Here is a 113,920-nt window from a genome sequence, read left to right as displayed (position 1 = left end):
TCCGGCTCCTGCCCGCCGCGCGGACCCTGCGGGCCGGACCGGAAGGGCTGTTCGCCGTGCGGCGGCTGCTGTCCGGATCCGCCCTGGTACGCCTGGTGCTGCTGCTGCCCCTGGTCGAAGCGGGGCATCTGCTGCGTGGAACCCGCGGGCTCGTCGCTGCGGAAGAGGCTGTCGAACTCCGCGGGCGGCTGCCTGTCGCCCGGCGCCCCGGGCCGTATCCCGTACGGCGCGCCGCCGGGGACGGGGGGTATGTACTGGGTCGCGTCCGCGTCGCCCGACTGTCCGGGCCCGCCCGACCGGCCCGCGTACCCGGTGGACTCCGCCCGGTGCTCGGGCGGCAGCCCGCCCGGCCCGTGGCCTCCGGGGACGGGCGCGATGTACTGCGTGGCGTCCGCGTCGCCGCCGTGGCCCGCGCCCTGCGGCAGCCCGTGGGAGGCCTCCGGCGGCAGGGGCTGCGCGTACTGCTGCTGGTACGGGTCCTGCTGCTGGGGCTCGTACTGCTGCTGGTACTGCCCGTACTGCGGCGCGTAACCGCCCTGCTGGGGCTGCTCCGGTGGCAGCAGGCCCGGTGCGCCGTCCTGCGGTGCGGCCGGCCCCCAGGGGCTGCCCCACGGCTGCCCGCCCGCGGGGGCGGCCTGGTCCGGCTGCCCGCCGGCGTGACCCCCCACGGTCCAGGGGGCACCGCCCTCCGCGGGCAGCACGACACCTTCGTGGGCGGGCCGTACAGCAGGGAGCTGCGGCTCGTCGCCCTGTCCGCTCTGCGTCACCGGGACTCCTACGTGTGAACCTATGGAATCGTCGGCTCACGCTACCGGGTGGCTGCCGCCGGGCGCCAAGTGCCCGGCAGCGCTCACCACCCCTTCACAGGCGGGTAACGCCCCACGCCTCCACGGCGCTGTACATGGGTCAACTCCCCCACGGGGCAGGTCAGGCGGCCTGGAGCTCCAGCCTGGCGCCGAACTCCCGGACCGAGGGTTCGCTCCCGAACGGCTCCAGCCGCTGCTGGAGGTCGTCGAGATATTCGGCACCCCGGGAGGAGCGCACCGTCGCCAGCAGCTCCACCGCCCGCAGGCCCGTGTGGCACGCCTGCTCCACCTCGCGCTGCTGCACCTGCGCCGTGGCCAGCAGCACCAGGCCGATGCCCCGGCGCCTGGCACGGGACTCCGGGAGGGCCGCCAGGGCCTCCTTCGCACGTCGGGCGGCGGGCTCGGCCTGTCCCAGGTCGCGATGGCAGTGCGCCAGCTCGTCCGCGAGGTAGCCCCCGTCGAAGTGGGCGATCCAGTCCGGATCGTCGCCCGTGTCCGGGTCGGCCTGGTCCAGGGCGGAGAGCGCCCTGGACGCGGACACCTGGCAGGTGCGGGCGTCGCCCATGAGCGCGTGGCCCCGGGCCTCCGCCGCGTGGAACATCGCCTCGGCACGGGGGGTCACCCGCCCCCGCGCGCCCTCCTGCGCGGCGCGCGCCAGCTGGGCGATCTCCCGTGGATTGCCGAGCTCGGCGGCGAGATGGCTCATCGAGGCGGCGAGCACGTAGCCGCCGTACGCACGGTCGCCCGCGGCCTGGGCCAGGCGCAGGGCCTGGATGTAGTACCGCTGGGCCAGGCCGGGCTGGCCGGTGTCGACCGCCATGTACCCGGCGAGCTCGGTGAGCCGCGCGACCGCGCCGAACAGCTCACGGCCGACCGATTCGCGGTACGCCCCCGAAAGGAGCCCCGACACCACGCTGTTGAGGTAGTGCACCAGGACGGGCCGCACGTGTCCGCTGCCGAAGCGGTGGTCCAGGTCGACCAGCGCCGCCGTCATCGCGCGGACCGCCGCCACGTCCGGCATCCCCACCCTGCTCCCGGAGGTCCGCGCCACCTGCGGGTCCGCACCGGTGATCAGCCAGTCGCGGCTGGGTTCGACCAGCGCGGAGGCCGCGACGGCCGACCCGGACAGCAGGTCGCGGCGGCCCACGTCGCTGCGCCACAGTTCACAGACCTGCTCGACGGCGCCGAGGACCGTGGGGGCGAACTGCAGGCCCACGCCCGAGGCGAGGCTCTTGCCGTTGGCCATCCCGATCTCGTCGATCGTGACCGTGCGGCCGAGCTTGCGGCCGATCGCCTCGGCGATGATCCCCGGGGCCCTGCCGCGCGGCTGCTGGCCGCGCAGCCAGCGGGCCACGGACGTCTTGTCGTAACGCAGGTCGAGCCCTCGCTCGGCCCCGACCATGTTCACGCGGCGGGCGAGACCCGCGTTGGAACAGGACGCCTCCTGGATGAGCGTCTGGAGCCGTTCGTTCGGCTGGCGGGCGACGAGAGGTCTGGCTGCCATTTTTCCCCCTGGGACCGCAGTGACCGATGAAGGGAACACTGCCCGGAACGACACAAGAAATGCGCATATTCATCTGCATTGGGTGCGAGCGGTGGCGAGTTGGCACAGTCCTGCGAGTGGATACCCCCGCATCGGTGCACCGTCTCCCGCGCGCCCCTGCCCATGCATCCGTGCGCCCCATGTGCAGGATCGATCCAGCGCGAAGAGTGCACGCGCGCCCGTAACCCGCGGTGACGACGGAAGTTGAACGGGCGTGGAAGAGGCCATCGGAGTGACGGAATCCGCAGAGGTACCCAAGCAGCGAGGTGAACAGCTGTCGGAGGCCGCTGCCTGGTACGCCCAGGAGCGGCGCTGGGACGTGTTCCCGGGCACCTGGCTCGAGCCCGTCGGGGGGACGGAGCGCTGCTCGTGCGGAGACGCCGGCTGCGGCGCCCCCGGGGCCCATCCCACCCGGGCCGACTGGGCGGGCCAGGCCACGGGCAGCGCGGCGGCGGCCCGCCGGATGTGGTCCAGGCAGCCCGGTTCGTCGGTGCTCCTGCCGGCCGGCCGGACCTTCGACGCCCTCGACGTACCGGAGTCCGCCGGTTTCCTGGCCCTGGCCAGGATGGAGCGCATGGGGCTCACGCTCGGCCCGGTGACACGCACCCCGGACCGCCGGATGCTGTTCCTCGCCCTGCCGGGCGCCGCGGCCAGGATGCCCGAGCTCGTGCGCCAACTGGGCTGGGACGCGAAGGCGATCGGCCTGGTGGGACGCGGCGAGGGCGAGTACATCGCCGGGCCGCCGACCCGGATCGCCGGACGCGGCGCCGTGCAGTGGGCCCGCCGCCCCTCCCGCGCCAACCTCTGGCTGCCGGAGGCCGACGAGCTGATCAGCCCGCTCGCGTACGCGTGCGCACGGGAGGCGGCGGACGCCCGGACCCGCCTTTCGTAGGGTGGTCCCCACACGCGGGGATATCGAAAGGCAGTGCCATGCCGGACCAGGCGGACAGCAAGGGTGGAACGCACACGGCGGGCGGGGCTGCGACGCCACCGCCCGCCGTGCGGGTGGAAGGACTGTGGAAGCGGTTCGGGGAGCAGATCGCGGTCGGCGGAATCGATCTGGAGCTGCCCGCCGGCAGGTTCATCGGCCTGGTGGGCCCCAACGGCGCCGGGAAGACCACCACGCTCTCGATGGTGACCGGTCTCCTGAGGCCCGACATGGGACGCATCGAGGTCGGCGGCCACGACGTGTGGCGCGACCCGGTCGAGGTCAAGTCCCGGATCGGGGTGCTCCCCGAGGGGCTGCGGCTCTTCGAGCGCCTCTCGGGCCGTGAACTCCTCCTCTACACAGGACGGTTGCGCGGGCTGCCGGCCGCCGAGGTCGAGAGGCGGGCCACCCAGCTCCTCGACGTCCTCGACCTGGCGGGGGCACAGCACAAGCTGGTCGTTGACTACTCGACCGGGATGCGGAAGAAGATCGGGCTGGCGTCCGCACTGCTGCACAATCCCGAAGTGCTCTTCCTGGACGAGCCGTTCGAGGGCGTCGACCCCGTGTCGGCACAGACGATCCGCGGAGTGCTGGAGCGGTACACCCGCTCCGGGGCGACCGTGGTCTTCTCCAGCCATGTGATGGAGCTCGTCGAGTCGCTCTGCGACTGGGTGGCCGTCATGGCCGCCGGGCGGATCCGGGCCCACGGCACGCTCGCCGAGGTGCGCGGGGAGGCCTCCTCCCTCCAGGACGCCTTCCTCGAACTGGTCGGCGCGGGCGCCCGGGACACCGGGGAGTCCCTGGAGTGGCTGGGCGGTGCCCGATGACCGTGCTGGACGCCCCCGTCGGTTCCACGGTCCCCGTCGTACGCGGCCAAGGCCTCGTCCCCGTCTTCGTACGGCTGAAGCTGGCCCTGCTGCGCAACGGGCTGCGCCAGTCGTCCGGGCGCCGGGCCGCCTACATCGCGTCGCTCGTCGGCGCGCTGCTCCTCGCGGCGGGCCAGGTGGTCGGGCTGGTCGTGCTGCGCGGCCACGCGCAGGCGGGCACCCTGGTGGTGCTGCTGACCGCGGTGGTGGCGTTGGGGTGGGCCGTGATGCCGCTGTTCTTCCCGAGCGGTGACGAGACCCTGGACCCGAGCCGGCTTGTCATGCTGCCGCTGCGTCCGCGCCCGCTGATCGGGGCTCTGCTGGCGGCCTCGCTGATCGGTATCGGACCGCTCTTCACACTCGCCCTGGCCCTCGGCTCCGTGATCGCGGTGGCGCACGGGGCGGTGGCTGCCGTCCTCGGGGTGATCGCCGTGCCCCTGACGCTGCTGGTGTGCGTGGCGCTGGCGCGGTCCGTCGCCACGGCGAACATCCGGTTGCTGACCTCGCGCAAGGGCCGCGACCTCGCCGTGCTCAGCGGCCTGGTGATCGCGGTGGGGATCCAGTTCGTCAACTTCGGCGCGCAGCGGCTGGGCAGGGCCGGCGGACTGTCCTCGCTCGAACCGCTCGCGGACGTGGTGCGCTGGCTGCCGCCGGCCTCGGCCCTCGGCGCGGTGGACTCCGCGTCGGAGGGGGCGTACGGCACGGCGCTGGCGCAGCTGCTCCTCTCCGTGCTCGCGCTGGGCGTCCTGATGTGGCTGTGGGAGCGGAGCCTGGTGAAGCTGATGACCTCGCCGGACGGCTCGACCCTCGCCGCGGCGGAACCCTCCCGCAGCCGCTCGGGCACCGGCCGTACGGGGCTCCTCGCACTGTTCCCCGAGGGGCGCACGGGCACCGTCGTCGAGCGGAGCCTGCGCTACGTCGTACGGGATCCGAAGACGAAGGCGTCCTGGGTGACGGCTCTGGCGATCGGCTTGATCGTGCCGGTGCTCAACGCGGTGCAGGGGGCCGGCTCGGTCTACTTCGCCTGTTTCGCCGCCGGGATGCTCGGCATGCAGATGTACAACCAGTTCGGCCAGGACACCTCCGCCTTCTGGATGGTGGCGCTGACGATCTCCTCGACCCGGGAAGCGTACGCCGAACTGCGGGCGCGGGCGTTGGCGTTGCTGCTGATCACCTTGCCGTACACGGTTCTGGTGACGGTGGTGACGGCTGCGGTGACCGGGGACTGGGCGGCGCTGCCGGGGGTCATGGGCCTGTCGTTCGCCCTGCTCGGCGCGATGCTCGCGACGGGTGCCCTGGCCTCCGCGCTGTTCCCGTACTCGATCCCGCAGGACGGGGCGTTCAAGAACGTCGTACCCGGGCAGGCCGGGCTCGCGTGGATCTCCGTCCTGGGCGGCATGGTCGCGGCGGCCGTGCTGAGCGCGCCCGTGATCGGGCTGACGGTCTGGTTCCAGCTGAGCGGCCGTCACGACTGGCTGTGGCTGGTGCTGCCGGTGGGCGCGGTGTACGGAGCGTTCATCGGGTGGCTCGGTGTCCGCCTGGCGGCGCCGCGCACCGCGGAGCGGCTCCCTGAGATCCTCACCGCGGTCAGCAAGGGCTGAGGGTCGGCGGGGACCGGGACCGGCCGAGAGCTCTCTGGCATCATGGGCAAACGGAACCGCGTTCCGAAAAGATCCGGGGCGCTGCCCCCGGCAGCTCGGCAGTGGAGGGAGTGTCGCGGTGGACGACAGCGACAAGGACACGGGCCGGCCACCCCAGGCCAGACGGAAGGACGCCCGGCGCAACAAGGAGGCCCTGCTCGACGCGGCCGCCGCGGTGTTCGTCGCCTCGGGCGTGGAAGCGCCGGTACGTGACATCGCGGCCGAGGCGGGCGTCGGACTGGGCACGATCTACCGCCACTTCCCGACGCGGGCGGATCTCGTCATCGCCGTCTACCGGCACCAGGTCGACGCCTGCGCCGAGGCCGGCCCCGCCCTGCTGGCGGCCGGGCCGACGCCTCACGCCGCCCTCGGGCGGTGGATCGACCTGTTCGTCGACTTCCTGGTGACCAAACACGGGCTCGCCGGCGCGCTACAGGCGGACAACGCCGGATTCGAGGCGCTGCACGCCTACTTCCTCGACCGCCTGCTGCCGGTGTGCACCGAACTGCTCGACGCCGCCACCGCGTCGGGCGAGATCCACTCCGACCTCAGCGCCTACCAGCTCATGCGCGGTGTCGGAAACCTCTGCGTGGGCGCGGACAGCGATGTCCGCTACGACGCCCGAAGGCTGGTCGAGGTCCTCGTCGCGGGACTGCAACGGCCGCACTGACGACGACCGCCGCCGCACGGACCGGGAGCACGTCGGCCGGGAGCACGCCCGCCCGGCACGGGGCCGGGCGGGCGTGGGGCGCCGTCACGGGCTGACGTGCTGCCGGTCGTCCCGGTAGTCCTCGGCGAGCTGCTCCAGGAACGGCTCCACCGCCGTGCGCCACCCCTCCGGCTGGTCGTAGTGGACGAGATGGCCGGCGTCCGCCACCTCCGCGTACTGGCCGCGCGGCAGCACGCGGACCATCTCCTGGGCCTCCGCCCTGCCCAGCTCCCCGTCGATCCCCCGCAGGACCAGGGTGGGGCAGCGGACCTGTGCCAGCTCCTCCCAGTGCGCGTCGTGGACCCAGGTGGCGCGCGACGTGAGCATCTGCTCCCGCGAGAACACCGGCCGCCAGCCGTCCGGGCTCTCCGCCATCACCTCGGCGAAGAACTCGCCGCGCGAGGGGTTGGGGCGTTCCACCCAGGGGTCGTCCTCGCCGAACCACTTCCGCACCGCCGCGAGCGTGGCGAAGGGGAGCGGCCACGCGTCGAACCAGTCCTCCCACTCACGCTGCGAGGCGGCCCCCAGGGCGGAGGCCCGCATGTCGCAGATGACGAGCGCCTCGACCAGGTCGGGGCGCTTGGCTGCGAGCTGCCACGCGGTCAGCGCGCCCATCGAGTGCCCGATGAGGGTGACGGGGCCGAGATCGAGCTGTTCGATGGCCGCCTCGGCATCCGCGACGTAGGCGTCACGGGTGTACGGGCCGCCGGCCGGCTTCTCGCTGCGCCCGTGGCCCCGCTGGTCGAGGCCGACCGGGCGGTGGCGTTCGGAGAGCCAGCGGGCGGTGGAGGCCCAGTGCGCGGACCGGCCCATCAGGCCGTGCAGCATCAAGACCCCGGGGGCCCGCACGGCCTCCCCGCGCCCTTTGGGCGGATCCGCGAACTCCCAGGCCGCGAGGCGTACGCCGTCGGCTCCGGTCACATCGATGCGCCGCACCATAGGTTCTGGCACCCCCTTCAGGTCCTCGATCACCGTGTGGTCGCCTACGCCAGGCTATCGAACCTTTATTCGAAAACCCGGTTCCGGCTCGCAACTTCCCACGTTCGGGTGACAGTGGTTCGGGATTGGCGCTCCGCGCCCTGGGGAGGTCTTCACCGGGAAGCGGACCGCTCGGGGACAGGGGTCCGCGGGGACTGGCCTCGAGAGCTCGGGGCTCCGGGTCAGCGCGGGGGAGAACCGGCCCCGGTGCCCGCAGGCGCCGGGGCCGCCCGCCGTTCCGGAACACGCCGGTCCGCGCTCGGGAGGCTGCGCCGGGACGGCCGGCCCGGCCGTCGCGACGAGACCCGGGGGCGTGGGCAGCGCGCCTCGAACACGCCGCGGGACCACGGGGGCGTCGGGGAGTCCGGCAGCCGCCTCACGGCGCACACGCCGATGCGATGGGTGCATTTCCCGCTCCCTCCCCGACCGCTCGGCAGGCTCCGCCGCGGCACCCTCAGGTCATATGCCTGGGAACAGCCTGGCACGCGTTTCGCCCGGGCGCTGCGATTCCGGGCGGAAAACCGAAAGCGGGCTTACCGGCTCAGATCTGCACGTGCATCCGCACCGGCGCCTGCATGTGCCGGCAGGCCGCCGGTGCCCGCGTCACCGCAGTTCAGCGCTTCGCGACGAAGACGTGCGAGGCGACTTCGGCGTCCAGTTCGGCCGCCTCACCGCTCGAACCGACGAGCACGCCGCCGGCCGACTCGGTCACGCTCACGACGGAGCCGGGCTGCACGCCCGCCCTCCGCAGCGCGTACATCAGCTGCGCGTCGGTCTGGATCGGCTCACCGATCCGGCGCACCACCACCGTCTTGCCCTCCGTGCCCGGGTCGAGCTCGGCCAGGCTCACCATGCCCTCGTCCAGGAACGGATCGGCCTCGGCCTTCTCGCCCAGCTCCTCCAGGCCCGGGATCGGGTTTCCGTACGGGGACTCGGTCGGGTGCCGCAGGAGCTCCAGCACGCGGCGCTCCACCGCCTCGCTCATGACGTGTTCCCAGCGGCAGGCCTCGGCGTGGACCTGTTCCCACTCGAGGCCGATCACGTCGACGAGCAGGCACTCGGCGAGCCGGTGCTTGCGCATCACCCGTGTCGCCAGGCGGCGCCCCTCCTCGGTCAGTTCCAGATGGCGGTCGCCCGCGACCTGGACCAGGCCGTCCCGCTCCATGCGCGCAACCGTCTGGCTGACGGTCGGACCGCTCTGGTCCAGCCGTTCGGCGATCCGGGCGCGCATCGGGACCACGCCTTCCTCTTCGAGCTCGAGGATGGTGCGGAGATACATCTCCGTTGTGTCGATCAGTCCGGACATACGTGCCCCTCGATGCTGTGACATGAAGTCGTCGTGCGATGGCCCCTACCAATTCTGACGCATACGGCCGACAACCGTGCCACGCAGTCGTGAGCCCGTGCAGCGCACCGGGCCCGAGCGCTATTGACAGCCCAGTGGTCCAGACCGCAACGTGATCCGCGACACGGGCACCGCACGGGCCCCGACCCCGCAGGAAAGGCCTCCTCGATGAGCGACAGCAAGCTCGCCGGTCAGTTCTTCGACGCAGCGATCGGCCTGCTGGAGCGGGTGCGCGACGAGGAGTCCGCAGCCGTCGCGTCCGCCGGGGCCGCGATCGCCGACACCGTCGCCGCCGGCGGACGGCTCTTCGCCTTCGGCGCCGGGCACTCCTCGCTCGCCGCGCAGGACGTCGTCTACCGGGCGGGCGGACTGGCCCTGATGAACCTGCTCGCCGTACCGGGCACGGTGGGTGTCGACGTCATGCCGGCCACGCTCGGCTCCGCGCTTGAGCGGGTGGACGGGCTCGCGAGCGCCGTCCTCGACTCCAGCCCCGCCCGGTCCGGCGACCTCCTCGTGATCATCTCCCTGTCCGGACGCAACGCACTGCCGGTGGAGATGGCCCAGAACGCGCGGGCACTCGGGCTCACGGTCGTCGGGGTCACCTCGGTCGCGTACACGACCGGCACGAAGTCCCGGCACGCCTCGGGCGGGTTCCTCCGGGACCACTGCGACATCGTGCTCGACAGCAAGATCGCGATCGGCGACGCCGAGCTGACCGCGGACGGGGTCGAGGCACCCTTCGCGCCCGCGTCGACGGTGGTCACCAGCGCGCTGATGCAGGCCATGATGGCCACCGCGGCCGAGGAACTCGTCGCCCGGGGCATCGAGCCGCCGCTGCTGCGCTCGGGCAACGTCGACGGCGGACACGAGTGGAACGGCCGCGTGATGCGGGAGTACGGGGACCGGATCTTCTACCGGCACTGAGCGGCACCGAGCGGCACGGGAGCGGCCCCACGAGCCGGGCCCTCCAGCAGGACGGTGCAGGGCCCGGCGGCACGGGTGCCGGCACAAGGCCGGGTCGGGTCGGGTCGGGGACCCTGAGACCGCGCCCCCCGGACCGCGCTCCGGCACCTTCTACAGGCCGTCCCGCCCCGCCGTGAGCAGCGCCAGGTCGACCGCCGAGGCGACCCGCACCGCCACGCTCTCGGCGTACATCACGTCCGGGCGCTCGAACGCGTTGCGGTTCGCCGTGCGCAGGAACGTCACCACACCCAGCGTCCGGCCCCGGCTCCGCAGCACCGCGCACAGGGCGTGCACCGAGCCGCGCTGCCACTGCCGCTCCGCCGCCCACGTCCCGCCCGTTTCGGCCGGGGCCGCGGCGCGGACCGAGCCCGTGCGCTCCAGCGCCTGGAGGGCCGGGTGCCCCGTCCCGTACCGCACCGGAATCGACCCACCCGAGACGGGGAGGCACGGGCCGGGTGCGTCGGACGGGGTGGCGGCGGCCCGCACGAGCCGCTCCCCCGCCGCGAGATCCGTCAGCAGGTCCACCACCACGTGGTCGGCGAACCCCGCGAGGGCGTAGTCCAGCGACGTGGTCGCCGCCTCCATGGGGTCCTCGCACTCCGCCGCCTGCCGGGCCGCCCGGTGCAGCTGGTTCGACCGGAAGCGCACCCGGTCCGCCTCCTGCGCCGCGAGCTTCGACGCCGTGACGTCCCGGAACAGCCAGCCCACGCCGAGCGGGACCGGCTCCTCCGCCAGCGGCGACGCCAGCCGGAGGAACCCGCTGCGCCAGCAGCGCCGCCTGTCCCCGTCGGCGGTCCGCAGGGTCACCCACAGCTCGGCCGGAGAGGTGGGAGCGCCCTCGGCGAGTACGTGCTCAAGGGCGCCCTCGAGGTCCTCGACGCCCTGGACGACCAGCTCGCCCAGCGGGCGCCCCAGCAACGCGGTGCGCCCGCCGCCCAGGGCACGCGCCGCGTAGGCGTTGACCACGGTGGGGCGCAGGTCCACGTCCACCAGGACCACACCCCAGGACGCGTCCTCGAACAGTGCCTCGCTGAGCGCGATGGACCGCTCCAGGTCGATCTGGGCGTGCACCTCGCTGAACGCGCAGTAGACCCCGGCGGGCCTTCCGTCCTCGCCCCGCACCCGCGACGACTGGGTCCGCACGAGCACCCGCCCGCCGTCCTTGCGCAGCAGGGCGAACTCGTGCACCTGCCGTCCGGGGGCGCCCATGGCCGCCATCAGCCGCTTATGCACATCGCCGGCGTCCGCGCTCCGCACGGCCCATCCGGCGAACCCCTGCCGCCCGACGGCCTCGGCGGCGGACCAGCCGAGAATCCGCTCCGCCTCACGGTTCCAGTGGGTGATGGTCCCCTCTGCGTCGAAGGCGCACAGCGCCGCGTCCATGCCGTCGAGCAGCGCGGCGAGCAGCTGGGAACCCGGGACGGCCGCCACGGCCGGCTCGCGCTCGGGGTCCTCGTCGGGTCCGAGCGCGTCGGTCGTCCCGGTGCTCCTGGAAGCACTCACACCGCACCTCCAGCAGGGCGTTCTCCGCTTCGCGTTCCACGTTGCCGCACGTCAGACAATTGAACTCGACGGTGAGCCACCACACAGCCACTTCCCGGAAATCCGGTGTCCACCGGCGGAGACCGGTGTACGGCGGAGGGCCCCTCGAAAGGCCGCGACAAATCGCTTGTGCGGTCGCGGAGAGGTTCCTAGGCTGTGACTACACGTCGAAAGGAGGTGATCCGAAAAGTGCAGTCTTATCGGATTCGTGAGGTGGCTGCGGGCTGACAGCCCGTCGTCGCACACAGTGCACCTCGGCAGGCTGTCTGCCGAAACCCAAGCAGTCACCGACCCGCAGGCTCGCCGGTAGATCCGGCCGGCTCCTCCGCAAGGGGGGACCAGAGCCTGCGGGTTTCTGCGTTACCCGGCGTTTCCCCGCAGGCCTCGGCGGTCCCACGGGTCACGGGCAGAGGCGCTCCACCCGCCAGCCGGCGCCCTCACGGACGTACCGCAGCCGGTCGTGCAGCCGGTTCGCGTGGCCCTGCCAGAACTCGATCGCGTCCGGTACGACCCGGAAGCCGCCCCACTGCGGCGGCGCCGGGACCTTCTCGCCCTCCGGGTAGCGGGCCGCCAGCTCCTCGTAGCGCGCGACGAGCTCCTCGCGGGAGCCGATGACCGTCGACTGCTCGCTCGCCCAGGCGCCCAGCTGGGAGCCGTGCGGGCGGGTCCGGAAGTACGCGACCGTCTCCTCGCGGCCGACGCGGGCCGCGGTGCCGGTGACGATGACCTGGCGGGCCAGCGGGTGCCAGGGGAAGAGCAGCGAGACGTACGGGTTCGCCGCCAGCTCGCGGCCCTTGCGGGAACCGTAGTTGGTGAAGAAGACGAAGCCGCGGTCGTCGTACTGCTTCAGCAGCACCGTGCGGGAGGAGGGCCGGCCGTCGGGGGCGGCCGTGGAGACCACCATGGCGTTCGGCTCGTGGAGCACTCCGCCCCGGGCGACCTGGCCGAACCAGCGCGCGAACTGGTCCATGGGGCCTGCGGCGAGATCCTGCTCGGTGAAGTCCTCCGAACGGTACTGCTCGCGCATCGCGGCCGGATCGGTGGTGCAATCGGATGCAGAGGCGTGGGAGGAGGCGGAAGCGGAGGACGGAGTGGCATCGGCTGTGGGCACGGGGCCATCCTGCCGCAGCGGGCCGGTGTTCCTGCGGGGAGCGGCACGATCGCCGGGCGGCGAGCCGGGGCTGTGCCGGACGTCACCCTTCCCCGCGTCGTTGGTACCCGCCAGTATCGTGGTCAGGCCTTCGTGGCCGTCATACAGCCGCCGAGCCGAGGGAGCCGCCCGATGTCCGACTTCGTACCCGGACTTGAAGGAGTCGTCGCGTTCGAGACGGAGATCGCCGAACCCGACAAGGAGGGCGGTTCGCTCCGGTACCGGGGCGTCGACATCGAGGACCTCGTGGGCCACGTGTCGTTCGGCAACGTCTGGGGCCTGCTGGTGGACGGGGCGTTCAACCCCGGCCTGCCGCCCGCCGAGCCCTTCCCGATCCCGGTGCACTCCGGTGACATCCGCGTCGACGTGCAGTCCGCGCTCGCCATGCTGGCCCCGGTGTGGGGCCTGAAACCACTGCTCGACATCGACGAGGAGACCGCGCGCAACGACCTGGCGCGGGCGGCCGTCATGGCCCTGTCGTACGTGGCCCAGTCGGCCCGTGGCCAGGGCCTGCCCATGGTCCCGCAGAGCGAGATCGACAAGGCCGGGTCCGTGGTCGAGCGGTTCATGATCCGCTGGCGCGGTGAGCCGGACCCGAAGCACGTGAAGGCCGTCGACGCCTACTGGACGTCGGCCGCCGAACACGGCATGAACGCCTCGACGTTCACCGCCCGCGTCATCGCGTCCACGGGCGCCGACGTGTCGGCGGCGCTCTCCGGCGCGGTGGGCGCCATGTCGGGCCCGCTCCACGGCGGTGCGCCGTCCCGGGTCCTCGGCATGATCGAGGAGATCGAGCGGACCGGCGACGCCTCGGCGTACGTGAAGCAGGCGCTGGACAAGGGCGAGCGCCTGATGGGCTTCGGCCACCGCGTCTACCGCGCCGAGGACCCCCGTGCCCGCGTGCTGCGCCGCACGGCCCGTGAGCTGGCGGCCCCGCGCTTCGAGGTCGCCGAGGCCCTGGAGAAGGCCGCCCTGGAGGAGCTCCACGCCCGGCGCCCGGACCGCGTCCTGGCGACGAACGTCGAGTTCTGGGCGGCGATCGTGCTGGACTTCGCCGAGGTTCCGGCGCACATGTTCACGTCGATGTTCAGCTGCGCCCGTACGGCGGGCTGGTCGGCGCACATCCTGGAGCAGAAGCGCACGGGCCGCCTGGTGCGCCCCTCGGCGACGTACGTCGGCCCGGGCCCGCGCGACCCGCGCTCGATCGGCGGGTTCGACCAGCTCGCGGACCTGGGGAACTGACGGGAGGGCGAGGCGTACGGAACGTACGCCTCGCCCTCCCCGCGGCCCGGTCCCGCACTACGTGCCGCGTCCCCGGCCCTTCCCCGTGAGAAGCGAGCCCGAAGAACGCAGGCGTCGCCTACGGTTGTCCGCCCTTGCCCTTCTGGATGAAGAAGTAGCCCACCACGGCGATGCACGCGACAATCCCCAGAAGCGCCCAACCTCCCGCGTTGCCGGACGCGATGAGGAAGACGGAGAAGGCGACTCCCAATACCGCGAAAACGGCGGCGAACTGGAGATACCGCTTGACGGCCGCCCGTTGCTCCACGGACCATCCCACATGAGGCATGCTGATTCCCTTTCGTCCTGCGGGCGGGAGGGGAAAGCCCCTCCCGCCCGGCCCGTCCGTCAACCGCTGACGGCGTTGGATGCTATTTGCCCCGCGCTCCAGGAAATGGCGTAGCACCCCACCGAGGCTCCGAGGGATCCTCCGAGCGTGGGGGCGGCAGTAGCGGCCACCGCCGCTCCGCACAGCGCTCCGGCGAAACCTCCTGCCAGCGCACCCGCCACATCGCCCCAGAGCGCCTGGGTGTCGCCTTGGGCCAGGTGAGTAATTCCCGTACCGACATCGCCTATCGGACCGAGGGCGTCGGCTACGCCGCTCAGGCTGAGGAGCCCGTCGGGGTCGATGCGGTTGACGGGGTCGCCCTCGGCGTAGAGGTAGGGGTTCTTCTCCTGGCCGGAGGGGTCGGGGCTGGTGAAGCGGCCGATGTTGGGGTCGTAGTAGCGGGCCGCGAAGTGGTAGAGGCCGGTGGGGTCCTGGTAGCCGCCGGTGAACCGGTAGGGCTGGGGCACCGTCTCGGTGGTGGTGCCGCGCGAGACGCCTCGGGGGCTGTAGCCGTAGCTGTTGACCTTCGTGCCGGCCTCGTCGGCCATGGCGACGACGCTGCCGAGTGCGTCGGTCAGGTAGTAGTAGTTCTTCCCCCCACGGGTCATGGAGTTCAGGGTGCCCCCGGGCTCGCGGTTGAATCCCGTGTCCACTCCGGCGGTTGACGTGCCGGCCAGGCCGATCGGGCCGTTGTGGAAGAAGGTGTCACCGAGCTTGATCCGCTCGGACTGGTCGGTCGACCCGTACTGACCCGCGTACGTCTTCCCCGCGACCGTGACGGAGGTCATCTGGGAGTAGTCCGACCACTTCTCGCCCGTCCTGGTGTCCTCGGGGGTGGAGGCACCTGCGGTCTCGTTGCCGATCTTGTCGTAGGACCAGTTCGTCGCGGAACCGTTCTTCGCGGTGACCTGCTGGGCGTCGTTGATCGTGTAGGTGGTGCCTCGTGGGCAGCCGGGTTCGGTGCCCTGGGAGGTGAGGTTGCCGGCCAGGTCGTAGCAGTACTGCCAGGAGCTGTTCAGCGTGGTGCCCTTCTCCTCCTTGGCGTAGGAGAAGCGGCCCGCGCCGTCGTAGGTGTAGGAGGTCTTGTAGCCGCTCACCGCGTCCGTGCTGGTGCGGATCTTGCCGCCGTCCTTGGTCCCGTTGGCGTAGGAGTAGGCGAGATCGACCAGGGTGCCCTTGGGTGAGGTGGCCTTGATCTTCTCCGGGCGGCCCGACCTGTCCGGGGTGACCGTCTGGACAGTGCTGCCCGGATATGTGGTCCTGGTACGGACGTCGTTGTTGTCGTACTCGTACGAGGTGGTCCTGCCCTTGGGGTCCTTGAGTGACTTGAGCTTGTTCACCTCGTTCCAGGTGTAGTCCGTCAGCCCTGCCGGGTCCTGGTAGGTGTCGACGTTTCCGGCCGGGGTGTAGGCGAGGACGGTCTGCGAGCCGTCCTGCAGCGTCCGTACGGTCTCCCTGGACAGCGGGTCGAAGTCGTACTTGATCACACCGGTGCCGTCGGAACGCTGCTTGAGGTTGCCGTCACCGTCGTAGGAGTAGGTGACGGTGGCGTAGTTGGAGCTGTCGACCTTGGTGACGCGGTCGCGGTTGTCGTACTCGTACAGCGTGGTCACGCCGCGTGCGTCCTTGACCGTGGTCGTGCGCCCGAGGCCGTCGTACGTGTAGGTGGTCGTGCCCAGCGGGGCGGGGGCCTTGACCGTCCTGAGGTTGCCCTGGGCGTCGTAGGCGAAGGTCGTGGACACCGACTTCGTGGAGGTCATCTTCGTCGTGGCCTTGCAGCGCTGGCCCTCGAAGCCCTGGCAGGTAGGGGTGGCCGGGTTGTAGTCGAAGCTCTGGTTCCCGCCGCCCGTGCCCTCCACCGCGACCGACTTGGTGTTGCCCGCCGTGTCGTAGGTGTAGTCGGTCTTCTCGTTGTCCGCGGTGGTCATCGAGCCGGGAAGGTCGGCACCGGCGATGGTCTGGTAGCCGGTGGCCGTGGAAGTGGCCCCGGTCGGCAGCTTGGCCGAGGTGGGGTTGTTGCGGCCGTCCCACCCGTACGTCGTGACGTTGGCACCGGTGCCGCCGACTCCCATCGCGTCCGACGCGGTGTCGACGTTGCGGTTCACGTCGAACGTCTTGGTCCGGTTGTGGGTCAGGGCGTCGGTGACGTCGGAGACCTGGCCGTCGGCGTCGTGCTTGTACGTCGTGGAGTGCTGCTCGGGGTCGGTGACCTTCGTCGTGCCCGCCGCCGAGGGCGAGGACGCCGAGTAGGTGTAGGTCCAGGTGGGACCCGTGTGACCGGAACCGTTGAGGGCGGTTGCGCGGAGCATGGAGGTGACGCGGTTGCGGTCGTCGTAGGTGAAGACCGTGACCCGCCCCTCCGGGGTGGTGATCTTCGTCAGCCGGCGGGAGGAGTCGTAGCCGAACTGGGTGGCCTTGCCCTCGGTGTCCGTCGTCTTCGCGACGTCACCCGACGGGTTCAGGTCGTAGACCGCGGTGCGGCCCGTGTGGTCCTTGGCCTGCCACTGCGAGGCGTCCGTCTTCAGCAGATCCACCCACCGGCCGGAACGGGTCTCGGTGACCTTGAACCCCTGGTGCTCGGCTCCCTCGTCGTGCTGGGTGATCGTGATGACGCCGTGGTTCCTGTCGGTGACCTTCGTCAGCGTGCCACCGGCGTCGTACGTGTCCTTGGAACCCGACTTGCGGTCGGTCAGCGTGTACGTGCCGTCCGCGTTCTTCTTCAGGTCCTTCGAGTAGCCCTTGGGCGTGGTGAAGGTGCCGTCGGACTCCTCGGTGAAGCGGACCGCCGCGCCACTCGCGTCGTAGACGACGACCTCGGAATCGAAGACCTGCGCGTAGCGCTCGTACTCCTGCCACCAGCGCTGCGACACCTTCCCCCACGGGGCGTCCAGCGAGTTGTACGTCCGCGCCAGCCGCAGCTTCTGCCCCACCCCGGCGACGTCGAAGTCGGTGGCGGCGAGCATCAGGTTGCCGTTGGAGAAGTTGACCCGCGCGACGAGCGAGTCGGTGATCCGGAAGTCGGAGATCTGGTGCCACGGCACCGCGCCCTGGCCCTCCGGCACGTACATCGACACCGAAGCCGACGAGCGGGCCGCACCGGCGCCGTCGCCGGCCCGCGCCCGGTCCTTCTGAGCGGCCCGCCAGGCCGCGACCTCGGCAGACACCGGCGCCTCGGCCTCCGCCGGGACCGGGCTGTTGGACCCGACCTTCACCTCGGGCATCTGCGCCTTGGTACCGCCCGGCCCCCACGCCGAGACGGCCGACGGATCGTCGGCCGCCGGGGCAGCGAGAGCGGGCAGTGCGGAAGTACCGAGCGCGACCACCACCAACGCGGCGGTCAGAGCGGTTCTGGGATGTATGCGAGCACGCCGAAACGGCGTGCCGGAAGCACGCGAAACCATGCAATCCCCCCACGGGAAACAAGAATCACAGCAGCCACAACGGCCACCGGAGCTCCGCACGCTGACACGGGACCTTCACGTTCGGCGAACGACTTTCCTGTTCCATGAACGCAAACCTGTCGGAACAAGCCGTTACTGCCGACCGTTACGCCCAGAAATATCCCCCAGCGTGACATCATTTGCCTAGCGGCAACTATTTGACGGTCCGGCAGAACGGGGCCGAAAACCGCCCCCGTCCAGTCGACGTCCGCCAGCAGACCACTCCGCGCCGGTCGGGATGACGGGGCATCACCCACCGCCGGACGCAAGGTCGTCAGAGGTGCCGACCAGCCGTCGCCCTCGACTCTCGGCCACCCGCCTCACGTCGCCCAGCGACTCGGCCAGCCGGCACGCGAGGTAGTGCACCTGCGCACTCGTCGACCGCCGGTCGGCCAGCATGTCGGCCGCGTGGCCGAGCAACTCACCGGCCATGGAGAGCTGCGCACCCTCGACCCGGTCCGCCATCCGCGACACCTTGCCCACCCCGTCGCCGAGCAGATAGCAGGGCTCACCACTCGTCGTCGTCCACGGCAGCAGCCGTGCGGACCCCGAACTCGTCCTCATGCCGCCATCCCCCAGCCGTACGGGGCGACCAGGAGCACCCGTCGCCGCCTCAGCTCCGCCCGCCCGCGTTCTTCCAGCTCCCTCTCGTACGCCAGGTAGTACGGGCGCACCAGCGGGCTGTCCTCGCCGCGCGGCGGCCGCTCCCCGGTGCAGCGGGCCGTCACACCGCCCACGTACACCGCTGAGCACGGATGGTCATACGCGCCCCAACGCCGTCCCGCACCGGGCAGCAGCGTTCTCACCACCAGCTCGAAGAAGCGGGCGATACGGTCCGTCATGTCTTCCTGCTTTCCTCGGGTCGACCATGCCCCCGCAGCCGCTTCCACCGGCTGCGGGGGCGTTTTCGCGCGGCACGCCCCGAATGGGATCGGGCAACCACGCTGCGTGTTCAACTCTTCACATGCTGAGGTCATCCCTCGGTACGCTGCCAGGGGGTCGCGCCTGACAGCACCCTTGTCATCCCGAGGAGTTGGTCGCATGGCGTCGCACCACAGGCCGCGCACGGCGCGAGCGAAGTACGGCGAGGAACTGCGGCTCAGGCGCACGACAGCCGGCCTGACCCAGGAGGCGCTGAGTGAGCGGATCGTGTGTTCGCCGACACTCATCAGCCACTTCGAGGCGGGCCGTCGGCTGCCGAACCCTGATGACGCCCAGCGGATCGACCGGGCGCTGAGCACGGACGGGTTCTTCGCCCGGTGGCTGGAGGATCTGGACACGAAGTTCGTCGACCACTTCGCGGCGGTGGCCGAGCTGGAACGGCAGGCGACGGAGATCCGGCAGTTCGCCCCGGCCCTCGTTCCCGGGCTCCTTCAGACCGAGGGTTACGCCCGCGCACTGTTCTCCGCCTACAGGCCGAACCATCAATCCGCGGAGCTTGACAGAGACGTTGTCATCCGAACAGAGCGCGCCCAGGTGCTTGACGGGCCGATCAAACCAGTCGTCTGGACGATCCTCGACGAAGCCGTGCTCCGCCGCCAGGTAGGAGGGCCTCAGGTCATGGCAGAACAACTCGGCAAGATCGCGGACATGGCAGCCGCCGGCCGCCTTCGACTGCACGTACTGCCGTTCGGAGCCGGTGCGTACGCGCTCCAGGAGGGGCTGCTCACCCTCATGAGCTTTCAGGACTCCGCCCCCGTGGCGTACGTCGAAGGCTTCCTGTCGGGAAGCCTTCTCGACGATCCCTCACTGGTGAGGACCAGTCAGACCGCTTACGCTCTTGCGCTGAGTGACGCGATGTCGCGCCGCGAATCATTGACCACCATCCGGGCGGCAGCGGAGGAACACACAAATGGCCGGCACTGAGAACCGCGTATCCGACTCGTCCACGCTTGCTCGGTGGCGCAAGTCCAGTTACAGCGGAGGCAGCCAGGGCGAATGCCTTGAGATAGCCCATGGCTACGACGTCGTCCCCGTACGGGACAGCAAGGTCTCCCACGGACCGGCCGTGATCGCGTCCACGGCAAGCTGGTCGGCCTTCGTGACAGCCGTCAGGAACGGCTCACTCGACCTCGGCGGCTGACCGGGCCCTCCCGACGGACCACCAGGCACGGCCCGAAGCTCGGATCTCGCGTCCCGGGACCCGAGCCCCGGGACCGGCCGGTTCACTCCTCAGGGTGTACGTGAAGACGGCTGCGCCCGAAGCTTGAGCTTCGGGATCCGGGCGTCGGGATGCGAGCTCCGGGATTCGAGCGCCTTCTTGTAACCGGTAGGGAAAAGAAGGGGTTTGGGGAAACCTCCCCAACCTCCCCGACCCGCCACCGACAGCAAGTATGACTAATTGTGATCGAGTTGCGGCGAGGCGTCACGAGTGCTTACCGTGCGACCAAACGAACGACCCCGACGCGGTGTTAGCAGCACCGGCCGGGGTCTCACCACAAGATCGCAAGAAGAAGAGGACGATCCCGTGGCTGTCCAGCACCTTAGTGCCGCTGCCCGCACCCCCGCACTCTCCCGCCCGTACCCGATGGCGAATCCCGGCTACGGCAAGCGGTCGGTGCCGCACCAAACCCCTTCACACGCGGACGACTTCGCGCACCTGCCCACCCGCGAGCGGTACGTCGCCGGGTTCGTCGACCACCTTCCCGACGGTGCGGCCATGGATGTGAAGAGCCTCGCCAAACAACTGCCGCTCTACGGCCAGCAGGCGGTGGGCTCGGCGCTCAAGGCCCTGTCCGTGGCCGGGTACCTGCGCCGCGTGCGGTGCCTGGTCGGTGAGGGCGAGCAGGTCCGGTGGGTCTTCCGGACGTTCTGGTCCCGTACCCCCCGCGACAACCAGTGGTGGGGCTCCCACCTCGCCGCCGGGGAGCGTGATGCGGCCCCGGTCGTCGCCGCATCGCCGCCGCCCCCGGTCCCCGTGGAGGAACCGGCCGCGACGCCGGCCGTGCCGCAGCAGCGGCCCCCCGAGCCCGCACCGACTCCGGCTTCGCCTGATGCACCCTCCCCCGCCTATCTGGCCCTGGCCCTGCTCGGGCGCACCGATCCGCGTCTGTCCCTGTCCGCCGCCGACTGCGCGGTGCTGGAGGCACGGGCCGCCGAGTGGCTGGCCCGGGGCGTGACCGCCGAATACCTGACGCAGGCCCTCACCGCCGGGCTCCCCGGGCAGATCGGCTCACCGGTCGGGTTCGTACGCCGCCGCCTCGCCGACAAGATCCCGCCGAGCGTTTCCCCGACCGTGGCGCCGCCCGCGTCCGGCGGCCCCGTTCACCGCATGATGATGGAATGCACCAGGTGCGGTGTGCCCGGCCGCCCGGAGGCACTCCCCGACGGTCTCTGCCGCTCCTGCCACCGGCCCGGTCGGCCGGAATCCACGGCAGCTCCCGTCGGTGGTCTCGCCGAATCCGACGTACGCGCCCGTGCGGGCCACGTCCGGGAGCTGCTCAGGTCCCGCTGAGCGCGCGTGCCCTGGGCCGTAGCCGCTCAGCCCAGCGCCTCGTCCAGCAGCCGCGCCCACTGGGCCACGACCCGGCGGCGTCTGGCCGTGTCGTCCGTCAGGACGTTGGCGAGGCCCAGGCCGCGGGCCATGTCCAGCAGGCCCTGGACCGTCTCGCGCACGCCGGGGCGGGTCTCGTCGGCGCGGAGGAGTTCGACGGCGATCCGGTGGGTCTCGCGGCCCACCCGGGCCTCCAGCTCGGTGACGCGGGGCCTCAGTTGGGCCTCGTTCGAGGCTGCGACCCAGAGCTGGAGCGCGGCGCGGAAGAGCGGCCCCGTGTAGAGGTCGACCAGGGCGGCGACCACCGCCGTGCGGCCCTGCACGGGCAGGGCACGCAGTGCGGCGGAGCGTTCTTCGGCGACGTACTCGACGGCGCCGGTGAACAGGTCCTCGCGGGTCGGGAAGTGGTGCTGGGCGGCGCCCCGCGAGACCCCGGCGTGCTCGGCGACGACGGTGACCGTGGAGCCCGCCCAGCCGTGTTCGGCCAGGCAGGCCACCGCCGACGCCAGGAGCCGCTGCCGGGTGGCGCGGCTCCTGTCCTGCTTCGGGGTCGTCACAGCACCCATGCGGGATCCCGTCGTTCCAGGAAGGCCGTCATCCCCTCCCGCGCCTCGTCGGAGGCGAAGAGCGCTGCCGAGCGGGCGATGAGGTCTTCGGCGTGACTGTCGAAAGTCCTCAGCACACTAGCCGTGACCAGCTCCTTCGACGCCGCCAGCCCCTGCGGTGACGCCCTGCGGAGCCCGTCCAGCACCGGTACGAGCGCCTTGTCCACATCGTCGGCGGATCCGGCCGCGAGGCTCACCAGGCCGATCCGGACGGCCTCCGCCGCGTCGAAGCGTTCACCGGTGAGGTAGTAGCGGGCGGCGGCGCGCGGGTCCAGGCGGGGCAGCAGGGGCAGCGAGATCACGGCGGGCGCGAGGCCCAGGCGCGACTCGGTGAGGGCGAAGGTCGCGTCGGGTCCCGCCGCCGAGATGTCGCAGGCGGCGAGCAGACCGAGGCCGCCGGCCCTGACGTGTCCGGTGACCCGGGCCACGACGGGCTTGGGCAGGGCGACGACCGCCCGCATCAGTGCGACGAAGGACGCCGGTTCGGGGGGTGCGGTCAGGTCGGCGCCCGCGCAGAAGGTGTTGCCGGTGTGGGTGAGGACGACGGCCCGCACGGAGTCGTCGTCCGCGCAGCCGGCCAGCGCCTCGGACAACTCGCCGACCAGGCGCGCCGAGAGCGCGTTGCGGTTGGCGGGCGAGTCGAGGGTGAGGGTGGTGACGCCCCGGTCGTGGGACTGTGGTGCCAGGGTCATTGCCGCTTCTCCAGGTCGTGGGCCGCAGGGGCGCGGTTCACCGCCGCTTCTCCCGGTCGCGCAGTTCGCGCCGCAGTATCTTGCCGGACACCGCACGGGGCACGGCCTCGATGAACTCCACCTGTCTGACCTTCTTGTACGGCGACACGCGCCCGGCGACGTACGTGATGACGTCGTCCTCGGTGAGGTCCCCGGCCGTGGCCTGCCGCACCAGGTAGGCCTTGGGGACCTCGTTGCCGTCCGCGTCGTGGACCCCGATGACGGCGGCGTCGGCGATGCCGGGGTGGGTCAGCAGGAGCGCCTCCAGGTCGGCGGGTGCCACCTGGTAGCCCTTGTACTTGATGAGTTCCTTGACCCGGTCGACGACGTACAGCCAGCCGTCCGTGTCGACCCGGCCCACGTCCCCGGTGCGCAGCCAGCCGTCCTCGTCGATCATGGCGGCGGTGGCGTCCGGGCGGCCCAGGTAGCCCTTCATCACCTGGGGGCCGCGGATGAGTATCTCGCCGTCGGTGCCGTCGTCGACGTCGATGCCGGGGTCGGTCAGCGAGACGATCCGCATCTCCGTGCAGGGCAGCAGCTTCCCGACCGCGCCGGGCGGCGGGTTCTCGGCGTCGAGGGGGACGACGTGGGTGCCGGGGGAGAGTTCCGTCATGCCGTAGGCCTGCCGCACGGCGGGCAGTCCGAGCCGGGTGGAGCAGGCCGCGGCGAGTTCGGCGTCCAGAGGGGCCGCCGCGCTGACGATGTACTCCAGCGACGAGAGGTCGTACTCGCCGACGAGCGGGTGCTTGGCGAGGGCCAGGACGATGGGCGGGGCGACGTAGAGGCCGGTGATGCGGTGGGTCTGGATCGTCTCCAGGAACTGGGCGAGCTCGAAGCGGGGCAGGACGACGACCGTGGCGCCGTAGCGCAGCGGGCCGTTCATGAGCGCGGTCAGCCCGTAGATGTGGAAGAAGGGCAGCACCGCCAGGATGCGGTCACGCTCCCCCAGGGGCACGAAGGGCCGCAGCTGCTCCAGGTTCGTGGCGATGGAGCGGTGCGTGAGCATGACGCCCTTGGGGGTGCCGGTGGTCCCGGAGGAGTACGGGAGTACGGCGATGTCCTGCGCCGGGTCGAAGTCGATCTCCGGTTCGGGTGCGGTCGAGCCGAGCATGTCGAGTACGGACGTGTGGCCCTCGGCCTGGTCGCAGACGTAGATCCGTTCGATGCCGCCCGCGATGCCGGCGGCGCGGCGTGCGACGTCGAGGAGCGGGGAGACGGTGACGATCCAGCGGGCGGCCGAGTCCTGGAGCTGCTTCCCGAACTCCTCTGCGGTGGCGAGCGGGTGGATCGTGGTGACGGTGGCGCCGGCCCGGGTCGCGCCGTAGAAGACGGGCGGGTAGGCGATCGTGTTGGGGCTGTGCAGGGCGAGCACGTCGCCCTTGCGGAGTCCGGCCGCGGCGAGGTACGCGGCGATACGCCGGTGGAAGGTGTCGAGCTGGCCGTAGGTGACGCTCATGCCGTTGGTGCCGTCGATCAGGGCGGGCGTGTCACCGAAGTCGGCGGCGTTCCCGAGGACGGCTTCGTGGATGGGTCTTTCGAGGGGCTGGACGTCTGCGTACTCGCTGTGGAACACCATGGCGGTCCCCTTCGACGCGGGTGGAGGGCCAGAATCGCCCCTGCGGGGGCGAATGGGGAGACCCTGGACACGGCCGGAAGTCGTCAGTACGACTTCGGCAGGCCCAGGGTCTGGTGGGAGACGTAGTTGAGGATCATTTCCCGGCTGACGGGCGCGATACGGGAGACACGTGCGGCCGTGATCAGGGAGGCGAGTCCGTACTCGCGGGTGAGGCCGTTGCCGCCGAGGGTGTGGACGGCCTGGTCGACGGCCTTCACGCAGGCCTCGGCGGCGGCGTACTTCGCCATGTTGGCGGCCTCGCCGGCGCCGATGTCGTCGCCGTCGTCGACGAGCTTCGCGGCCTTCTGCATCATGAGCCGGGCGAGCTCCAGCTCGATGTGCGCCTGGGCGAGCGGGTGGGCGATGGCCTGGTGGGAGCCGATGGGCGCCCCCTTCCAGACGGTGCGGGTCCTGGCGTACTCCACCGCACGCCCGACGGCGTAACGGCCCATGCCGATGGCGAAGGCCGCGCCCATGATGCGCTCGGGGTTCAGCCCGGCGAAGAGCTGGAGCAGCCCGGTGTCCGCCTCCTCACCGACGAGTGCGCCGGCGGGCAGCCGTACGTCGTCGAGCACCAGCTCGAACTGCTTCTCGGCCGCCTGTAGTTCCATCTCGATCGGGGTGTGCGTGAAGCCGGGGGCGTCACGGGGGACGATGAAGAGGCAGGGCTTGAGCTTGCCGGATTTCGCATCCTCGGTCCGGCCGACGATCAGGGTGGCGTCGGAGATGTCGACGCCGGATATGAAGACCTTGCGGCCGCTGAGGATCCAGCCGCCCTCACCGTCGTGGCGGGCCGTGGTGGTGATGCGGTGCGAGTTGGAGCCGGCGTCGGGCTCGGTGATGCCGAACGACATGGTCAGGCTGCCGTCGGCCAGGCCGGGCAGCCAGGCGCGCTTCTGGGCCTCGGTGCCGAAACGGGCGATGACGGTGCCGCAGATGGCCGGGGAGACGACGAGCATGAGCAGGGGGCTGCCCGCCGCGCCCAGCTCCTCCAGGACGATGGAGAGTTCGGCCATGCCGCAGCCTCCGCCGCCGTACTCCTCGGGAAGGTTGACCCCGAGGTAGCCGAGCTTGCCCGCCTCGTCCCAGAGTTCGCGGGGGTGCTCGCCCTTGCGGGCCAGGGCGGTGGTGTAGTCGCGTCCGAAGCGTTTGCCGAGTGCGGCCACGGCGGCGCGGAGTGCCTTGTGCTCTTCGGTTTCGAGGACGGTACTCATGGGGCGTCTCCTCCTGGTGCGCGGGTGCGGGCGCGGACGGTCAGCCGGACGCGTCTTCGGGCGCGGGCGCGTCCTGTACGACGGCGAGCAGCGCGCCGACCTCGACCTGGAGGCCGGGGGCGGCGTGGAGTGCGGTGAGGGTGCCGGACGCGGGGGCGAGGATGCGGTGCTCCATCTTCATCGCCTCCAGCCAGATCAGCGGCTGCCCGGCCCGGACGGCGGCACCCGGCGCGAGTCCGTCGGCGAGGCGGACGACGGTGCCTGGCATGGGGGCGAGCAGGGAGCCGGGTTCGGTGCGTTCGGCGGGGTCGGTGAAGCGGGGCAGGGTGGTGAAGGTGTACGAGCCTGACGTGGTGTCCACGTAGGTGCGGTCGCCGTGCGGGGTGACGGTGAAGTGCCGTGTCACACCGCCGGTTTCGAGGGTGACCGTGCCGGGGCGGGCGGCGACGACTCGCTCGCCGGATTCCGGGGTCGGCGTGCCGTCGCGGCCGGTGCGGTAGGCGATCTCGTACTCGGTGCCGTCGGGCTCGGCGCGGTAGCGCCGGGTCTGCGGTGCGGAGGCCAGGTTGCGCCAGGCGCCGAAGCGGGCGGGGCCCGATCCGGCGCCCTCGGCTCGGGCGCCGGCCGCCGACGCGAGCGCGGCGGCGGTGGCGGCGAGACGGCGGGCGGATTCCGCAGCGGGGCCGCCGGTCGCCGTCAGGGCGTCCAGGTGCCGGTCGTAGAAGCCCGTGTCGAGGCGTCCCGTGGTGAAGTCCGGGTGGCGCAGGGAGCGTACGAGCAGCTCGCGGTTGGTGACCGGGCCGTGGATGCGGGCGCGTTCGAGGGCGCGGGCGAGGAGGCGGACCGCCTCGGCGCGGGTGGGGGCGTGGGCGACGACCTTGGCGAGCATGGGGTCGTAGTGCACCCCGACGGTGTCGCCGCCGGTGTATCCGGTGTCGAGGCGGATGCCCGGTTCGTCCGGCACGTCGAGCGTGAGCAGTGCTCCGGTCTGCGGCTGCCAGTCACGGGCCGGGTCCTCGGCGTAGAGGCGGGCCTCGACGGCGTGCCCGGACGGCTCGGGGGGCGCGGCGGCGGGCAGCGGCCCGCCCTCCGCGATCCGCAGTTGCAGGGCGACTAGATCGAGGCCGAACACCGCCTCCGTGACGGGGTGTTCGACCTGGAGCCGGGTGTTCATCTCCAGGAAGTAGGGGCGGCCTTCCGCCGACACGAGGAACTCGACGGTTCCCGCGCCCCGGTAGCCCACCGCCTGCGCGGCCGCGACGGCCGCGTCACGCAGCCGCCCGCGCAGTGCGTCGTCCAGGCCGGGTGCCGGGGCCTCCTCGACGACCTTCTGGTGCCGTCGCTGGAGGGAGCAGTCACGGGTTCCCAGCGCCCACACCGTGCCCTGCCCGTCCGCCATGACCTGCACCTCGACGTGCCGGCCTCGTTCGACGTACGGCTCGGCGAAGACCTCGCCGTCCCCGAAGGCCCCGGCCGCCTCTGCGGAAGCGGCGGTCACCTCAGCTCGCAGCGAGGAGAGTTCCCGGACGACCCGCATCCCCCGGCCGCCGCCGCCAGCCGCCGCCTTCAGCAGCAGGGGGAGGTCGGCGGCGGTGGCGGCGTCCGGGTCGACCGGGGCGAGCAGCGGCACATCGGCGGCTGCCATCAGCTCCTTGGCCCTGGTCTTGGAGGCCATCAGCTCGATGGCCTTGACCGGCGGCCCCACCCAGAGAAGCCCCGCGTCCAGCACGGCACGGGCGAAACCGGCGTTCTCCGAGAGGAAGCCGTACCCCGGGTGCACGGCGTCGGCGCCCGCCGCGAGGGCGGCGGCGACGACGAGGTCGCCCCGGAGATACGTGTCGGCGGGCGCGGCGCCCGGCAGGCGTACGGCGGTGTCGGCCTCGCGTACGTGCAGGGCGCCGGCGTCCGCGTCGGAGTACACGGCGACGGTCGATATGCCCAGCTCACGGCAGGTACGGAAGATCCGGCAGGCGATCTCGCCCCGGTTGGCGACAAGCAGTGCGGTGATCATCCGATTCCTCACATCCGGAAGACGCCGAAGCCGCGCGCGCCTTCGACCGGTGCCGTATGGATCGCTGACAGGCACATCCCGAGGACGGTCCTGGTGTCGCGCGGGTCGATGACCCCGTCGTCGTACAGCCGCCCCGAGAGGAACATCGGCAGCGACTCGGACTCGATCTGCTGCTCCACCATGGCGCGCAGCCCCGCGTCCGCCTCGTCGTCGTAGGGCAGTCCCCTCGCGGCGGAGGAGGCGCGGGCGACGATGGAGAGGACGCCGGCCAGCTGTTGCGGGCCCATGACGGCGGACTTGCTGCTGGGCCAGGCGAAGAGGAAGCGGGGGTCGTAGGCGCGACCGCACATGCCGTAGTGCCCGGCGCCGTAGGAGGCGCCCATCAGGACGGAGAGGTGCGGGACCCTGGAGTTGGACACCGCGTTGATCATCATGGCGCCGTGCTTGATGATGCCGCCCTGCTCGTACTCCCTGCCGACCATGTAGCCGGTGGTGTTGTGCAGGAAGAGCAGGGGGATGTCGCGCTGGTTGGCGAGCTGGATGAACTGCGCGGCCTTCTGCGACTCCTCGCTGAACAGCACGCCCTGGGCGTTGGCGAGGATGCCGACGGGATAGCCGTGCAGGCGCGCCCATCCGGTCACCAGGCTGGTGCCGTACAGCGGCTTGAACGCGTCGAAGTCCGAGCCGTCGACGATACGGGCGATGACCTCACGGGGGTCGAAGGGGACCTTGAGGTCGCCGGGGACGATCCCGATCAGCTCGTCCTCGTCGTACTTCGGCGGCTCGGCGGGACCCGGATCGGGGTGCGCCTTGCGCCAGTTGAACCGGGCGACGATCCGCCGGGCCTGGCGGAGCGCGTCGTGCTCGTCGACGGCGAAGTGGTCGGCGAGGCCGGAGGTGCGGGCGTGCATCTCCGCGCCGCCGAGCGACTCGTCGTCGCTCTCCTCACCGGTGGCCATCTTCACCAGGGGCGGGCCGCCGAGGAAGACCTTGGACCGCTCCTTGATCATCACGGTGTGGTCGGACATCCCGGGGACGTACGCCCCACCGGCGGTGGAGTTGCCGAACACGACGGCGACGGTGGGGATTCCGGCGGCGGACAGCCGGGTGAGGTCGCGGAACAGCGCCCCGCCGGGGATGAAGATCTCCTTCTGCGAGGGCAGGTCGGCGCCACCGGACTCGACCAGCGATATACAGGGCAGCCGGTTGGCGAACGCGATCTCGTTGGCGCGCAGGGCCTTCTTCAGGGTCCAGGGGTTCGAGGCGCCCCCGCGTACGGTCGGGTCGTTGGCGGTGATCAGGCACTCCACGCCGGACACGGTCCCGATCCCGGTGACGAGCGAGGCGCCGGTCGCGTAGTCGCTGCCCCAGGCGGCCAGCGGGGACAGCTCCAGGAACGGGGTGTCCGGGTCGACCAGCAGCTCGATCCGCTCGCGGGCGAGGAGCTTGCCCCGCTCGCGGTGACGCGCGACGTACTTCTCGCCGCCGCCCGCGAGCGCCTTGGCGTGTTCGGTGCCGAGCTCGGTGAGCTTCGCGAGCATGGCCTCCCGGTGGGCGGCGTACTCGGGCCCCGCGACGTCGAGCGCGGTGGGCAGGACACTCATGCGTGCACCTCCGGTTCGTCCGGCAGCTGTACGGGAACGGCGACGTGCCGGGAGCGCAGCCACTCCCCCACCGCCTTGGCCTGCGGATCGAAGCGGGCCTGCGAGGCGACGCCTTCGCCGAGGAGGCCGTGCACGACGAAGTTCAACGCCCGCAGGTGCGGCAGCACATGGCGTACGACGGTGAGCCCGGCGGTCTCCGGCAGCAGTTCCCGGAAGCGGGCGACGGTCAGGTCGTGCGCCAGCCACCGCCAGGCGTCGTCGGTGCGGACCCAGACCCCGACGTTGGCGTCCCCGCCCTTGTCGCCGCTGCGGGCGCCGGCGACGTACCCCAGGGGTGCGGTGCGGGTGGGTCCGGCGGGCAGCGGCTCGGGCAGGTCCGGCTCGGGCACCGCGACGAGTTCGCGGTACGGCCCGGCCGTCGGGACGGCCTCGCGCGACCCGTCGGGCAGCACGGCCACGTGGCCGACCTCCCCGGCGGGTACGTACGCGGCCTCGAACACCCCGTACGGCGCGCCCTTGCCCGGCGGCGCGGTGACGTGGAAGCCCGGGTAGCTGCCGAGCGCGAGCTCGACGGCCGCCCCGGACACCGCGCGGCCCACGGCCTCCGCGTCCGGGTCCCGCACGACGAGCCTGAGCAGCGCGCCGGCCGTCTCCTCCGTGTCCGCGTCGGCCCGGTCCGTGCGGGCGAGCTCCCACCGCACCTCGGCGGGCTTCGTGCCGGCGCGGTCGAGTGCGTCGGCGAACTGCTCGCGCACCAGGCGGGCCTTGGCCTCGATGTCGAGGCCGGTCAGCACGAACACGACCTCGTTGCGCCACCCGCCGAGCCGGTTGAGCCCGACCTTGAGCGTGGGGGGCGGGGCCTCGCCGCGCACCCCGCTGATCCGCACCCGGTCGGGCCCGTCCTGCGTCAGCCGTACGGTGTCGAGCCGGGCGGTGACGTCGGGCCCGGCGTAGCGGGCGCCCCCGGTCTCGTAGAGCAGTTGCGCGGTGACCGTGCCGAGGTCGACGACCCCGCCCGTGCCGTCGTGCTTGGTGATGACGCTGCTGCCGTCCTGATGGATCTCGGCGAGGGGGAACCCGGGGCGGCGGACGTCGTGCCGGCCGAAGAAGGCGTAGTTCCCGCCGGTGGCCTGGGTGCCGCACTCCAGGACGTGTCCGGCGACCACGGCCCCGGCGAGGGCGTCGTGGTCGTCGGCCGCCCAGCCGAAGTGGGCGGCGGCGGGCCCGGTGACGAGCGCGGCGTCGGTGACACGGCCGGTGACGACGATGTCCGCCCCGGCACGCAGGCACGCGGCGATGCCGCCGCCGCCGAGGTAGGCGTTGGCGGTGAGGCAGCCCTCCGGCACGGGGCGGCTGTCGCCCTCGACGTGCGCCACGCGCACCGGCACACCGGTCCGATCCGCCAACTCGCGTACGGCGTCGGCGAGTCCGGCCGGATTCAGCCCGCCCGCGTTGGTGACGATCTTCACGCCCCGCTCGTGGGCCAGTCCGAGGCTCTCCTCCAGCTGCCGCAGGAAGGTCGTGGCGTATCCGCGCTTCGGGTCCTTGAGGCGGCCGCGGCCCAGGATCAGCATGGTGAGTTCGGCGAGGTAGTCCCCGGTCAGGACGTCCAGCGGGCCGCCGGTGAGCATCTCGCGCACGGCGTCGAAGCGGTCGCCGTAGAAGCCGGAGGCGTTGCCGATACGCAGCGGCCGGGCCGCCGGTCCGCCCTGCCGGGCGCCCCCGGTCCGCCCGGTCATCGGCCCGCCCGGGGTCGGCCCGGTTGGCCCGGTCATCGGTCCGCCGTGCTGGGACGCCCCGGTCCTGCGGGTCCGGCGAAGGCCTGCGCGACGTCCAGCCACCGGTCGGCGTCGGGGCCCGTCGCCCGGACGGCGAGGTCGTCGCGGTGGGCGCGCTGGGTGACGAGCAGGCAGAAGTCGAGGAGCGGCCCGGTGACCCGCTGGGCGGCGTCCTCGGGGCCGTACACCACCGACTCGCCGTCCTCCGCGCGGAGTTCGACCCGGAATGGTTCGCCTGGGGGCTGGAGCCCGCGCACGAAGTAGGCGTAGTCGCGGGCGCGTACGCCGATCCTGGCGACGTGCCGCAGCCGGGCGGTCGGCTTGCGTGCCACCCCGAGCGCGTCGGCGACGTCCTGACCGTGCGCCCAGGTCTCCATGAGTCGCGCGGTCGCCATCGAGGTGACGCTCATGGGTGGGCCGTACCAGGGCAGCTTCGCCCCGGCGGGCGCCGCCCGCAGCGCTTCCTGAAGCCGCGCCCGGCCTTCACGCCACTCCACCAGCAGCGCCTCCGGAGACAGCGCGGTCACCGCCTCGCCTGCTGCCTCGTCGACGAAGGTGTCCGGAGCGGCCAGCGCCCTTTCGACCTCGGCGGCGAAGGCGTCGGGCTCGGTCGCGGCGGTCAGGGCGACCTCGTCGGTCCAGTTGAGATGGGCGATCTGGTGGGCGACGGTCCACCCCTCGGCGGGGGTCGGCGCGGCCCACTCGTGTGAGCTCAACCCGGCTACCAGCAGATCGAGTTCGTCGCTCTCCTGACGCAGGTCGTCGAGCACGGCGGCGGTCACGGCCGATGCATCGGGCACGGTGCGCTCCCCTCGGGGCGTGGCGGTGTGCCCCGGAGCATGCCAGTGCCCCATAAAACAAGCAAGCGTGCTTGCATGATTTATTCGCCGACGCGCGCAGTGCCCCTGGTGACGCCCGGAATCAGTCGCGCGCCCGGTAGCCGGGGACCGAGGGCCAGCGCACGGTCAGCACGACGGACTCCTCCTCCGCACACCAGGAACGGCCCAAGCGAAGCCGGAAGCTCCCGGTCTTCGACAGCGGGCGTCCGCTCAGCCCCGAGGCGATGGACGACGCGGTGTACGAGCACATCAAGGAACGCGCGGCGCGCCGTTGATCATCGTCGCCGATACATCCGCCCTCTACGCGGCATTCGACAGCTCACAACTCGAGCATTCCGGCGCACCGAAGATCCTGGAGAACGAGACGCTGGCCATCTCCCCGCTGGTCGTCACGGAGCTCGACCTCCTCGTGCACCGCGACCTGGGCTTCCCGGCGACCATGCAGGTGATGGAGGCGCTCAACTCGCGCATGTCGGACGGGCAGTACAGACTCGCCGACCTGAGTGCGGCACACAAGGTACGTCGCACCTACGAGGGGCTCCGCCTGGACCTCGCCGACGCCGTGGGCGTGGTCCTTGCCGACCGGTACAGGACCGACCGCATCTTCACCCTTGACCAGCGGGACTTCCGGGCAGTCAAACCCTTGACACCCGGGTTCAGTGCCTTCCGGATCCTCCCCGTCGACGGCTGAGCCACCGCCCCGGTCACTCCGTACGGTCGCCCTCGGCCTGCGAGGGTTCGGTCCGGGGGACGTCGGGGTGCGTCTCGGGGGTCCGGCCGCGTACGGCCGCTTCCTCGCGTTCGCCCTCGGCCTGCGAGGGGGTGTGCGCGTACAGCCCGTCGTACTCGTCCGTTCCCTTTGCGGATCCCATGCGCGGGCCTCCTTCCTCCGCTCCCCTCCATCGTGCTCCCCGCGCCCGCTCCCGGCGCGGCGACGCGGAGCGGCTCGTCCGGCTGCGTACCGCTCCCATGCTCGCGCCGATGACCAGGGCGATGGCCAGGGCGTCGGTCGTGGAGAGTGCCTGGTCGAGGATGAGGAAGCCCGCCGTGGCCGCGATGGCCGGTTCCAGGCTCATCAGGATCGCGAAGGTGGGTGCGGGGAGCCGGCGCAGGGCCATGAGTTCGAGGGTGTACGGGAGGACCGAGCTCAGCACCGCCACCGCCGCACCGAGCCCGAGGGTGCTGGGGACCAGGAGCTTGGAACCCGCCTCCATGATGCCGAGCGGCAGCGAGAGGACAGCGGCCACGACCATGGCCAGGGCCAGGCCGTCGGCCTGCGGGAAACGCCGGCCGGTGCGGGCGCTGAAGATGATGTACGCCGCCCACATGGCGCCCGCGGCCAGGGCGTACGCAGCCCCGGCCGGGTCGAGGCGGTCGAAGCCTCCGCCACTGAGCAGGAGGACGCCGCCGAGCGCCAGTCCCGCCCAGACGAGGTTGACCAGCCGGCGGGAGGCCACGACGGACAGGGCCAGCGGGCCCAGGACCTCCAGGGTGACGGCGGCGCCCAGCGGGATGCGGTCGGCGGCCTGGTAGAAGAGCGTGTTCATGCCGCCCATCGCGATACCGAAGGCCACGACGGTGCCCCAGTCGGCGCGCGAGTGGCCCCGCAGCTTCGGCCGGCAGACGACGAGCAGGACGAGCGCCGCCGCGGCGAGCCGCAGGGTGACGACGCCGAGCGCGCCCGCCTTCGGCATCAGCAGGACTGCCACCGCCGCACCGAACTGGACGGAGAGCCCGCCCGCCACCACCAGCGCGACCGGGCCGAGTGCGTGCCGGGCGTCGGGTCGGCCCGGCAGGCCCTGTCCGGATTCGCCGAGCGCGGACACCGCCTCGGGCACGGCGACGGCTGCGGCCGAGTCTGCGGCAGCGCGCGGGTCGTTCACCGGGAACCTTCCGTTCAGTTCAATGTATTGCACCAGAGAGTTTAGAGTACGACACCGATCAGGTGGCGCCCACATCCTCACGTTAGGGACCCGCGCGCCTCCCGTGAAATGCCGATTGCGCTCCCGTTATGCTCTGCGGGCATGAGCACAGGACAGAGCGCCGGGAACGGCGGGCGCGGCATCGAGGTCCGGCACCTGCGGGCCTTCCTCGCCATCGCCGACGAGGGCAGCGTGACCCGCGCGGCCGACCGGCTCCGGGTCACCCAGCCCGTCGTCTCGCGCACGCTGGCCGCCCTGGAGAGGCACCTGGGCGTGCGGCTGGTCGACCGCTCCACGCACCACCTCGCCCTCACCCCCGAAGGCGTCGCCTTCCGCGACAGGGCGGCCGATGCCGTGGGCGCCTTCGACGCGGCACTCGATCCGGGACGGACGCGCCACCGGCCACTGCGGCTCGGGCACGCCTGGTCCGCGTTCGGCCCGTACACCACACCGCTGCTGCGGACCTGGCAGGAGCGCCACCCGGGGACCCCGCTGGAACTCCTGCGGATCGACGACCGCACCGCCGGCCTCACGCGCGGCGAGGTCGACGCGGCGCTGCTGCGGGGGCCGGTGGACACCCCGGGTCTCGTCACCGAGGTGCTGTTCACCGAGGACCGCGTGGCGGCCGTCGCCGCCGACGGCACACTCGCGGCCCGCCCCTCGCTGTCACTGGCCGACCTGGCCGGGGGCGCCGTCGTACTGAACACCGTCTCGGGAACCACGACGCTGGACCTGTGGCCGCCACAGGACCGGCCGGCGGCCTCCGTCACCGTCGCCAACACCGACGACTGGCTCACCGCCATCGCGGCGGGACGCGGCAGCGGGGTCTCGGGGGCGTCCACCGCCGGGATGCATCCGCACGCCGGGGTCGCCTACGTACCGCTGGACGACGCCCCGCCGCTGCCCGTCCTGCTGGCGCGGAGGGACGGGCCCGGCCACCCCGCGCTGCCCCGACTGGGCGCGCTCGCAAGGGAGATCATCGCCAGGCACGCCCAGGATCCGGCCTCGGGTACCTCGCGGTAGCCCCGGTCAGGGGTCCAGACCCTCCGCCAGCACCTCGGCGAGGTGCCGCGCCCGTCGGCCGGTCAGCTGGTCGAGCTGGGTGCGGCAGGAGAAGCCGTCGGCCAGCAGTTCCGTGCCCGGCCCCGCCGACCGCACGGCGGGCAGCAGCCGGTCCTCCGCGCAGGCCACCGAGACGTCCCAGTGCCCCTTCTCGAATCCGAAGTTGCCGGCAAGGCCGCAGCAGCCTCCGCTCAGCTCCCCGGTCAGGCCCGCCCGCTCCCGGAGCCTGCGCTCGGCCGCGTCGCCGAGGACCGCGTGCTGGTGGCAGTGGGTCTGGCCCACGACGGGCCGGTCCAGCGCGGGCGGGCTCCACTCCGGGGCGTACTCCTCCAGGTACTGGGCCAACGTTCTTACGGAGGAAGCCAGTTCGGCGGCGCGCGGGTCGTCGGGGAGGAGCTCGGGCAGGTCGGTCCTGAGGGTGGCGGCGCAGCTCGGTTCCAGCACGACGACCGGGTCGTCCAGGAGCGGCCCCATCCGGTCCAGGGTGCGGCGCATGACCGCGCGGGCGGCATCGAGCCGGCCCGTCGACACGTAGGTGAGCCCGCAGCACACCGCGCGGTCGGGCAGTACGGGCGTGCGGCCCGCCGATTCCAGGACCCGGACCGCCGCCCGGCCGGCCTCCGGTGAGAGGTGGTCGGTGAAGGTGTCCGGCCAGAGGGTGACGGCCGGCCCGGCCACGGGGGTGCGGCGGGCGCGCATCCAGCCGCGGAACGTCTGCCGCGCCAGGGCGGGGAGGCTCCGCTGCGGGGCGATCCCGCCGAGCCGCTTCACGAGGGCGGCGAGCGGGGCGATGCTGGCCAGGGCGTTGAGCCCGCGGGCGAACGGGGCCGCCGTCCGCAGCCACCGCGGCAGCCCGCCCATCGCGTAGTGCGCGGCGGGGCGCAGCCTGCCCCGGTAGTGCCGGTGGAGGAACTCCGCCTTGTACGTGGCCATGTCGACGCCCACCGGGCAGTCGGTGCGGCAGCCCTTGCAGGACAGGCACAGGTCGAGCGCGTCCCGTACCTCGGTGGAACGCCAGCCGTCCGTGATCACCTCGCCCGCGAGCATCTCGTGGAGCAGCCGGGCGCGGCCCCGCGTGGAGTGCGCCTCCTCGCCGGTCGCACGGAAGGAGGGGCACATGACGTCCGGGCCCGTACTCGCCTCCTTCGTACGGCACTTGGCGACCCCGACGCAGCGGCGTACGGCCGCCGAGAAGTCGCCGCCGTCCTGCGGGTAGCCGAAGGCCACGTCCACCGGGCGGCGCGGGAGCACGGCGAAGCGGAGGTTCTCGTCGAGCCGTGCGGGGCGGGCGAGGATACCCGGGTTCAGGCCGCCGTCCGGGTCCCAGAGGTCCTTGAACCGCGTGAAGAGGCGCACCATGTCGTCCCCGTACATGCGGGGCAGCAGTTCGGCCCTCGCCTGGCCGTCGCCGTGCTCGCCGCTCAGCGATCCGCCGTGCGCGACGACGAGGGCGGCCTGGTCCTCGGAGAAGCGGCGGAAGCGGGCAACACCCTGGTCGGTGAGCAGGTCGAAGTCGATGCGCACGTGGATGCAGCCGTCCCCGAAGTGCCCGTACGGCGTGCCGTGCAGGCCGTGTTCGGCGAGCAGGGACCGGAAGTCGCGCAGATACGGGCCGAGTCGGGCGGGCGGTACGGCGCAGTCCTCCCAGCCGGGCCACGCCTCTCCCCCGCGCCCGGCTCCGCTCCCGTCCGGGGTGCCCGCGCCGCCCGACACCCGGGTCGCGGTCCCGGCCGCGTCCTCGCGGATGCGCCACAGGGCCCGCATCCCGGCGGGATCGGTGACGACGCTCGCGTCCAGTGCGTCGGCCGCGCGCAGGATCCGTGTCGCGTGCGCGCGGGCCTCGGCGGGGGTGGCGCCGCCCGTCTCGACGAAGAGCCAGGCGGCGCCGCGCGGCAGGCCGGCCGGTTCGCGTACGAGGTCGGCGGCCATGCCCTCGACGGTGAGCGGGCCGTACGGGAGGAGGCCGGGGGCGGCCTCGGCGGCGGCCGACTCGTCGGCGTACCCGAGTACGGCGAGGGCGCGGGCGGCGGGTGTCGCGACCAGGCGGACGGTCGCCTCGGTGACCACGGCCAGGGTTCCCTCGCTGCCGCACAGCGCGCGGGCGTGGTCCGGGCCGCGCTCGGGGAGCAGTGCGTCCAGGGCGTATCCGGAGATGCGGCGCGGGAGGTCGGGGAAGCCGGTGCGCAGGAGGGCCAGATCGGCGCCGGTGAACTCGCGGAGGCCGGGCGGGGCGTCGGGCAGGCCGGGCCCGACGTGCAGGGCAGGGCCTCCGGCGTACCGCAGGACGCGCAGGCTGCGGACGTTGTCGGCGGTGGTCCCCCAGGCAACGGAGTGTGCGCCGCAGGAGTTGTTGCCGATCATTCCGCCGAGCGTGCAGCGACTGTGCGTGGACGGGTCGGGGCCGAACGTCAGCCCGTGCGGGGCGGCGGCGGCCCGCAGCTCGTCCAGCACCACACCGGGCTCGACGACAGCGGTACGGGACGCGGGGTCCAGGGCGGTGATCCGCCGCATGTGGCGGGTGAAGTCCAGGACGACGCCGGTGCCGGTGGCCTGACCGGCGATGGAGGTGCCGCCGCCACGGGCCACGACCGGCATGCCGTGCTCACGGCAGACGCGGAGGGTCTCGGCGACGTCGTCGGCGTCGCGCGGGGCCACCACGGCCGACGGGACGCGGCGGTAGTTGGACGCGTCCATGGTCACCAGCGCGCGGGCGGTCGCGTCGGACTCCACCTCGCCACGGACGGCGCGGGCCAGGGCCCGTAGGAGATCGGGGTGCGGGTGCGCGTGCGGGGCGGGCATGGGGCCAGCATGCCGGACCTGGATCCGGATCCGGGTCACGGTCCGCGCGTTCCCGCGCGGCACGCGTTCCCGTGCCCGTACGGCGCGACACCGGCGCACGTGCTCCCGGGTCCCGGGTCCACCTGTGTGCCCGACACCGGGACCGCCAGCTCCGTGTCCCGGGGCCCGTGCGCCGGGGCCGCGACCCGGAGCCGCGACCCTGCGGCGCTACTTGGCGCAGACCGCCTTGTCGGCCTCGACGCGCTGGATGTCGTCCGGCGCCTTCTCCGGGGCGGAGAGCGGGCTGCCCGCCCTCTTGAAGTCCGGGCCCAGGGTGAGCACCATCGGTTCCATGTCCCCGGCGTCCGTGGTCGTCGGCTTGAGGGCCGAGGCAGACATGCCCATCATGTCGGCCAGCCGGCGCGCCTGGTCGGCCTGGTTGGGGGCGTAGACGAGCTGGGTCTTCTTCACGTCGGCCGGTGCGTTGGCCTTGTTCGTGGACTTCAGCACGCCCTGCTCGTTCTGCAGCCAGTCCAGCGCGGCCTGCGCGGAGCCGGCCGGGGCGCCGCCGTTGAAGACGTCGACGCGCACGTCCGCCGGGTCGGCCTTCGCACCCTTGAGCTTGGCGGCCGCCGCGGCCTTCTCCGCGGCCTTCTCCTTCTTCTCGACCGCGGTGAACGAGACGTCCTCGCGCATCATCGAGAAGACCTGCGGCGCCTTGGACTCGTCGAGGACGACGGTGGCCTTGTCGTTCGGGTTGTCCAGCACCGGCACCGTCGTGAAGGTGATGTTCTTGGGGTCGACGGAGGCCAGCTCCATGCCCAGCTTCCGCAGCTGGTTGATGTCGGCGATCTTGTCGTCGACGGTGAGCGCCTTGGTCGCCGCCTCCGCGAGCGTGAACATCTTGGTGGGGCTGGTCAGGGTGTCGTTGGACTTCAGTTTCCGCATCAGCGAGCCGAGGAACTGCTGCTGGATCTCGATCCGGCTCAGGTCGCTGCCGAATCCCACGGAGTGCCGGGTGCGCAGGAAGGACAGGGCCTGTTCGCCCTCGATGGTGTGCTCACCCTTGGAGAGCTTGAGGTGCGAGTCCTTGTCGTTGATGTCCTTGGCGAGGCAGACGTCCACACCCCCGACGGCGCTCGTGAGGCTCTTGACTGCGTTGAAGTCGGCCACCATGAAGTGGTCGACCTTGAGGCCGGTCAGCTCGGTGACGGTCCGCATGGTGCAGCTGGGGGTACGGTCCGACTGCCCGAGGCTGGTGTTGAAGCGCCCGCCGGCGGATGCCGGAATGTCCTTCTCGGAACCGTCCTCCATCTTGGTAGGGCAGTCCGGGATGTCCGTTATCAGGTCGCGCGGGATGCTCAGCGCGGTCGCGTTCGTCCGGTCCTTGGAGACGTGGAAGAGGATGTTCGTGTCGGCGTGGCCGACGCTGCCGGCGTCCCCGTAGCCCTCGTTGCCCTTGCCGGTCCGCTTGTCGGTGCCGATCACCAGGACGTTGATGGCACGGTCCTTGCTGAAGCCACCGGTTCCGGCGCCGTCGGTGGAGAGCGCGGTGATGTTGCCGTTGAAGTGCTCGTAGACGAAGTAGCCGGTGGTGCCGACGCCCACCAGCAGGAAGGCGAGTACGCCGCCGGTCCACACCAGCGCCTTCTTCTTCTTGCCCGACCTGGCCTTCGCCTTGCGGCGTCCCGCGGCCGGCGCGGCGGCGCGGCCACCCGGCTTCCGCGTCTCGTCCCGGCCTCCGCGGCCGCCGCCGGAGCCCCTGCGCCCACTGCGCTGGCCCGGCACGGTCGCCCGCTCACCGGGGGACGCGGTCTCGGGGTCCGGCTTCCGGCGCGGGCCGGACGTTCTGGTCCCCGACGTCCGCGGGGAGGAGGAACCGGAAGGTGCGGCTGATCGCCCTGAGGAGGGGGTCAGTCGCAGTTCGTAATCACCGGTGTCCGGGTTGAGTACCCACTGGTCTGCGGGGTCGATTCCCTCGTCCCGCCCACGGCCTTGCGCGTCCACGGTTGCCTGCGTCCTCCGTCGGGGCCACGCGGCGCCTCCCCCTTCAAGGCGCGCGGTGTGTCTGTCGGCAGTGGCGACCCTGCGGGCCACCTGCGCCGGAGCGCTCACACTAGCCGCCCACCGGCCCAGGAGCGACGATCGTGACAAATCAAGCTCCCCATGGGGGACATAACGCCATATTCGCCTCGACTTGCCCACGCGCCCCGCCGGTCACGGCAACGAAAGGCGCCCCGAAGGCAGAAAAAGAGTCACCTCAAGCCAGATTTCAAACAGAAGCAGCCACAGAGAATCCCCAAACAAGTCGCCAATTCTCCTATAGTTGCCTTGACTTGATCGGGAACAATCAGCTCCAGTTGTGGCTCTTTCGCCACCACCGAACCGAAAATTCCCGATTGTCCATTTTCCCGCACGTCCGCCCCGAGGACTCCGATTGCGCCCTTCACTCCGGCCGACCGCTCTCGCCCTGCTGGTCTCGGCAGCCGTCACCGGCGCCCTGAGCGTCTGGGCGGTAGCCGCCGCCCCCGCGTCGGTGAGGCCGCCCCTCTCCTGGGGATCGGGCGGCGCCTCACTGCTGCTGTGCGTCGCGGTCACCGTCACCGTCCACACGCTCGCCACCGCGCGCAACCTCCGCGCGCTGCGGGCCACCGACGCCGAACGCTTCACCGCCGAGACCTCCCGTCTCGTCTCGACCTCCGCCGCCGAGGCGCAGCGGTTCACCGCGGAGACCGCCCGGATCAGATCCGCGGCCTCCGCCGAGGCGGCGCGGGCCACCTCCGACGCGGACGAGCGTGTGTCGCGGGCCACCGCCGAGGCGGCCGAGCAGCGCGAGCGGCTCACCGTGGAGACCGCGCGGCTCACCGCCCGCGCCCGGCGCAGCGAGACGGAGCGGGCCGCCGCGGTCGCCGCCTGCGCCAACGCCGCGGGGCGTATGCAGGCGCTGTCCACGAGCATGCTGGCCGACCTGCGCGAGATGGAGCACCGGCACACCGCCGAGGACGTGCTGGGTGACCTGCTGCACCTGGACCACCGCACCGCCCAGGCGGGCCGCCTGGCCGACTCCATCGCCGTGCTGACCGGCGCGCGCTCCGGGCGCCGTTGGGCGAAGCCGATCGTGATGGAGTCGATCCTGCGCGGCGCGATGGGCCGCATCGGCGGCTACCAGCGCATCCGCCTGCACTCGACCAGCGACGTGGCGATCGCCGGCCACGCCGCCGAGGGCGTCATGCACGCCCTGGCAGAACTCCTCGACAACGCCGCCAACTTCTCGCCGCCCACGGCGGAGGTGCACGTGTACGTCGAGGAGGTCCCGGCCGGCATCGTCGTCACCGTCGAGGACAGCGGCCTGGTGATGAGCGACGTGCAACTGCGCCGCGCCGAACGCGCCGTGTCCGCGGTGGACCAGGACCTGACCGCCATCTCCGGCACCCGGCTCGGCCTCGCCGTCGTCGGCAGGCTGGCCCGCAAGCACGGCCTCACCGTCTCGTTCCGGCCTTCGGCCCGCGGCGGCACGGGTGCGCTGATGATGCTCCCGCATGAGCTCATCTCGCGTACGCCCCTCCCGGCTCCCGCCCGGCGCCCCGAGCCGGAACCGGACCACACGACGCCCGGCACGGACCGGGCGGGCACGGAACAGGCACGCACCGCCCCGGCGGCCCCGGCGGCCCCGGCGGCGGGCTCCCCCGAGCCCGCACCCGCACGGCGCGCCGACGGCACGCCGGAGAAGGCGGAGTCCGAGGCCGAGTCCACCGGTTCCGTACCCCAGTTCGGCGAGAGCGGCCTGCCCAGGCGCCGCCGCGGCAGCACCCTCGCCGCCGCCGAAGCCCGTACCGGCGACGCCGCCCCCGGCCGAGCCGATTCCCCCAGGCCCCGTGCCACCGACGCGAAGGTCCAGGCTGCCCGATTCAGCACCTTCAGCCAGGCGGTACGAGCCAACCCACCGCATCCGGAAGGCAACCCCCGATGAGCGCGACCACCGACGAGAAGCTCAACTGGCTGCTGGAGGGGCTGCTCGACCGCACGCCCGGCGCCCGGCACGCCCTCGTCCTGTCCAGGGACGGCCTCAAACTGTGCCGCACCCCGGAGCTCTCCGTCGACCAGGCCGACCAGCTCGCCGCGATCTCCGCCGGCATCCAGAGCCTGTCGCACGGCGCGTCCATCGAGTTCGGTGACGGCAGCGGCGGCGTACGTTCCGCGATGACCGAGTTCTACGGCGGTGTGCTGTTCATCGTCGAGGCCGGTGCGGGCGCCCACCTGGCGGTCGTGGCAGCGGAGGACTCCGACGTCGGCCTCGTCGGCCACAACATGAGCGAACTCGTCGAGCAGCTGGGCGAGTACCTCGTCGCCCCGCCGCGCGACCCGTCGCCCGCGGCCGCGGAAACCGCCGACGTATGACACCGGTACCCCGCCCCCGCCCGGGACGCGACGACGACCCGGACCGGCTGTACACCCTGACGGGTGGCCGCAGCCGGTCCGACTCGGCCGCGTTCGACCTGGTGACGCTCGTCGTCGCCGAGTGCGATCCGGGCCCCGGGATGCAGTCGGAGCACGTCGCGATCCTGCGGATGTGCCAACGCCCCACCGCGGTCGTCGAGATCTCGGCCACCCTGAATCTGCCCGTCAGCATCGTGCGCATCATGCTGTGCGACCTGCTCGACACCGGCCGGATCAGCGCCCGCCACCCCCGTACTGCCCGTGTCGAGGACCGGCTCCCCGACACCGACACCCTGGAACAGGTGCTCGTTGGACTCCGCAACCTCTGACCGTGCCGCCCTGCAGGCGACAGCCGACAACGGACTGAAGATCGTCGTCGTCGGCGGCTTCGGGGTCGGCAAGACCACCATGGTCCGTTCCGTGAGCGAGATCCGTCCGCTCAACACGGAGGAGACCATGACCCGCGCGGGCGAGGCCGTCGACGACCTCGCCGGTGTGCACTCCAAGACGTCCACCACGGTCGCCTTCGACTTCGGCCGGATCACGCTCGACGCGCGTTCGGTCCTCTACCTCTTCGGGGCGCCCGGACAGGAGCGCTTCTGGTTCCTGTGGGACCGGCTCTTCTCCGGAACCCTGGGCGCCGTCGTGCTCGTCGACACCCGGCGGCTCGCCGACTCCTGGTACGCGATCGACCGCCTGGAGCACCACGGCACACCCTTCATCGTGGCGTGCAACGACTTCGGCGGCCCGCTCCACACCGAGCAGCAGATCCGCGAGGCCCTGGACCTCTCCCCCGACGTCCCGCTCGTGGAGTGCGACGCCCGGGACCGGTCGTCCAGCAAGTACGTACTGATCACGCTCGTCGAGCACGTCCACGCGCTGTCCCTCGCGCGCGGGAGGAAGGCCGACGCGGCACTGGCGGGCGGTCCCACCGTCCCGGCGATGACTCCGGAGCCCACGCTGTGACCAAGTGCCCCATGTCCGGGAGCCCCACCCCGCTGTCAGGTCCGCGGTTCCAGACGGAACCCGGCCGGCTGTACCGGGAGATGCGCCGCGACCAGGGCTCCGTGGCCCCCGTGGTGCTCGACGGCGACATACCCGCGTGGCTGATACTCGGCTACCGCGAGCTGCACCAGGTCACCAACGACCCGGTGCTCTTCAGCCGGGACTCCGAACTGTGGAACCAGTGGGAGAACATCCCGGACGGCTGGCCGCTGCTGCCGATGATCGGACGCAGGCAGCCGTCGATCCTCTACACGGTCGGCGAGCGCCACACGGTCCGCGCCGCCATGATCAGCAACGCCCTGGAGGCCGTGGACCCCTTCGCGCTCAAGCGGTACGCCGAGGAGTTCGCCGACGACCTCATCGACCGCTTCTGCGCCTCGGGCCGGACCGACATCATCGCCGAGTACGCGATGCTGCTGCCCGCCCGGGTGCTGGCGAAGATCTACGGATTCAGCGACGAGGTCGGAGGACCGCTCGTCGGCGCGCTCAACGACATGATCGACGGCGGTGGGCGGGCCCTGGCCGGCCAGCAGCACCTGGGCACGTCCATGTTCCAACTGCTGGCCGACAAGCACGCCGAGCCCGGGGACGACGTGGCGACCCGGATGCTCCAGGACCCCGGCGGCTTCACCGACGAGGAGGTCGCCCAGGACCTCATGGTGATGATGGCCGCGGGACACCAGCCGACCGCCGACTGGATGGGCAACTCGCTGCGGCTGATGCTGACCGACGACCGGTTCGCCGCGTCGCTGTCCGGAGGCCGGCACAGCGTCGCGGAGGCCATGAACGAGGTGCTCTGGGAGGACACCCCCACCCAGAACGTGGCGGGCCGCTGGGCCTCGCGCGACACCCACCTCGGCGGGCAGCACATCCGCTCGGGCGACCTGCTGCTGCTCGGCATCGCCGCGGCCAACGCCGACCCGCAGGTCCGCACCGACGGCTCGGCCCTCACCGGCGGCAACAGCGCCTTCCTCTCCTTCGGCCACGGCGAGCACCGCTGCCCGTTCCCCGCCCAGGAGACCGCCGAGGTCGTCGCGCGTACGGGGATCGAGGTGCTCCTGGACCGGCTGCCCGACGTGGACCTCGCCGTCCCCGCGGAAGAGCTGAGCCGGCGCCCGTCCCCGTGGCTGCGCGGGCTGACGGACCTGCCGGTGCACTTCACGCCCACCCCAGCCCTTGGAGGCCAGAAATGACCCGGATCGTCCTCGATCCCCTCGTCGCCGACCTCGACGGCGAGGGCGCCGCGCTGCGCGCCGCCGGACCGCTGGCCGAGGTGGAGCTGCCCGGCGGGGTCCACTGCTACGCGGTGACGCACCACGCCGAGGCACGCCAACTGCTCACCGACAGCCGTGTGGTCAAGGACATCAACGTCTGGAACGCCTGGCAGCGCGGCGAGATCCCGATGGACTGGCCGCTGATCGGCCTCGCCAACCCGGGCCGCTCCATGCTGACGGTCGACGGCGCCGACCACCGCAGGCTGCGCGCCCTCGTCGCGCAGGCCCTGACCGTGAAGCGGGTCGAGCGGCTGCGGTCGGGCATCGAGGCGCTGACGAACGCCTCCCTCGACCGGCTCGCGGCGCACCCCAAGGGCGAGACGGTCGACCTGAAGGCGGAGTTCGCCTACCCGCTGCCGATGAACGTCATCAGCGAACTGATGGGCGTCGACGCGGCCGACCACCCCCGGCTCAAGGAGCTGTTCGAGAAGTTCTTCTCGACGCAGACTCCGCCGGATGAGGTCCCGCAGATGATGGCGGACCTGGGCAGCCTCTTCACGAAGATCGTCGACGGCAAGCGGGCGAACCCGGGCGACGACCTGACCAGCGCCCTGATCGCGGCCTCGGAGGACGGCGACCACCTCACCGACGAGGAGATCGTCAACACCCTGCAGCTGATCATCGCGGCCGGCCACGAGACCACGATCAGCCTGGTCGTCAACGTCGTCGAGGCGCTCCAGACCCACCCCGAGCAGCGCAAGCGCGTGCTGGACGGGGAGGTGCCGTGGGAGAACGTGATCGAGGAGACCCTGCGCTGGAACACCCCGACCTCGCACGTACTGATCCGCTTCGCCACGGAGGACGTCGAGGTCGGCGACAGGATCCTGCCAAAAGGCGAGGCGCTGATCGTCTCCTTCGGCGCACTCGGCCGCGACGAGGAGCAGTACGGGCCGACCGCGGGCGAGTTCGACATCACCCGCTCCCCCAACCGCCACATCGCCTTCGGGCACGGCCCGCACGTCTGCCCGGGGGCCGCGCTGTCCCGTATGGAGGCGGGGGTCGCACTGCCCGCGCTGTACGAGCGCTTCCCCGACCTGGACCTGGCGGTACCCGCCGCCGAGCTGCGTAACAAGCCGATCGTGACCCAGAACGACCTGTACGAGCTGCCGGTCGACCTCGGCTGATCAGCGGCGTCGCTTTCCAGCCGAACCGGGTCTCGCATGATCCGGAGCGGGTGTCTCACCGGACGGACGGGGTTCCGGACCGCTTCGGTGAGGGACTACGCTCCGGATCGTGGCTGACATCCAGATTCCCGCTGACCTCAAGCCCGCCGACGGACGTTTCGGCGCCGGCCCCTCCAAGGTGCGGACGGAGGCGGTCGACGCGCTGGCCGCGACCGGCACCTCCCTTCTCGGAACATCCCACCGCCAGGCCCCGGTCAAGAACCTGGTCGGCGAGGTACGCGACGGCGTGCGCAGCCTCTTCTCCCTCCCCGAGGGTTACGAGGTCGTCCTGGGCAACGGCGGCTCCACCGCCTTCTGGGACGTCGCGACGCACGGACTGATCGAGTCGAAGTCCCAGCACCTGAACTTCGGCGAGTTCTCGTCGAAGTTCGCGAAGGCCGCAAAGCTCGCACCGTGGCTGGCCGACCCGACCGTCATCGCCTCGGACCCGGGCACCCACCCGGACCCGAAGGCCGAGGCGGGCGTCGACGTCTACGCCTTCACCCACAACGAGACCTCCACCGGTGTCGCGGCCCCGGTCAAGCGGGTCGCGGGCGCCGACGAGGGTGCCCTCGTCCTGGTGGACGCCACCTCCGGTGCGGGCGGCCTGCCGGTCGACATCACCGAGACGGACGTCTACTACTTCGCCCCGCAGAAGTCCTTCGCCTCCGACGGCGGCCTGTGGATCGGCGTGTTCTCCCCGGCGGCCCTGGAGCGTGCCGCACGCGTCCACGCCTCCGGCCGGCACGTCCCCGAGTTCTTCTCGCTGCCCACGGCGATCGACAACTCCCTGAAGAACCAGACGTACAACACCCCCGCGCTGGCCACCCTCTTCCTGCTGAACGAGCAGTTGAAGTGGATGAACACCCAGGGCGGCCTGGACTTCACCACCGGCCGCACGGCCGCCTCCGCGCAGAACCTGTACGGCTGGGCCGAGGAGTCCAAGTACGCCACCCCGTTCGTCACCGACCCGGCGAAGCGCTCGCAGGTCATCGGCACGATCGACTTCGAGGACGGCGTCGACGCGGCGGCCGTGGCCAAGGTGCTCCGCGCGAACGGCATCGTCGACACGGAGCCGTACCGCAAGCTGGGCCGCAACCAGCTGCGCGTGGCGATGTTCCCGGCGATCGACCCGGCGGACGTCCAGGCGCTGACCGCGTGCATCGACTACGTGATCGACAAGCTGTAACGACACGGTCCACGGACGGCCCGGCACACCTCGCGTGTGCCGGGCCGTTTCTGCTTCACTCGACCGGGTGGCATAGGCCGCACAGGACGCGTCCGGCCGGTCCGCCCTACGATGATCGTCTCGACACCAGCCATTCCAGGAGGACCGCAATGTCTGCAGCAGCAGTCGAGCACCCCTGTGACGATGAGCCGGAGACGCAGCTCGAAACAGCCAACCGGCTGATGGAGCAGCTTCCGGGGCATCGCGTCGAGATCATCGGAGGCGTCATCACCGTGGCACCACCCCCGGACGGCCCGCACGCCCGCGCGCTGACCAAACTGATGCGCCCCTTCATCGCCGCCGGGCTCGACGACGGCGCCACGGAGGTCCTCCAAGGCGTCGGCCTGTGGCTTCCCGGGGGACCCGAGGACTACGCGATCCCCGATCTGGCCGTCGTCGACGCCGATCTCGACGAGCACCTGATGGAGAACAACTGCTACGACCCCGCGTGCTTCCGCCTGGTCCTGGAGGTCACCTCCGGGAACTACCAGAACGACATGCGCAACAAGGTCGCCGCGTACGCCGCTGCCAAGATCCCGGTCTACGTGGTCCTCGACCGCAAGCACGACCGGGTCCACGTCCTGACCGAGCCGTTGGCAGCGGGCTACGACCGCCACGAGGTGTACGCCCCCGGGCAGGAGGCCGCGCTCCCCGCCACCGTCGGCGCGGAGGTCGCCCTCGACGTCGCCGAGCTGGTGCGGGCGGGCCGTCCCAGGCGCTGAGGGCCGCCCGGGAGACCTCTCCCCTCCCGCGCACGGCCCACCCTGTGGCAGGCCGCGACCGGGATCTGTCAGGGCGACCGGCGACCGCTCCGCGCCCCGGTCGTCGCTACTGCTCCGTCGCACGGCGGGACGAGTCCACGATCTGCTGAAGGGCCGCGGCGTGTTTCTCGAGTGCGGCGCGCCCGGCCTCGCTCAGGGCCACCCAGGTGCGGGGGCGCTTGCCGACGTAGCCCTTCTTGACGTCGACGTAGCCGTGGCTCTCCAGTGTGCTGATCTGCTTCGAGAGGGCGGAGGCCGAGACCTCCGCCGTCTCTCTGACCCAGGACCACTCCGCCCACCGGGTGCCTGCCAGCAGCGACACGATGGTCAGCCGCGTGGAGTCGAGGAGCACGGAGTCGAATTCAGCGCGCGGCACCCGGCCCCTCCGTCACCGCATCCCCGCCACGAACCGCGCGGGTCCTCACCGCTCGGTCCCATGCCGGTCCGAGGAAGATCACCGCGGCGCCCAGCAGGGCGCCGGCGGCGGAGCGCCAGTACGGCAGGTCGAGCGATACGCGGGGCCCCAGCACCGAGACGGCCAGACCGATCGCCACGACCGCGAGCAGCGTGAGCCGCCGCCTGCGCAGGAACGCCCCGTCCAGTTCGTCCTTGCGAAGGCCGGTGCGGTGGCCGAGCAGGGCCGAGCCCCGCCGTGTGCGCAACAGGACGACGTAGGCCACCGCGAGCACCGCGTACCCGATGGACACCCAGCCTTGCGCGTCGTCACCGACCCAGTCGGGGGCGGCCAGCAGCAGGAAGACCGCGACGCCGAGGACGACGTACACCCACCTCGAGCCCCCGCTGCCCTCGGCTCCCTGTATCCGGCGCTGCTCGACGTCCCGCAGCGTACGTGCGGCCTCGTCCGGCGTCGGGTTCGAATGTGCGGACATCGGTACCTCCATGAGCCGAGGGGGGAGAGGAGCAGTGCGGACGCCCCTCTGTTTCCTGTAAGGAAAGTACTTTCCTTGAGCGGGTCAGTCAACTGCCCGGCACACTGCCGCGCGCCCAGGGCGGCAGACGGAAGGCCGGTCGGTCAGGTGCCCTCGCCGCCCACGCCATGCGCCGGGCCCGACAGGACTACTGACCGCTCGGCCCGGACGAGCCCCGGGCGACCGGCTTCCGGGCCAGCAGGAAGGCCTGGGGCGTCCTCTCCGGGAAGGCGCCCTCCGTGTCGGCCTCGCGCACCAGCCGGGCCCGCATCGTCAGCCCGGCCGCCGTGAGCAGCTCCGCGACGTCGTCGGGCCGCCGGCGGCGGAAGTCGAGCTCGACGTCCCGGCCCCACGCCTCCGCCAGGCGCAGCACCCCGTCGCCCGCCTGGAACCCGAGGAGGACATGCCCACCGGGGGCCAGGACGCGCACGAACTCCGCCAAAGCCTGCGGGAGTTGCCCGTCCGGCACATGGATCGTGGAGTACCAGGCCAGCAGTCCGCCGAGCTCCCCGTCCGGAAGGTCGAGGCCGAGCATCGAGCCCTCCTCGAACCGCAGGCCGGGGTGGTCGCGCCGGGCCACCGCCAGCATCCCCGGGGACAGGTCGACGCCGAACACGTCGACACCGAGCGTGTTCAGATACCCCGTCACACGCCCGGTGCCGCAGCCGACATCGGCCACCGGGCCTCCCCCGTCCGCCAGGACGAGTTCGGCGAAGGCCGTCAGCACGGCCCGGTCGATCGGTTTGGCGGCCAGTTCGCCGCGGGAGCGCGTCGCGTACTCGTCGGCGAGCACGTCGTACGACGCCCGGGTGGTGCGCAGGAAGTCCGAGTCGGTCATGGTGTGGCACCGTACGCACCGTGGGTTCTCCCCGTCACGTGAGGCGGAGCACGAGCACCGCCACGTCGTCGCGTTGCGGTACGTCCTCCAGTCGGTGCGCGAGGGCCTCCAGCAGCAGCGGCAGGGGGCGGTCGCCGAGCGTGGAGAAGACGGCTGCCACCTCCTGGATACTCGCGTCGATGTCTTCGCCGCGGCGCTCGACCAGCCCGTCGGTGTAGAGCAGGAGCACGCCGCCCCGGGGGAGTTCGCGCTCCTGGTCGTGGCGGGCGGGGCCGCCCGGGGAGCCGAGGAGCAGGAGGTCGTGCTCACCCAGGGTCGCGACATCGCCGTCGGGTGCGCGCAGCAGGGGCGGCGGGTGGCCGGCGTTGGACCAGGTCAGCCGCCACCGGCCCCCCTGGGGGTCCAGCCGGGCGTGTACCGCGGTGGCGCCGGGGCCCAGGGGCAGCGCTTCGAAGGCGCCGTCCACCGCGGCCAGCGCGGCGGCGGGTGAGTGGGCGGGATGGTCGAGGGTCGCCTGGCGGAGCATGCTGCGGACCTGTCCCATCACCGCGGCGGCCTGGACGTCGTGTCCGATGATGTCCCCGATGGACAGCATCAGCGAGCTCTGCCCGGAGGCCGCCGGGTGGCGCAGGGGGTAGGCGTCGTACCAGTCGCCGCCCACCATGTCCTGGTCGGTGGCCGGCAGGTAGAGGGCCGCCATGTCCAGGCCGGGCACGAGCGGCAGTTCGGTCAGCATCGCGGCCTGCAGTTGTTCGGCGGTGCTGAGCCGGGCCTCGACGAACAGGGTGCGCTCCACCGCCTGGCTGACGTATCCGCCGACGGCGGTGAGGACCGCCTCCTCGGTCACCTCCAGGATGTGAGGGCTGTCCCAGCACCACATCAGCACTCCCCGGCCACGCGCCAGCGGAATGCACAGCGCGGACCGGAGCCCCAGTGAGTCGTACCCGGCGACGGCCTCGGGGCTGAAGCCCGCCACGAGCGCGTCGCGGTCCGGGACGAAGACGGTGCGCTGTTCGCGCATCGCCTTCGTGCTGGGGAACCCGGAGTCCATGTCGAGACGGTCGATGGTGACCTCGACAGGCTGCGCGTGCTCCGGATCGACCACGCGCCACAGCCCTCGGCCGTCCGTGAGCAGCAGGCCGACGTAGGACGGTTCGAGGGGGCCCTCGAACAGGCTGCGCAGGCGGCTGGCCACGTCCGTCAGACCGCGGGAGTGCCCCAGTTCGACCGAGGCGCGCAGCAGCAGGTCGGCCTGGTCGCGGTCCCGGCGGATCCGCTCGCTGGCGATCCTCAGGCGCAGCTCCACCGAGCACGCGGCGGTGAGGTCCTCCAGGTCCTGCAGTTCGCCCTCGGTCCACTCCCGGGGCTGGTGGTCGATGGCGCACAGCGACCCGAGGACGTGGCCGTCGGCGTCGGTCAGCGGCATACCGGCGTACGCGATCACCTGGAGGTCCGGGATGGCGAGGCTGGCGCAGGTGAGCGCGTCCAGCCGGGAGTCGTTCAGGACCAGCGGCCGGCCGGTGGCGACGACGTGCTGGCAGAAGGAGTGGCTCAGCGGGGTGCGGCGCCAGGTCGCCCAGGGCTCGGCGAGTCCGACCATACCGGGAAAGACCTGCCGGTCCGTCTCCAGCAGCGACACCATGGCGACGGGGACGTCGAGGAACCTGGTGACGAGCCTCGCGAACCGGTCCATGCCGGGATCGGCCGCCGCGGTGAGCCCTGCGAGCCGCAGGGCTTCGAGCCTCCCCAGTTCGCCCACCCCGGGGCCTCCGTTGATCGCCTGGCAGGAGCCACGGCGCGGATACGCCGCTGCCTACGAAAGTACAAGAGAAAACGCCCGATGTCGTGATCAAGCGGGATGATTGGCCCCCGACGCGCGCTCCTGTGCGGCATCACGCCGCCACCTCACCTCGCCGTCCTCCCACTCGTCCGTGGCGGTCAGCCCCGCCGCGGCGGCCACCGCGGCGGAGGCGGCGTGGTCCGGGTGGATGTGGGCGACGACGGTGCGGACGGACTGCCGGGCCAGCAGGTGCCGGACCAGCCCCGCCGCCGCCTCCCTCGCGTACCCCCTGCCCTGCCACCGGGTGCCGACCACCCAGGCCACCTCGGCCCGCCCGTCGCGCACGGTTGCCTGCACGTAGCCGGCCAGGCACCCGTCGGCACGAACCCGCAGCACCCAGTTGCACCAGAGCTCGGCGGGATCGGGCGAGCCGGCGCTCTGTCGCTCGTAGCGGCCGCGCAGCGCGTCGGCGCCCTCCGGGGCGCCTCCCGTGTAGGCGTGCAGGGCCGGATCGAAGAGGACCGCGGCCATCTCGTCCGCGTGCGCCGCGTCGAGCGGGAGCGCGTCCAGGCGGGCCGTGGAGAAGGGGCCGGGGACCCCGTGGAGCTGCATGGGCGGAGCCTACGCCGGACGCCCGCACGCGGGGGCGAACGGCGTTCGCCGCGTCCCGGCGCCCGCCAGGACCTACGGAACGCCGCTTTCCGATGCACCATGGAGTACATGGAGACCATCCATGAGCTGGAGCCCTTCGTGAAGCAGTACACCGTCCTGCTGAGCAGCCGGAGGCCGGACGGATCCGCTGCCCACACCCCTGTCAGCATCGCCGTGGAGGGCGACCACGCCTACGTCCGCACGTTCTCGTCGGCGTGGAAGGTCGACCGGATGCGGAACCACCCGGTGGTGGAGATCGCCCCCTGCACCGTGCGGGGAGCCCCGACCGGGCCGCCCCTGAAGGCCTGGGCACGGCTGCTTCAGCAGGAGTCGAAGGAGAACACCCACGCCGCCCGGACGCTCTCGCGGAAGTACCCCGCACTGCACGGCGTGGTCGTCCCCCTCGCCCACCGGCTGAAGCGGGACCGCACGCTGCACTACGAACTGCGCCCCGTCCTGCCGGACGACTGAGCACCTGCCCCGCCTCCGGACGTGCCTGCGGCCTGACGGGGGGCGGCCCTCAACCGCGTCGCCGCTTGGCCGCGATCAGTGCGAGCACGATGACGACGACCGCCACGGCCCCACCCGTCACGGTGCCCTTCTCCGGGCCGCCGCCCCCGCCGTCCCCCGAAGTCGCCCCGCCGCCACCGCTGTTCGGCGAGGGCGCCCTCCCGCCCTCCACCTCCACGCGGACCACCTCGCTGCGCTCCCCCTCGGAGCCGAACATCATCGCCGAGCCGTCCGCCGTGTACGTCACCGACTCCGACTGCCCCTGGAGCGGCACGCTCACGGCGTGGTCGGCACCGAGCCTGCCGCCCTCGAAGGCGTATCCACGGGCGCTGAAGTACGAACGCAGCACCAGTTCCTTGCCGTCCGGCGAGAACGCGCCGTCCGTCACCCACGGCACCTCGCCCACCCGCCGGAACACGTTGGCTCCACCGGTCGTCAGCTTCTCCGGGCCCTCGTAGAGGCCGCCGCCGCCCTCCTTCTTCGAGGCGATGTACACCCGCCCCGTCACGGGGTGGACCATCATCGCCTCGGCGTTGCGCGCCCCGTCCGCGTACTTCACGTCGAACTGGGTCGCCCGCACGGTGGCGTCCGCCAGCCGCTTCGGTTCGGGGAAACGGTAGATCCAGACGTGGTCCCAGGAGCCGTCGAGGTTGTCGCCGATGTCTCCGACGTACACGTTGCCGTCGGGCCCGAGCGAGATCGCCTCCACGTCGCGGGGCTCCCCGACACCCCGCATGGTGATCGTCGCGACGGTCTTCCCGGTCCGGGAGTCGACGGCGTAGACGTACGGCCCGTCCTCGCTGTCGTTGTGCGTCCAGTAGACGCCGGGGTGGACACGGCTGGCGGCGAGGCCGCTGGACTCGGTGATCCGGGGGTCCTCGATCGTGAAGGTACGGTCCGCGCCGTCCCCCTCGTCCGCGACGGCGGGCGCCGCCCCCGTCAGGAACAGGAGGGCGGCAGCGGCGGAGACGGTCAGCAGCGATCTCATGGCACAAGTGTCCACCGTCACGTCGCAGGCCGGAGCAGTGATCGGCCATGATGTCGCCATGCGTTTTCTCTTCGTCGGCGACTCCATGACCATCGGGCGTTCCGGCGACTTCACCTGGCGCTACCGCATGTGGCAGCACCTGGAGGCGACCCTCGGCGACGGCGGGTACACGATCACGGGGCCGCGGACCGGACTGTACGACGCCGAGGCGAGCGGCCCGCTCTCCCACGCGTACGGCGACCCGGCCTTCCCCGCGCCCGCACGGCGGCACCTGGCCGGCTGGGGCGAGGGCTGGCTCCACATGGCGCCCGTCATAGCGGAGGCGGTCACGGCGACCCGCGCCGACGTCCTGCTGGTCTCGCTCGGCCTGATAGACCTCGGCTTCTACACGGACAGCGGGCAGACCGCCGCGAACGCGCGGGAGTTCGTCACCGCGGCACGCGCGGCGAACCCACGGATCCGGCTGGTGCTCCTGCCCGTCATACCGAACGTCCGGGCCGAGTCCGACGCCCCCTTCGCCGACGAGTGCGACCGCTTCAACATCCTGCTCGCCGAGGCCGTCGCCGATCTGGACAGCCCCTCGTCCCCGGTCCTGCTGGCCTCGCACCCGGCGGGCTACGACATCCGTACGGACACCTACGACGGCACCCACCCCGGCCCCACCGGCGAGCACAAACTGGCCGCCGCCTTCGCCGACGCCATGCACCGGACCTGGGGTGTGGGCGGGCCCTACGCGGGAGCGCTGGCCGCGGCCTGACCCTCCACGAGCCCCGGTCCCGTGACGCACGGCGGGCCCGGCACCGTTCGGTGCCGGGCCCGTCGGACGGTCGGTGCGTCAGGCGTGCGAGCCGGGCCTGCGGCGGCGTACGACGAACACCGCGCCCGCGCCGATCGCCAGGGCCGCACCGCTCGCGAGGGCGAGCTGCGACGTCGCCGAGGAGGAGCCCGTGGCGGCGAGGCTGCCGCTCACGGGAGTGGCCGAGGCGCCGCCCTGCGGCTTGAGGTCCGAGGTGGCCGGCTCGGTCTTGCCGGGCTCGGCGTCGTCGACCTTGCCGGGCTCGGTGCCCGCGGCGGCGATCAGGAACTCGTACCCCTCCAGGTCCGGGCTCCCGCCGCAGGTGCCGTTGTCGTTGAAGTAGTCACCGGCGACGAAGGTGACGCCGTTGCCCGCGGGGGCCGAGGCGTCGATCGTGAGGCGCATCTTGATGTCGGAGTGGGCTCCGGCCTTCATCGGGCTGATGGAGTCCATGTAGTGCTCGTTGTCGACCGTCTTCCACTTGGAGGAAGAGGCGGACGACCACTGCAGGCGCACCAGGTCGTCGAGGTCGTCGAGCCCGGTCCGGTCGGTCGCGTGGACGTAGGCGAACGGGAAGACCTCGTCCATCGTCTCGTCGGTGCCGTTGGTCACCCGGAGTCGGAAGTCGGTCTTCGTGCCGGCGACGACCGTGGAGGGCAGACCGGTGACGACCGTGGTGAGCTGGGCCTCGGGGACGCAGTCCCCGCCCTCCTCACCTTCCTCTTCCTCCTCCTTGGCCTCGGCCAGCGCCTCGTCGGCGGCGTCCTTGTCGGCGAGCGCCGCCTCGGTGGCCTTCCGGGCCCGGTACAGCGTGGTGGACGCGGCGACCCGCGCGTCGTCGAGCGCGTCCTGGGCGTCCACCGCTTCGGCATCCGCGGCGGTCCTGGCCGCACCGGCGGCGGTGGCGGCGGCCTCCGCCTCGGCGAGGGTCGCCTCCGCGGCGGTCCGCTCGTCGTCGGTTGCCGTGTCCGTAAGCGCGTCGAGCGCCGCCCGGGCGTCCACGACGTCCTGGTCTGCCGTCGTCTTCGCGGTGGCGGCCTCGGCTGCCGCCGCCTTGGCGGCCTCGGCTGCCAGGGCCAGTGGGGCGCTGTCGGACATGGCCGCTTCCACAGCCGCCTCCGCGGCACTCTCGGCCGCCACGGCGTCGTCGTAAACCGCCTTGGCCGCTGCGGCGGCCTTCTCCAACTCCGCGACGGACGGCTTCCCCTGCGTCTGCGCGGCCGGCTTGCCGTCGGCGAACGCGGGTGTGACCGACAGCAGGAGCGCAGGCGTGGTGACCGCGGCGGCGACTGCGGTGGCGACAATGCGGCGAATCTTCACAAGGGCCCTTCGGGGTACGGAAAGAGAAGAAGGGGTCGCAGCGGAATGGGACACGCGGTTGCGACTCGAGGTGATCGTATGACCGGGGAATCGATCGACCGTCACGAATTCTTCACCTGTTCCGGCAGGCGCCGCGACACCGGGGCAGACAGACAAGACGAAAGGGTGCAGTTGCCTTCACTGTCTGTGTTTTCGCTGTGAGGAATGCCACAACGCCCCGGGCGCGAGCCCGGGGCCGCGCAGGTCAGCCCGCCAGCTCCACACCCAGCATCGCGAGACCCAGCTTGGTCAACTCCTCGGACACCTCGCCGGGCCGGGCCCGGCGAGGACGGCGGGCGTGGTGGGCCATGAGTTCATGGACCGTACCGACCATCACCATCACCACGACCCGGTGGTCGCGCTCCTCCACCTCGCCGCGCACCGCCGCGCGTTCGGCCTCACCGGTCAGGAAGTCGGTCCACAGGTCACGCCAGCGCTTGCAGTGCGCGTCCACCGCCGGGCTCACGCCCAGCACCTCGACGAACGTCACCCGCGCCTCGCGCAGGTCCCGGGTCACCGCCGTCACATAGGCGTCGAAGAGCCGCCGGAAGCGCTGTTCCAACGGGCAGTCGTCCATCCCCTCGGACAGCAGGGCCACTTCCGACGCCCGCAGCCCGCTGGTCGTGATCTGGTTGTGCAGGGCCGTCAACAGGCCCTCCCGGGAACCGAACTCCTCCCAGAGCACCTCCTCCGGCACCCCCGCGGTCTCGCACAGGGCGTGCTCCGACGTCTGGGCGTAGCCGTACACCCCGAAGAGCTCCAGGCCGGCGTCGAGGAGCTGCCCACGGGCCCGCGCACGCATACCGTCGACAGCACCCGTCAACTGATCCACCGGGACATCCACCACGGGTCCTCCTTCGTCTGCCACATCTCCGGTGCGCACGGCTGCGGTTGGGCGGGGCCGCGTGGGCCGGTGAGGGCTCGGTCGCCTCTGGATGGCGCGTGCGCCATTGTTCTGGCCCAGCCGGTCGTGCGCGTTCCGCGCCGCGCCGTCGAGCACACAGTCCGCCGGTACCGGTGACCCCTCGCACGGGAGTACGGGACATGCCTGGCCGGCAGCGAACCCACGCGCCCGCGTCCGGTGCGTCCCTCGGCTGCGAGTCGGCGCCCGCTCCATCCAGGGGAGTTGGAGCACCCGGCGCTAGTGCTCCGGGAACGCCTCCCCGCACGCGCTGCAGAAGCTCGGCGCCCGGTCCGCCGACACCCGCCCGCACCCGGGGCACACCAGGTCGAGCAGGCAGGGAGGCTCGCCGCCCTCGTCCGCCGACCCGCGCACGGCGGCACGGACGGCCGGCTTCACGGCGAGGCCCGGACGACGGCGGTGCACCGTGAGGTACGTCAGCCCCTCCGGCCCGGCGTCCAGAGCGCGACGCGAGGTGCGCGGCAGCCAGGTGACCGTCGTCGGGGCGAGCTCCAGCGTGTCGCCGGGGCCCGTGCGCAGGGTGCCGCCGCCCGCGAGGACGACGAGGAGCACGTCCAGGACGTCCTCCTGGTGCTCCCCCACCCCGGCACCCGGCGGCAGGCGGACGAAGTTGGCGTCCAACTCCCGCCCCTGCTCGGCGAGATGCCAGAGGGCTCCGCGCTCACCGGGGGCGGCGGAGGCGAGGATCTCGTCCAGTACCGCCAGTACCTGCGGGGTGGCGTCCACTCCGGGCCTCCTCGTCGGATCGGTCGCGGCCTCGCGCGTCCTGTGGGGCTGACGGGCCTCGCGGTCCCGACATACCCCGGGGGGCCGGGGGTCCGGTCGAGACGGTTGCCCGGCCAGTTTTCCACGGCGGCGGGCTGCGTGCGGCTCGGGGTGGCACGGGCAGCCGCCACCGGCCCCGGAGCTGTCAGGACCGCTGGGTAGGCTGGGCGGGAAACCCATCGTGAACCGGAACCGGGAGCAGACGTGAGCGAGTCGGCGGCCATCGCCCTGCAGCAGGAGATCGCCCTGGAGCTCGACGTGGCGGAGACCTTCGAGGCCGAGAAGGAGATCGAACGCCGCGTCGCCTTCCTCGCCGAGCGGCTGACCTCCACCGGCCTGCGCTGCCTGGTGCTCGGCATCAGCGGCGGGGTGGACTCCACCACCGCCGGACGGATGTGCCAGCTCGCGGTCGAGCGGGTGCGGGCCGCGGGCCACGAGGCGCGGTTCTACGCGATGCGGCTCCCCTACGGCGTCCAGGCCGACGAGCACGACGCCCAGCTGGCTCTCTCCTTCATCCGGGCCGACCGGGTGCTGACCGTCGACATCAAGCCCGCGAGCGACGCCGCGCTCGCCGCCGCGGTCGCCGCCGACGTGAGCTTCCGCGACTCCCACCACGAGGACTTCGTACTCGGCAACATCAAGGCCCGGCAGCGCATGATCGCCCAGTACGCGGTGGCCGGAGCGCACGACGGCCTGGTCGTCGGCACGGACCACGCCGCCGAGGCGGTGTCCGGCTTCTTCACCAAGTTCGGTGACGGCGCGGCCGACCTGGTCCCGCTGACGGGACTGACCAAGCGCCGGGTGCGGGCGGTCGCGGAGATGCTGGGCGCGCCCGCCGAGCTGGTCGGGAAGGTGCCGACGGCGGACCTGGAGACGCTCGACCCCGGCAAGGCCGACGAGCACGCGCTCGGCGTCAGCTACGACACCATCGACGACTTCCTGGAAGGCAAGCCGGTGGACGAGCAGGCCTTCGCGACCATCCTCGGCCGCTACCGCCTCACCGACCACAAGCGCCGGCTGCCGATCGCCCCCTAGCCGCGGGCGCGTCGTCCCCGGCGGACCGGGTCCCGGGGTGCGACGACCGGGGCCGGCAGCACTTCGGCCCTTGCGGCGATCGAGCGGTTCGCGCGGCGCGCCCGAAGCCCTCTTGCTTCGAGCGCGCTCGAAGGAGTTGGCTGGGGACCCATGAAGTACACGCAGCTCGGACGCACAGGACTCAAGGTCAGCCGCCTCGTCCTGGGGACCATGAACTTCGGCCCCCAGACCAACGAGAGCGACAGCCACGCCCTCATGGACGCCGCCCTGGAGGCGGGGGTCAACTTCTTCGACACCGCGAACGTCTACGGCTGGGGCGAGAACAAGGGCCGCACCGAGGAGATCCTCGGGACCTGGTTCGCGCAGGGCGGCGACCGCCGCGACAAGGTCGTCCTCGCCACCAAGGTCTACGGCAACATGGGCGCCGAGGGCGCGGCCTGGCCCAACCACGACAAGCTCTCCGCCCTGAACATCCGCCGGGCCGTCGACGCCAGCCTCAAGCGCCTGCAGACGGACCACATCGACCTGTACCAGTTCCACCACGTCGACCGGGACACCCCGATCGACGAGATCTGGCAGGCCATCGACGTACTGATCCAGCAGGGCAAGATCCTCTACGCCGGCTCGTCCAACTTCTCGGGCTACAAGATCGCCCAGGCCAACGAGCGTGCCCGGCAGCGGGGCAGCTACGGGCTGGTCAGCGAGCAGTGCATCTACAACCTGATGGAGCGGGGGGCCGAGATGGAGGTCATCCCGGCCGCCCAGGAGTACGGCCTCGGGGTCATCCCGTGGTCGCCGCTGCATGGCGGGCTGCTCGGCGGTGCGATCCGCAAGGAGCGCGAGGGCAGCGGCGCCCGGTCCACCTCGGGCCGGTCCGGCGACGCACTGGCCGACCCGAAGGTGCGGGCGCAGATCCAGGCGTACGAGGACCTGCTGGAGAAGCACGGGCTGGAGCCCGGCGAGGCGGGGCTGGCCTGGCTGCTGACCCGGCCCGGCGTCACCGGCCCGATCTCGGGCCCGCGCACGCGGGAGCAGCTCGACTCGGCGCTGCGCGCGGTGGAGCTGGAGCTCTCGGACGAGGTGCTGTCCGGCCTGGACGAGATCTTCCCGGGTCCGGGCCCGTCGCCGGAGAACTTCGCCTGGTAGTCGGCGGTCCGCCGGCGCACTGCCGTCCTCGGCGGGCTCAGCCCCCGAGGGCGGCCGCAGCCGCGACAAGGACGAACATCAGTACGAGCACGGCGGCCATGATGCGGTTTCTGGTCTTCGGGTCCACCCGACGAGCGTAACCGCCAGGCTCACCGTCCCGGCGGCCAGGCCCGCACCACTCCGTGGCACGGACGCGTCATACGCACGCTGCCCTCCTCCCGGTCCACAGGGAGGAGGGCAGTGTGCGTGACGGCTCAGGCAGCCGTGGCCAACTGCTCGCGCGGTACGAAACGCACGTGCGGGCGGCCCGGGCGCAGGTCGACCTTGAGGCGCAGGCCGCCGACGCGGGTCAGCGCGAAGCCGACGCCGAGCGCGGCCAGCATCGAGATCGCGCCGCCGGCCGCCATGCCGGTCCTGGCGCCGTAGACGTCGCTGATCCAGCCGACGATCGGGGCGCCCACCGGCGTTCCCCCGGCGAAGACCATCATGTACAGGCTCATCACCCGGCCCCGCATCTCGGGGTCCGAGGCCATCTGGACGCTCGTGTTGGCGCTGATGTTCGTCGTCAGGCCGATCATGCCGATCGGGACGAGCAGCAGTGAGAAGAGCCAGACGGACGGCGACAGCGACGCGGCGATCTCCAGGGCACCGAACAGGGTGCCCGCGGCCACCAGCATCCGCAGTCGCGAGGAGCGGCGGCGGGCGGCGAGCAGCGCGCCGGCCAGGGAGCCGACCGCCATCAGGATGTTGAAGAAGGAGTACATCCCGGCGCCGCCGTGGTAGATCTCGTCGGCGAAGGCGGTGAGCCAGATCGGGAAGTTGAAGCCGAAGGTGCCGACGAAGCCGACGAGGACGATCGGCCAGATCAGCTCGGGTCTGCCCGACACGTACCGCAGCCCCTCGCGCAGCTGCCCCTTGGCGCGCTTGACGGTCACGGACGGGTGGAGCTCGCTCGTCCGCATCATCATCAGGCCGACGAGCGGCGCCGCGAACGACAGGCCGTTCAGCAGGAAGGCCCAGCCGCTGCCGACCGTGGTGATCAGGACGCCCGCGACGGCGGGGCCGATGAGCCGGGCGGACTGGAAGTTGGCCGAGTTCAGGCTGACGGCGTTGCGCAGCTGCGCGGGACCGACCATCTCGGACACGAACGACTGGCGCGCCGGATTGTCGACGACGGTCACCATGCCGAGCATGAACGCGACCAGGTACACGTGCCAGACCTCGACGACGCCGGAGAGGGTCAGGACGGCGAGTGCGATGCCGCACAGGCCGAGCGCTGCCTGGCTGATGAGGAGCAGGCGCCGCTTCGGGAGACGGTCGGCGATGACGCCGCCGTACAGGCCGAAGAGCAGCATCGGGAGGAACTGGAGGGCCGTGGTGATGCCGACGGCGGCGGCGGACCCGGTGAGGCTCAGGACGAGCCAGTCCTGCGTGATGCGGGACATCCAGGTACCGGTGTTGGAGATCACGGCGCCCGTGGCGAACAGGCGGTAGTTACGGATCTTCAGCGACGAGAAGGTCCCGCCGGTCTTGCTCTCGTGGGTGGACGTCGGTGCGGGGGCGGAGTCTGCTCCGGATCCCGTACTCAAAAGAGTTCGCCTCCTCGGGCGTGTACGGCGTTCGGACTGACGGGAGGTGGACGTGGGCGCCGCGGGCTGCCGACCCGCGCGCGCCCCGCCGGGATCAGAGGTGGGCGAGCTTCTCCAGCACGGGCGCGGCGGCCCGCAGCTTCTCCCACTCCTCCTCGTCCAGGCCCTCGGCGAGGTCGGCCAGCCAGGCGTTCCGCTTGGAGCGGCTCTCGGCGAGCATGGCTTCCGCCTGCTCGGTCCGGCTGACCATCTTCTGCCGACGGTCATCGGGGTGCGGTTCCAGTCTGACCAGGCCCTTGGCTTCCAGCAGCGCGACGATCCGGGTCATCGACGGCGGCTGCACGTGCTCCTTGCGGGCCAGCTCACCGGGGGTGGCCGATCCGCAGCGCGCGAGGGTGCCGAGCACCGACATCTCGGTGGGGCTCAGCGACTCGTCGACTCGCTGGTGCTTGAGGCGACGGCCCAGCAGCATCACGGCGGAGCGAAGGGAGCTCACGGCGGCGGCACTGTCGCCGTCGTGGATCAGGTCAGGCATGTTCATTAGCGTAACTCATTAGCTCTGCTAAATACCACCCGGTGGTACACGCGCGAGAAACTGATCACCCGAACGAGTGAGTATGAGCCCGAATCAACCCCGGAACGGCCATCCGTGCCGCGACCCTGCTTGGCATGGGATCGACAGTGCTCAGCCTGCGCATAGACGGTGAGCTGCTCGAGCGGCTCCGCCGGCACGCCGCCAGACGCGGCATGACCGTCCAGGACTACGTGGTCCGGACACTCGTACGCGACGACTTCGACGAACGCTTCCACGCGGCGGTCGACGAGACGGAGAAGTTCTACGGGGCGGACCCCCGTCACGCGGACCCGGCCGACCGGGTCACATGACGGAGATCCGCCCCGCAGGGGTGGAGGCGTCCGTACGCGCCTACGTGAGGCCGAGCGCCGGCATCGCGTAGTAGAAGACGAAGACCGCGGACACCACGTACATGGCCACCGGGACCTCCCTGCCGCGACCGGCGGCGAGGCGCATCACGCTGAAGGCGATGCAGCCGATGCCGATGCCGTTGGTGATCGAGTACGTGAACGGCATCATCAGCATGGCCATGAAGGCCGGGATGGCGAGCGTGTAGTCGCTCCAGTCCACGTCCCGCACGTTGCCCGCCAGGATCAGGAACCCGACCGCGACCAGTGCCGGGGTGGCCGCCTGCGAGGGGACCATCGTCGCCAGCGGCGTCAGGAACAGCGCCACCGTGAAGAGCAGCCCGCTCACCACGCTCGCGAGCCCCGTACGGGCTCCCTCACCGACGCCCGCCGTGGACTCGACGAAGCAGGTCGAGGCGGAGGACGAGGTCGCACCGCCCGCGGCGACCGCGACACCGTCGACGAGCAGGACCTTGTTGATGCCCGGGAAGTTGCCGTCCTTGTCCATCAGCTTCGCCTCGTCGCCGACACCGAGGATGGTGCCCATCGCGTCGAAGAAGCAGGACAGCAGCACGGTGAAGACGAAGAGGACGCCGGTCAGCAGACCGACCTTCCCGAAGCCGCCGAACAGGCTGACCTCGCCGATCAGCCCGAAGTCCGGGGACGACACCGGGTTGCCGGGCCACGCCGGGACCGTCAGGCCCCAGGCGTCGGCCGGCAGGTCCGCGACCGCGTCGATGACCAGAGCCACGACCGTCATGGCGACGATGGAGAGGAGGATCGCGCCCGGCACCTTGCGGACGATCAGCGCGAGGGTCAGGAGCGTGCCGAGGACGAAGACCAGGACGGGCCATCCGTTGAGGTGGCCGTCGTTGCCGAGCTGGAGCGGGACCGTGGTGTGGGCGGCGTCCGGGATGCGGGAGACGAAGCCCGAGTCGACCAGGCCGACCAGCAGCACGAAGAGGCCGATACCGATCGCGATGCCCTTGCGGAGCGACCGCGGCACGGCGTTCATCACGCGCTCCCGCAGCCCGGTCGCGACCAGCAGCATCACGACGATGCCCGCCAGCACGACCATGCCCATGGCGTCGGGCCAGCTCATCCGGGGGGCGAGCTGGAGGGCGACGACGGTGTTGACGCCGAGACCGGCGGCGAGCGCGATCGGCACGTTGCCGATGACACCCATCAGGAGCGTGGAGAACGCGGCCGCCAGCACGGTGGCCGTGACGAGCTGACCACCGTCGAGCTGGTGCCCGTACATGTCCTTCGCGCTGCCGAGGATGATCGGGTTCAGGACGATGATGTACGCCATGGCGAAGAACGTGGCGAACCCGCCACGGACCTCGCGCGCGACCGTCGACCCCCGCTCGGAGATCTTGAAGTACCGGTCAAGGACGCCGTGCGGCTGCCGGGGCGCAGGGGGCTGATCGACCGGAGCGGTGGCCGAGGAGGACATGTATGACCTTCAGTCGTGCATCGGGGGAAGGGAAGAAGGGGTGAAAGCAGTCATTTTTGGATGTTCACACGAATAATTCGAGTCACCCGCAAGCAGATTCAGTATGAATACATAAGTGGAAGATCGCTATCTCCGCGCGTAGACCCTTGGCCCGACTGGCCCGCCGCACCCTCCGTACCCCCGGCTAGACTGGCCGTATGGAGAAGTGGACACCGAAGCACGAGGCGCCCGAGCCCCTGGAGGGTCCCGTCGTCTCCACCGTCGTCGGCGGCACGATCCTCTGGTTCGTGCTCTTCCTCGTGCAGGTCCCCTTCTACGGATGGTTCGACGACCGCGGACACGCCTGGTGGATCTGGGTCTGCCTGGCCGGCGCGGGACTGGGCCTGATCGGCATCTGGTACGTCCGGGGACGCGACGCCGCGCTCAGGCGGGCCGCCGCGCGGGCCGGCTCCGACGCGGCTCCCGGCGCCGACGACGCCTCCGGCCCCACCCCGGGCGCGGCCCGCGGCACCGCCCCGGCCCCCGCCTCCGCCGAGCGCCCCGGCACGGACACCGCGCGCCCCTGACGCCACCCCCGAGCCCGTCCCCCATGCACCGGCACGCCCGCTGACCTCGGCGTACGACCAGGGGACCATTCCGGTCCTCCCCGGGTCGGATCTTCCGACGCCCGGCGGGTGAATCCTGCCTCCCGCCCGTACGGTCGGAATCATGACGCAGCGGGCACTCGACTCCCCCGGTGAGAAGCCGGACCCCCTACCGACCTCCCCGGCGCCCGCTCCACCGGGCGGGCTGACCACGGCCGAGGTGGCCGAACGGGTCGCCCGGGGCGAGGTCAACGACGTACCGGTCCGCTCGTCCCGCTCCGTCGCCGAGATCGTCCGCGCCAACGTCCTCACCCGGTTCAACCTGATCATCGGCGTGCTCTGGGTGATCATGCTGTTCGTCGCGCCGATCCAGGACAGCCTCTTCGGCTTCGTGATCATCGCGAACACGGGGATCGGCATCGTCCAGGAATGGCGTGCCAAGAAGACCCTGGACAGCCTCGCGGTGGTCGGCGAGGCGAAACCGGCCGTGCGGCGCGACGGCGTGTCCGCCGAGGTCTCCGTCTCGGAGATCGTCCTCGGCGACCTGGTCGAACTCGGCCCCGGCGACAAGGTCGTCGTCGACGGCACGGTGGCCGAGGCCGACAGCCTGGAGATCGACGAGTCGCTCCTGACCGGCGAGGCGGACCCCGTGACCAAGCGGCCCGGCGACGCCGTGATGTCCGGCAGCTTCGTCGTCGCCGGTGGCGGTGCGTTCACCGCCACCAAGGTCGGACGCGAGGCGTACGCCGCACAACTCGCCGAGGAGGCCTCCCGCTTCACGCTCGTGCAGTCGGAGCTGCGGAGCGGCATCAGCACGATCCTCAAGTACGTCACGTGGATGATGGTCCCGACGGCGATCGGGCTGATCATCAGCCAACTGGTCGTCAAGGACAACAACTTCAAGGACTCGGTGGCCCGCACCGTCGGCGGCATCGTCCCCATGATCCCCGAGGGCCTGGTCCTCCTCACCTCGGTCGCCTTCGCGATCGGCGTCATCCGGCTGGGCCGCAAGCAGTGCCTCGTGCAGGAACTGCCCGCGATCGAGGGCCTGGCCCGCGTCGACGTGGTCTGCCTGGACAAGACCGGCACCCTCACCGAGGGCGGCATGGACGTCACCGAGGTCCGCCCGCTGAACGGCTCCGACGAGGAGTACGTCCACCGCGTGCTGGCCGCCCTGGGCGGTTCCGACCCGCGACCCAACGCCAGCCTCCAAGCCATCATCGACGCCTACCCGGACGGCCAGGGCTGGGGCGTCACACAGGCGATGCCCTTCTCCTCGGCCCGCAAGTACAGCGGGGCGGCCTTCACCGAGGGCGACGGCGACGCGTCCGCCTGGCTGCTCGGCGCGCCCGACGTGCTGCTGTCCCCCGACGACCCCGCCCTGACCGACACCGGCCACCTCAACGAACAGGGACTGCGGGTCCTGCTGCTCGCCCGGGTACGGGGCGAACTGGACGCCCCGGACGCGGCCTCCGGGGCGGTGCCCACCGCCCTCGTCGTCCTGGAGCAGCGGCTGCGACCGGACGCCGGGGAGACCCTGGCCTACTTCGCCGACCAGGACGTCGCCGCGAAGGTCATCTCAGGTGACAACGCGGTCTCCGTGGGCGCGGTCGCCCAGAAGCTCGGGATGCCGGGCGCCGAACACACCCTCGACGCCCGGCGGCTGCCCGGGGACCGCGACGACATGGCGACGGAGATCGAGCGGAACGCGGTCTTCGGCCGGGTCACCCCGCAGCAGAAGCGGGACATGGTCGCGGCCCTGCAGTCACGCGGGCACACGGTCGCGATGACGGGCGACGGCGTCAACGACGTACTCGCGCTGAAGGACGCCGACATCGGGGTCTCGATGGGTTCCGGCTCCGAGGCGACGCGCGCGGTGGCCCAGATCGTGCTGCTCGACAACAGCTTCGCCACGCTTCCCTCGGTGGTGGCCGAGGGGCGCCGGGTCATCGGCAACATCACCCGGGTCGCGACCCTGTTCCTGACGAAGACCGTCTACTCGGTGCTGCTGGCGATCCTGGTGGTCTGCTTCCAGGTGGAGTACCCGTTCCTGCCGCGCCACCTGACGCTGCTCTCCACGCTCACGATCGGGGTCCCGGCGTTCTTCCTGGCCCTCGCCCCCAACAAGGAGCGGGCCAGGCCGCACTTCGTACGCCGAGTCATGCGGTACGCGGTCCCGTCCGGGGCCATCGCGGCGGCGGCCACCTTCGTCACGTACCTGCTGGCCCGCCACCACTACGCCGGCACGGGGGCGCTGGACGCGGAGACGAGCGCGGCGACGCTGACACTGTTCCTGGTCTCCATGTGGGTCCTGGCGATCATCGCCCGGCCGTACACGTGGTGGCGTATCGCCCTGGTCGCGACGATGGGGCTGTGCTTCCTGGTGGTCCTGATGGTGCCGTGGCTCCAGGACTTCTTCGCGCTGAAGCTGGTGGGGACGACCATGCCGTGGGCCGCGGTGGGGATCGCGGCGGTCGCGGCGGCCGTCCTGGAACTGGCCTGGAGGCTGGTCGGCCGCCGCTTCCCCGCGTAGATCCGCGAGGGTGTCACCCCTCGGTCACCACTTCAGGAACTACTTCACGTCGACGAAGTCACCCGCGGCCGTGACGGTCGGGGTGGTGGACGTACCGGCGAAGCTGTAGCGCCAGTAGCCGTCGACCGACGCCTTGGCGGTGGTCTTCAGCACACCGGTGCTGCTCGACTTGATCGTCTTGACGGTGGTGTAAGTGCTGCTGGTCTTCTTGCGGAACTGCAGCTTGACGGGCTGACCGGCGTAGCCGTTGTACGTGCCGGCCTCCCAGTTGGCGCGCGACAGCTTGCCGGTGACCGTGAGGGTCTTGCCCTTCTTCACGGGCTCGGGTGCGGCGTTGACGGTCACCTTGGAGAGGCGCTGGACCCGGGCCGTGGACTGGTAGTCGTTCCACGCGACAGAGGTCTGGTCGCCGGCGAGCGCTCCGGCGGTGACGTGCCAGGTACCCGCCAGCGCGTTCTTGTAGAGGTCGTAGCCGGGGACGATCGTGATCGTCATCTTGCAGGTGGCCGTGGTGGCACTGGAGTTGGTGCAGGACGCCGCGTCCTCGTTCGGCATCACCCACCCGTCGACATCGGTCTCGACGTCCGAGCCGTGCCACAGGTCGATGTATCCGTCGGTGATGCCCGACGGGTGCGAGGCGGTGACAGCGACGGTGATCTTCTTCGAGGCCGTCGTCCCGAGGACGATGTCCTTGCCTCCGTTGATGACGACCTTCGAGATCACGGGGGTCGCCACAGCGGCGCGGGACGTCGCGCGCGGGGCCTTGGCCCCGACGCCGAACACCTCGGCCGCAGTGGACTTGTCCAGGCTCGGAACAGCCCGGTCGCCCGCCTGCGCCGCCGGAACGGCGAGGGCGGACAGAGCCAGGGCGCCGGAAACAGCGGCGACAGTGGCACGAATACGCATGTGTTCCCCAAGTGGAGAAGGGGGGCCGTGGCGAGTCCTGCGGCCGACGGTCCCCATGTGGTCTGTGAGTCTGATGACTCGACAGACCAGACAGCCCACCCCCGTGAAAGGTTGTGCCCATATCATGTATTTATTGTGAAGATCACTTGAGTCAGTCGAACCAGCGGTCCCGCGCCAGCTCCTCCGTGCGCGACGGGTCCTCCAGCAGTGCCGCCACCTCGAAGCGGCGCGGCCACTGGCCGGCCGCCCAGGCCAGACCTGCCGCCACGCCCTCCAGGGTGGAGGCGTGGACCACACCGTCCGGAGTGCGCCGCCAGTCCAGCTCGACGCCCCCGGCCCGCAGCTCACCGTGCTCGACGTAGCTGTCAGGGGTCCCCGCGCCGAGCAGGATCCGCACGGAGTCGGGCACCTGGTGCTCCTCGCCCTCCGTCGTCACACCGGCCTCGACGCTCTCGCCGAGCCGCCGCACCTGGAGCAGCTCCGCCAGCTCGGCCGCACGCGCCGGGGCGACCGGCAGGAGCGGAAGTGCGCCGGCCAGCGGCAGCACGTCGGGGGCGTCCGCGATCACGGCGTCCGCGGCGTCGACCACCCGCACCTCGTCGTCCACGACGGCCCGCAACTCGTCGGGCAGTGTGACCTGTTCGGGGTCCAGTTCGGCGAGCGCCGTGTACAGCGAGTGCAGCTGTACGGGACCGACCGGCCGCTCCTCGTCCGCGAGCCGGCCGAGCAGCTCCGCCGCGCCGCCCGGCTCGTCCAGGAGCGCGGCCACCGACGTCCGGACGCCGAGGGCGCGCAGCACCTGCGCGTCGTCGAAGCCCGTCGCGTCGGCCGGGTCGTAGAGACCCGCCAGACGCGGATCGCCGCCCGCCGCGCGCAGCCCCGCCGGGCGGCGGCCGTCGAGCACGGGGTGGTCGCGCAGCCACCACGCGGTGTACGGCCGCACCGACTGCGTGGTGCCGTCCGGCAGCAGCACCCGTACCGGCTGGGTCAGCGCGTCGCGCAGCGGAGGCCGGGCGAGCATCGCCAGCGCCTGGGGCCAGGCGTCGTCGTCGACGAGGTCCAGGTCGCGTACGGCGACGAGTTCGGTGGCGACCGGGGGCACCGGGGTGTCCGGGAGCTGGTCCAGGACGTCCTCGCACCACACGTCGACCGCGTCGAGCAGTCCGGCGTCGTCGGACTCGGCGAAGTCGCTGTCGCGGGGCTCCAGTTCGTCCGGGTCCAGGACCACGTCGGCGGCGCGCACGAGGGCGAAGGTGGCCAGCACGCCGCAGGCGGTCAGCGGCTGCTCGCCCCAGCGCCCGGCCAGTTCCGCGTCGCACAGGGCGAGTTCGCCCTCGCGCATCACCTGGGCGAACGGGCTGTCCGGCAGCACGAGTTCACCGGCCGGCGCGGGTTCGCCGTCCTCGTCGGGCAGAGCGAGCGCACCCAGCCAGGGCTCGTCGCCGGGGGCGAGGTCCGCGTCCCGCACGAGCGTGAGGACGGTCTCGGCGAGTTCGTCCCCGTCCAGGGCGTCCTCGTCCCAGATCTCGCCCGCGTCCAGCGAACCCGCCACGGCGGCCCGCACCTGCGGGGTCGTCAGGACGGCACGCGGCGTCGCGGGCAGGGCACCCAGCTTCTCCAGCAACGGGTGGGCGGCGTCCGGATGGGCCACCTTCAGCCCCAGCCGGGCCAGTCGGCCGAGGACCGGCGCGGTCAGCGCGTCGGGCAGCGGCAGGAGTACCTGGCGGGGGCCGATGGTGGTGCGGGGCGCGTCGGCGGAGCCCGCGAGGGGCACGGGCAGGCCGGAGAGCCGGTCGGGATCGACCCCGGCCAGGCTGTCGTACAGCCGCCGCCACCACTCGGGGGCACGCTCCAGGCCGGCCAGCCGGTCGATCGCCTCGGTCAGCGGGACCCGGGCGACGCCGAGCGCGCGGAGCTCCGTGCGGCGCTCCAGCCCGGCGGGCAGCAGGCAGGGCAGGACCTCGGCGAGGACCCGTACGGTCGACTCGCCCACCCCCTCGACCACCTCGGCCTCGACCGGCCGCAGCGCGGTCGTGTCCCGGCGCGGGGTTCCGGAGCCCTCCCAGTCGTCCCACTCGCCCGCCGCCTCGGCGGGGTCGCGGGGCGCGGCGGGCTCCAGGAACGCGACCCGGGGCAGCCGCTCCAGGATCGCCGCGCGCAGCGCACCGTCCAACCGCCCCTTGCCGAGCACACCCGGCACCAGCGAGATGGTGGCCACGGACACGGGCTCCCAGCCGGCGAGCAGATCCGCGTACGCGTCGGCCGCCCGCTCCACCAGGAAGTCGGTCAGCGGGCCGGGCGCGGGGTGCCGTCGGGTGGTGTCGAGCGGCAGCGAGGCGATCAGCAGCGCGGGCACGCCGAGGGGCTCGTCGGTGGGCGTCGGCGCGTGCACGACGGGCGCCGTACGGGGATGCTGCGGAGCCCCGGCCTCGTCCACCGGCACGGCCCAGGTCACGGACCAGTGCGGACGCAGCCGTTCCTCCACGGGCCGGTCGGCGAGCAGCGCGGGCTCCACGGGGCCGTCCGCGGCGACGGTGCGCCAGCGGTGCAGCCCGTGCGCGGAGTCGTCGACGTGCGTGTACGGGCCGTGCTGCGAGCGGGTCAGCGTCCGTACACCGGCGGAGGTCTCGACGGAGACCTCGTCGAGGCCGGGGAGCGTCAGCAGCAGCGCGTCGTCCACGCCGTCGAGCAGCCTGCCCACCAGGTCCTCGGCGACTCCGTCGCGGAGCGGGAGGACGACGACGGTGTCGTAACCGTCGGGGGCGGTGCCCTCGGCGGGCAGCGGAAGCCGGAGCAGGGGGACGTGTCCGTCGCGGCGGCGCAGTTCGTCACCGAGGCCCGGACTGCCGACCGCGGCCTGCCGTGCGAGGTCGCGGGCCTCCGCGAGGGACCAGCGGACCCCGCCGTGCCGCCCGACGACGGCGGGCTCGTCGCTGACGGCCAGCACGGCGGCGAAGCCGACCCCGAAGCGGCCGACGGCCGACTCGTGGCCCTCGCGCTTGGCGGACGCCCGCAGCGTGCTCAGCGACTCGACGCCGGTCGCGTCCAGGGGCGCTCCCGTGTTGGCGGCGGCCAGCACGGCGGGGCTGTCACCGGACGCCGCGTGCAGGGTGAGCCGGAACCGGCCGGGGACGCCCGCGCGGGCGGCGGCGTCGGCGGCGTTCTGGGCCAGCTCGACCACGAGCCGGTCGCGGTAGCCGCCGAGGGCGAGGTCCTCCTCGGCGTTGGCGTCCTCACGGAAACGGGCGGGACCGGCGCCCCAGGCGTCGAGCACGCCGCGCCGCAGTCGCGCCGTCCCGAACGGATCGGCCCCCTCGGTCGCATTCATGCCCACGCTCGTACTCCGCTCTTCCGGTGACCCGTGACGCCAAGTGTGCGCCCGAAGGTACCGCGACCGGGAAGCCCGTGATCGCCCGTGCCCCTGGCCAGGGCTTCGTCCCGGATCCGCTCCGGAGCCCGCCCGTTCGGGGCAGCGCGACGCGCGGGTCCGGCACGGTGCCGGACCCCGCGGTGTGCGCGTACGTCAGGAGTGGCCCAGGTCCTCGGTGGCGCCGTCCGGCCCGACCGGCACCGAGCCGGAGTCGTCGGAGGGCCGCAGGGAGTAGTCGTCCATCCGCATGGTGTCCATCGCGTGCGGCGCCGGCTTCGCGGGCTTCGGGACCGCCGCCTCGGAGTGGCCCCCGCAGCCGTACGACAGGGAGACGACCCGGCCGTCCGCAGGGGCGAACTCGTTCGCGCACACCCCGAAGGCCTGCTTCAGGGAGCCCGCCATCGGCACCAGGAAGGCACATGTGACGCACGACGCAGGCGCCGCCTGCGCCATGGGCGTCCTGGCGCCGAACTCCTCGTCCCAACGGTCCGCTGCCAACCCCAGGCCGTACCGGGACAGCACCCGCGCACGGCGCGTGCCGAGCTCGTCGGCGACCGCGGCGATCGATCCCCGGCTCGTCCCGGGCCGCGCCGTCAGCTCGGCGTCCTCGACGTCGACCAGGGCGGCGAGCTCCTGGGAGACCTCGGAGACCGGGGAGTTCGGCAGGGGCTCGTCCTCGCCCGTCCAGCCGGGTTCCAGGCGCGGGTCCTCCGCCTCCGTGGGCAGGAGGTCGCCGGGCCCCATGTCACCGGGCCGCAGCCGCTCGCTCCAGGGCACCCACTCGGGAGCGAGGAGCGCGTCGGAGCCGGGGAGCAGCACCGTTTCGTCAAGGGTGACGTTCTTGGCGCGGGAGGCCCTGGCGACCGTCACCGCCCAGCGCCAGCCCCGGTAGCCGGGCTCCTTGGCCTCGAAGTAGTGGGTGACCACACGGTCCCCTTCGGGGACGAGTGCCACGTGCTCACCCACCACTCCGGGCGCGGCGGCTTCCTCCGCCGCCGCACGGGCGAGGTCTACCGCCTCGGCGCACAGACGGTCGGGGGCGGGGTTACGGGCCGTACGGCTTCTCGTCGTCGCAGCACTCACAGGTCTCGCTTCTCTCCATACGCCGTCTCACGAGCGCGCCAGCGACTCCATCGATGTCCGATTTCGGCCATGACAGTTGTGGGCGGAGCGGACCTGGGGGCCGCGTCGACGTCCACACCCGTTGTGCCTGCCTCGGGCGCGCCTTCTGCCACCCATTCTGCGGGATCGCGGAGAGGCGCGCGGCCAAGAACAACCGCCGGTGGCGCGTGAGTGCACGCTACCCTCTCTGCCGCCCCGCGCCCACCTGCCCGCCCCAAACAGGACCGTAACCGTTCGGGATCGGCCCCGGAACCGTGGCCGGATCGGTCGGAATCCGCGGGGGAACGGTGACGCGTCCCGGCCATTCCACGGTGATTCACCGGGCCGGGACGACTCACCCGACGGAGGGTCCGCGGCCGCGGACCGGCCCGATCATGGGTTCGTGGCAGCGGGGGGTGGGGCACTATGACCACGTGGCCGCCGCCAGGTCGTCCGAAGGATCCGGCCCGCTCCGCAGGGTGGGCCGGGCGATGGGCCATGCCCTGCGCGCCCCGTTCACCGGCACCGCGCGCGGAATCCGGAAGGCGACCCACGCGCACGGGGCGGGCGAGTCCGGTCTCGGCAAGCTGATCGAACTGCACGCGGTCAACGGCGCGGGCGACGTCATGATCACCGTCGCGCTCGCCTCCACGGTCTTCTTCTCCGTGCCGACGGACGAGGCACGCGGGCGCGTCGCCCTCTACCTCGCCGTCACCATGGCCCCCTTCACGCTCCTCGCCCCGGTGATCGGCCCGCTCCTGGACCGGCTGCCGCACGGACGCCGTGCCGCGATGGCCGGCGCGATGTTCGCCCGCGCCGTGCTCGCGATCACGATGTCGGGCGCGGTGGCCACGGGCGGGCTCGAGCTCTACCCGGCGGCTCTCGGCGTCCTGGTGTGCTCCAAGGCGTACGGCGTGGTCCGCAGCGCCGTCGTGCCCCGGCTCCTGCCACCCCGCTTCTCCCTGGTCAAGGCCAATTCGCGGGTCACCCTGGCCGGGCTGCTGGCGACCGGGGTCGCCGCCCCGATCGGGGCGGGGCTACAGGCCGTCGGATCCGCGTGGCCGCTGTACGGGGCCTGCGTGATCTTCCTCGGCGGAACCGTCCTCGCCTTCACCCTTCCCCGCAAGGTCGACTCCGCGAAGGGCGAGCGCAGGGCCCGCCTCGTGCTCCCGCACGAGGACCAGGCCCGCCAGGATCCGGCGCGCGACACCAGGAGGAGCCGCACCGGGGGGAAGGGCCTCGGGACCGGCAGCACGAGGACCGGCAGGAACGGCCGGGAGAAGCCGCCGGGGCTGCGGTCCGTCGGGCCGTCGGTCCTGCACGGGCTCCAGGCGAACGCCGCGCACCGCGCGCTCTCCGGTTTCCTCATCTTCTTCCTGGCCTTCCTGCTGCGCGAGCAGCCGCTCGCCGGGGAGAGCGCCGCCGTCTCCCTCGGCATCGTCGGCGTCGCGGCCGGCACCGGCAACGCGTGCGGCACGGCCGTGGGGTCGTGGCTCAGGGCCCGCGGCCCCGAGGTGATCGTCGCGACGGTGCTGGGGCTCGCCCTCGGGGTCGCGGTGCTCGCCGCGGTGTTCTTCAGCACGGTGATGGTCGCCGCGCTCGCCGCGGTCGCCGGTTTCACCCAGGCGCTGTCGAAGCTGTCCCTGGACGCGATGATCCAGCGCGACGTACCGGAGGAGGTACGCACGTCGGCGTTCGCGAAGTCGGAGACGCTGCTCCAGATGTCCTGGGTGGTCGGCGGTGCGATCGGCATCGCCCTCCCCCTCAACGGCGTACTCGGCATGTCCGTCGCCGCCGGGCTGCTCGCCCTCGGTGCCGCCGCCTCCGTCCGGGGGCTCCTGGGGGCCGCGCGGCGCGGCTCACCGCACCCCCGCGTGGCGTGAGCGGCGCCGACCGATAACCTTCGGCGCATGACCGTTGCGTTCTTCTCCGGTAAGGGCCGTCGAATCGGCGTCGCCCTCGGTGCCGTGTCCGCGGGACTCCTTGTCCTGTCCGCCTGCGACAAGCCGACGCCCCTCGTCACCGTGACGGTCGGCAGCGACTCGGTGAGCACCGAGGCCGCCTGCTACAACGACGGCAACGCCCTCAAGGAGTCCCAGATCCAGGGCTGCCTCAACAAGAAGGCGGAGAAGTCCGTCAAGGTCGCGATGGACGACAAGGTCCGCTTCGGCGTCGACCCCGAGATCGCGGACCACGGCTGGAGCCTGTTCATCAACGGCCAGCAGGCCGAGCAGGAGCCGTACAAGAAGACCTACCGCTCCATCCCGGGCAGCGCCTTCTTCGCCAGTCAGACCGGCGAGACCACTGCGGACAAGACCCAGGTCAGCATCGTCGAGACCAAGGGTCAGAAGCTCACGGGCGTCTGGCACTTCGAGCTCAAGAAGACCTCCTGACCCCCTGACCCCGAGGACCACCGCCGTGCAGGTGCTTGTCGTGACCGCCGTCCCGGCCGAACGGGACGCGGTCACGCGTGCTTTCGGCGGAGCTCGGCACATACGCGAGGTGCCGGGCGCGGAGCTGCACCGCGCCGGACCGTTCGACGTCGTCGCGGGCGGCGCGGGCCCGGCCGCCGCCGCGGCGGCCACCGCCTTCGCCCTCGCCGGTGCTCCCGCCACGGAGCCCTACGGACTCGTCGTCTCGGCAGGTATCGGCGGCGGTTTCGCGCCCGTGGCACCCGTCGGCAGCCTGGTCGTGGCGACCCGGATCGTCGCCGCGGACCTGGGCGCCGAGACCCCGGACGGCTTCGTGCCCGTCACCGGTCTCGGCTTCGGCAGGGACACCTTCGTCCCGCCCGAGAACCTCGTACGCGACGTGGCGACGGCCACCGGCGCGACACCCGGCCCCGTCCTCACCGTCTCCACCGTCACCGGCAGCACGGCCCGCACCTCGGCCCTGCTGGCCGCCTGGCCCGGGGCCGTCGCCGAGGCGATGGAGGGGTTCGGCGTGGCCGAGGCAGCCGCCCGGCCCGGGGTGCCGGCGCTCGAACTCCGCGCCGTGTCGAACGCCGTGGGGCCGCGCGACCGCGAGGCCTGGCGCATCGGCGACGCCCTGGCTGCGCTCACCGAGGCGTTCGGGAAGACCGCCCCCGTACTGGAAAGTTGGACCCGGCATGACCGACACCGTGACTGACCCCGCGACCGGCCCCGACGGCGCACCGACGCCCGCGTTGCGCATCGCCTTCTCGCCGTGTCCGAACGACACCTTCGTCTTCGACGCCTGGGCGCACGGACGGGTCCCCGGCGCGCCCGCCCTCGACGTCACCTTCGCCGACATCGACCTCACCAACGGCATGGCCGAGCGCGGCGAGTTCGACGTGCTGAAGGTGTCCTACGCCGTCCTGCCCTGGGTACTCGACGAGTACGCGCTGCTGCCGTGCGGCGGGGCCCTGGGCCGGGGCTGCGGGCCGCTCGTCCTGACGAAGGAGCCGGGCGCGGACCTGACGGGGAAGACCGTCGCCGTGCCGAGCGAGCGCTCCACCGCGTACCTGCTGTTCCGGCTCTGGGCGGCCGAGGTCGTCCCGGGCGGCGTGGGCGAGATCGTCGTCATGCCGTTCGACGAGATCATGCCCGCGGTGCGCGACGGCCGGGTGGACGCCGGGCTCGTCATCCACGAGGCCCGCTTCACCTACCGGAACTACGGCCTGCACAGCCTCGCCGACATGGGCGAGCACTGGGAGCACACCACGGGCCTGCCGATCCCGCTCGGCGCGATCATCGCCAAGCGCTCGCTCGGGGAGGAGACCCTGAACCGGCTGGCGGAGTCGGTCCGCACCTCGGTGCGGATGGCCTGGGACGATCCGGCGCGGTCGCGCCCGTACGTCCTGGAGCACGCCCAGGAGATGGACCCGGCCGTGGCCGACCAGCACATCGGCCTGTACGTCAACGAGTTCACCGCCGACCTCGGCGAGAACGGCTACGCGGCGATCCGCGGCCTGCTGACCCGCGCGGCGGCCGAAGGGCTCGTACCCGCGCTGGCCCCGGACGCGCTGGCGTTCACCGCCCGCTGACGGCGGGGGCCGGGCCGGGCGGCCCGGCCGGCCGTTCGTCCATCCGTCAGACGTCGAGCTGGTCGGCGACCGCCCGCAGCAGACCCGCGATCTTCGCGCCCGCGGCCTTGTCCGGGTAGCGGCCCCGCTCCAGCATCGGCGTGATGTTCTCCAGGACCGTCGTCAGGTCCTGCACGATGGAGGCGAGTTCGTCGGGGCTGCGCCGCTGCGCGGCGGCGACGGACGGGGTCGGATCGAGGATCACCACGGAGAGGGCCTGGTCGCCGCGCTGGCCCGCGACCACGCCGAATTCGACGCGCTGACCGGGCTTGAGGGCCTCGACGCCGTCGGGGAGCACGGAGGAGTGGACGAAGACGTCGGCGCCGTCGTCACGCGAGAGAAAACCGAAGCCCTTTTCCGAATTGAACCATTTGACCTTACCCGTGGGCACGTCTGTCCTCGTCCTCGTACTCGTCGGTGCGCGGGAGAGCCGCGAAACGGCTCCGGATAGCTGTACAGCGGGTCCGTGACCCGCCATGTCCAAGGCTAGTGGCCCGAGGGCCGCCACAAGGCGTCGCCGAACGGTTCCGCCGAGCTGGGAACTACCCTGGCCGGGTGAGTACTACTCCTTCCGGCGCAGGCGACCGGCTCGTACAGGTCGGCGCGATCGTCTTCTTCATCGGCGCGCTGGCCACGCTGGTCACCGTGGCCCCGCTCTTCCTGGGCACCGAACCGTTCCCGTCCATCGCCTACGCGGTGTGCATGCTGATGGGGCTGGGCTTCCTGATCGCGGCCGCGGGGGTGGTGCGGTCCGTGTGGAAGAACTCCCCGAAGCGCGCCGCCGCGAGGTGACGGGGCGCCCCCGCGTGCGCCGTCGAGGTCCCTGAGGGCGTGGGCCGGCCGCGCCGGACAATGGCGAGAATCAGGCGCTCGTACGCCTGAGCCCTCCGGAGTGCCCGACCGGGCGGCCGGAGGGCTCAGGCCGCAGCGAAGGTCCGCAGCCAGTCGGGGAACGCGGTGAGGTCCGGCAGGATCACGTCCGCGCCCGCCGCCCGCAGTTCCGCCTCGTCGCACGGGCCGGTCGGGACACCCACCGACAGCGCGTCCGCGGCGTGGGCCCCTCGTACGTCCCCCGTGTGGTCGCCGACGTATATCCCGGCTCCGTGCTCCAGGAGCGCCTCCGCCTTGCCCTCCGCCCAGAGCCCGCCGATCAACATGTCCGCGGCGATGCCGAGGTGGGCGAGGTGGAGCTTGGCGTTCGGCTCGTACTTGGCGGTGACGACCATCGCCCGCCCGCCGAGCGCCCGGACGGCCTCGACCGCCTCGCGGGCGCCGGGCATCGCCGTGGTCGGGGTGATCGCCCGGTCCGGGTAGATCGCGCGGTAGCGGTCGCAGGCCGAGGCGATCGCGTCGGCCGTGAACCAGTTGGCCATCTCGTCCTCGAGGGGCGGGCCCAGCCGGCTGACGACCAGGTCGGTGTCGATGTGCACACCCGTCTCGGCGGCCAGTGCCTCGTAGGCGGCCTTGATCCCGGGCCGTGAGTCGATGAGCGTCATGTCGAGGTCGAAGCCGACCGTCAGGGTGTGTGTGGGCATGGCACCCATTGTGCCGACCGCCCCGGGCGTGCGGTCCTGCCCGGCGTCGTGAGGGGGCGGAACCGGTGGGGCGCGTCGTCCTGAGGCGGGCGGAGCCTGTGGGGCGCGGTGTCAGGTCCGCGCCCCACAGGCGGTTCCGGGGACGTACGCCGCCGGTGCTCCGGTCCGTGCGCGCCGCTCACACGGCGGGGCCTCAGACGCCGGACGTCATCCGTCGTACCGCCAGCGCCGTCAGCTCACGGCTCTGCGGCTCGGTGTCCAGGGAGCGGTGCAGGGCCAGGCCCTCGATCAGCGCGTCCAGCTGCCGCGCGGTGTCCGGGTCGAAGTGCCGCTCCAGCAGCCGTCGGCTGCGGTTCATCCACGCGTGGGTGAGCTCGCGGTACTCGTCGCGCCGCGCCGCCAGCGTGTAGAGCTCCTGGGTGAGGACGAGGTCCCGGCGGGGCCCTTCGGAGAGCACGTGGATCAGGTCCGTGACGGCCTCCCTGGCCTGCTCGGGGGTGCCGGCCCCGCCGAGACGCGCCTCGAACACGGCAACGATGTGGTCGGCGAAGCGGGTGAACGCCTCGCGCAGCAGGTCGTCGATGCCGCTGAAGTGGTACGTCATCGAGCCCAGCGGCACATCCGCGCGGACGGCGATCCTGCGGTGGGAGACACCGACGACCCCCTCCTCCGCGATGTGGTCGAGGGTCGCCGCGAGGATGCGCTCGCGGCGCTGAGGGTCCGCGCGTCCGGTGGCCACGGGCGGTCAGACGGCGCGGACGACACGGGCGGGGTTGCCCACCGCGACGACGTCGGCCGGGATGTCCCTGGTGACCACGGCCCCGGCGCCGATGACGGAGTTGTCCCCGATGCTCACACCGGGGCACACGATGACTCCGCCGCCCAGCCAGACGTTGTCGCCGATGGTGATGGGCAGCGCGGCCTCCAGCTTGTCCCGGCGGGGCTGCGGCTCCACCGGGTGGGTGGGGGTCAGCAGCTGCACGCCGGGCCCGATCTGGCAGTCCTCACCGATGGTGATGCGGGCGACGTCCAGCGCGGTGAGGTGGTAGTTGACGAAGGTGCGGGCCCCGATGTGGATGTTGCTGCCGTAGTCGACGAGGAGTGGCGGTCGCAGGTCGACGCCCTCGCCCAGGGAGCCCAGCAGCTCGGCCAGGACCGTACGGGCCGCGTCGGCGTCCTCGGTGTAGGCGGCCTGGTAGCGGGCCGCCAGCCGCATGGCCCGCTGCTGCTCCCGGGCGATGTCCGGGTCGTCGGCGACGTAGAGGTCACCCGCACGCATGCGCTCGAGGTTGGTGCGCGGATCGTTGGCGAAGTAGTCCGTCGGCATACGGGCGACGCTACACCGGAAGCGTACGAACGTACACCTCGGGAACCGGCCACCTCCCGCGCGGCCCCGCCGACCACCCCGCGGGGCGCGCGGCAGGCCCGTCAGCCCGGCAGCCGCCGCGCGCGCCAGACCAGGTACAGCGCCGACGCCACCGCCGCCACCCGCACCACCACCGGCCAGACGTCCGTCATCGCGTCGCCCATCGCCCCCTCGGCGATGGGCGTACCCCAGCGGCCGTCCATGCGGCCCCACAGCCAGACGAAGGCACCCGCCACCACCACGCCGGGCAGCCCCATCGCGACCCACTTGGCCTCCGCTCGCGAGATCCTGCGCGAGCTGTAGGCGAGCAGCCAGCCCCCCGCGAGGGCCAGCCACGACCCCAGCACGGCACCGGCCACCAGCAGCGCGGCGGCCAGCAGCAGCAACGGGTTCGCGAGGCGGGGCCGCCGGGCCGCGTCCGCCTCCACCACGACGGGCCGGCGGCGCAGCCGCAGCTTCCTCCGGGGCGCCGGGGCGGCGGCCACCGGTGCGGGCTCCCCCTCCTTCGCCGTGCCCGCGGCCTTCGCCGCAACCGGCGCGTCCGGGTCCGGCGGGGCGGCCGGCTCGGGCGGACGGAACAGCTCCGGGATCTCCAGCCCGCCCACGAATCCCGGTACGTCCGTGCCCGGCGCCACCGGTGCGCGCACGCCCTCGCCGAACGGCCCCGGTTCGATCCGCCACCACTCCGGCTCGCCCCCGGACGGCGCCCGGTCCAGCCCCGCCATGTGCGGAGCCGCCGCGGACGGCCAGCCCGGAACCGGCGCGACCGGGGCGGGCCCGCCGTGCGCCGGGGCGGCCGGGGGCTCCGGCTCCTCCTGTGCGGGCGCCTCGGGAGCCGGCGACGCGCCCTTGCGGAACGCGTCTTTCCGGAGCATCCCCCGCCGCGCACGCGGCACCTCCCGCGGCTTCTCGTCGCCCACGCCGGCACCCGCCCTGGGCGACGGCAGCGGCACCGTCCCGTCGCCCGACCCGGCCGCCGAGGCGACGAGTTCGTCCGGTGCGCCGAGCCGTCCGAGGATGCGCCGGACCGCCGCGGGAGAGTCCGCGGCGCCCTCGACCCGCTGCCGGTCGATCTCGCCCCGCAGCGTCGACACGAGTCTCATCCGGTCGCCCGACGGCAGCTGTTGTTGCTGTGCCAGGTCACCGACCCGGCTCAGGAAGTCGTAGACAAGCTGGTCGCTCTCGATCCCCACGCGATGGTTCTCCCTCCACCCGCCCTGCCCCGACGGTAGCGTTCCAGGGGCTACCGTGGGACGGATGGGGACGACCACACCACCGCGCACGCTCGCCGAGGCTCTGCGCGCACGGGGCGACGAATCGCTGGCAGGGCTTCTGCGCGCCCGCCCCGACCTGTTGAGCCCCGTGCCGAACGACATCACCCAGCTGGCGACCAGGGCCGGTACCCGCGCCTCGGTCGTGCGCGCGCTGGAACACCTCGACCGCTTCGCGCTGCAGACCGCGGAAGCGCTGGCGGTGGCACCGGACCCCGCTCCCTACGACACACTGCTCGCGCTCCTCACCGGTGACGGCGAGGGCGACGGCGAGGGCCGGGACGACGCGGGTGCGACGATCACCGCCGCACTGCCCGCCGCCCTCACGACTCTGCGCGAACAGGCCCTCGTCTGGGGCGAGGACACCCATCTGCACCTCGTGCGCACCGCCCGCGAACTCCTCGCGCCGTCCCCGCAGCACCCCTCCCCCACCGGCCTCGGACCGACCGTCGCCGAGGCGACGGCCGGCATGTCGCCGGGCAGGCTGCAGGAGATCCTGACCGCGGCCGGGCTGCCCGCCACCCACGACCCGGTGTCCGCCGTCGCCGCGCTGGCCGGGCTCTTCACGGACCGGACGGCCATGGCCGAACTCCTGGACAGCGCCCCGGTCCAGGCGTTGTCCGTACTCGACCGGCTGGTGTGGGGCCCGCCGTACGGGGAGGTCACCCCGAACCCCACCCCGCCCGTCAAGTGGCTGCGCGACCGCGGGCTCCTGCTGCCCGTGTCGACGCGAACGGTGGTCCTGCCGCGCGAGGCGGCGCTGCACCTGCGGGCCGGCCGCGCGCACCGGGTACCCGAGCCCGTCGCACCCGCGCTCGTGGCCGCGGCCGAACGCGATCCCCAGGCTGTGGACAGAGCCGCGGCCGGCCAGGGCTTCATGGCGCTCTCGACCGTCGAGGAACTGCTGAAGCTCTGGAACAACGGCGGCCCCGCCATCCTCAGGGCCGGCGGCCTGAGCGTGCGCGAGCTGAAGCGCGCCGCGAACGCGCTCGACGTCTCCGAGCCGGTCGCCGCCTTCTGGATCGAACTCGCCTACGCGGCGGGCCTCCTGGCCCCCGACGGCGAGACGGACGAACGGTACGCGCCCACGCCCGCCGCCGACGAGTGGCTCGACCTCGCCGCCCAGGACCGCTGGACCCACCTCGCCACCGCCTGGCTCGCCGCCACCCGCACCGCCGGCCTGATCGGCGGCCAGGACGCCAAGGGCCGGGCACTGTCCACACTCGGGCCCGACCTGGACCGTTCGGCCGCGCCCGAGGTGCGCCACCGGGTCCTTGACCTCTTCGCCTCGCTCCCCCCGGGCACCGCGCCCGATCCGCAGACCCTGCTGGCCAGACTCCGCTGGGAACGGCCGCTGCGGACGTCCAGGCCGGGCGCGGCGTCCTCCGCGCCGGGCTCCGCGGGTGGGCAGCCGTCCCCCGGTGACACCACCGACCTCCGGTCCAGGATCGCCCTGTGGACGGCCAACGAGGCGGAACTCCTCGGCATCACCGGACGAGGGGCCCTCTCCTCCCAGGCCCGCGCACTGCTCGACGCGGGTCCGGTCGAGGCCGCCGCCGTGCTCGCCCCGCTGATCCCGGAACCCCTGGACCACGTACTGCTCCAGGCCGACCTGACGGCGGTCGCCCCCGGTCCGCTGGAACGCCCGCTCGCCGACATGCTCTCGGTGCTCGCCGACATCGAGTCCAAGGGCGGCGCGACGGTCTACCGCTTCACCCCCGGCTCCGTGCGCCGCGCACTCGACGCCGGCCAGGCCGCGTCCGACCTCCACGCCTTCCTCGCCACGCACAGCCGCACACCGGTGCCCCAGCCGCTGAGCTACCTCATCGACGACGTGGCACGCCGGCACGGCCACCTCCGGATCGGGACGGCATCGGCGTACGTGCGCTGCGACGACGAGGCCGTACTCAACGAGATCCTGGCCGACAGGCGCTCCGCCCCACTGCGGCTGCGCCGCCTCGCACCGACCGTGCTGGCCGCACAGGTGGACCCCGGTTCACTGTTGGAAGGACTGCGCGAGATGGGGTACGCCCCGGCCGCCGAATCCGCCGAGGGCGACGTCCTGATCACCCGGGCCGGAGCACGCCGCACCCCGCCCCGCACACCCCCGGTCCCCGTACCCGAGGGCCCTCCCGTTCCGGACACCACCCTGCTGACCGCCGCGGTACGCGCGATCAGGGCCGGCGACACGGCCGCCAGGGCCGTGCGGAGGGACGCACCGGACACGTCGACAGCCGGCTCGCTCCCCCGCACGGCGGCCGCCGAGACCCTGGCCACGGTGCAGGCCGCCGCGATGACCGGCTCGGCGGTCTGGATCGGCTACGTCAACGCGGACGGCGCGGCCAGCCAGCGCGTGATCGCCCCGGTCAAGGTCGAGGGCGGCTTCGTCACGGCGTACGACCACACCGCCGACGAGGTCCGCACGTACCCGCTGCACCGCATCACGGGCGTGGCCGAGCTGGCGGAGGACACCGCACCCTGAGGGCTGTCCCGCCCTCAGGCCCGGCGGTTCCCGAGGCCGGCTCCCGGTGGCTCAGCCCGCCCCGCCGTCCAGCAGCCAGTTGTAGCGCAACCGCAGCGCCCGCTCCATGCTCGCCGTCGCGGCACCGGCCCCGATCGCGATATTGAGCCATACCGGCAGATCGACGGGCGAGGTGAAGGCCCCGAAGCGCTGGGCGACGGGTTCCACCTGCGTGACGATCTCGGCGAGTTGGCAGATCAGGAGTGCCAGGGAGATCACGAGCACGATCGTCGAGAGGAAGCCGATCCGGCGGCTCAGCGCGGGGTGTGCGCGGTCGAGGTGCGCGCGTCGCCCTTCGGCGGAGTCGGGGTCGGGGACGAGCCGGTGCTCGGCTCCCCCCTCGGTGACGTAGTGGCAGCGCTTGAGCCCGAAGGCGCTCATCCTCACCTCGACGGTGCCGCCCAGGACGGGGAAGACCGCAGGCAGCCTGGACCGGGCGTGCTGCCTGCCGTCGAGGTACAGGTGCGCCTTCACCTGGCCGGACGACTGGTTCTGCCAGTGCCTGACGTCGACGGCGTACACCGTCTGCCGGCCGTCCTCACGCGTCAGCCGGAGATAGGTGAGCGCGCGGAAGGTCATCTGCCACCATCGGAACGGTTTCAGCGCTCGCCCGTCCCCGGGCTCGACCCGTTGCAGAGCCCGATGGTGCCGCCACATCCGGAGCATGTCTCCCCCTCCTCCACTCCTTGGGTTCCGCCGCGCAGGCGAGGTCCTTCGGCGGGCGGTGTCCGGTGGTCAGGAACTGCCCGACATGTGGACGAGTCTGTCCGCCCGGCACGTCCGGCACATCGGCCCGGCGGCTAGACCCGTCTTCGACCACGGGCGGAGCGGTGGTTCGACTCCGGTCCAGGGCGCATCAGCCCTCGGTCCGACTCGCCGGCGGCACGGTTTCGCGATAATGGCCAGGTGAACACGGACCTCGCGCCACGGCTCGGGTGGTGGCAGCAGACCTGGCGGCTGACGGCGGCCGCGGCAGTGGGCGTACCGGTCTGGCTCTCCACCGGTGTGCTGCTGCGGAGCCAGGGCGTCGAGACGGGTTCCTGGTTCCTCGTCGGTGATCCGCTGGTGGCTCTCGGTTGCCTGACGGCGCTTCTGTGGCGGCGACGGCTCCCGCTCCTCGTCGCGGTGACGGTCGCGGTCGCCTCGACCGTGTCGGCGCTCGCCATCGGCGCCGCGCTCCTGGCACTGGGCTCGATCTCCGCCCGTCGCCGCCCCGTGGAGATCGGGGTCGTCGTGCTGGCCTACGTGACCGCTTCACAGTTCGCCGCGAGGCTCTATCCGGTCGAGAGCCCGCCCGGCTCGCTGTGGCTCCAGCTGGCCTTCCCCGCGCTGACCGCCGGCATCGCGGTGGCCGTGGGCGCGGCCGTCGGCGCACGACGTGTCGAAGTGCGGTCCCTGCGGGAGCGGGCCGAGAGCGCGGAACGGGAGCAGACCGCACGAGCCGCGCAGGCACGGGTCATGGAACGCAACCGGATCGCCCGCGAGATGCACGACGTGCTCGCGCACCGGATCTCCCTGGTCGCCATGCAGGCCGGAGTGCTGGACCACCGCGGCGACCTCAGGGCCGAGGAGAACCAGGTGCTGGTGCGGGGCATCGCCGAGGGCTCGCGCCAGGCCCTGGAAGAGCTACGGGACGTCCTCGGAGTACTCAGGGCCGACCCGGGCCACCCCGAACCACCGCAGCCCTCGCTCGACCGGATCCCCGACCTGGTGGCCGACGCCCGCGCGTCAGGACTGGACGTCACGCTCACCACCGCCGTGACGGGATCACCGTCCGACGTCGTCGGACGAACCTGCTACCGGGTCGTCCAGGAAGGCCTGACCAACGCCGCCAAACACGCCCCGGGGTCACACGTGCACATCACCCTCGAAGGGACGGCGGGCGACCGGCTCGGCGTCGGCGTCCGCAACTCCCCGGCCGCCACGAGGACCGCACGGCCCCCCGCATCCGGATTCGGCCTGCTCGGCCTCAACGAACGCGTGGGCCTCGCCGGCGGAAGTCTCAGCCATCACCCCGAACCGGACGGCGGATACGTCCTCACCGCACAACTACCCTGGCCCAACCCCGCCCACGGAAAGGGAACATGAGTGGACAGCGAGCGAGAGCCGGTGCGTGTCGTCATCGTTGACGACGACCAGTTGGTACGGATGGCACTGCGGCTCGTCATCGACGGCGAACCCGACCTGAACGTCGTCGCGGAAGCCGCCGACGGTGACGCCGCGATCACCGTGGTGGACGAGCAGCGTCCGGACGTCGTGCTCATGGACGTACGGATGCCCGGCCGTGACGGCCTCAGCACGACCCGGGAGCTCCTCACCCGTCCGGATCCGCCCGGAGTGCTCATGCTGACCACGTTCGACTCCGACGACCTGGTGCTCGGCGCCCTGCGCGCCGGAGCACTCGGGTTCGTGCTCAAGGACACCCAGCCGCGCCAGATCCTCGACGCGCTGCGGACCGTCGCGAACGGCAACCCCGTACTGTCCCCGGCGGCCACGGCACGGGTCATCGCCGCGGCCACCGGCCCGCAGTCCTCCCACGCCCGCGACTCGACCCGCGAAGCCGCGCGGAAACAGCTGTCCGGACTGACCGACCGGGAGCGGGAAACCGCCCAGGCCATCGCGGACGGACTGGGGAACCCGGAGATCGCCAGGAGGCTGCGCATCAGCGTCGCGACCGTCAAGGCGCACACAGGCAGCCTGTTCGCCAAGCTGGCGGTCGAGAACCGGGTACAGATCGCACTCCTGGTACGCGACGCGGAGATCTGACCGGTCCGGCGGCGAGCGGGCTGCCGCGAGGTCAGCGGCCCGCGACCACCCCGACGAAGACGGACCAGGCCGAGGCCGAGAACACGAGCGCCGGGCCGGACGGGGACTTGCTGTCACGCACGGGCACGATGCCGACGTGCCCCTCGGCCACCTCCAGGCAGCTGCCGTTGTCGCCGCCGCTGTGACTTCGACTTGCGCCAACTGGTCAGCGTGGAGGCGTCAGAGATCCGGTGTACACGCATGGCTGTAGTTCTCCGCCACTGATTCCAGCAGGTCCAGGGACGCGACAGGTGGCAGCGCGGCGGCCCGTGCCAGATCGCATGCGTCGCGGTATCTGCGGACAAGCGGCGGATCGTCGGTGAGCGCCCCGGTGTAAAGGCCCTCCACGTAGGCGAGATCGGGCGCGTCCGCGAAGCGCATCAGGCAGACCATGCTGTTCATGGTCGCGTGCGCACCGACGCCGTGCGGGAGCACTTGGACCAGCACCCGGCCCGAACGCCCCAGGGCGGCGAGATGCCGGAGCTGTTCAGCCATCACGTCGGGCCCTCCGACCGCACACCTCATGACGCCCTCGCTCAGGATGACCCCACGTCCGCCTGCGTCAGCCCGGCGGACTCTCTTCTGCGCCGGAGCTCCGCGCCGTAGAACTCCTCGCCGGACTGTGGATCCTGGGACACGGACCGACCGGTCATACGCGGGACACCTTCCTGGATCACCCTCGCGCCCGAAGCGCCGGGACAATCCTAACCACGGAGGGTTCCCAGTCGGTCACCAACGGCGATATCGATCAGGCGCGGGCGCTCGTACACAGACCGCCCCGCCGCCCGATGCTGCACACTGGATGTTTGGCCGCGTCCGTGGCCACACTCCGCAGAAAGGGCCGACGCGCGTGACCGGACCTCTCATCGTCCAGAGCGACAAGACGCTCCTCCTCGAAGTCGACCACGACCAGGCCGACGCCTGCCGTCGTGCCATCGCACCCTTCGCGGAGCTGGAGCGTGCGCCCGAGCACATCCACACCTACCGGCTGACCCCGCTCGGCCTGTGGAACGCCCGTGCCGCGGGGCACGACGCCGAGCAGGTCGTCGACGCCCTCGTGGAGTACTCGCGCTACCCGGTGCCGCACGCCCTGCTCGTCGACATCGCCGAGACGATGGCGCGGTACGGCCGCCTCACCCTGTCCAAACACCCGGTCCACGGGCTGGTGCTGACCTCCAACGACCGTCCCGTACTGGAGGAGATCCTCCGTTCGAAGAAGGTCCAGCCGCTGGTCGGGGCGCGTATCGACCCGGACACCGTGGCCGTGCACCCCTCCGAGCGCGGGCAGATCAAGCAGACGCTGCTGAAGCTCGGCTGGCCCGCCGAGGACCTCGCCGGTTACGTCGACGGCGAGGCGCACCCGATCGAGCTCGACCAGGACGGCTGGGCGCTGCGCCCGTACCAGAAGCAGGCCGTCGAGGGGTTCTGGCACGGTGGCTCCGGTGTCGTCGTACTGCCCTGCGGGGCGGGGAAGACCCTGGTCGGGGCGGGAGCGATGGCCGAGGCCAAGGCGACCACGCTGATCCTGGTCACCAACACCGTCTCGGCCCGGCAGTGGAAGCACGAGCTGGTGAAGCGGACCTCGCTGACCGAGGAGGAGATCGGCGAGTACAGCGGCACCCGCAAGGAGATCCGGCCGGTCACGATCGCGACGTACCAGGTGCTGACCACCCGCCGTAAGGGGATCTACCAGCACCTGGAGCTGTTCGACTCCCGCGACTGGGGGCTCGTGATCTACGACGAGGTGCACCTGCTGCCCGCGCCGGTCTTCAAGTTCACCGCCGATCTCCAGGCCCGCCGCCGCCTCGGACTCACCGCGACGCTGGTGCGCGAGGACGGGCGCGAGTCGGACGTCTTCTCGCTCATCGGGCCCAAGCGGTTCGACGCCCCGTGGAAGGAGATCGAGGCGCAGGGCTACATCGCGCCCGCCGACTGCGTCGAGGTGCGGGTGAATCTCACCGACTCCGAGCGCCTCGCGTACGCGACGGCCGAGGCCGAGGAGAAGTACCGCTTCTGCGCGACGACCGCGACGAAGCGCAAGGTCACCGAGGCGCTGGTGCGCAAGCACCGGGGCGAGCAGACGCTCGTCATCGGGCAGTACATCGACCAGCTCGACGAGCTCGGTGAGCACCTGGACGCCCCGGTGATCAAGGGCGAGACGAGCAACGCTCAGCGGGAGAAGCTCTTCGGGGCGTTCCGTGAGGGCGAGATCAGCGTGCTGGTCGTGTCGAAGGTCGCGAACTTCTCGATCGACCTCCCCGAGGCGACCGTCGCCATCCAGGTGTCCGGGACGTTCGGCTCGCGCCAGGAGGAGGCGCAGCGGCTGGGCCGGGTGCTGCGGCCGAAGGCGGACGGGCACGAGGCCCGGTTCTACTCGGTGGTGGCGCGCGACACGATCGACCAGGACTTCGCGGCGCACCGCCAGCGGTTCCTGGCCGAGCAGGGGTACTCGTACCGGATCGTCGACGCGGACGAGCTGCTGACGGAGAACTGACGGGGCGGCGGGGCCTCGGCCGCGTCGGCTCGGTGGCGGGGCCCCAGTGGGGCGAGGTCTCGGCCGCGGGGCCTCAGTGGTGGCGGCGGACGACTCCCGCCTCCTCCGCGTACTCGCCGAGGACGGCCACACCGAACGCGGCGCGCACGAAGACCGAGACGGCCCGCGCCGCGTCCCCGACGCGGTGGCTGCGGGGGTGGCCGGTCGCCGCGGTGGCGCCGTGCGCGGGGCCGGTCCTGCGTGGGTTCAGATAAACGGTGCTCATGTATTCCATGGTGCTCCGTCCGCCCCCGCCCCTGCATCGGCCTCCGGGCGGAAGCCCCGGCGGCCGGGGGTCGGCCGCAGGTCGCATGCCGTCCCCTACGGGACGGACGCGTGTCCCGGGCGGGCGGGCGACGCGCTTCCTGCCCGTTCGCCGCCGGGGCTTCCTGCCCGTTCGCGCCGGGGCTTCCTGTCCGTTCGCGGCGGGGCTTCTTATTCGTTCGCCACCGGAGAGCCCGGTCGATACAATCGCCGGTCTGCCCGCCTCCCGCACCGTGTACCGGCCCGCCTCTCCGAGCGGCCGGCAGCCGGGGGAGCGCCGCCGACCGGACGGAAACCGGCCGACAACAGCCGCACGCGCCGGCCGCGTGCGCGCTCTCTGCGTGAACGTCCCCGAGCGGACCGGGCGGTGAGCCCTGTCCGCCGTCCTGCGTCGAAAAGCCGGAGGCAACACCGTGCCCGCGCACGAAGAGTCAAGCAATCCACTGGTCAGGGAGCGTGCGCATCTGGCCGCGTCCCGTGCCGCGCTGCGCGCCATGCGCGAGGACGTACAAGCGCTGGACATCCGCGACGTCACGGCGAACTGGGTCAACGCCGCGGTCCTACAGGCCCAGATCGACGACCGCATCAAGGCGCTCGCCGATCTCACCCACACCCCGCTGTTCTTCGGCCGCCTCGACTACCTCCACGAAGTGGGGGCCGAGAAGGCGGAGGGCGCGGGGGGAGAGCAGTTCTACATCGGGCGTCGCCATGTGCACGACGCCCAGGGCGATCCGATGGTCATCGACTGGCGGGCACCGGTCTCCCAGCCCTTCTACCAGGCCTCCAGGAACAACCCCCTGGACGTCGACCGCCGCCGCCGCTTCGGCTACACCGGCGGCGAGCTGACCGCGTACGAGGACGAGCGGCTCACCGACCCGGCGGAGGAGGAGCGGACGAGCAAGCTCCTCCAGGCCGAGATCGAGCGGCCGCGTGTCGGGCCGATGCGCGACATCGTGGCGACGATCCAGCCCGAACAGGACGAGATCGTCCGCAGCGGGATCGGCGGGACGGTCTGCGTCCAGGGCGGTCCCGGCACCGGCAAGACGGCCGTCGGCCTGCACCGGGTCGCCTTCCTGCTGTACGCGCACCGCGAGCGGCTGGCCCGTACCGGCACCCTCGTCGTCGGCCCGAACAGGTCGTTCCTCCACTACATCGAGCAGGTCCTGCCCGCGCTCGGCGAGCTGGAGGTGAAGCAGGCAACCGTCGAGGATCTGGTGACGGCCCGTGTCGAGGTGCGCGGCACGGACGAGGCCCCCGCCGCGGTGATCAAGGGCGGCGCGGGCATGGCGGAGGTCCTGCGGCGGGCGATCCGCTCGCACGTCACGCCTCCGACCGAGCCGGTCGTGGTGGTGCGCGGCTCCCGCCGCTGGCGGATCCCGCCGTACGAGGTCGAGCAGATGGTGGGTGAGTTGCTGGCCCGGGACATGCGGTACGGCGCCGCCCACGAGGCGCTCCCCCAGCGCATCGCACACGCCGTACTCGTGCGGATGGAGGAGGCGGGCGAGGCGCCCGACGACCGGGTGCAGAACGCGGTGGCGCGCGACCCCGCGGTGAAGGCCGCGGTGAAGGCGATCTGGCCGGCGGTGGACCCGGCGAAGCTGGTGCTGCGGCTCCTGACCGACGCCGACTTCCTGGCCGCGCACGCGGCGGGGACGCTCACCGACGACGAGCAGAAGCAGATCCTGATGGCCAGGCCCGCGCGCAGCGTGAAGTCGGCGAAGTGGACGGCTGCGGACGCGGTGCTGATCGACGAGGCGGCAGACCTGGTGGCCCGGACGCACTCGCTGGGCCACGTCGTCATCGACGAGGCGCAGGACCTGTCCCCGATGCAGTACCGCGCGGTGGGACGCCGCTGTTCCACCGGCTCGGCGACGGTGCTCGGCGACCTGGCGCAGGGTACGACGCCGTGGTCGACGCAGAGCTGGGAGCAGGCTCTCTTCCATCTGGGCAAGGCGGACGCGGTGGTGGAGGAGCTGACGGCCGGCTTCCGCGTGCCCCGCGAGGTGATCGCCTACGCCTCCCGGCTGCTCCCCGCGATCTCGCCGGGCCTCGCCCCGGTGGAGTCGGTACGTGAGGCTCCGGGCTCGCTGGACGTACGCGAGGTGCCCGGCGCGGGGGAGCTGGACGCGGCGGTGGTCACTGCGTGCGAGGAGTCCCTGCGCCACGAGGGCTCCGTCGGGCTGATCGCCGCGGACGCCCGCGTCCCCGCCCTCGCGGCGGCCCTCGCCGGGGCCGGCCACAGCTGTCTCTCCCCCGGCGAGGAGACGACGGCGGACTCCCGGCTGACCCTGGTCCCCGCCTCGCTGGCCAAGGGCCTGGAGTACGACTACGTCGTACTGGACGAACCGGCGGCCGTGGTCGACGGCGAACCAGACGAACGCACGGGCCTGCGGCGCCTGTACGTCACCCTTACCCGTGCTGTCTCGGGCCTCGTCGTGCTGCACGCGGCACCGCTGCCGGAACAGCTCGGCTGAGGACTGCCGGCATGGCCGGGGAGCCGTTGACCACCCCTGGGAATCGGGGCGACGGCCGCCTCCTCGCCTTGCGCGGAGGACTGCCCGCCGCCCCGATGCCGTTCGCCGGCGCCGCTGGTTCCACGCCTCACACGGCCGTGGAACCGGCGTCGGCAGTCCCTCCGGGGAGCGGCGTGGCGGCGAAGACGGAGTCCGGGTCGACCGCCGACTTCACGGCCAGCAGACGTTCGGTGTTCGGCCCGTAGGAGCGCGCGACCTGGTCGGGAGTCTCCGGCCCCAGGAAGTTCACGTAACCGCCCGGCAACGAGAACGGTTCGAGCGCCGCGTGAAGCTCTTCCAGCCAGCGCAGGTGCGTGGACCCACCGTTCCCACCCCGTGCGTCGTCCTTCCGTTCGCCGCCCTCCCACATGGAGATCAGCTCGACCATCAGGTGCGGTTCGCGTCGGCCGAAAGCGGTCGAGCCGAGAGGTGGACGGGTGGCCGCACCGTGGAACTGATGCCACACGATCGCGGAGAACGGTGAGGTGAACTCCTGGGCAGCCCGGTCCAGGACGGTCGCGACGGGGCCCGAGATGCTCTGGACGGTCCGCGTACGGATGGCGCCCATGCGCCCGAAGGGGAACATGGCGTCCGTCGCGGCCAGCGTCGCGGAACGGGCGACCGGCCCGACCTCGGCCATCACGGGTGTGCCGAGTCCGGCCAGGGCACGCACCGGCCCGTTCTCGGCGTTCCCCACCTGGAGGTCCCCCGACCAGGTCGGCGCGACGTAGACCGTCGGCTTCCCGTCCGGGCCGGGAAGGAACCCCACGTCCACCGTCAGCTCGTCCGGACCGTCCTGGAGGATCCCACCGAGGTCGGCAAGGATCTCGGCGCTCCTGCCGATCGGGTACAGGATGGTTCCCGAGACCACGTTCGGCACGGGGTGCAGACGGATCCGCGCCGAGGTCACGACACCGAAGTTGCCGCCGCCTCCGCGCAACGCCCAGAAGAGGTCCGGATGGTGTTCGGCGTCGGTGTCCACGCGTGAACCGTCGGCCAGGACGACTTCGGCGCCGAGCAGGTTGTCGGCCGCGAGCCCGAACTGCCCGAGCAGGGGGCCGTACCCGCCGCCGAGCGTGAGGCCGACCATTCCGACGGAGCCCGCCGTTCCGGTGACGGCGGTCAGGCCCACCCGCTCGGCGGCGGATACGACGTCGGACGAGAGTGCTCCGCCGCCCACCGTGGCGAGACGCCGGGTGGTGTCGACCTGGACTTCCCGCATACCGGTCAGATCGAGAACCAGGCCACCGGGACGGAACGCCCGGCCCCAGAAGTCGTGGCCCCCGCCACGCACCGAGAGCGGCACCCCGTGGTCGCGAGACGCGCGTACTGCGGCCTGCACGTCAGCGGTGGTCTCGCACCGCACGACGACAGAAGGCCGGACGTCGACCGCCGCGTTGAACAACGCCACCGCTCCCGCGTACTCCGGTCCGTCGGTGAGCACGCGGCCCGCGGGGATTCTGGACCGCAGCTCGGCCGAGAGGGCGGTGCTGACCGAGTCGCGGGCATCGGTATCGGTGTGGGACTGCATGGTCACTCCTGTGTGTCGCTCGTGGGCTGCGGCCGTCGAGGGCCGCAGCCCGGATCCGGAGGGTGGCCGACGACGTTCGGTAGCGTTCCCGCCCCGGTCGGCGAGGGCGTTCCGAACCGCCGGACGCCCGGTGGTAGGTCGGAGATTGATCTTCCGAAGCCCGGAGAGCCGTTCTGGTGCCGTCGCTCGGACCAGCGGCCCGCCGTCATCAAGGCGCGGTGTCCTGAACGGATCAGGAGGACGGGGAGTCCGGCTCGACGCACCGCCGGGCGAGGACGGTGGCCATGTCGGGCAGGAGCACGGCCACGGGGTCGTGGGTCAGCTCCGTCATGCGCAGGCGTCCCCCGACGGTGGCGACCCCGAGGACGTGCTCACCGCGCAGTTGGGTGGTCTGCGCCGGTCCCCACAGAGCGGTGAGACGGGTACGGCCGTCCGCCGCCGCCTCCACCACCCCGAGATTGGTGATCTGGATGTCGGCGGCGGTGACAGCGGTCATCATCGCCTCGGCCTCTTCGGGGGTGGTCGGCGGTTGCTGGGCCAGCGCCTCCGAACCGGCCTGGAGCACCCGCGGTGCCCGCTGCCGTTCCAGAGCCTGATGGTGTCGACGGGCCAGTTCCCAGAAATCCCCGGCCTGGGACGCCTCGCTCGCCGTCCGGGCACCCGCGAACCGGTTCGCGACGGCGTCGGGCAGACCGGCGGCGCGGCGCAGGTCGACCGGGCTCAGCACCCTCACCCGGGTGCGGCCGGCGCGGTGGAGGACCGTGCAGGCGGCAGCGCACAGCGCGGCGTGCACGGATACACCCTCGGCGCGGCAACGGTCCACGAGCCGTGCGGTCAGACCGCGCTGCAGGGCCAAGGCGGAAACGTGCGGTGCCCGTCCCGAGAACGGCGTCAGCTCGCCGGGCGCGTCCATCGGCTCCGCTCGGGGTGGGCCTGCGGTGGGCGCCTCGGTGTCGAGAGCTCGCAGGAGAGCTTCCTGGGAGGGCGGCACATCCCGCCCCGGGATCGGTTCGCCGCCCTCTCCGCCACCGTCGAGAGCGGCGACCAGGTCCGCCACCACCCGCACGCCGCCGGTGCCGTCGGTGATCTGGTGGGCGAAGGTCAGCACGATGACGCTGCCGGTCTCCGCGGGAACGAGCACGGTCCGCATCAGCGGGCCGGGCTCCGGCGCGACGGGACGGGTCTGCTCACCAGCGACGACCGCCTGCCAGGGCGTGCCCTCGGCGGCCGTCTCGACTCCGACCGGACCCTCTGCCCAGCGGTATCGGGCCCGGGGAGCTCCTCGGTCGACCGAGACGCGGAGCAACGCGTGCCGCGCCTGCACATCCCGCAGTGCCCGCGCCAGGGTCTGCGCGGAGACCTTCCGGTCGATCTCGGCGACCAGGGAGAACTGGACGGGGTTCCGGTGCATGTAGAGGTCGATGGTCCGCTCGAAGGCCCCGAGCTCTCTCGTCGTGCCCGCGTGCGTGTGGCTGATCGACATTCAGTGGTCCCTTCTCCGCTGACGTGATGCGGCGGGCGGGGCTACCTGGACGCAGCCTGACGGGACGGCAGCTCGGCTTCCCGCTGAGCGTTCGCCTCGGCCGGTGGACTGTCCACCAGGCGCTTCGACGTACTGCGGAAGGCCCAGGCGACGACCAGCGCGGCGACCACGGTCAGGGGGGTGCCCATGGCGATCTTCGCGAAGGCGAGCCAGCCGGTGGCATCGTGGACGTAGAGCCACTGCTTCACCGCGAACCGGGCACCGAGGACGAGTGCCACCGCGAGGGTGGCGATGTCGTGTGCCCGCAGAACCTGACGGTCCTCGCGCCAGGCGTACCCGCGGCCGTGCAGGAGGTTCCATGCCACGCCGGTCAGGGGGCGGCGGAAGAGGACCGAACCGAATGTGGCGAGGAAACCGGCGAAGGCCACCCAGATGCCGAGTAGGAAGAAGTCCTTGGCGGAACCGGTGAGCGCGACGATGCCCGCCGCGACCAGGACGCCGGACAGGCTGCCGGAGGCGGCGAGGAGACGCTCACCGCGCACCATCCGGACCACGGTGAACACCACACCGGTGGCGACGGCCGCGATCACGGCCGTCCTGGTGGACTGCAGGGCGAGAGCGATCACGAACACCACGACCGGCACGGTCGAGTAGACGAATCCCGCCGGACCGCCCATGGACTCGAGCATGGGCGGTCGCGGAGTGGGGGACGGCGTGGTGCCGGGGCTCCCGCCGCTGGTGGTGCTGGGGCTCCCGCCGCTGGTCGGGGAGGAGCCGGGCTTGGCTTCGGGGTGGGACATCGGTCGATCACTCCAGGTCACGTGCTGCGGTTCGGCGCTTTCAGGGTTCTGCTCGTCGCGGTGGCACCGCGCTTCAGGCGCTCCAGCCGCCTCCCACGGCCCGGCTCGCCAGGTAGGAGTCGCGCAGCGCCTTGCGCAGTCCGGGAACAAGGGCGTCGAACCGCGCCGCCAGCTCCTTGAGTTCGGACTTGTGGGTGCGGCGGTCCTCCTTGCTCCACACCGAGGTCAGCTCCATCTCCACAGCCAGGACGGCCATGGCCAGCTCGTCCGTCAGGTGCTCGGCGGGAGCGCCGTCGAGGACGGTCGCGCGCACCCGGTCCTGGAGGGCGTGCACCAGGTCCGGGTGCACCACGGTGACCCGCTCGGTGGGTACGACCCCCAGCTTCTTCTCCCGCGTGAGGGCGACATCCCCGGAGGCGAGCAACTGGTCGCGAACCGGGGTTTCGGCGGTGTGGGCCTTGTTGTGCAGGAACTTGAGCCAGCCCTTGGACTTGTCCTCAGGCAGGTCGTACCAGACCGCGGTGGTGAACGGGTCCTCGGGCGGGTTGCCGGGGAGTCGCCGGACCTTCCCCCCGGTGGCGTCCAGCAGACCGGCGCGGGCCAGCTCGGTCATCGCTCCGGCCCGTAGCAGTTGGCCGCGCCCCTGAATGTTGTCGAGCTGGAACTTCTCCTTCTTGACCGTGTAGCAGAGCAGGTACAGATTCTGAGCGAGAGTCGTGGGCACGGTAGCTCCCTTGTGTGTCAGCCGTTACAGGTCGGGGGATTTCCTGTCGCGTGGAGCAAAGAGCGAAATGCGCACAGCAGAACACTTCTCCCGTCACGCTCTTCCGCGCACTTCTCCCCGACTCGCCTTTACGAAAACAGAAGGCACCGCGGGGTAGGCATTCACCACTGCCACATCTTCCAGTGAAGCGAATTCCATGCCGCCGCACCGCCTTCCTTCGGGACTACTACCTCCGGTTCGGGCGGTGAAACTGGTGACGTTGCGGCACACTTCGGCGCATCAGGAGAAGGGGGCATTCCGTCATATTGCGACAGCTCTTGCTCTACTTCAGGTCGACCTGGGAGCTGTGGCGCTATCGCGCTGGAGGTATCGCAGCCAGGCCGAACGGATCGGACCCACCGCAGGACGGAATCAGTCAAAAGCTCTCCGCCTGTAAGGTTCCGGTCGCTCATGTGAATACCGCGGGGCAGTGCCCGACTTCGAGTACCTCCGCATGCCACCGAACGCGTGCGGACCGCTCCCTCGTGCGCTCTCCCCTGCGCCACCCTGCCACTGCGTCATGGTTTTCAATGGGCCCACGGCGCGACCGCGCCGACGGCACCGGACTGCACCGGACGGCGAGGGAGACATCGATCATGGCGTGGAGTACCCGGGAGATGGCGGAGCTGGCGGGCACCAGCCTCAGGGCGGTACGGCACTACCACGACATCGGGCTGCTCGATCAGCCGGAGCGCCGCTCCAACGGATACAAGCAGTACGGCGTCAGCCACCTCGTCCGGCTCCTTCGGATAAAGCGCCTCACCGTTCTGGGTTTCTCCCTCTCCCAGATCGCGGACATGAACGACGGTCCGGATTCCGACCCGGACCTGCGTGATCTGCAGGCTCTCGACGATGAACTGGCAGCCACCATCGAACGGCTGCAACACGCCCGCGCCGAGGTCGGCGCCCTCCGGCGCAGAACGGCCGCGAGCGATCTTCCCCTCCGCTTCGCCTCCGTGGACGAGACGGCCGAGCTCCCCGAACCGGACCGCTCCTTCGTCACCGTCCTCGCTACGGTCCTCGGCCCCAGCGGGATGGACGCCTACGCGGACTTGCTCCATCAGAAGCCGCAGCCGGTGGCACGCGAACTCGACGAGCTTCCCGCCGATGCGGACGAGCCGACGCGCCAGAGTCTCGCTGAGCGTCTCGTGCCCCACGTCCGAGGTCTCCGGGTCAGGCATCCCGGGCTGAGCGACCTCGCCTCGGACGCCCCGCGTGGCCGACAGCACACCGCTCGCACCATCGGCAAAGCCATCAGCGATCTCTACAATCCGGCCCAGGTGGACGTGATGCGGCGTCTCAGCGAGCTCCTGTCCGATACGGGCGACCCACGGTGACCGTCCCTACAGCCAGACGCGCCGGTCCGGACAGTGGGCATCCCACCGGACAGGACAGCACGGCAGCCACCCGGGGCGCCGGAAGTGCCGACTCCCCCTCGGAGTAACGGCACTTCCACCCCCTCTCCGCGACAGGACCGAGGGCCACCTGCCAGCCCGCCACCGCGCCTCGGCCAGGGCTCCCTGCGCCGCCCCTGGCCGACGGGCCCCTCGCTGCCCGGGTCGGCTGCCTGTGTCGACGTCGTACGTCACGATCGAGGTGTACGCCCGGCTGACGCCGCCGGCGGATGGGCTGCGGGCGGTGTCAGCGCCGCTGGGGATCCGGTGGTCAGTCCGCGCGGCAGAACACGTCCTTCGTGGGCATCTCGCCCTCGACGAGGTAGCGCGTGGTGGTGTTCAACGCACAGGAGTTCCGGCCCAGTACGTAGACTCCGTGCCCGCTGTCGTCGACGCTGACCAGGCGGGCTCGGTCGCCGAACTTCTCACGCAACATCTTCCCGCCCAGGTGCGGGGTCGACGCGTCTCGCTGGTTCTGCAGGAGCAACACGTTGCGCGGGCCCTCGGTGTCGACCTTCACCGGCGCTTCGGCGGGGGCGTGCGGCCAGAAGGCGCACGGAGTGATGTTGGCGGTGGCGGCGCCGTACAGCGGGTAGCGCTCGCGGTCCTCGGCGACGCCCTGCCGGTAGGTGTCGACGCCCTCGGGCCATTCGACGTCGTTGCAGGTGACCGCGAGGAACACGGTCAGGGCGTTGTCGGCCGGCGACAGCGCCCCGTCCGCCGGTTCCTCCTGGGCGGCCCGCAGGCTGCGGGCCGCCGCCTCGTCGCCTTCGAGCATCGCCTGCCAGGTCTGTGCAAGCTGGGGGTACTGCGTCTGCTTGAACAGGTGACCGAACGTCAGGAGTCGGAAGAGGCTGCCGTCGATCCCCGCGACCGGAGCCTTGTCGAGCCTGCCGGCGATGGTGAGGTAGGACGCCCTGACCTCCTGGGGTGTGCGGCCCAGGCCGTAGCTGTCGTGCCGGCGGGCGGCCCACTTCTCGAAGTCCGGCAGGGTCTGTTCCATGCCGAGCGCGTAGCGGCGCATGCCGTCGCGGTTCAGGTGGGTGTCTCCGATGTTGCTGTCGAGCACGATCCGGTCGGAGCGCTCGGGGAACATCGACGCGTAGGCGGCGCCGAGGGCCGTGCCGTACGAGTAGCCGAGGTAGTTGGTCTTCTCCTCGCCGAGCGCGGCCCGGATCCGGTCCAGGTCGCGGGCGGTGTTCGCGGTGGTGAGGTGGCGCAGCCGGCCGTCGCGGTCGTTGTCCGCGCACTGCTCGGCGGCCTGCTCGGCGACCTTCGCCTGCGCCGTGACCGCGGCGTCGTCGACCGCGTAGGGCGGGATGTTGGAGTAGTAGGGGCTGGCTGGGGTGAAGCCGCAGCTGACCGGTGTGGAATGACCGATGCCGCGGGTGTCCATGCCGATCAGGTCGTAGCGGTCGGTGACGCTGCTGGGCAGGCCTTGGGCCACGAGCAGCGCGGACAGCGCAAGCCCGGATCCGCCGGGACCCCCCGGGTTGAGCATGAGGACGCCGCGCCGCTTGTCCGGGTCGGCGGCGGCCAGCCGGGAGACGGTGAGGTCCATCTGCTCGCCCTTCGGGGCGGCGTAGTCCAGCGGCACGGACACGGTGGCGCACTGCAGCTCGGTCGGAGCGGCTTCGGCCACGACGTCGTCGGGGCACTTGTCCCACTTCACCTGCGGCGTCTTCGGCTCCTCGGCGGCGGCGGGCACGGTGGCGAACGAGCTGCCGAAGCCGAGGACCGCCAAGAGGGCCAGGCTCTGGCCGACACTGATCTGTCGTTTCATGTCCATTCTCCGAAACCGATTCGTGGTCGTGGTCGCCACCATCCCAGTCCCTGCCCTTGGGGCAGGGTCAACAACGGGCGGGCCGGACCCGGGCCGAGTTGACCGTGCCCCTGGGGCAGGGTTTTGAATAGCCGCCGGGCACGATCCTCGAGAAGGGGCTCCTGGTGGCTTGGAGTACGCGTCAGTTGGCGGAACTCGCGGGCACGACGACCAAGACCGTCCGCCACTACCACGAGGTCGGACTGCTGGAGGAACCGGAACGGGCGTCCAACGGCTACAAGCGGTACGGCGTCAACCATCTGGTCCGCCTCCTGCGCATCCGCAGACTGACCGACCTCGGTGTGTCCCTCGCGGACGTCCCCTCGGTCGAGAGCGGCGACCGGAGAGCACGGCAGATCCTCCGGGACCTGGACGCCGAACTCGCGGCGGACATCGAACGCCGGCAGCGGATGCGGCTGGAACTGGCGGCGGTCATGGACAACCGGGCCGCGATCGACATGCCCCCGGACTTCAGGACGCTCGCCGACGACCTGCCCGAGACCCAGCGGTCCCTGCTGCTGGCCTACTCCAGCATCCTCACACCCGTGGCGATGGCAGCCCTTCAGGAGCAGCTCGCGGGACCTCGCGGGGACCTCGACGCGGAATTCGCGGCGCTCGACGAGAACGCTCCCGACGAAGTGCGGCAGCGGATGGCGGAGCGGATGGCGCCCACTGTCCGCCAGCAGCAAAGGGACCACCCCGGCCTGGGCGACCTCGGGTTCTCCTCCCGCCGGGGAACGGCGGTCGCGGAGTCCGTCGTCGTGCACGCGCTGGTCGAGTTCTACAACCGTGCCCACCTCGACGTGCTGCAACGCGTCCACGCGATCCTCTTCGAGGACGACACCACGGGGAGCGAAAGCCACCACGACCGGGGGTGAGGCCGGCGCCGGGACCGGCCTCACCGCACCTCTGCCGTGCGCGCGGCGCCGTACCGGCGGACAGCGACGGGAGCGCGTACGGCACTCGCCGGTCAGGGCCCTGACTGACCTTCACCGGCACGACGCGCCGTGGCGGACCGCCGGGCAGGTCCCCCGCTCGCCGGACATGCCCCTGCTCTCGGTGACCGAGCCGGCCGAAGGCCTCGGCGTGGAAGGCCCCGCCTGCTCCCACCGGTGGCGGCTCCGGCGCAACCCCTCGGCCTCGCAGACGCGAGCGCCAAGGGCGCACGATCGTCTACTCGCCCTCAGATCAGGTCAGTTGACCACGGTCGCCGTCGTCGCCACGGTGACCGCGATCATCGCCGCCTGCATGGCGCGGATCGCCGTCCGCACCTCCTTGCCCGCCCAGTGGCCGTCCGCGATCTTCTCCATGCGTGGCGTCACCTCGCGGGCGGGCAGATCGGGGAAGGCCAGGCGGTGCAGCTTCGCCGCATGTATCAGGGCGACCAGGCCGGCCGAGCGGTCGTCCGGATCGGCGCCGCGCAGCACCACCGCGTCGAGCCGTTCGCGCAGCTCGCGCTCGGCCGTGCCGTCGGCCTCCGGGAAGCGGCGTACCGGGAAGAGGCCCAGCACCTTGTGCTGTTCCTCGGCCACCAGGCCTCGTGCGCGCAGGCTCTCCGTCGTCGCTCCGACCGACTTGCTGTGGTCCTTCGTCAGCCAGTCCTGCACCTTCGGCGGGCGGCGCTTCTTCGCGGCCCAGGCGTCGATCAGCCCGAGCCGCTCGTCGAGGAGACCGACCCCCGTGGGCGCACGGTCGGTCACCGTCAGCCGCCCGTCGTCCACCGAGAGCCGTCCCGCCAGGACGAGTTCGAGCACGATCCCGCCCGCGACCGCCCATCCGGCGGCCTCGCGCCCCTTCGCCGCCCCGGACTCGTCGTCCAGAGAAAGCAGCATGACTTCTTCGCCCAGCGTGACCGACATGAATCCGCCCCCTCGTTCGTTCGCCTACTCTTAGTGACGAACGGCGGCGACGGGTGGTTCCCGGTCCTCGGGTCCTTCCGGATCGAGGTGCGGCAGGATCCGGTCCAGCCATCGCGGTGTCCACCACGCGGCGCGCCCGAGCAGGGTCATCACCGCGGGCACGAGCAGCAGCCGCACGACGGTGGCGTCGATGAGCACGCTGGCGGCGAGACCGAGCCCGAGCATCTTCACCACGATGTTGTCGCTGATGACGAAGGCCGCGAAGACGCTGACCATGATGAGCGCGGCGCAGGTGATGACCCGGGCGGTGATCTCCAGGGCGTGCGCGACGCTCGCCTTCGGGTCCCTGGTGGCCAGCCACGCCTCGTGGATCCGGGACAGGAGGAAGATCTCGTAGTCCATGCTGAGGCCGAAGACGATGGCGAACATCATCATCGGCACGTAGCTCTCGATCGGGACGTCGCCCGACACCCCGAGCGCGGGCCCGCCCCAGCCCCACTGGAAGACGGCCACCACGACCCCGTACGAGGCCGCGATCGACAGGACGTTGAGCAGGGCCGCCTTGACCGCGACCAGCACTCCGCGGAACACCGCCAGGATCACGAGGAACGCGAGTCCGACCACCACCGCGATGATCAGGGGCAGCCTGCTCGACACGATGTCGAGGAAGTCGACCTGCGCGGCCGTCGTGCCGGTCACGTAGCCGGTCGCGGCGGTTCCCGAGACCGCGCTCGGCAGGACGTCGTCCTTGAGGCGGTCGACCAGGCTCGTGGTCCGTCCGTCCTGCGGTGCGGCGACCGAGTACGCCGTGGCCGTGAGGACGTCGCCGTCCGACGTGGCGGTGAGCGGGGTGACGAAGGCCGCGTCCGGCACCTTGGTCAGGGACTGCTGGGCGCTGCTCTGCAGGGCGGACCGGTCGCTCTGCGGCACCGAGGTCTGGTCGATCACGATCGTCAGCGGTCCGTTCGACCCCGGTCCGAACGCCGAGGACATGAGGTCGTACGCCCGCCGGTCGGTGAAGGACCTGGGGTCGGCGCCGTCCCCGATGTGCCCGAGCTGGATGAAGAACACCGGGAAGGCGAGGACCGCAAGCGTGACGACGCCGCCGGCCAGGAACCACCACGGCCGGCGCTCCACCCGTCTCGCGTACCGGTGCCAGGTACCGTGCGCCGCCTCCCCGGGGCCGTGGCCCTGCTCCGGGCCACGGCTCCGAACCGCGCCCGACGCGTCCGCGGCACTGCCTCCACCGGTCGTTCCCGTAGCCGGCGGGCCTCCCTCGACCTCCGCGACCGGGGTACGGACACGGATCCGGTCGATGTACCGGCCCATCAGTCCGAGCATGGCCGGCACCAGGGTGAGCGCCCCGAGCACGGCCGTGACGACGGTGACGGCGGCCGCCACACCGAGCTTGCCGATGAAGCCGATCCCGGAGACCCACAGTCCGCAGAGAGCGATGATCACCGTGCACCCGGAGAGCAGCACGGCCCGCCCGCTGGTCGCCGTGGCACACCCGGCGGCTGCCACGGGGTCCTTGCCGTCCATCAGGTTCTGGCGGTGCCGGGTGACGAGGAACAGGGCGTAGTCGATGCCGACGCCGAGCCCGATCATGGTGGCAAGCGTCGGTGAGACGGTCGCGAAGGTGGTCGCGGCGGCCAGCAGTGCCAGCAGGCCCAGCCCGCAGACGACGCAGACGAGGGCGGTCACCAGCGGCAGCAGTGCGGCCATGAGACTGCCGAACCCGATCAGCAGCACCAGGACGGCGACGCCGAAGCCGATGGCCTCGCTGAGGCGGTCGTTCGCCGCGGGCCGGGCCAGTTCGCCGAGCGAACCGCCGTACTCCACCTCGGCGCCCGCGGCCCGCAGCGGCTCGACGGCCGAGTCCACCCCGTCGAGGTAGCCCGACCCGAGGGTGGAGGGCTGCGCGCTGAACCGGATGGTGATGTAGGCCGTCCTGCCGTCCTCGGAGAGCGGCCCCACATCCGGGTCGCCGCTTCCGGTGCTGGTGGCGGACGACAGGGGGTTCTGCGCGGACAGCACGTCCGGGAGCTTCTGGAGGCTGCCGACGACGGTCGACATCTGGCTGCTCAGCCCGGTGAGCGAGCCGTCCGCGTCGTGCACCACCACCTGGCTGCTGTAGCCGCCCGCCGACGGGGCGTGCTCCTCCAGCACGTCGAGGCCGTCCTGCGACTGCGTTCCCGAGATCGAGAAGTCGTCGGAGTAGTCGCCCCCGTAGGCGTGCTGGAGCACCTGGAGCGCGGCGAGCGCGACCAGCCACAGGACGATCACGATCACGAAGTGGCGCGCACACCACGCCCCGGTCGCGTGCAGTGCCCCCGGGCGGCTCGGCGGCGTGGCGGAGTCGCGTTCGGACCGGGACAGTGGCATGTGAACTCCGGGGACGGGCCGCACGTCTTGGAGGGTTCAGCATTCACCGGTCCCCGCACCGCGGCACGCCGGAGTGGGGGAACGGGTGAAGCGGGACCCGGCCGCCGTGACCGCCCTCAACGAGCCGCCGGACGCCGTGACCCGCCCGCCGTGAGCCGCCGGACTCCGCCGCCGTTTCCCCGCTGCCGCCCGCCGGACGCCGCTCCCGTACGCCCGCCGGGCCCGTCAGCCGTCGAGCGCCGCGCGCCACTGCCGTACGGCCGCCGCGTCCACCGGGCCCTCCCAGCCGCGCGGCCGGGCGGCACCACCGATGTGGAACGCCTCGACGCCCGCGGCGCGCAGCCTGGGCAGGTGTTCGAGCCGCAGGCCGCCGCCGACCATGATCTGCGGCTCGTACCCGGGCAGGTCCGAGTGCCCCGCCTCGGCCAGCAGGACGTCCATGCCGGCGTCGACGCCGCTCGCCGAGCCAGCCGTGAGGTAGGTGTCCAGGCCGGGCATGTCGGCCAGGTGCTTGCGCAGGACGTCACGGTCGGCCGCGCGGTCGATGGCGCGGTGGAAGGTCCAGGGGCAGCCGTTCAGCTCGGCGACGATCCGCTCGACGGCAACCAGGTCGACGTGGCCGAACGGGTCCAGGAAGCCGAGGACGAACTCCCGGGCGCCCGCCGCGCGCATCGCCCGGGCCCTCTCCACGAGTACGTCGATGTCACCCGCGGCGAATCCGTCCGCGGCCCTGAGCATGATCCGCAGCGGGATGCCGACGGCGGCCCGGATCTCCGCGAAGGTCTCCAGGGACGGCGTCAGGCCGTCGGCCGCCATGTCGGTGACCAGTTCGAGGCGGTCCGCACCACCCGCCTGCGCCGCGACCGCGTCCTCCGCGTCGAGGGCGATCACCTCCAGGACTGCACGGTTGCTCATGGTGTTCCATTCCCTCGGAGCGGCTACGGACTACAGGTCTAGTCCAATAAACCAGACTACGGGTCAGCCTCCGACGGCGCAGCTCCCCGTGTGGACGCAAGCGTGAAGATACGCGAGGCCGCGGCGGCATCCGCGGAGCGGACGCGCGCCGCGGCCTCGCGGTCACGGGATGGGCCGGGTCAGGGCTGGACGGGCATGGACCAGCAGTTGGAAGCCGCCTTCCGGCCGGAGAGGCGGTCGGTCATCCAGGAGATGGCGCCGCCCTGGTCGGTGAGGTAGGGGGCGAGGTGGTTGGTGAGGATCTTGCCCCCGAGGTTGGGCAGGAGCACGGCCTCGTAGGTGACGTTGCCGCCCTTGCCGCACCAGTCGAGCGCCAGCTGCCTGGCCTGCCCGTGGCCGACGATGTCGTCGTGCACCCCCGTCGCCAGTCGCACCGGGCCCGCCGGCTTCAGCGTGCCGATGCGCTGCCGGTCGAGAACGGCGCGGAGCTTCGGTTCGGCAGCGATGACGTCGGCGATCGGCCTGCCGTCGGCGGTCCACTTCCTGCTGTTCGTGAAGCCGTATCCGAGGATCGCGTCGCCGACGCACATGGTCGAGGTGTCCTTGAGGGCGGCCTTGCCGACGTCGTTGGTGTTCGCGTCGACCACCGCCCTCAGCGACGGGTCGGACTGGGCGAAGCCGTTGATCGACCAGCCGAGCGCACCGGCCAGGGCGCTGCCGTCGATGCCCTTCAGCACCTGGGTGAGGTCGGCGGGCGGCGCTCCCGCGTAGGTGCCGGCGAGGTTGACGTCGGGGGCGTACGAGGGCTGCAGTTCGGCGGCGGACGCGCTGGCTCCGCCGCCCTGGCTGTAGCCGTAGAGGCCGACCCGCGATTCGGGGGTGAGCGAGGTGCCGGTGACGGAGCGCGCCGCGCGGGCCGCGTCCAGGAGGGCGTGGCCCTCGTCGACCCGGTTGACGTAGGTGTGGAGCCGGTCGGTCGTGCCGAGACCCGCGTAGTCGGTGACCACGACCGCCGCGCCGGCGGCCAGGAAGCGGTAGACCGCGAGGTTGTCGTAGCCGATGGACACGGTGCCCTCGCCGATGGTCAGCGGGTGCTGGAGCGACAGCGAGGGCGCGCACTGGTCGCCCTGGCCCATCGTTCCCGAGGCCAGTGCGACCAGCGGTCGGGGACCGCCGCCCCGCCACGAGGCGGACGGTTCGATGTACGCGCCGGTGACGGCGACGGGTCCGCCTGCGGCGTCGGTGGACTTGTACATCAGCCGCGTCGCGGTTCCGGGCAGCCGGCGGCCGTCCAGGCCGGGGAGGCTGAGCCCGAGCGGCAGAGGCTCCGTACGGACGAGGGAACCGTCGGCGGCGGGCAGCTCCGCCGGCGGGTTGTAGAAGGCCGGGATGGTCACGCCCCTGGACACCACCGGCGCGGAACCGGCGTCCGAGGCGGGAAGGGCGGAAGCCGGTACGGCGACCGCGCCCAGACACGCCGCGGCGGCCACGGCGGCGGCCAGGAGGCGTCCCGCACGGCGCCCCTGCCGACGGGACTCCGGGCGGCGGGACCCGGGGGTGTGGGGTTCCGGGAGGTGGGGGGCCTGCACGGTCGAGCTCGAACGGGTGGTCTTGCGCGGACTCACGGCTCACTCCTCGCGCTGCTCCGATGAACGTGAGCGCAAGCTAGCACCGGGGCGTTACCCGTAGTAACTCCCCGGTAAGTTACGCTTCGGTAACGTGACTCCGGAGTCAGCAGTCCCCGGAGCGACTCCCTCCCGGGGACTGCCTCCTTACCCGCCGAGCACGGCCCGTCCACGGCCGAGGCCCCGCCGGACCGCCGGACCGGCGCACCACCTGGCCGGCAGACCACCGGTCTACGCCCGTACGAACCGCACCCGGGTCCCGGGGGCCGCCTGCGCGGCTTCCGCCAGCGCGGACTCGCCGACCACGCCGACGACCGGGTAACCCCCCGTCGTGGGATGGTCGTTGAGGAACACCACGGGCCGCCCGTCCGGCGGCACCTGGACCGCGCCCAGCACCATCCCCTCGCTGGGCAGTTCGCCCTCCCGCGCGCGTCGCAGGGCGGGGCCCTCCAGGCGCAGCCCGATGCGGTTGCTGCGCTCCGAGACCTGGTAGGCGGCGGTGGTGAGCGTGCGCAGCGCCTGCCCCGTGAACCAGCCGTCGCGCGGGCCGGGGTAGAGCGGCAGGACCAGCTCGGCCGGAGCGCCCGGCCAGGGCACCACGTCGGCGCACGGGACCCGGCCCGGTCTGCCCAGCGGCAGGTGGTCGCCCTCGCGCAGGACCGGCGGGCCGAGCCCCGAGAGGAGGTCGGCTGATCTGCTGCCGAGCACCGGTTCGGGCACCAGCCCGCCCGCGAACGCCAGGTAGCCGCGCAGCCCGTGGCGCGCCGGACCGGCATCGAGCACCGCGCCCTCGGGCACCCGCACCGGCGCCCCCCAGGCCACCGGGCGCCCGTCCACCGTGACCGCGCAGCCCGCTCCGCCGACGACGGCGAGCACCGACCGGACCCCGGTCGGCCGGACCGCGCAGCCCGTGAGCGTGGTCTCCAGCACCGCCGCGTCGGGGGAGTTGCCGACGAGCCGGTTGGCCAGCCGCATGGCGGGCGCGTCCATCGCCCCGGCCCGGGGTACGCCGAGATGCGCCCAGCCGACGCGGCCCTCGTCCTGCACCGTGGTCAGCGCACCGGCCCGGACCACTTCGAGCCCCGGACTCATCCGCGCGGTCCCGCCGCCACGAACCGCACCCGGGTCCCCGGCCCGAGCAGCGCCGCCGGTTCGCGCACCGGGTCCCACAGGGTCTCCGGCCCGGGCATCCGGCCGATGAGCTGCCAGCCGCCGGGGGAAGCGCGCGGGTAGACCCCGGTGTAGGGCCCCGCGAGGGCCAACGCCCCCGCCGGTACCCGGGTTCGCGGTGTGGCCCGGCGCGGCACGCTCAAGTGCCCGGGCAGGCCGGTGAGATACCCGAACCCGGGCGCGAACCCGCAGAAGGCCACCCGGAACTCCGTACGGGCGTGGATACGCGGCACCTCGTCGACGGCGACGCCCCACGTCTGCGCGACGTCGCCGAGGTCCGGACCGTCGTAGACGACGGGTATCTCGACGGCCTCACCGGCGCGCGGGCTCAGCGGCGGCACGGTCCACGAGCGCAACCGTCGGGCGAGGAGCGGGTCCTCCACCCCGTCGAGGAGCACCGTCCGCGCGCCGGGGACGATCTCGCGTACGGCGGGCAGTTCCCCGGCGGCCCGGCGACGCAGCAGTTCCGCGTGGAACGCCTCCGCCTCCTCGCCGGAATCGAGTTCCACGAGCAGTGCGCGGGGACCGGCGGCCAGCACCCGTACGCCGCCCACCTTCGCGCCGCTCACGCGGGAGCCACTCACTCGTGCGCCGCTCACGTGAAAGCCCTTACCTGGACGCCCGCTTGTTCCAGCGCGGTCCGGACCCGCCGTGCGAGCACCGCCGCGCCCGGGGTGTCCCCGTGGACGCAGAGCGACCGGGCCGCGACCGCCGTCCGGCTGCCGTCCACACCGGTCACGACCCGGTCCACGGCCATGCCGACACTGCGGCGTACGACCTCGTCGGCGTCGTGCACCACGGCGCCCGGCTCGCCCCGTGGCACGAGCGTGCCCTCGCGGGTGTAGGCGCGATCGGCGAAGGCCTCCTCCACCGCTGTCAGCCCCGCCGCCTCGGCGCGCGCGAGCAGCCTGGAGCCGGGCAGCCCGAGGACCGCCGGGCGGCCGCCCGCGAGGAGCACCCCGGCGACGACCGCGGCGGCCTGCTCGTCGTCCCTCACGACACGGTTGTAGAGGGCGCCGTGCGGTTTCACGTACGAGACCGTGGAGCCGGCGGCCTCCGCGAACACCCGCAGGGCGCCGATCTGGTACGCGGTCTCGGCGGTCAGTTCGGCCGCCGGTACGTCCATGGCGCGTCGCCCGAATCCGGCCAGGTCACGGTAGGAGACCTGGGCCCCGATGCGTACGCCGCGCTCCGCCGCCGTGTCGCACACCCGCCGCATCACGGAGGCGTCGCCCGCGTGGAAGCCGCAGGCCACGTTGGCGCTGGTGACAAAGGTCAGCAGCGCCTCGTCCTCGGTGAGGGTCCAACGCCCGAACCCTTCGCCCAGGTCCGCGTTGAGGTCGATGAGATGCATGGGTTCCGCCCGTTCCGTCACGGCCGCACGCTAGCGACCGGCCGCCCCGCCCGACAAGGTCCGGCCGCTCTACAGTCGCCCTATGACCGACGCCACCGCGCTCCGCACCCGCTGGCAGGAAGCCCTCGTCGCCTCCCGGGGCGGCGAACCGGGCCCGGACCCGCTGCCGTACGCCGACAACCTCCTGGAGCGCTGGGCCGAACCGCAGCGGCGCTACCACACCACCGCCCACCTGGAGCAGGTCCTCGACCGGGTGGACACCTTGGCCGGCCACTGCCCCGACCCGGACCTGGTGCGACTCGCCGTCTGGTTCCACGACGCGGTGTACCGCCCCGACCGCTCCGAGAACGAGGAGCGCAGCGCGGCACTCGCCGAGCGCGCCCTGCCCGAGGCCGGAGTCCCCGGCGGGGCGGCGGCCGAGGTCGCCCGGCTGGTCCGGCTCACCGTCACGCACGATCCGGCCCCGGGGGACGCGAACGGCGAGGTGCTGTGCGACGCGGACCTGGCGATCCTGGCCGCGCCTCCCAAGGAGTACGCGGCGTACGCGGCCCAGGTCAGGGAGGAGTACGGCTTCGTACCCGACGAGGCGTTCCGCGAGGGAAGGACCGCCGTCCTGCGGCAGCTGCTGGAGCTGCCCCGGCTCTTCCGCACGCCGCACGGCTCGGCGGAGTGGGAACCGAGGGCCCGGCAGAACCTGACGACCGAGCTGGAGCTGCTGACCCGCTGAGCCGGACCCGGCCGCGCGGTGGGGCCCGCCGCACAAGCGGGTCCGCGGGTGCGCCGTGGACCTGCCCACCCAGTGAGACGGGGGAATGACAGGGGCGAAAGCACTGTTGGCCACTGTCATGCCCGACTCTGCTTCCAGCCGTCCCCGCATGCCGATGGCCGTGTACATCCTCGGCCTCTCGGTCTTCGCTCTCGGTACCAGTGAGTTCATGCTCTCCGGGCTGCTGCCACCCATCGCGGACGACATGAACGTGTCGATCCCGAAGGCCGGACTCCTCATATCCGCCTTCGCGATCGGCATGGTGGTCGGCGCCCCGCTGCTGGCGGTCGCCACACTGCGGCTGCCGCGGCGTACGACCCTGATCGCGCTCATCACGGTCTTCGGGCTGGGCCAGATCGCGGGCGCGCTGGCACCGACGTACGAGGTGCTGTTCGTCTCGCGAGTGGTGAGTGCGCTGGCGTGCGCCGGGTTCTGGGCGGTGGGCGCTGCGGTCGCGATCGCGATGGTGCCGGTGAACGCGCGGGCCAGGGCGATGGCCGTGATGATCGGCGGGCTGTCGATCGCCAACGTGCTGGGCGTGCCGCTGGGCGCGTTCCTCGGGGAGAGCTTCGGCTGGCGTTCGGCGTTCTGGGCGGTGGGTGCCGCGTCCGCGGTGGCGCTGGTCGGCGTCGTCACACGCATCCCGCGCATCCCGCTTCCCGACGCGAAGCCGCAGCTCAGGCGCGAGGTCGCGATCTACCGCGACCGCCAGGTGTGGTTGTCGATCGTGATCACGGCCCTCGCGGCGGGCGGCGTGTTCTGCGCGTTCAGTTATCTCGCGCCGCTGCTGACGGACGTGGCGGGACTGAGCTCCGGCTGGGTGCCGTGGGTGCTGGCGCTGTTCGGTGTCGGCGCGATCATCGGTACGACGATCGGCGGCCGGGTCGCCGACGCGCACCTCTTCGGGGTGCTGCTGAGCGGCATATCCGCCTCGACGGTCTTCCTGGTGGCACTGGCGCTGTTCGCCTCGAACCAGGTCGCCGTGGTCGCCCTGGCGTTCCTGCTCGGGCTGTCCGCGTTCTACACGGCCCCGGCCCTCAACGCCCGGATGTTCAACGTGGCCGGCCTCGCCCCCACCCTGGCGGGCGCGACGACCACGGCCGCGTTCAACCTGGGCAACACCAGCGGCCCGTGGCTGGGCGGAGCGGTGATCGACGCCGACTTCGGCTTCCGGGCGACGGCCTGGGCGGGGGCTTCGATGCTGGTGGTGGGCCTGGTGGCGGTGGTGATCTCGATGCGGCTGCACGGCAGCACGCCGTCCCGGCGGGTCGCGGGCGCACCGGCGCACGTCAGCGCGGAGCAGGCCGCCCCTTCGGCCGCCGCAGGCCCGCTTCGGTGATCCGGCGCACGATCTCCTTCGAGCCGACCTCGCGCGCTCCGGCGCGCACCGCGTCGGCGTAGTGCGCCTCGGGGACGTCGTAGTGGTCGCGCTCGAACGCCCTCGGCGGGCAGCCGATCGCGGCGGCGAACTCGTGCAGTTCCTCGAACGACACGTCGCTGACCAGGTGTGACCACAGCCGCCCGTGTCCCGGCCAGGTCGGCGGGTCGATGTAGACCGTCACCGGCCGAGCACCCCGGCGAGCTTGCCCACCGGCGCGACGGACACGGTCGACTTCGTGCAGACCCAGTGCGGATCGGGGCCGAGCTCCGGCTCGACGTCCAGCGCGTGCGGCGCCTCACCCGTGCACACCGGGCAGAGCGGCCAGCGGCCGTACTTCTCCAGGAGCGCGTCCTGGACGTCCTGTGCCACCAGCCCGGTGACGAAGGACACGCCCTCGGGCCACTGCTCGACCCACCAACGCCGGTGGGTGACCGCGTCCTCGACCATCGAGACGATCTGGGCCTCGGCCACATCGCCCGCGACTATGTCGGCCATCACCAGCGCACGCGCGGTGTGCAGCTGCTGCTCCAGGTTGTTCAACTCCATGGCCCCATTGTCCCCCGCCGGACACGCCCGGGGACCTGCGGTACGGAAGCGGGGACAAAAGGGGGGTTGACGGGATTCCGTGGTGAAAATATCTTTCAAAGGTGACCCATGTCGTGAAGGAAAGTTTCACCGGCGACTCCCCGCCCGCGCCCGCGGCCCTCGCGGCCAAGGTGCGGACCCTCGCCCCGTCCATGACCCGCTCCATGCAGCGGGTCGCCGAAGCCGTCGCGGGGGACCCCGCCGGGTGCGCCGCCCTCACCGTCACCGGTCTCGCCGAGCTCACCGGCACCAGCGAGGCCACCGTCGTCCGCACGGCCCGGCTCCTCGGCTACCCCGGGTACCGGGACCTGCGCCTGGCGCTCGCCGGGCTCGCCGCCCACCAGCAGTCCGGCCGGGCGCCCGCCGTCACCGCCGACATCGCGGTCGACGACCCCATCGCGGACGTCGTCACGAAGCTCGCCTACGACGAGCAGCAGACCCTCGCGGACACGGCCGCCGGCCTCGACACCGTGCAGCTCGGGGCGGCCGTCGCCGCTGCCGCGACCGCCCGCCGCGTCGACATCTACGGCGTCGGAGCGTCCTCGCTCGTCGGCCAGGACCTGGCCCAGAAGCTGCTCCGCATCGGCCTGATAGCCCACGCCCACATGGACCCGCACCTCGCCGTGACCAACGCGGTGCAGCTCCGCTCGGGCGACGTCGCCATCGCGATCACGCACTCCGGATCCACCGGCGACGTCATCGAGCCGCTCCGGGTCGCCTTCGACCGCGGCGCGACCACGATCGCGATCACCGGACGCCCGGACGGACCCGTCTCGCAGTACGCCGACCACGTGCTGACCACCTCGACCGCCCGTGAGAGCGAGCTGCGGCCCGCCGCCATGTCGAGCCGCACGAGCCAGCTGCTGGTCGTCGACTGCCTGTTCATAGGCGTCGCCCAGCGCACCTACGAGACGGCCGCTCCCGCGCTGTCCGCGTCGTACGAGGCACTCGCGCACCGCCACACCCCCCGCAGCCGCTGACCCTGACCGGGCCGACGGCACCCGCACCCGCACCCGCAGAACCGTATGCGAACGAGAAAGCAGAGCCGCTGTCCATGACCTCTACCACCGACGCCGACGCCGCCCCCGACGGCTACGGCGAACTGCGCGCCCAGCTCGCCACGCTGACCACCGAGGCGTTCCGGCCGGAGCTCGCCGAGATCGACCAGCTCCCGACCCGGGAGATCGCCGCCATCATGAACGGCGAGGACGCCACCGTCCCCGCCGCGGTCGCCGAGAAGCTTCCGCAGATCGCCGCCGCGATCGACGCCACCGCCGAACGCATGGGACGCGGCGGCCGACTGGTCTACGCGGGCGCCGGCACCGCGGGCCGCCTCGGCGTGCTCGACGCCAGCGAGTGCCCGCCCACCTTCAACACCGACCCGTCCGAGGTCATCGGCCTGATCGCGGGCGGCCCGTCCGCCATGGTCAAGGCCGTCGAGGGCGCCGAGGACAGCAAGGAGCTGGCCGCGGCCGACCTCGACGCCCTGGGCCTCACCGCCGACGACACGGTGGTCGGCATCTCCGCGTCCGGCCGCACGCCGTACGCCATCGGCGCCGTCGAGCACGCCCGCGCCAAGGGCGCGCTCACACTCGGCCTCTCCTGCAACGCGGACTCCGCGCTCGCCGCCGCGGCCGAACACGGCCTGGAGATCGTCGTCGGCCCCGAGCTGCTCACCGGCTCGACCCGCCTCAAGGCGGGCACCGCGCAGAAGCTCGTCCTCAACATGCTCTCGACGATCACGATGATCCGACTCGGCAAGACGTACGGAAACCTGATGGTCGACGTACGCGCTTCCAACGAGAAGCTGCGCGCCCGGTCCCGCCGGATCGTCTCCCTCGCCACCGGCGCCTCCGACCCGGAGATCGAGACGGCCCTCGCCGCCACCGACGGCGAGGTCAAGAACGCCATCCTCACCATCCTCGGAGAGGTCGACGGACCCACCGCCGCCACGCTCCTGGCCAAGTCCGACGGCCACCTCCGCGCCGCCCTCGCGGCCGTCCGCACCACCTGACGCACCACTCCCCCGCACAGCAAGGCACCACGCACCATGGCTACTGAAGACAAGAACCGCGCCACTGCCGCCGCGATCCTGCCGCTCGTCGGTGGCGCCGCGAACGTCAGCTCGATCGCCCACTGCATGACCCGGCTCCGGCTGGGCCTGCACGACCGCTCCCTCGTCGACGACGAGGCCCTGAAGGCGGTCCCCGCCGTCATGGGCGTGGTCGAGGACGACACCTACCAGATCGTCCTCGGCCCGGGCACCGTCGCCCGGGTCACACCGGAGTTCGAGCAACTGGTCGAAGAGGGCCGCTCCTCGGAGGCGCACGTCGTCCACACCGCCGAGGAGCTGGCGGACAAGGGCGCGGCGCTGAAGGCTCAGCGGAAGGCGAAGAACGCCACCCCGTTCAAGCTCTTCCTGCGCAAGATCGCGAACATCTTCGTCCCGCTGATCCCCGCCCTGATCGGCTGCGGCATCATCGCAGGGCTCAACGGCCTGCTGGTGAACCTCGGCTGGCTGCCCTCGGTCACCCCCGCCCTGGCTGCGATGGCCTCCGGCTTCATGGCCCTGATCGCGGTCTTCGTCGGCTACAACACGGCCAAGGAGTTCGGCGGCACGCCGATCCTCGGCGGTGCGGTCGCGGCGATCATCGTCTTCCCCGGCGTCGCGAACATCGACGCCTTCGGCCAGACCCTCGCCCCCGGCCAGGGCGGTGTCCTGGGCGCGCTCGGTGCGGCGGTCCTCGCGGTGTACGTCGAGAAGTGGTGCCGCCGCTGGGTGCCGGAGGCGCTGGACGTCCTGGTCACCCCGACGCTCACGGTGCTGATCTCGGGCCTCGTCACCATCTTCGGGCTGATGTACGTCGCCGGTGAGGTCTCCACCGCCATCGGTACGTTCGCCGACTGGCTGCTCTCCACGGGCGGCGCCGGCGCGGGCTTCCTGCTCGGCGGCTTCTTCCTGCCGCTGGTGATGCTGGGCCTGCACCAGGCCCTGATCCCGATCCACACCACGCTGATCGAGCAGCAGGGCTTCACCGTCCTGCTCCCGATCCTCGCGATGGCCGGAGCCGGCCAGGTCGGCGCGGCGGCGGCGGTCTACCTCCGCCTCCCCCAAAACGAGTCGATCCGCAAGACCATCAGGTCCGCGATGCCCGCAGGCCTGCTGGGCGTCGGCGAGCCCCTGATCTACGGCGTCTCGCTCCCGCTGGGCCGCCCGTTCATCACGGCCTGTGTGGGCGGGGCGTTCGGCGGCGGCTTCGTGGGCCTGTTCAACCAGCTCGGCGACTCCGTCGGCTCCACGGCCATCGGCCCGTCCGGCTGGGCGCTGTTCCCGCTCCTGGACGGCAACCACGGCCTCGGCTCAACGATCGCGATCTACGCGGGCGGTCTGCTCGTCGGCTACGTCGCGGGCTTCGTCGCCACGTACTTCTTCGGCTTCAGCAAGTCCCTGCTCGCGGAGTTCAACGTCTCGCAGGAGCCGGCCCCTTCGACCGTCGCGAACACGGGCGCGGCCACCGGCTCGGGCAGCGGAACCGGCTCGGGCAGCGGCACCGGCGGCACTTCGACGAAGGAACCGGCCGGAGTCTGAAGGACCCGATCCGCGCAGCTCAGAGCGGGTGCAGGGCTGCGAGCGCGCACGGGGGGAGCACGGAAGATCTTTTTTCCAGGAACCATTGTGTGTAGGTAATTGATTGCCGGGCACCCGGTGCTTCGGAGGTTGATAACAATGGTTCCCCTGCTTCTCGTTCTTCTTCTCGCCCTGATCCTTTTCGGTGCCGGTTTCGCACTCAAGGCACTGTGGTGGATCGCGGTGATCGTGCTCGTGGTCTGGCTGGTCGGATTCTTCGTCCGCCCGGCAGGCGGCGGCGGCAAGCGTGGCCGGTGGTACCGCTGGTAGACGGCCACGACCAGCACTGACGCGGGCGGGGGGGGGGCGGGGGGGGGGGGCCCCCCCCCCGCCACAGCGGGCGGCCCCGGCACCCCGCCGGGGGGGGGGGGCGAGGAGGAGGGTGCGG

Annotated in this window: 101 protein-coding genes and 4 pseudogenes (1 of these 105 cut by a window edge); 45 read left to right on the top strand and 60 right to left on the bottom strand. The window is 72.2% G+C overall.

What is annotated here, in order from left to right; translation table 11 throughout:
- Both AB0I83_RS09190 and AB0I83_RS09185 read right to left on the bottom strand, forming a co-directional pair.
- A protein-coding gene (locus AB0I83_RS09190; RefSeq protein ID WP_363304167.1) for a hypothetical protein crosses the window boundary here: on the bottom strand, positions 1–767 show its 5' portion. Its footprint begins 655 nt before the window's first position; the window shows 767 of its 1,422 coding nt (coding positions 1–767); the start codon lies at positions 765–767; the stop codon falls past the left edge of the window.
- A gap of 160 nt (positions 768–927) precedes the next feature.
- Entirely contained in the window at positions 928–2,310 is a 1,383-nt protein-coding gene (locus AB0I83_RS09185) for a transcriptional regulator (protein WP_363304166.1), read from the bottom strand.
- Between the two features lie 253 nt (positions 2,311–2,563).
- Here AB0I83_RS09185 and AB0I83_RS09180 point away from each other — a divergent pair, with 253 nt between their 5' ends.
- From AB0I83_RS09180 to AB0I83_RS09165, 4 genes are all read left to right on the top strand, one after another.
- Positions 2,564–3,241, top strand: coding sequence for a bifunctional DNA primase/polymerase (locus AB0I83_RS09180; protein ID WP_363304165.1), 678 nt, complete (start codon positions 2,564–2,566; stop codon positions 3,239–3,241).
- Between the two features lie 38 nt (positions 3,242–3,279).
- Positions 3,280–4,104 carry an ABC transporter ATP-binding protein gene (locus AB0I83_RS09175; protein WP_356531545.1) on the top strand — a complete coding sequence of 275 codons (825 nt, stop codon included), beginning with the start codon at positions 3,280–3,282 and terminating at the stop codon, positions 4,102–4,104.
- A complete protein-coding gene (locus tag AB0I83_RS09170; RefSeq protein ID WP_363304163.1) occupies positions 4,101–5,744 on the top strand; it encodes a transporter in 1,644 nt (547 codons plus the stop codon). The genes AB0I83_RS09175 and AB0I83_RS09170 overlap by 4 nt, the downstream gene beginning before the upstream one ends.
- 118 nt (positions 5,745–5,862) lie before the next feature.
- On the top strand, positions 5,863–6,453 hold the full coding sequence (locus AB0I83_RS09165; protein WP_363304162.1) for a TetR/AcrR family transcriptional regulator: 591 nt from the start codon (positions 5,863–5,865) through the stop codon (positions 6,451–6,453).
- Positions 6,454–6,537: 84 nt separating this feature from the next.
- On the opposite strand, the gene AB0I83_RS09160 is transcribed toward AB0I83_RS09165, so the two are convergent.
- Positions 6,538–7,431, bottom strand: a complete 894-nt coding sequence (locus tag AB0I83_RS09160; RefSeq protein WP_363304387.1) for an alpha/beta hydrolase — start codon at positions 7,429–7,431, stop codon at positions 6,538–6,540.
- A 652-nt stretch (positions 7,432–8,083) separates the two neighbouring features.
- Positions 8,084–8,776 (bottom strand): metal-dependent transcriptional regulator, encoded by a 693-nt coding sequence (locus AB0I83_RS09155; protein WP_356531541.1) that lies wholly within the window; start codon positions 8,774–8,776, stop codon positions 8,084–8,086.
- A 207-nt stretch (positions 8,777–8,983) separates the two neighbouring features.
- On the opposite strand from AB0I83_RS09155, the gene AB0I83_RS09150 reads away from it, so the two are divergent.
- The gene (locus AB0I83_RS09150) at positions 8,984–9,739 is read left to right on the top strand and encodes an SIS domain-containing protein (protein ID WP_356531539.1); all 756 of its coding nucleotides are present in this window, start codon (positions 8,984–8,986) and stop codon (positions 9,737–9,739) included.
- A gap of 150 nt (positions 9,740–9,889) precedes the next feature.
- Here AB0I83_RS09150 and AB0I83_RS09145 read toward each other — a convergent pair whose 3' ends face one another.
- Both AB0I83_RS09145 and pdxH read right to left on the bottom strand, forming a co-directional pair.
- Complete coding sequence (locus tag AB0I83_RS09145; RefSeq protein ID WP_363304160.1) at positions 9,890–11,281, bottom strand: PAS domain-containing protein; 1,392 nt, start codon at positions 11,279–11,281, stop codon at positions 9,890–9,892.
- A 439-nt stretch (positions 11,282–11,720) separates the two neighbouring features.
- Positions 11,721–12,347, bottom strand: coding sequence for a pyridoxamine 5'-phosphate oxidase (gene pdxH, locus AB0I83_RS09140; RefSeq protein WP_363304386.1), 627 nt, complete (start codon positions 12,345–12,347; stop codon positions 11,721–11,723).
- Between the two features lie 255 nt (positions 12,348–12,602).
- Here pdxH and AB0I83_RS09135 point away from each other — a divergent pair, with 255 nt between their 5' ends.
- Complete coding sequence (locus AB0I83_RS09135) at positions 12,603–13,712, top strand: citrate synthase 2 (RefSeq protein WP_356531535.1); 1,110 nt, start codon at positions 12,603–12,605, stop codon at positions 13,710–13,712.
- A gap of 118 nt (positions 13,713–13,830) precedes the next feature.
- On the opposite strand, the gene AB0I83_RS09130 is transcribed toward AB0I83_RS09135, so the two are convergent.
- The 4 genes from AB0I83_RS09130 to AB0I83_RS09115 all read right to left on the bottom strand — a co-directional run bounded on the left by AB0I83_RS09130 (position 13,831) and on the right by AB0I83_RS09115 (position 18,361).
- Entirely contained in the window at positions 13,831–14,040 is a 210-nt protein-coding gene (locus tag AB0I83_RS09130) for a hypothetical protein (protein WP_356531533.1), read from the bottom strand.
- A gap of 59 nt (positions 14,041–14,099) precedes the next feature.
- Positions 14,100–17,300 (bottom strand): RHS repeat-associated core domain-containing protein, encoded by a 3,201-nt coding sequence (locus AB0I83_RS09125; protein ID WP_363304159.1) that lies wholly within the window; start codon positions 17,298–17,300, stop codon positions 14,100–14,102.
- Positions 17,301–17,768: 468 nt separating this feature from the next.
- Positions 17,769–18,083 carry a hypothetical protein gene (locus tag AB0I83_RS09120; RefSeq protein ID WP_363304158.1) on the bottom strand — a complete coding sequence of 105 codons (315 nt, stop codon included), beginning with the start codon at positions 18,081–18,083 and terminating at the stop codon, positions 17,769–17,771.
- Positions 18,080–18,361: a hypothetical protein gene (locus AB0I83_RS09115; RefSeq protein WP_363304157.1), complete on the bottom strand. Its 282-nt coding sequence runs from the start codon at positions 18,359–18,361 to the stop codon at positions 18,080–18,082. Before AB0I83_RS09115 ends, AB0I83_RS09120 begins: the two co-directional genes overlap by 4 nt.
- Positions 18,362–18,560: 199 nt before the next feature.
- Here AB0I83_RS09115 and AB0I83_RS09110 point away from each other — a divergent pair, with 199 nt between their 5' ends.
- The 3 genes from AB0I83_RS09110 to AB0I83_RS09100 all read left to right on the top strand — a co-directional run bounded on the left by AB0I83_RS09110 (position 18,561) and on the right by AB0I83_RS09100 (position 20,973).
- Positions 18,561–19,385, top strand: coding sequence for a helix-turn-helix transcriptional regulator (locus AB0I83_RS09110; protein WP_356531527.1), 825 nt, complete (start codon positions 18,561–18,563; stop codon positions 19,383–19,385).
- A complete protein-coding gene (locus AB0I83_RS09105; RefSeq protein ID WP_356531525.1) occupies positions 19,372–19,602 on the top strand; it encodes a DUF397 domain-containing protein in 231 nt (76 codons plus the stop codon). The genes AB0I83_RS09110 and AB0I83_RS09105 overlap by 14 nt, the downstream gene beginning before the upstream one ends.
- A gap of 444 nt (positions 19,603–20,046) precedes the next feature.
- Positions 20,047–20,973: a MarR family transcriptional regulator gene (locus tag AB0I83_RS09100; protein ID WP_363304385.1), complete on the top strand. Its 927-nt coding sequence runs from the start codon at positions 20,047–20,049 to the stop codon at positions 20,971–20,973.
- Positions 20,974–20,999: 26 nt separating this feature from the next.
- Here AB0I83_RS09100 and AB0I83_RS09095 read toward each other — a convergent pair whose 3' ends face one another.
- The 9 genes and pseudogenes from AB0I83_RS09095 to AB0I83_RS09055 form a co-directional block, all read right to left on the bottom strand.
- Complete coding sequence (locus tag AB0I83_RS09095; protein WP_363304156.1) at positions 21,000–21,578, bottom strand: TetR/AcrR family transcriptional regulator; 579 nt, start codon at positions 21,576–21,578, stop codon at positions 21,000–21,002.
- Positions 21,566–22,309, bottom strand: a complete 744-nt coding sequence (locus AB0I83_RS09090) for an enoyl-CoA hydratase family protein (RefSeq protein ID WP_363304155.1) — start codon at positions 22,307–22,309, stop codon at positions 21,566–21,568. The genes AB0I83_RS09095 and AB0I83_RS09090 overlap by 13 nt, the downstream gene beginning before the upstream one ends.
- 37 nt (positions 22,310–22,346) lie before the next feature.
- Positions 22,347–23,924 (bottom strand): 4-coumarate--CoA ligase family protein, encoded by a 1,578-nt coding sequence (locus tag AB0I83_RS09085; RefSeq protein WP_363304154.1) that lies wholly within the window; start codon positions 23,922–23,924, stop codon positions 22,347–22,349.
- Between the two features lie 83 nt (positions 23,925–24,007).
- Positions 24,008–25,177, bottom strand: a complete 1,170-nt coding sequence (locus tag AB0I83_RS09080; protein ID WP_363304153.1) for an acyl-CoA dehydrogenase family protein — start codon at positions 25,175–25,177, stop codon at positions 24,008–24,010.
- A gap of 40 nt (positions 25,178–25,217) precedes the next feature.
- Positions 25,218–27,188, bottom strand: a complete 1,971-nt coding sequence (locus tag AB0I83_RS09075; RefSeq protein ID WP_363304152.1) for a biotin carboxylase N-terminal domain-containing protein — start codon at positions 27,186–27,188, stop codon at positions 25,218–25,220.
- An 8-nt stretch (positions 27,189–27,196) separates the two neighbouring features.
- Complete coding sequence (locus tag AB0I83_RS09070) at positions 27,197–28,792, bottom strand: carboxyl transferase domain-containing protein (protein WP_363304151.1); 1,596 nt, start codon at positions 28,790–28,792, stop codon at positions 27,197–27,199.
- Positions 28,789–30,531 (bottom strand): acyclic terpene utilization AtuA family protein, encoded by a 1,743-nt coding sequence (locus AB0I83_RS09065; protein ID WP_363304384.1) that lies wholly within the window; start codon positions 30,529–30,531, stop codon positions 28,789–28,791. The genes AB0I83_RS09070 and AB0I83_RS09065 overlap by 4 nt, the downstream gene beginning before the upstream one ends.
- A 32-nt stretch (positions 30,532–30,563) precedes the next feature.
- Positions 30,564–31,370 carry a TIGR03084 family metal-binding protein gene (locus tag AB0I83_RS09060; RefSeq protein ID WP_363304150.1) on the bottom strand — a complete coding sequence of 269 codons (807 nt, stop codon included), beginning with the start codon at positions 31,368–31,370 and terminating at the stop codon, positions 30,564–30,566.
- A gap of 121 nt (positions 31,371–31,491) precedes the next feature.
- Positions 31,492–31,569 (bottom strand): annotated as a pseudogene (locus AB0I83_RS09055) (signal peptidase I); the annotation flags it as partial.
- Here AB0I83_RS09055 and AB0I83_RS09050 point away from each other — a divergent pair.
- Both AB0I83_RS09050 and AB0I83_RS09045 read left to right on the top strand, forming a co-directional pair.
- A pseudogene (locus tag AB0I83_RS09050) lies at positions 31,568–31,684 on the top strand (CopG family transcriptional regulator); the annotation flags it as partial. The pseudogenes AB0I83_RS09055 and AB0I83_RS09050 sit on opposite strands and share 2 nt — an antisense overlap.
- Complete coding sequence (locus tag AB0I83_RS09045) at positions 31,681–32,100, top strand: PIN domain-containing protein (RefSeq protein WP_363304149.1); 420 nt, start codon at positions 31,681–31,683, stop codon at positions 32,098–32,100. The pseudogene AB0I83_RS09050 and the gene AB0I83_RS09045, both read left to right, overlap by 4 nt.
- A 256-nt stretch (positions 32,101–32,356) precedes the next feature.
- Here AB0I83_RS09045 and AB0I83_RS09040 read toward each other — a convergent pair.
- Positions 32,357–33,292, bottom strand: a pseudogene (locus AB0I83_RS09040) (EamA family transporter); the annotation flags it as partial.
- A 141-nt stretch (positions 33,293–33,433) separates the two neighbouring features.
- Between AB0I83_RS09040 and AB0I83_RS09035 the strand changes: the two are divergent.
- On the top strand, positions 33,434–34,354 hold the full coding sequence (locus AB0I83_RS09035) for a LysR family transcriptional regulator (RefSeq protein ID WP_363304148.1): 921 nt from the start codon (positions 33,434–33,436) through the stop codon (positions 34,352–34,354).
- 6 nt (positions 34,355–34,360) lie between these two features.
- On the opposite strand, the gene AB0I83_RS09030 is transcribed toward AB0I83_RS09035, so the two are convergent.
- Complete coding sequence (locus tag AB0I83_RS09030; protein WP_363304147.1) at positions 34,361–37,192, bottom strand: FAD-binding and (Fe-S)-binding domain-containing protein; 2,832 nt, start codon at positions 37,190–37,192, stop codon at positions 34,361–34,363.
- Positions 37,193–37,399: 207 nt separating this feature from the next.
- The gene (locus AB0I83_RS09025; protein WP_363304146.1) at positions 37,400–39,178 is read right to left on the bottom strand and encodes an LCP family protein; all 1,779 of its coding nucleotides are present in this window, start codon (positions 39,176–39,178) and stop codon (positions 37,400–37,402) included.
- A gap of 430 nt (positions 39,179–39,608) precedes the next feature.
- Between AB0I83_RS09025 and AB0I83_RS09020 the strand changes: the two genes are divergently transcribed.
- From AB0I83_RS09020 to AB0I83_RS08985, 8 genes are all read left to right on the top strand, one after another.
- Positions 39,609–41,141 carry an ATP-binding protein gene (locus AB0I83_RS09020; protein WP_363304145.1) on the top strand — a complete coding sequence of 511 codons (1,533 nt, stop codon included), beginning with the start codon at positions 39,609–39,611 and terminating at the stop codon, positions 41,139–41,141.
- On the top strand, positions 41,138–41,569 hold the full coding sequence (locus tag AB0I83_RS09015; protein WP_356531499.1) for a roadblock/LC7 domain-containing protein: 432 nt from the start codon (positions 41,138–41,140) through the stop codon (positions 41,567–41,569). The genes AB0I83_RS09020 and AB0I83_RS09015 overlap by 4 nt, the downstream gene beginning before the upstream one ends.
- Positions 41,566–41,937 (top strand): DUF742 domain-containing protein, encoded by a 372-nt coding sequence (locus AB0I83_RS09010; RefSeq protein ID WP_356531498.1) that lies wholly within the window; start codon positions 41,566–41,568, stop codon positions 41,935–41,937. Before AB0I83_RS09015 ends, AB0I83_RS09010 begins: the two co-directional genes overlap by 4 nt.
- Positions 41,918–42,574 (top strand): ATP/GTP-binding protein, encoded by a 657-nt coding sequence (locus AB0I83_RS09005; protein ID WP_356531496.1) that lies wholly within the window; start codon positions 41,918–41,920, stop codon positions 42,572–42,574. Before AB0I83_RS09010 ends, AB0I83_RS09005 begins: the two co-directional genes overlap by 20 nt.
- Positions 42,575–42,585: 11 nt before the next feature.
- Positions 42,586–43,806 (top strand): cytochrome P450, encoded by a 1,221-nt coding sequence (locus AB0I83_RS09000; RefSeq protein ID WP_363304144.1) that lies wholly within the window; start codon positions 42,586–42,588, stop codon positions 43,804–43,806.
- Entirely contained in the window at positions 43,803–45,011 is a 1,209-nt protein-coding gene (locus tag AB0I83_RS08995; RefSeq protein WP_363304143.1) for a cytochrome P450, read from the top strand. Before AB0I83_RS09000 ends, AB0I83_RS08995 begins: the two co-directional genes overlap by 4 nt.
- A 109-nt stretch (positions 45,012–45,120) precedes the next feature.
- Positions 45,121–46,239, top strand: a complete 1,119-nt coding sequence (serC, locus tag AB0I83_RS08990; RefSeq protein ID WP_356531490.1) for a phosphoserine transaminase — start codon at positions 45,121–45,123, stop codon at positions 46,237–46,239.
- A gap of 149 nt (positions 46,240–46,388) precedes the next feature.
- Positions 46,389–47,000 carry a Uma2 family endonuclease gene (locus AB0I83_RS08985; protein WP_356840579.1) on the top strand — a complete coding sequence of 204 codons (612 nt, stop codon included), beginning with the start codon at positions 46,389–46,391 and terminating at the stop codon, positions 46,998–47,000.
- Positions 47,001–47,106: 106 nt separating this feature from the next.
- Here AB0I83_RS08985 and AB0I83_RS08980 read toward each other — a convergent pair whose 3' ends face one another.
- The 5 genes from AB0I83_RS08980 to AB0I83_RS08960 all read right to left on the bottom strand — a co-directional run bounded on the left by AB0I83_RS08980 (position 47,107) and on the right by AB0I83_RS08960 (position 51,198).
- Positions 47,107–47,415: a transcriptional regulator gene (locus AB0I83_RS08980; protein WP_356531487.1), complete on the bottom strand. Its 309-nt coding sequence runs from the start codon at positions 47,413–47,415 to the stop codon at positions 47,107–47,109.
- Positions 47,402–47,929: a hypothetical protein gene (locus tag AB0I83_RS08975; RefSeq protein ID WP_363304142.1), complete on the bottom strand. Its 528-nt coding sequence runs from the start codon at positions 47,927–47,929 to the stop codon at positions 47,402–47,404. Before AB0I83_RS08975 ends, AB0I83_RS08980 begins: the two co-directional genes overlap by 14 nt.
- A 187-nt stretch (positions 47,930–48,116) precedes the next feature.
- Positions 48,117–48,806 (bottom strand): class I SAM-dependent methyltransferase, encoded by a 690-nt coding sequence (locus AB0I83_RS08970; protein ID WP_363304141.1) that lies wholly within the window; start codon positions 48,804–48,806, stop codon positions 48,117–48,119.
- 34 nt (positions 48,807–48,840) lie between these two features.
- Entirely contained in the window at positions 48,841–50,565 is a 1,725-nt protein-coding gene (locus AB0I83_RS08965) for a GAF domain-containing SpoIIE family protein phosphatase (protein ID WP_363304140.1), read from the bottom strand.
- Between the two features lie 90 nt (positions 50,566–50,655).
- Positions 50,656–51,198 carry a GNAT family N-acetyltransferase gene (locus AB0I83_RS08960; protein WP_363304139.1) on the bottom strand — a complete coding sequence of 181 codons (543 nt, stop codon included), beginning with the start codon at positions 51,196–51,198 and terminating at the stop codon, positions 50,656–50,658.
- Between the two features lie 108 nt (positions 51,199–51,306).
- Here AB0I83_RS08960 and AB0I83_RS08955 point away from each other — a divergent pair, with 108 nt between their 5' ends.
- Positions 51,307–51,708 carry a PPOX class F420-dependent oxidoreductase gene (locus AB0I83_RS08955; protein ID WP_363304138.1) on the top strand — a complete coding sequence of 134 codons (402 nt, stop codon included), beginning with the start codon at positions 51,307–51,309 and terminating at the stop codon, positions 51,706–51,708.
- Positions 51,709–51,757: 49 nt separating this feature from the next.
- On the opposite strand, the gene AB0I83_RS08950 is transcribed toward AB0I83_RS08955, so the two are convergent.
- The gene (locus AB0I83_RS08950) at positions 51,758–52,735 is read right to left on the bottom strand and encodes a WD40 repeat domain-containing protein (RefSeq protein WP_363304137.1); all 978 of its coding nucleotides are present in this window, start codon (positions 52,733–52,735) and stop codon (positions 51,758–51,760) included.
- A 58-nt stretch (positions 52,736–52,793) separates the two neighbouring features.
- On the opposite strand from AB0I83_RS08950, the gene AB0I83_RS08945 reads away from it, so the two are divergent.
- Positions 52,794–53,492 carry a GDSL-type esterase/lipase family protein gene (locus tag AB0I83_RS08945; RefSeq protein WP_363304136.1) on the top strand — a complete coding sequence of 233 codons (699 nt, stop codon included), beginning with the start codon at positions 52,794–52,796 and terminating at the stop codon, positions 53,490–53,492.
- 78 nt (positions 53,493–53,570) lie between these two features.
- On the opposite strand, the gene AB0I83_RS08940 is transcribed toward AB0I83_RS08945, so the two are convergent.
- The 3 genes from AB0I83_RS08940 to AB0I83_RS08930 form a co-directional block, all read right to left on the bottom strand.
- Positions 53,571–54,851 (bottom strand): LAETG motif-containing sortase-dependent surface protein, encoded by a 1,281-nt coding sequence (locus AB0I83_RS08940; protein WP_363304135.1) that lies wholly within the window; start codon positions 54,849–54,851, stop codon positions 53,571–53,573.
- A gap of 244 nt (positions 54,852–55,095) precedes the next feature.
- Positions 55,096–55,692, bottom strand: a complete 597-nt coding sequence (locus AB0I83_RS08935; protein ID WP_363304383.1) for a helix-turn-helix domain-containing protein — start codon at positions 55,690–55,692, stop codon at positions 55,096–55,098.
- A 339-nt stretch (positions 55,693–56,031) separates the two neighbouring features.
- On the bottom strand, positions 56,032–56,538 hold the full coding sequence (locus tag AB0I83_RS08930) for a hypothetical protein (RefSeq protein ID WP_363304134.1): 507 nt from the start codon (positions 56,536–56,538) through the stop codon (positions 56,032–56,034).
- A 243-nt stretch (positions 56,539–56,781) separates the two neighbouring features.
- Between AB0I83_RS08930 and nadE the strand changes: the two genes are divergently transcribed.
- Together nadE and AB0I83_RS08920 are read left to right on the top strand one after the other, a co-directional pair.
- Positions 56,782–57,612, top strand: a complete 831-nt coding sequence (gene nadE / locus AB0I83_RS08925) for an ammonia-dependent NAD(+) synthetase (protein WP_356531473.1) — start codon at positions 56,782–56,784, stop codon at positions 57,610–57,612.
- 150 nt (positions 57,613–57,762) lie between these two features.
- Complete coding sequence (locus tag AB0I83_RS08920; protein WP_356531471.1) at positions 57,763–58,758, top strand: aldo/keto reductase; 996 nt, start codon at positions 57,763–57,765, stop codon at positions 58,756–58,758.
- Positions 58,759–59,012: 254 nt separating this feature from the next.
- Here AB0I83_RS08920 and AB0I83_RS08915 read toward each other — a convergent pair whose 3' ends face one another.
- Positions 59,013–60,347, bottom strand: a complete 1,335-nt coding sequence (locus tag AB0I83_RS08915) for an MFS transporter (protein ID WP_356531470.1) — start codon at positions 60,345–60,347, stop codon at positions 59,013–59,015.
- A gap of 94 nt (positions 60,348–60,441) precedes the next feature.
- Entirely contained in the window at positions 60,442–60,882 is a 441-nt protein-coding gene (locus AB0I83_RS08910) for a MarR family transcriptional regulator (protein ID WP_356531469.1), read from the bottom strand.
- Between the two features lie 134 nt (positions 60,883–61,016).
- Between AB0I83_RS08910 and AB0I83_RS08905 the strand changes: the two genes are divergently transcribed.
- On the top strand, positions 61,017–61,232 hold the full coding sequence (locus AB0I83_RS08905; protein WP_356531467.1) for a hypothetical protein: 216 nt from the start codon (positions 61,017–61,019) through the stop codon (positions 61,230–61,232).
- Between the two features lie 40 nt (positions 61,233–61,272).
- Here the strand turns inward: AB0I83_RS08905 and AB0I83_RS08900 are convergent, their stop codons facing one another.
- Positions 61,273–62,724 (bottom strand): NCS2 family permease, encoded by a 1,452-nt coding sequence (locus AB0I83_RS08900; RefSeq protein ID WP_363304133.1) that lies wholly within the window; start codon positions 62,722–62,724, stop codon positions 61,273–61,275.
- Positions 62,725–62,921: 197 nt separating this feature from the next.
- On the opposite strand from AB0I83_RS08900, the gene AB0I83_RS08895 reads away from it, so the two are divergent.
- Entirely contained in the window at positions 62,922–63,290 is a 369-nt protein-coding gene (locus AB0I83_RS08895; RefSeq protein ID WP_363304132.1) for a DUF2530 domain-containing protein, read from the top strand.
- A 142-nt stretch (positions 63,291–63,432) separates the two neighbouring features.
- Positions 63,433–65,841 carry an HAD-IC family P-type ATPase gene (locus AB0I83_RS08890; protein ID WP_363304131.1) on the top strand — a complete coding sequence of 803 codons (2,409 nt, stop codon included), beginning with the start codon at positions 63,433–63,435 and terminating at the stop codon, positions 65,839–65,841.
- 39 nt (positions 65,842–65,880) lie between these two features.
- Here AB0I83_RS08890 and AB0I83_RS08885 read toward each other — a convergent pair whose 3' ends face one another.
- From AB0I83_RS08885 to AB0I83_RS08875, 3 genes are all read right to left on the bottom strand, one after another.
- Positions 65,881–66,747, bottom strand: a complete 867-nt coding sequence (locus AB0I83_RS08885; RefSeq protein WP_363304129.1) for a calcium-binding protein — start codon at positions 66,745–66,747, stop codon at positions 65,881–65,883.
- A gap of 151 nt (positions 66,748–66,898) precedes the next feature.
- Positions 66,899–70,075 (bottom strand): molecular chaperone Hsp90, encoded by a 3,177-nt coding sequence (locus AB0I83_RS08880; RefSeq protein WP_363304128.1) that lies wholly within the window; start codon positions 70,073–70,075, stop codon positions 66,899–66,901.
- A 195-nt stretch (positions 70,076–70,270) separates the two neighbouring features.
- Positions 70,271–71,200 carry a DUF3027 domain-containing protein gene (locus tag AB0I83_RS08875; protein ID WP_356531460.1) on the bottom strand — a complete coding sequence of 310 codons (930 nt, stop codon included), beginning with the start codon at positions 71,198–71,200 and terminating at the stop codon, positions 70,271–70,273.
- 452 nt (positions 71,201–71,652) lie between these two features.
- Here AB0I83_RS08875 and AB0I83_RS08870 point away from each other — a divergent pair, with 452 nt between their 5' ends.
- From AB0I83_RS08870 to AB0I83_RS08855, 4 genes are read left to right on the top strand one after another with little or no spacing between them, the layout of a single operon-like run.
- A complete protein-coding gene (locus tag AB0I83_RS08870; RefSeq protein WP_356531458.1) occupies positions 71,653–73,101 on the top strand; it encodes an MFS transporter in 1,449 nt (482 codons plus the stop codon).
- Between the two features lie 27 nt (positions 73,102–73,128).
- Positions 73,129–73,611 (top strand): DUF2771 domain-containing protein, encoded by a 483-nt coding sequence (locus tag AB0I83_RS08865; protein ID WP_356531457.1) that lies wholly within the window; start codon positions 73,129–73,131, stop codon positions 73,609–73,611.
- A gap of 25 nt (positions 73,612–73,636) precedes the next feature.
- On the top strand, positions 73,637–74,347 hold the full coding sequence (locus tag AB0I83_RS08860; protein WP_363304127.1) for a futalosine hydrolase: 711 nt from the start codon (positions 73,637–73,639) through the stop codon (positions 74,345–74,347).
- Positions 74,328–75,224: a 1,4-dihydroxy-6-naphthoate synthase gene (locus tag AB0I83_RS08855; protein ID WP_356531454.1), complete on the top strand. Its 897-nt coding sequence runs from the start codon at positions 74,328–74,330 to the stop codon at positions 75,222–75,224. The genes AB0I83_RS08860 and AB0I83_RS08855 overlap by 20 nt, the downstream gene beginning before the upstream one ends.
- A gap of 46 nt (positions 75,225–75,270) precedes the next feature.
- Here AB0I83_RS08855 and AB0I83_RS08850 read toward each other — a convergent pair whose 3' ends face one another.
- Positions 75,271–75,654, bottom strand: a complete 384-nt coding sequence (locus tag AB0I83_RS08850; RefSeq protein WP_356531453.1) for a cold-shock protein — start codon at positions 75,652–75,654, stop codon at positions 75,271–75,273.
- A gap of 164 nt (positions 75,655–75,818) precedes the next feature.
- On the opposite strand from AB0I83_RS08850, the gene AB0I83_RS08845 reads away from it, so the two are divergent.
- A complete protein-coding gene (locus AB0I83_RS08845) occupies positions 75,819–76,055 on the top strand; it encodes a hypothetical protein (RefSeq protein ID WP_356840553.1) in 237 nt (78 codons plus the stop codon).
- Between the two features lie 125 nt (positions 76,056–76,180).
- Here AB0I83_RS08845 and AB0I83_RS08840 read toward each other — a convergent pair whose 3' ends face one another.
- The 4 genes from AB0I83_RS08840 to AB0I83_RS08825 form a co-directional block, all read right to left on the bottom strand.
- On the bottom strand, positions 76,181–76,798 hold the full coding sequence (locus tag AB0I83_RS08840; protein WP_363304126.1) for an HAD hydrolase-like protein: 618 nt from the start codon (positions 76,796–76,798) through the stop codon (positions 76,181–76,183).
- Between the two features lie 193 nt (positions 76,799–76,991).
- Complete coding sequence (locus AB0I83_RS08835) at positions 76,992–77,537, bottom strand: TetR family transcriptional regulator (protein ID WP_356531451.1); 546 nt, start codon at positions 77,535–77,537, stop codon at positions 76,992–76,994.
- A 6-nt stretch (positions 77,538–77,543) separates the two neighbouring features.
- On the bottom strand, positions 77,544–78,125 hold the full coding sequence (locus AB0I83_RS08830) for a sugar O-acetyltransferase (protein WP_356531449.1): 582 nt from the start codon (positions 78,123–78,125) through the stop codon (positions 77,544–77,546).
- Positions 78,126–78,226: 101 nt separating this feature from the next.
- Positions 78,227–79,357 carry a hypothetical protein gene (locus AB0I83_RS08825; RefSeq protein ID WP_363304125.1) on the bottom strand — a complete coding sequence of 377 codons (1,131 nt, stop codon included), beginning with the start codon at positions 79,355–79,357 and terminating at the stop codon, positions 78,227–78,229.
- Between the two features lie 64 nt (positions 79,358–79,421).
- Here AB0I83_RS08825 and AB0I83_RS08820 point away from each other — a divergent pair, with 64 nt between their 5' ends.
- The gene (locus AB0I83_RS08820) at positions 79,422–81,917 is read left to right on the top strand and encodes a helicase C-terminal domain-containing protein (protein ID WP_363304124.1); all 2,496 of its coding nucleotides are present in this window, start codon (positions 79,422–79,424) and stop codon (positions 81,915–81,917) included.
- 51 nt (positions 81,918–81,968) lie between these two features.
- On the opposite strand, the gene AB0I83_RS08815 is transcribed toward AB0I83_RS08820, so the two are convergent.
- Entirely contained in the window at positions 81,969–82,622 is a 654-nt protein-coding gene (locus AB0I83_RS08815; RefSeq protein WP_363304123.1) for a hypothetical protein, read from the bottom strand.
- A 240-nt stretch (positions 82,623–82,862) separates the two neighbouring features.
- Between AB0I83_RS08815 and AB0I83_RS08810 the strand changes: the two genes are divergently transcribed.
- Both AB0I83_RS08810 and AB0I83_RS08805 read left to right on the top strand, forming a co-directional pair.
- Positions 82,863–84,044, top strand: a complete 1,182-nt coding sequence (locus AB0I83_RS08810) for a histidine kinase (protein ID WP_363304121.1) — start codon at positions 82,863–82,865, stop codon at positions 84,042–84,044.
- Positions 84,045–84,722 (top strand): response regulator transcription factor, encoded by a 678-nt coding sequence (locus AB0I83_RS08805; protein WP_356531442.1) that lies wholly within the window; start codon positions 84,045–84,047, stop codon positions 84,720–84,722.
- 31 nt (positions 84,723–84,753) lie between these two features.
- On the opposite strand, the pseudogene AB0I83_RS08800 reads toward AB0I83_RS08805, so the two are convergent.
- Both AB0I83_RS08800 and AB0I83_RS08795 read right to left on the bottom strand, forming a co-directional pair.
- Positions 84,754–84,964 (bottom strand): annotated as a pseudogene (locus AB0I83_RS08800) (DUF397 domain-containing protein).
- Positions 84,942–85,463: a DUF5753 domain-containing protein gene (locus AB0I83_RS08795; protein ID WP_363304120.1), complete on the bottom strand. Its 522-nt coding sequence runs from the start codon at positions 85,461–85,463 to the stop codon at positions 84,942–84,944. The pseudogene AB0I83_RS08800 and the gene AB0I83_RS08795 overlap by 23 nt, the downstream one beginning before the upstream one ends.
- A gap of 148 nt (positions 85,464–85,611) precedes the next feature.
- Between AB0I83_RS08795 and AB0I83_RS08790 the strand changes: the two genes are divergently transcribed.
- Complete coding sequence (locus AB0I83_RS08790) at positions 85,612–87,255, top strand: DNA repair helicase XPB (protein ID WP_356840546.1); 1,644 nt, start codon at positions 85,612–85,614, stop codon at positions 87,253–87,255.
- 73 nt (positions 87,256–87,328) lie between these two features.
- Here the strand turns inward: AB0I83_RS08790 and AB0I83_RS08785 are convergent, their stop codons facing one another.
- Positions 87,329–87,520, bottom strand: a complete 192-nt coding sequence (locus AB0I83_RS08785) for a hypothetical protein (RefSeq protein WP_356531434.1) — start codon at positions 87,518–87,520, stop codon at positions 87,329–87,331.
- Positions 87,521–87,971: 451 nt separating this feature from the next.
- Here AB0I83_RS08785 and AB0I83_RS08780 point away from each other — a divergent pair, with 451 nt between their 5' ends.
- Positions 87,972–90,032, top strand: coding sequence for an AAA family ATPase (locus tag AB0I83_RS08780; protein WP_363304118.1), 2,061 nt, complete (start codon positions 87,972–87,974; stop codon positions 90,030–90,032).
- Between the two features lie 127 nt (positions 90,033–90,159).
- Here AB0I83_RS08780 and AB0I83_RS08775 read toward each other — a convergent pair whose 3' ends face one another.
- The 4 genes from AB0I83_RS08775 to AB0I83_RS08760 form a co-directional block, all read right to left on the bottom strand.
- On the bottom strand, positions 90,160–91,602 hold the full coding sequence (locus tag AB0I83_RS08775) for an FAD-binding oxidoreductase (protein WP_363304116.1): 1,443 nt from the start codon (positions 91,600–91,602) through the stop codon (positions 90,160–90,162).
- A gap of 232 nt (positions 91,603–91,834) precedes the next feature.
- A complete protein-coding gene (locus AB0I83_RS08770; protein ID WP_363304115.1) occupies positions 91,835–93,085 on the bottom strand; it encodes a peptide synthetase in 1,251 nt (416 codons plus the stop codon).
- 41 nt (positions 93,086–93,126) lie between these two features.
- Complete coding sequence (locus tag AB0I83_RS08765; RefSeq protein ID WP_363304114.1) at positions 93,127–93,885, bottom strand: DUF3159 domain-containing protein; 759 nt, start codon at positions 93,883–93,885, stop codon at positions 93,127–93,129.
- Positions 93,886–93,958: 73 nt separating this feature from the next.
- Positions 93,959–94,609 (bottom strand): GPP34 family phosphoprotein, encoded by a 651-nt coding sequence (locus AB0I83_RS08760; protein ID WP_363304113.1) that lies wholly within the window; start codon positions 94,607–94,609, stop codon positions 93,959–93,961.
- A gap of 635 nt (positions 94,610–95,244) precedes the next feature.
- On the opposite strand from AB0I83_RS08760, the gene AB0I83_RS08755 reads away from it, so the two are divergent.
- Entirely contained in the window at positions 95,245–95,985 is a 741-nt protein-coding gene (locus tag AB0I83_RS08755) for a MerR family transcriptional regulator (RefSeq protein WP_363304112.1), read from the top strand.
- A gap of 328 nt (positions 95,986–96,313) precedes the next feature.
- Here the strand turns inward: AB0I83_RS08755 and AB0I83_RS08750 are convergent, their stop codons facing one another.
- The gene (locus tag AB0I83_RS08750; RefSeq protein WP_363304111.1) at positions 96,314–97,825 is read right to left on the bottom strand and encodes an alpha/beta hydrolase; all 1,512 of its coding nucleotides are present in this window, start codon (positions 97,823–97,825) and stop codon (positions 96,314–96,316) included.
- Between the two features lie 164 nt (positions 97,826–97,989).
- Between AB0I83_RS08750 and AB0I83_RS08745 the strand changes: the two genes are divergently transcribed.
- A complete protein-coding gene (locus AB0I83_RS08745) occupies positions 97,990–98,742 on the top strand; it encodes a MerR family transcriptional regulator (protein ID WP_363304110.1) in 753 nt (250 codons plus the stop codon).
- Between the two features lie 315 nt (positions 98,743–99,057).
- On the opposite strand, the gene AB0I83_RS08740 is transcribed toward AB0I83_RS08745, so the two are convergent.
- From AB0I83_RS08740 to AB0I83_RS08710, 7 genes are all read right to left on the bottom strand, one after another.
- On the bottom strand, positions 99,058–99,723 hold the full coding sequence (locus AB0I83_RS08740) for a GPP34 family phosphoprotein (RefSeq protein WP_356531420.1): 666 nt from the start codon (positions 99,721–99,723) through the stop codon (positions 99,058–99,060).
- A gap of 30 nt (positions 99,724–99,753) precedes the next feature.
- A complete protein-coding gene (locus AB0I83_RS08735) occupies positions 99,754–102,108 on the bottom strand; it encodes an MMPL family transporter (protein WP_363304109.1) in 2,355 nt (784 codons plus the stop codon).
- 225 nt (positions 102,109–102,333) lie between these two features.
- A complete protein-coding gene (locus AB0I83_RS08730; protein ID WP_363304108.1) occupies positions 102,334–103,023 on the bottom strand; it encodes a copper homeostasis protein CutC in 690 nt (229 codons plus the stop codon).
- 179 nt (positions 103,024–103,202) lie between these two features.
- On the bottom strand, positions 103,203–104,648 hold the full coding sequence (locus AB0I83_RS08725) for a lipase family protein (RefSeq protein ID WP_363304107.1): 1,446 nt from the start codon (positions 104,646–104,648) through the stop codon (positions 103,203–103,205).
- A gap of 231 nt (positions 104,649–104,879) precedes the next feature.
- The gene (locus AB0I83_RS08720) at positions 104,880–105,740 is read right to left on the bottom strand and encodes a biotin-dependent carboxyltransferase family protein (protein WP_363304106.1); all 861 of its coding nucleotides are present in this window, start codon (positions 105,738–105,740) and stop codon (positions 104,880–104,882) included.
- The gene (locus AB0I83_RS08715) at positions 105,737–106,372 is read right to left on the bottom strand and encodes an allophanate hydrolase subunit 1 (RefSeq protein ID WP_363304382.1); all 636 of its coding nucleotides are present in this window, start codon (positions 106,370–106,372) and stop codon (positions 105,737–105,739) included. Before AB0I83_RS08715 ends, AB0I83_RS08720 begins: the two co-directional genes overlap by 4 nt.
- Before the next feature lie 41 nt (positions 106,373–106,413).
- Positions 106,414–107,172 (bottom strand): 5-oxoprolinase subunit PxpA, encoded by a 759-nt coding sequence (locus AB0I83_RS08710; protein ID WP_363304381.1) that lies wholly within the window; start codon positions 107,170–107,172, stop codon positions 106,414–106,416.
- A gap of 82 nt (positions 107,173–107,254) precedes the next feature.
- On the opposite strand from AB0I83_RS08710, the gene AB0I83_RS08705 reads away from it, so the two are divergent.
- Both AB0I83_RS08705 and AB0I83_RS08700 read left to right on the top strand, forming a co-directional pair.
- A complete protein-coding gene (locus AB0I83_RS08705) occupies positions 107,255–107,899 on the top strand; it encodes a hypothetical protein (protein WP_363304104.1) in 645 nt (214 codons plus the stop codon).
- Between the two features lie 148 nt (positions 107,900–108,047).
- A complete protein-coding gene (locus tag AB0I83_RS08700) occupies positions 108,048–109,277 on the top strand; it encodes a Cmx/CmrA family chloramphenicol efflux MFS transporter (protein WP_363304380.1) in 1,230 nt (409 codons plus the stop codon).
- On the opposite strand, the gene AB0I83_RS08695 is transcribed toward AB0I83_RS08700, so the two are convergent.
- Positions 109,228–109,500 (bottom strand): DUF4031 domain-containing protein, encoded by a 273-nt coding sequence (locus tag AB0I83_RS08695; protein ID WP_356531413.1) that lies wholly within the window; start codon positions 109,498–109,500, stop codon positions 109,228–109,230. The genes AB0I83_RS08700 and AB0I83_RS08695 overlap by 50 nt on opposite strands.
- Entirely contained in the window at positions 109,497–109,865 is a 369-nt protein-coding gene (locus AB0I83_RS08690; RefSeq protein WP_356531412.1) for a hypothetical protein, read from the bottom strand. Before AB0I83_RS08690 ends, AB0I83_RS08695 begins: the two co-directional genes overlap by 4 nt.
- A 101-nt stretch (positions 109,866–109,966) precedes the next feature.
- On the opposite strand from AB0I83_RS08690, the gene AB0I83_RS08685 reads away from it, so the two are divergent.
- The 4 genes from AB0I83_RS08685 (at position 109,967) to AB0I83_RS08670 (ending at position 113,802) form a co-directional block, all read left to right on the top strand.
- A complete protein-coding gene (locus AB0I83_RS08685) occupies positions 109,967–110,884 on the top strand; it encodes a MurR/RpiR family transcriptional regulator (protein ID WP_356531411.1) in 918 nt (305 codons plus the stop codon).
- A 74-nt stretch (positions 110,885–110,958) separates the two neighbouring features.
- Positions 110,959–111,918, top strand: coding sequence for an N-acetylmuramic acid 6-phosphate etherase (gene murQ, locus AB0I83_RS08680; RefSeq protein WP_363304103.1), 960 nt, complete (start codon positions 110,959–110,961; stop codon positions 111,916–111,918).
- 36 nt (positions 111,919–111,954) lie between these two features.
- Positions 111,955–113,493, top strand: a complete 1,539-nt coding sequence (locus AB0I83_RS08675) for a PTS transporter subunit EIIC (RefSeq protein WP_363304100.1) — start codon at positions 111,955–111,957, stop codon at positions 113,491–113,493.
- A 138-nt stretch (positions 113,494–113,631) separates the two neighbouring features.
- Complete coding sequence (locus tag AB0I83_RS08670; protein ID WP_356531408.1) at positions 113,632–113,802, top strand: hydrophobic protein; 171 nt, start codon at positions 113,632–113,634, stop codon at positions 113,800–113,802.
- Positions 113,803–113,920: the final 118 nt, after the last annotated feature.

The organism is Streptomyces sp. NPDC049970 (genome assembly GCF_040660235.1).
Taxonomy (GTDB): Bacteria; Actinomycetota; Actinomycetes; order Streptomycetales; family Streptomycetaceae; genus Streptomyces.
Note: the sequence above shows the minus strand (reverse complement) of the source record. Positions and strands in the feature narration are given on the sequence as shown.

Coding starts and splice junctions, on each gene's coding strand:
- AB0I83_RS09185 (WP_363304166.1), bottom strand. CDS start 2,310: ATGGCAGCCAGACCTCTCGTCGCCCGCCAGCCGAACGAACGGCTCCAG.
- AB0I83_RS09175 (WP_356531545.1), top strand. CDS start 3,280: ATGCCGGACCAGGCGGACAGCAAGGGTGGAACGCACACGGCGGGCGGG.
- AB0I83_RS09170 (WP_363304163.1), top strand. CDS start 4,101: ATGACCGTGCTGGACGCCCCCGTCGGTTCCACGGTCCCCGTCGTACGC.
- AB0I83_RS09160 (WP_363304387.1), bottom strand. CDS start 7,431: ATGGTGCGGCGCATCGATGTGACCGGAGCCGACGGCGTACGCCTCGCG.
- AB0I83_RS09155 (WP_356531541.1), bottom strand. CDS start 8,776: ATGTCCGGACTGATCGACACAACGGAGATGTATCTCCGCACCATCCTC.
- AB0I83_RS09150 (WP_356531539.1), top strand. CDS start 8,984: ATGAGCGACAGCAAGCTCGCCGGTCAGTTCTTCGACGCAGCGATCGGC.
- pdxH (WP_363304386.1), bottom strand. CDS start 12,347: ATGCGCGAGCAGTACCGTTCGGAGGACTTCACCGAGCAGGATCTCGCC.
- AB0I83_RS09135 (WP_356531535.1), top strand. CDS start 12,603: ATGTCCGACTTCGTACCCGGACTTGAAGGAGTCGTCGCGTTCGAGACG.
- AB0I83_RS09130 (WP_356531533.1), bottom strand. CDS start 14,040: ATGCCTCATGTGGGATGGTCCGTGGAGCAACGGGCGGCCGTCAAGCGG.
- AB0I83_RS09125 (WP_363304159.1), bottom strand. CDS start 17,300: ATGCCCGAGGTGAAGGTCGGGTCCAACAGCCCGGTCCCGGCGGAGGCC.
- AB0I83_RS09120 (WP_363304158.1), bottom strand. CDS start 18,083: ATGAGGACGAGTTCGGGGTCCGCACGGCTGCTGCCGTGGACGACGACG.
- AB0I83_RS09115 (WP_363304157.1), bottom strand. CDS start 18,361: ATGACGGACCGTATCGCCCGCTTCTTCGAGCTGGTGGTGAGAACGCTG.
- AB0I83_RS09110 (WP_356531527.1), top strand. CDS start 18,561: ATGGCGTCGCACCACAGGCCGCGCACGGCGCGAGCGAAGTACGGCGAG.
- AB0I83_RS09105 (WP_356531525.1), top strand. CDS start 19,372: ATGGCCGGCACTGAGAACCGCGTATCCGACTCGTCCACGCTTGCTCGG.
- AB0I83_RS09100 (WP_363304385.1), top strand. CDS start 20,047: ATGGCGAATCCCGGCTACGGCAAGCGGTCGGTGCCGCACCAAACCCCT.
- AB0I83_RS09095 (WP_363304156.1), bottom strand. CDS start 21,578: ATGGGTGCTGTGACGACCCCGAAGCAGGACAGGAGCCGCGCCACCCGG.
- AB0I83_RS09090 (WP_363304155.1), bottom strand. CDS start 22,309: ATGACCCTGGCACCACAGTCCCACGACCGGGGCGTCACCACCCTCACC.
- AB0I83_RS09085 (WP_363304154.1), bottom strand. CDS start 23,924: ATGGTGTTCCACAGCGAGTACGCAGACGTCCAGCCCCTCGAAAGACCC.
- AB0I83_RS09080 (WP_363304153.1), bottom strand. CDS start 25,177: ATGAGTACCGTCCTCGAAACCGAAGAGCACAAGGCACTCCGCGCCGCC.
- AB0I83_RS09075 (WP_363304152.1), bottom strand. CDS start 27,188: ATGATCACCGCACTGCTTGTCGCCAACCGGGGCGAGATCGCCTGCCGG.
- AB0I83_RS09070 (WP_363304151.1), bottom strand. CDS start 28,792: ATGAGTGTCCTGCCCACCGCGCTCGACGTCGCGGGGCCCGAGTACGCC.
- AB0I83_RS09065 (WP_363304384.1), bottom strand. CDS start 30,531: ATGACCGGGCGGACCGGGGGCGCCCGGCAGGGCGGACCGGCGGCCCGG.
- AB0I83_RS09035 (WP_363304148.1), top strand. CDS start 33,434: ATGAGCACAGGACAGAGCGCCGGGAACGGCGGGCGCGGCATCGAGGTC.
- AB0I83_RS09030 (WP_363304147.1), bottom strand. CDS start 37,192: ATGCCCGCCCCGCACGCGCACCCGCACCCCGATCTCCTACGGGCCCTG.
- AB0I83_RS09015 (WP_356531499.1), top strand. CDS start 41,138: ATGAGCGCGACCACCGACGAGAAGCTCAACTGGCTGCTGGAGGGGCTG.
- AB0I83_RS09010 (WP_356531498.1), top strand. CDS start 41,566: ATGACACCGGTACCCCGCCCCCGCCCGGGACGCGACGACGACCCGGAC.
- AB0I83_RS09000 (WP_363304144.1), top strand. CDS start 42,586: ATGTCCGGGAGCCCCACCCCGCTGTCAGGTCCGCGGTTCCAGACGGAA.
- AB0I83_RS08995 (WP_363304143.1), top strand. CDS start 43,803: ATGACCCGGATCGTCCTCGATCCCCTCGTCGCCGACCTCGACGGCGAG.
- AB0I83_RS08985 (WP_356840579.1), top strand. CDS start 46,389: ATGTCTGCAGCAGCAGTCGAGCACCCCTGTGACGATGAGCCGGAGACG.
- AB0I83_RS08975 (WP_363304142.1), bottom strand. CDS start 47,929: ATGTCCGCACATTCGAACCCGACGCCGGACGAGGCCGCACGTACGCTG.
- AB0I83_RS08970 (WP_363304141.1), bottom strand. CDS start 48,806: ATGACCGACTCGGACTTCCTGCGCACCACCCGGGCGTCGTACGACGTG.
- AB0I83_RS08960 (WP_363304139.1), bottom strand. CDS start 51,198: ATGCAGCTCCACGGGGTCCCCGGCCCCTTCTCCACGGCCCGCCTGGAC.
- AB0I83_RS08955 (WP_363304138.1), top strand. CDS start 51,307: ATGGAGACCATCCATGAGCTGGAGCCCTTCGTGAAGCAGTACACCGTC.
- AB0I83_RS08950 (WP_363304137.1), bottom strand. CDS start 52,735: ATGAGATCGCTGCTGACCGTCTCCGCCGCTGCCGCCCTCCTGTTCCTG.
- AB0I83_RS08945 (WP_363304136.1), top strand. CDS start 52,794: ATGCGTTTTCTCTTCGTCGGCGACTCCATGACCATCGGGCGTTCCGGC.
- AB0I83_RS08935 (WP_363304383.1), bottom strand. CDS start 55,692: ATGCGTGCGCGGGCCCGTGGGCAGCTCCTCGACGCCGGCCTGGAGCTC.
- AB0I83_RS08920 (WP_356531471.1), top strand. CDS start 57,763: ATGAAGTACACGCAGCTCGGACGCACAGGACTCAAGGTCAGCCGCCTC.
- AB0I83_RS08910 (WP_356531469.1), bottom strand. CDS start 60,882: ATGCCTGACCTGATCCACGACGGCGACAGTGCCGCCGCCGTGAGCTCC.
- AB0I83_RS08905 (WP_356531467.1), top strand. CDS start 61,017: ATGGGATCGACAGTGCTCAGCCTGCGCATAGACGGTGAGCTGCTCGAG.
- AB0I83_RS08900 (WP_363304133.1), bottom strand. CDS start 62,724: ATGTCCTCCTCGGCCACCGCTCCGGTCGATCAGCCCCCTGCGCCCCGG.
- AB0I83_RS08895 (WP_363304132.1), top strand. CDS start 62,922: ATGGAGAAGTGGACACCGAAGCACGAGGCGCCCGAGCCCCTGGAGGGT.
- AB0I83_RS08890 (WP_363304131.1), top strand. CDS start 63,433: ATGACGCAGCGGGCACTCGACTCCCCCGGTGAGAAGCCGGACCCCCTA.
- AB0I83_RS08885 (WP_363304129.1), bottom strand. CDS start 66,747: ATGCGTATTCGTGCCACTGTCGCCGCTGTTTCCGGCGCCCTGGCTCTG.
- AB0I83_RS08880 (WP_363304128.1), bottom strand. CDS start 70,075: ATGAATGCGACCGAGGGGGCCGATCCGTTCGGGACGGCGCGACTGCGG.
- AB0I83_RS08865 (WP_356531457.1), top strand. CDS start 73,129: ATGACCGTTGCGTTCTTCTCCGGTAAGGGCCGTCGAATCGGCGTCGCC.
- AB0I83_RS08855 (WP_356531454.1), top strand. CDS start 74,328: ATGACCGACACCGTGACTGACCCCGCGACCGGCCCCGACGGCGCACCG.
- AB0I83_RS08840 (WP_363304126.1), bottom strand. CDS start 76,798: ATGCCCACACACACCCTGACGGTCGGCTTCGACCTCGACATGACGCTC.
- AB0I83_RS08830 (WP_356531449.1), bottom strand. CDS start 78,125: ATGCCGACGGACTACTTCGCCAACGATCCGCGCACCAACCTCGAGCGC.
- AB0I83_RS08820 (WP_363304124.1), top strand. CDS start 79,422: ATGGGGACGACCACACCACCGCGCACGCTCGCCGAGGCTCTGCGCGCA.
- AB0I83_RS08815 (WP_363304123.1), bottom strand. CDS start 82,622: ATGCTCCGGATGTGGCGGCACCATCGGGCTCTGCAACGGGTCGAGCCC.
- AB0I83_RS08785 (WP_356531434.1), bottom strand. CDS start 87,520: ATGAGCACCGTTTATCTGAACCCACGCAGGACCGGCCCCGCGCACGGC.
- AB0I83_RS08775 (WP_363304116.1), bottom strand. CDS start 91,602: ATGCAGTCCCACACCGATACCGATGCCCGCGACTCGGTCAGCACCGCC.
- AB0I83_RS08770 (WP_363304115.1), bottom strand. CDS start 93,085: ATGTCGATCAGCCACACGCACGCGGGCACGACGAGAGAGCTCGGGGCC.
- AB0I83_RS08765 (WP_363304114.1), bottom strand. CDS start 93,885: ATGTCCCACCCCGAAGCCAAGCCCGGCTCCTCCCCGACCAGCGGCGGG.
- AB0I83_RS08755 (WP_363304112.1), top strand. CDS start 95,245: ATGGCGTGGAGTACCCGGGAGATGGCGGAGCTGGCGGGCACCAGCCTC.
- AB0I83_RS08750 (WP_363304111.1), bottom strand. CDS start 97,825: ATGAAACGACAGATCAGTGTCGGCCAGAGCCTGGCCCTCTTGGCGGTC.
- AB0I83_RS08740 (WP_356531420.1), bottom strand. CDS start 99,723: ATGTCGGTCACGCTGGGCGAAGAAGTCATGCTGCTTTCTCTGGACGAC.
- AB0I83_RS08735 (WP_363304109.1), bottom strand. CDS start 102,108: ATGCCACTGTCCCGGTCCGAACGCGACTCCGCCACGCCGCCGAGCCGC.
- AB0I83_RS08730 (WP_363304108.1), bottom strand. CDS start 103,023: ATGAGCAACCGTGCAGTCCTGGAGGTGATCGCCCTCGACGCGGAGGAC.
- AB0I83_RS08720 (WP_363304106.1), bottom strand. CDS start 105,740: ATGAGTCCGGGGCTCGAAGTGGTCCGGGCCGGTGCGCTGACCACGGTG.
- AB0I83_RS08710 (WP_363304381.1), bottom strand. CDS start 107,172: ATGCATCTCATCGACCTCAACGCGGACCTGGGCGAAGGGTTCGGGCGT.
- AB0I83_RS08705 (WP_363304104.1), top strand. CDS start 107,255: ATGACCGACGCCACCGCGCTCCGCACCCGCTGGCAGGAAGCCCTCGTC.
- AB0I83_RS08700 (WP_363304380.1), top strand. CDS start 108,048: ATGCCGATGGCCGTGTACATCCTCGGCCTCTCGGTCTTCGCTCTCGGT.
- AB0I83_RS08690 (WP_356531412.1), bottom strand. CDS start 109,865: ATGGAGTTGAACAACCTGGAGCAGCAGCTGCACACCGCGCGTGCGCTG.
- murQ (WP_363304103.1), top strand. CDS start 110,959: ATGACCTCTACCACCGACGCCGACGCCGCCCCCGACGGCTACGGCGAA.
- AB0I83_RS08675 (WP_363304100.1), top strand. CDS start 111,955: ATGGCTACTGAAGACAAGAACCGCGCCACTGCCGCCGCGATCCTGCCG.
- AB0I83_RS08670 (WP_356531408.1), top strand. CDS start 113,632: ATGGTTCCCCTGCTTCTCGTTCTTCTTCTCGCCCTGATCCTTTTCGGT.